Here is a 111,128-nt window from a genome sequence, read left to right as displayed (position 1 = left end):
CAGTGGGGCTATTCGCTGCTGGCGACGTCGTCCGCTGCGGGTACGGCGCGGACGACACTGATCGACTTCGGCTACACCCCGGCCGCGCTGCTCAACAATATGGCGCTGCTCGGCATCGCGCCCGAGACGATCGATGCGATGGTGCTGAGCCACGGTCACTACGACCATTTCGGCGGGCTCGACGGCTTGCTCGCGACCGGCAAGGTGCGGCGGGGGACGCCGTTATACGTCGGTGGCGAGGAGGCGTTCTGCGCGCGGATTCGCGGGACCGACGCCGATGGCTCGTCGTTCGGGGCGATAGACCGCCCGGCGATCCTCCGCGCTGGCGTCGATCTCGTCGTTTCGGGCGACCCGCGGATCGTCGCCGGGCAGGGCTTCACGACCGGCCGCATCCCCTTCGTCTCATCGGAGCATCCGCGCGTGCCGAGCGGGATGCTCCCCGGGCAGAACTGCGCGCGCGACCTGCTCGATCCGGCCAAGCGCGACAAGGCCTTCGTCGTCGACGATGCCGAGCACGAACTCGGCACGGCGTATAATGTCGCCGGACGCGGGCTGGTCGTGATCGGCTCGTGCAGCCACCGCGGCATCATCAACACCGTCCGCCGCGCGCAAGCGGTGTCGGGGATCGACAAGGTCCACGCGATCGTCGGCGGCTTCCACCTCGTCCCGCCGCAGACCCGCGAGCAGGCGTTCGAGACGCTGGCGTTGATGCAGGCGATCAACCCGGACTATATCATCCCCGGCCACTGCACCGGCGAGACGTTCATCGCGGCAGCCCTCGCCGCGATGCCGAATAAGGTGATCCAGTCGATCGTCGGGTCGAGCTATATCTTCAAGGCGGCCTGATCGAGATCCGGACGAGGTTCGTGGAAAGCCCCGAACCGTAGAAGACAGCTTCTCGATTAAGCTGAGCGATCGATCGGCCAAATCCGCCCAATTGCAGACGGTCCCGATCGTCTATCGGTCGATACTGCTTGGCATCACGTGCTTGCTTCGACAGCATGCGTCTAAGAAAGGGGACGAGGCGATGATCCGAAGGTGTCTGGCCGCTCTGATGGGGCTCGCGTTGCCCCTGTCGGCGCACGCAACATTGCCTCAAGCGTCGGCGACAGTAGTCGTGGTCAAAGCCGCGCGCATGCTCGACGTAGCGGCCGGCAACTACGTTCCAAATGCGGTGATCGTGATCACCGACGGGCTGATAACCGCCTCGGGCAGCGCGCTTGCGGTCCCGGTCGGTGCGCAGGTGATTGATCTCGGCGATGAGACCCTGCTGCCCGGATTGATCGATGCGCACACCCATCTGATGGCCCGAATGGGTGATGGTGCCGACTCGTATGTCCAAACGCTCGCCACTGAATCGTTGGCTCGCCGCGCGCTCGACGGCGCGGCCGATGCGAAGGCAACACTCCTTGCCGGCTTCACGGCCGTGCGTGATGTCGAGAGCGAGGGCAGCGGCTATGCCGATCTCGATCTGCGTGATGCGATCGAGGCCGGATTGGTTGAGGGCCCCCGCATGCAGGGCGCCTCGCGTGGCATCGCGATGATCGGCCAATATTTCCCCTTCGGTGTCGCCTGGGACCAGCCGGAATTTCCGGTGGGCGCGCAGCTGGTTAGCGGCGTCGACGAAGCGCGCCGGGCGGCACGCGAGCAGATCGGTCATGGCGCAGACCTGTTAAAGGTCTACGCCGATTGGAAGGAGCCGACGTTGTCGGTCGAGGAGCTGCGCGCGGTCGTCGATGAGGCGCATCGCTTTCATTGTAAGGTCGCAGCCCATGCCACGACCACGCAGGGCATCGCCAACGCGCTCGCCGCTGGCGTCGACTCGATTGAGCACGGCGATCACCTCACGCCTGTGCTCCTTGCTGAGATGAAGGCCAAGGGCGTCACGTGGGTCACGACTAAGGGCGTCGTGTGGGAGGAAATGCGCAAGGCGCATTCTCCCGCGGTGCAGGCAAAGATCGACGCCTTCGTCGCGATGGTCAGTGCCAATCTCGCCACCGCGACGCGGCTGGGCGTCCGAGTTGCGAGCGGCTTCGATCCGGGTTCCGCCGCCGATCACGGCCGCAACGCGGTCGAGATCGAGGCGCTTGCAAGCTTCGGGCTCGGCAATCTGGGGGCGCTGCGCGCAGCGACGATCAACGCCGCCGCGCTGATGGGCTGGGCGGACAAGGTCGGTGCGCTGACTCCCGGCCATTATGGCGACCTCATCGCCGTGCGCGGCGATCCACTCGCCGACATTGCCATCGTCCAGCATGTCAGCTTCGTCATGAAGGGTGGATTGGTTGTACGCGACGATCGGCGCTAGCTCTTTAGCTCGTCCTGACCCTCCTCATCCGAATAGTGGATTCGATCGGTCTTTACCCTGATGAGCATCAACTGAGTGTGTCGGTCCCAGGCTGGGAACCAAGCACTGCATACTCAAGGACATGGCAGATTAGTGTCCGCCCTCCACCCCTAATCAGCCACTGCGCCTTACCATACCCGGCTCACCCCGAAATGGTCGAAACCCACCTCGTTCGACACCAGCGGGATGCCTTCGATGATCGACTGGGCGATCAGCATCCGGTCGAACGGGTCCTTGTTGGCGATCAGCAGGTTGCCGGCGAATTGGGCGTGCCTTGCGGTCAATGATAGCGAGCTGAAGCCGTGGGCCAAAAGCTGGACCTCGAAATCGCCGGCCAGCAATCGGCCTTCGGGCAGCTTTCCAATCCTGAACTTGGTCGCGATTTCCATCGCAGAAACCGCGCTCGCGAATGTCTCGGTCGCCGCGTCGATCGCTTCGCGTGCGCTTATTGGCATCCGCTCATCGCCCGCCACCCACCACAGCAAGGCATGCGTATCGAGCAGGAGCCTCACTCGCCCTCACCATTCCACAAGGCGAGCTCATCGGCAGGAAGCGGGTCGTTGAAGCGATCATCCCACGCGACCAAACCCTTCATCGACCCGAAGCGGCGGTTCGATTTAGGCGCGGCCAACCGGCCAGGAACGCGCGGCATGGCAGGCTCCGGCTGCCACGTCGATGCCGCCTCGGCCGTGCCCCCGCTTCCCGCCGGCACCAGCCGCACGACCGGCTTGTTGTTGCGCGCGATGATGACCTCGCCGCCCGCCTCGACTTCGGCGATCAGGCGCGACAGGTTGGTCTTGGCTTCGAGGACGTTGACGATCGTCATGGCGGCGTCGCTCCAGCGGGTTAGTCAGGAAGTTAGCCAACCGCCTCAACGCCGTCAATCAGCGTCATAGCGACCGCCCGACTCGGCGTCCGCGGCAGCCGCGAACGCTTCCGAGTCGGAGCGGCGCGTCCCGGGGGCGGACCGCGATTTGCCCCCTGCGGTACAGCCGCGCAGCGGCGGTTTCGGGCACGTCTTCAACCAGCGCGGACAAGCCGTTGACCTTGCTCATTCAGCCTTTGATCACCATATTCATGCTTGTGTCGCGGCGGGTTTCGGGCACTATCTGTAGCCGGTGATCTGGGGGGCGGACACAAGCCGTGGTGGTAGCGGAATATTCCGCGACACTGCGACCGCTCCTCGCACCGGGAGAACGAAAAAAGAACATTGGCGAAGCCGCCGCGATCGTGGACAAGGGTTCGAGGCGAAACGCCGGGACCCGAATTACGTGAGCCGGGCGGCAGGTGGAGTGACGAGAATGACGTTGAGCGGCGAGACGATGACCCTTGAGCCCCCCGTGAGCGGCGCGTCCGCGCATGCGGCGCAAGCGTCCCAGCCCGCCGAGCAGGCTGTGCCCGCGACGGAGCAGCCCGCCGCACCCGCTGCCCCACGCAGTTCGAGCACGGTGATGCCGTGGAAATGGCCGGTCACCGTCGACCGCAGCCGCGACGCGCTGCTTACCGACTTCGGCCGCGAGACGCTCAAGGACCGCTATCTGCTGCCGGGCGAGTCGTATCAGGACCTGTTCGCCCGCGTCGCCGCCGCCTATGCCGACAATGCCGAGCATGCGCAGCGCCTGTACGACTACATGTCGAAGCTGTGGTTCATGCCATCGACCCCGGTCCTGTCGAACGGCGGGACGGGGCGCGGCCTGCCGATCTCGTGCTATCTCAACTCGGTCGGCGACAGCCTCGAGAAGATCGTCGACACGTGGAACGAGAACGTCTGGCTCGCGGCGCGTGGCGGCGGCATCGGCACCTATTGGGGCCACGTCCGCGGCATCGGCGAGCCGGTCGGCCTCAATGGCAAGACCAGCGGCATCATCCCCTTCGTCCGCGTCATGGACAGCCTCACGCTCGCGATCAGCCAGGGGTCGCTGCGGCGCGGGTCGGCGGCGGTATACCTCGACGTCAACCACCCCGAGATCGAGGAATTCCTCGAAATCCGCAAACCATCGGGAGACTTCAACCGCAAGGCATTGAATCTTCATCACGGTGTCCTCGTCACCGACAAGTTCATGCAAGCCGTCAAGGCGGGCGAGAGCTGGGACCTGATCAGCCCGAAGACCGGCGACGTCCGCGCCACCGTCGACGCGCGCGGCCTGTTCACCAAGCTCGTCGAGACGCGGCTGGCGACCGGCGAGCCGTACATCGTCTTCATCGATCACGTGAACGACGCGATGCCCAAGCACCAGCGCGACGTCGGCCTGCGCGTCTCGACGTCGAACCTGTGCTCCGAGATCACCTTGCCGACCGGGGTCGACCAGTACGGCCGCGACCGCACCGCGGTCTGCTGCCTGTCGTCATTGAACCTCGAGATGTGGGACGACTGGCAGGGCAACAAGGGCTTCATCGAGGACATCATGCGCTTCCTCGACAATGTCCTGTCGGACTATATCGAGCGCGCCGAGCCCGAGATGGAGCGCGCGCGCTACGCCGCCGAGCGTGAACGGTCGGTCGGCCTTGGCGTCATGGGGCTCCACAGCTTCTTCCAGGCACGCGGCATCGCCTTCGAGGGCGCAATGGCGAAGTCGTGGAATATGAAGATCTTCCGCCACATTCGTGCGCAGGTGGATGAAGCGTCGATGCACCTTGCCAACGAGCGCGGCGCGTGCCCCGACGCCGCCGACGCGGGCGTGATGGAGCGCTTCAGCTGCAAGATGGCGATCGCGCCGACCGCGTCGATCTCGATCATCACCGGCGGCACCAGCGCGTGCATCGAGCCGATCCCGGCGAATATCTACACCCACAAGACGCTGTCGGGATCGTTCTCGATCAGGAACCCGTTCCTCGAAAAGCTCCTCACCGCCAAGTCGAAGAACAGCGAGAACGTGTGGAACTCGATCCTCGAGCAGGGCGGGTCGGTCCAGCACCTCGACTTCCTCACCCCCGAGGAGAAGGCGGTGTACCGGACGGCGTTCGAGATCGACCAGCGCTGGCTGCTCGAACTCGCCGGCGACCGCACCCCGTACATCGACCAGGCGCAGAGCCTCAACCTGTTCATCCCCGCCGACGTCGAGAAGTGGGACCTGCTGATGCTTCACTTCCGCGCATGGGAGTTGGGTATCAAGTCATTGTATTACCTGCGGTCGAAGTCGATCCAGCGCGCCGGGTTCGCCGGCGGGGTCGAGGCCGACAACACGCCGGACCTGCGCCAGCTCGAGCTGGAGCCGAACGATTACGACGAGTGCCTTGCCTGTCAGTAAGGCGCCCCCGCTGCTCCAGCCTTCGGGCGAAAAGGAGCGGGACCGGCCGGGGCGCGTTGCCCCGGCGGGCGGGTGAGGGGGCCGGCTTCGCGCATTCCACGACGCGCGAACCTGGCCCCCTTGCTTACCGACAGGCGATAGAGTGACGACGACAGCAACCTACCCAATGCTGTCATCCCCGCGAAAGCGGGGACCCAATGTCGCAATGCGTGACTTTGGGTCCCCGCTTTCGCGGGGATGACCCGGCAGACAAGATTTAACGGAGCCACCCCATGTCCCTGCTCAAATCCTCCAACACCTACAAGCCGTTCGAATACCCTTGGGCGTTCGACTTCTGGAAGCGCCAGCAGCAGATCCACTGGATGCCCGAGGAGGTGCCGCTGGGGGAGGATTGCCGCGACTGGGCGCAGAAGCTGACCGAGCACGAGCGTAACCTGCTCACCCAGATCTTCCGCTTCTTCACCCAGGCCGACGTCGAGGTGCAGGACTGCTACCACGAGAAATACGGCCGCGTGTTCAAGCCGACCGAGGTCAAGATGATGCTGACCGCATTCAGCAACATGGAGACGGTCCACATCGCCGCGTACAGCCACCTGCTCGACACGATCGGCATGCCCGAAAGCGAATACAGCGCCTTCCTCAACTATAAGGAAATGCGCGACAAACACGATTACATGGGCACCTTCGGGGTCGACAACGACGGCGACATCGCGCGCACGCTGGCGATGTTCGGCGGCTTCACCGAAGGGCTCCAGCTGTTCGCCAGCTTCGCCATGCTGATGAACTTCCCGCGCTTCAACAAGATGAAGGGCATGGGCCAGATCGTGACGTGGAGCGTCCGCGACGAAAGCCTCCACTGCGAGGGCATCATCAAGCTGTTCCACGCCTTCTGCGCCGAGACCGGCGTGATGACGTCGAAGCTGCGCGACGACATCGCCGACGTCTGCATGCGGACCGTCCGCCTCGAGGACGCGTTCATCGACCTCGCCTTCGAAATGGGCCCGGTCACCGGCATGACGCCGAAGGAAATCAAGCAGTACGTCCGCTTCACCGCCGACTGGCGCCTGAAGCAGCTCGGCATGAAGCCGATCTACATGATCGACGAACACCCCCTGCCGTGGCTGTCCCCGCTGCTCAACGGCGTCGAACACGCGAACTTCTTCGAAGCCCGCGCCACCGAATATTCGAAGGCCGCAACCAAGGGCAACTGGAACGAAGTCTGGGACGCCTTCGACCGCCGAAAGGGCGCGCAGGCGGCGACCTTGGGTGCCGCGAACGAAGGGGATGGCGGGGCGCAGGGCGGGTTACTTGGCGTGGCGGCGGAGTGAGCGAATTGCTACGACCCATATTATGAGATAGAACAAAGGTGGATCGAATAGGAACGACAAGTGGCAACCGAGTTTAGCGGTACACTCTCTTGAGTAGCTCAACCCGACAATACGATGTTCGGGCTATTGCTAATTGGGTACTGGATCGAGCAAATGAGATAAACGCGCCGACTCCGTCTAATATGGCGATGAACAAAATCATATATTTTCTATTTGAGAAAATGCTGGTTGAGGAAGGGCGGAGGATATTTTCTGCTAAAATTGAGGCTTGGGAGCACGGACCTGTCGTCCGTGAAATCTATTCAGAATTTAAGAAATTTGGTGACGCTCCCATTAGGTCCCAAGCAAAAAAATTTTCTCTGGTTTCGCGTCAGTTGGAAATTGCGCTTGACGTCATTGATAACGATGACATCGATAAGTTTTCTGCGATAGTTGATCATTACTTACCAATGTCTGCTTCGACACTAAGGCGAATATCACATGAGCCAAATTCGCCTTGGTTTTCAGTCTGGTCCCATGACGGTTCTTCTAATCCCGGCATGGAAATTAGTGCGAGTATCATTGAAGAAGCCTTTTACGGATACAAGGTACACTCATGATCACATCAGCAGACGCCATTCGCAAGTTGCGGCGCCCGCCGTCGGCACCAAACTGGGTCCGATATATTCATAAGGGAACGCAAGATTCCGCTATAGCGATGGCTCGATTTGCTATCAGCAGTCCGAGAATATCTCTTACTCAGGTATATAAACTGCTTAGCGATATGGCGTGTCTGAAGACTTCATTGAGTGATGCGCTTCATGGTCTTGAAAAAGTTGGTAATCCGTTAGTTCGGCGATTGGGCCGCGAGATATTGACATCTTTTGCGGCTTACAATGAGGTCCGTTTGTTTGACGGAATTAGAACGCTCAATGAATTTTGCGTAAATTATCCTCTCGATCGGGGAGTGTTTGTCCCAGTAAGGCCCACCTTCATAATTGTAGAAGATGACGGACTCACGCCGGTGTTTATTATCGGTTGGACAAGCCTGCCCTTTACTGATTTTCAAAAGAGATTGCTGTCGACGATAATTTATAATGCAGTTTTGACGTTGACCGATTTTATTGGGCGCGATGCAGAGATCGTGTGCTTTCCAAGGGCGAAGTACTCGAAAAGCGAACGGATGCCGCGGGCGTGGAAGGTGTCTAACTATAAGCCTTTCTCAGCTGCGGAACTGTCAGCCCACCTTGACCGCTATGGAAATGCGTTAGACCTTGCGGCAGACATGATTAGATCCATTCTTGGGGACGATGCCTAAGCTGAAATACGCCGGACGAATATCTGCCCTTACATTAAGAATCGCGGACCTCAGTGCTTCCATTGCGTGACCACTCCGCACCGAACGCGACGGGCAGTTCGTCAGCATTAGCGGTTTCGCGAGGTTATTCGTCGAAATATCGGATCAAACGTCCGCGCCATTAAAGATTTCTTCGCATATCCATCCGCGCGTGAAGCACGCGTGTTACGAATATGCCGTCGGCGATTCCGCGATAATAGATTGCGTGGCTTTCACAGCCAAAGTCTCTCAGCGGCGGTTGTCGGTCTGGAACCGCCTCGCCAATGCCGGGAAACTCGGCGATACGGTTGATCACGCCGGTCATGTGCTCGACGTAGCGATCGGCCGTCTACTCGCCAAACCGCTCAAATCCGAAGTCGTAGATGTCGCCGAGATCGCGCTTCGCTAGCGCGCTGAGTTCAACCCGCATGCGCGTGGCGAGCACGCGCGTTGGCGAAGACCTGTTCGACGGTATATGGGCTGACGCCGCTGCGCTCGCCCTCGTTGAGTGCGGCGTGGAGCGCGGCCAGCTTCTCCGCCTCCTCGCGTTCACGCTCGACGAGGGCGGCGATATACGCATCGGCATTGGGATAGCCGTCGTCGCGGACGCGATCGTCGATCCATTGCGCGGCGGGTTCGGCGAGGGTGATGGTTCTTGTCGGCATCGTGGCCTCCTGCACGATCGAGCCTAGCACGCAGCGCGATCCCCGGCCAACCGCGCGCCCCCCGAGATATCGCTGTCCTACACCCTCGCCGATGCGGTAATTTCGCGGGTCGAGTCGGAGGCGGGAGGATGGAATTGGTGACGGTGAATTTCGCGGCGGGTGTTTCGGAACGGGGTTGTCGGCCGGCGGCCGTTGTCTGTCCGCGTGGGGGCTACGTTTCGATCCGGCGTGGCGTCAACTTCATCAACTTCGACAAGCTGGCTTGACACTTTTCATGCCCCAGGCGTGTGAAACATCCCTTCTTCTGGACTTCGTGAACTTCCGCGGGTCGTGGCGCTGCGCGGCACCGGTCGGGCGGATATCCGAGGGGGCGAGTTGCCCGGAAAGCGCCGACGCAAAACGCATGCTTTTGTGTGAACTTATTTTGAACTTAGGCTCGTCCGCACCGGCACGGGCCGCCTGATGGCGACCGGGTTGATCGCGTTGCTCGACGACGTCGCGGCGCTGGCGAAGGTGGCGGCGGCGACGCTCGACGATACCGCCGGGCTGACCGCGAAGGCGGCGGTCAAGGCGGCGGGGGTGGTGATCGACGATGCGGCGGTGACGCCGACCTATGTCGTCGGCTTTGCGGCGGCGCGCGAGTTGCCGATCGTCTGGCGCATCGCGATGGGAAGCCTGCGCAACAAGCTGTTGTATTTGCTGCCTGCCGCGCTGGCGTTGAGTGCGCTCGCGCCGTGGGCGATCACGCCGCTGCTGATGGCGGGGGGCGCGTATCTGTGCGTCGAGGGGGTCGAGAAGCTCGTCGCGGCGTTCGGCGTCGGCGGCGAGCACGGCGCGGCGGCGGAGGTGCGCGACGAGGCGACGCTGGTCGCCGGGGCGATCCGCACCGACCTCGTTTTGTCGGCCGAGATCATGGCGATCACGCTCGGCACCGTCGCCGCCGAAAGCTTCTTGAACCGCGCGATCGTCCTCGCCGTCGTCGGGGTCGGCATCACCGTGCTCGTCTATGGCGCGGTCGCGCTGATCGTGAAGGCCGACGACGCCGGGGTTGCGCTGGCACGGCTGCGCGGGGGGGCGGCGGCTCCGTTGCGCGTGTTCGGGCGCGCGCTGGTGTCGGGAATGCCGGGGCTGCTCAAGGGGTTGGCGGCGGTCGGGACGGCGGCGATGCTGTGGGTCGGCGGCGGGATCGTGCTCCACGGACTCGCGGAATATGGCGTCGCGGGGCCGGGCGATGTCGTCCACCATCTCGCGGTCTTAGCGGGAGGACTGGCCGGGCCGGTCGCCGAATGGGTTGCCGGAGCGCTCGGCGCGGGGGTTGCCGGGGTCGTCATCGGCGGGGTGATCGTCGGCGGGCTGCACGCGTGGCAGGCGCGGCGGGGGCATTGATCGACCCCGATCACGTCGCGGCGCTGCTTCACGCGCGCGCGCGGGCGGGGGAGAGCGTGACGTATTCGGAGGTGCTCGGCGCGCTCGGCTACGCCTTCAGCCGCCCCAAGATGCGGGCGTTGTGCGTGGTGCTGATGGATGTCGACGCCGCCGAGCGCGGGGCGGGGCGGCCCGACCTCGCCGTGCTGGTGGTCCGCCAGAGCGACCGGTTGCCGGGGCAGGGGTGGTGGATCGGGCGAAGCGATTACAAGGGGTTGTTCGTCGGGGCTGAGGCGGCGGCGTATGTCGCGCGGGAGCAGCGGGGGGTGTTTGCGTGGTGGCGCGAACACCCCCGGGCGGGTGCGGCCTAGCTAGACCGCCCCGTCCTTGAAGGTGTTGCAGCCGGCGATCGTCCCGTCGGTTAGGCCTTGCTGGAGCCAGTGGACGCGCTGCGCGCTGCTGCCGTGGGTGAAGCTGTCGGGGACGACGGTGCCCTGCGCCGCCTGCTGGAGGCGGTCGTCGCCGATTGCGGTCGCCGCCTTGAGCGCCTCCTCGACGTCGCCGGGGCTGAGCAGGTCGGGGTTGGCGTGCGCCCAGACCCCGGCGAAGCAGTCGGCCTGGAGCTCGAGGCGGACCGAGACGGCGTTGCGCTGGCGCGCCGAGCCCCGCGACATCGCCGCCTCGGCCTGGTCGGAGATGCCGAGCAGGTTCTGGACGTGGTGGCCGATTTCGTGGGCGATGACATAGGCTTGGGCGAAGTCTCCCGGGGCGCCGAAGCGGCTCGACAGCTCGTCGAAGAAGCTCGTGTCGAGGTAGACCTTGCTGTCGGCGGGGCAGTAGAACGGCCCCGATGCCGAGGATGCGCCGCCGCATTTCGACTGGGTCCGGCCGGTGTAGAGGACGAGCTTGGGGTCAACGTAGCGGACGTTGGCCTGTGCCGGGAGGAGCTTCGCCCAAGTATCCTCGGTCGAGGCGAGGACCTTGCGGACGAAACGCTTGCTCGAGTCTTCCTGACCGGTGGCCGCGGCCGGGCCGGGGGCGGCGACGTCGTCCTGCGGTTGGCCGATCTGCTGGGTCGGGGCGCTGCTCCCGCCGCCGCCAAGCCCGCCGACGAGACTGCCGAGATTGCCGAGGCCGCCGAAGATCAGCACGATGATGCCCAACACGACGACCCCGCCGCAGCCGAAGCGGCTGAGGACGAAGCCGAACAGCATCGGGACGAGCCCGCCGCCGATGCCGCCGCCACCGCCGCCGCCGAAGCCGAACCCGCCGCCGCCACCCTGGCCGCGGTCGTCCTCGACATTGCTGCTCTCGCGTTCGTCGTCCAGCCGCATGCCCGCGCTCCTTCGTTGCCGCGGCATAACGTGCCGCAGCCGTATCTGTTGCCGGACCCATATCTCGGATCGATATCGTCATGCTATGGCCCGCTGCGGAGAGTTAAAGCCATGCTCGCACGCCGCTTCCTGTGGATCATCGCCGCCGTCATCGTGCTCGTCGTCGGGGCGGCGCTGGCGTACCGGCTGTTCGGCGCGCGGTTGATCGCGGCGGCGCTGGTGCCGACGGTGCGCTTCGCCGACAGCCGTGTTGCGCCGCCGCCCGACTATGCGCTGCCAACGGCGTGGGCCGCGAACCCGATGCTGGCGACCGACCCGGCGCGCTGGGCTCCGCCGGGCTACGCCGCCGCGCCGCACCCGCGGGTCGCGGTGTTCTTCATCACCCCGACCGCCGATCTCGGTCGCGACCACTGGAACATGGCGGTCGGCGATGCGGCGGTCGAGCCTCGGATCGCGGGGTCGATGCGGTCCGACGCGAGCGTGTTCAACGGCATCGGCGCACTCTGGGCACCGAAGTACCGGCAGGCGGTATTCGGAGCTTCGCTGGTGGCGTCGCCCGATGCAACCAAGGCGCTCGACCTCGCCTATGGCGACGTGCTGCGGGCGTTCGATGCCTTCGTCGCCGCCGCGCCGAAGGAGGCGCCGATCGTGCTGGCCGGGCACGGGCAGGGGGCGCTTCACCTGCTGCGGATGCTACACGACCGCGTCGCCGGACAGCCGATCGCGCAGCGGATCGTCGCTGTCTATGCGGTCGGCACGCCGGTCTCGCTCGCGGCCGACCTACCCGCGCTGGGCATCGAGCCGTGTACGACTCCCGAGGCGACGCACTGCCTACTGACGTGGCAGAGCTTTGCCGAGCCCGCCGACATCGCTGCGAGCCGCGCGGTGTTTGACGCGACCCCGGGACTAACCGGGCGGAGCCGCAAGGGAACGCGAGTCGTCTGCGTCAATCCGCTGCTTGGCGTGGCGACGGCGAAGGTGGCGGCTCCGGCGGCGAACATCGGCTCGCTGGTCCCCGGCGCTACGCCCGAGGCCGCGACGATCGTCGCGGGTGGGATCGGCGCGCGATGCCTACCGTCGGGTATCGTCTCGATCGGCGATCCGCCGGGGGCGTTGGACAAGTACGTCCTGCCGGGCAACGACTATCAGGTGTATGATTACAACCTGTTCTGGGCGAACATTCGCGCCGATGTCGAGCGTCGGGTCGACGCGTTCATTCCCGGATGATCGTCGACCCGGGCGGGTTCAAGGCCGAGCTGCCGCAGGGGGGTCGCCTGGCGGGCCTTGACGTGGGCACGCGCACGATCGGCATCGCGACGTGTGACGCGGGGTGGAGCTTTGCCACTGCGCTGATCACGATCCAGCGGACCAAGTTCACCCCCGACCTCGCGATACTGAAGCAACTGCTCGAGAAGGAGCGGATCGTCGGGCTGATCGTCGGCCTGCCATTGAGCATGGACGGCAGCGATTCGCCGCGAACCCAGTCGGTCCGGCAGTTCGCCAAGTCGATCGAGAAGCCGCTCGAGCGTCCGATCCTGCTGTGGGACGAGCGCTGGTCGACGCAGGCGGTCGAGCGCGCGCTGATCGACGCCGACCTCAGCCGAGCAAAGCGGCATGCGATGATCGACAAGCTCGCCGCCGCGTACATCCTCCAGGGGGCGATCGATGGGCTGATGGCGGGGACGCTCCTAGGTTAGCCCGGGCTCGGTTGAGCCGTGCCGCTGCCGCGTCGGCTCGCCCTTCCCGAATGTTGTCATAGCGGCTAGACGAAGCGCGATGACGCCACCCCCCCTGCAGAGCGTGCTGCCCGAAGGCGTCCACCCTTTTCCTCATCGCCATCTGCTCGGCATTGCCGAGTTGAAGCCGTGGGAGATCACCTGGCTGCTCGATCAGGCCGAGGGCTGGATCGAGGTCAACCGGGGCCTGCGCAAGCGCGACGACCGGCTGGCGGGGCTGACGCTGATCAACGCCTTCTTCGAGAACTCGACCCGGACGCTGCTGAGCTTCGAGATCGCTGGCAAGCGGCTCGGGGCTGACGTCGTAAACATGACGGTCGCGGCGTCGTCGGTGAAGAAAGGCGAGACGCTGCTCGACACCGCGCTGACCCTGAATGCGATGCACCCCGACCTTATCGTCATCCGCCACGGCGAGTCGGGGGCGGTCCAGCTGATCGCCGAGAAGGTCGACTGCCCGGTTTTGAACGCCGGCGATGGGCGTCACGAGCATCCGACGCAGGCGCTGCTCGATGCGCTGACGATCCGGCGGCGCAAGGGGCGGATCGAGGGGCTGACCGTCGCGATCTGCGGCGATATCCTCCACAGCCGGGTGGCGCGGTCGAACTTCCAGCTCCTCGGCAGCCTTGGCGCCAAGGTCCGAGCGGTCGCCCCGCCGACGCTGGTCGGGGCCGACGTCGACCGGCTCGGGGTCGACGTCTACACCGACATGGATGCGGGGCTCGACGGCGCGGATGTCGTCATGATGCTCCGCCTCCAGCGCGAGCGGATGAGCGGGGCGTACGTCCCCTCGACCCGCGAGTATTTCCACTTCTACGGCCTGACCGCGGCGCGGCTGGCGGCGGCCAAGCCCGACGTGCTGGTCATGCACCCGGGGCCGATGAACCGGGGGGTCGAGATCGACACCGCGGTCGCCGACGACATCGCCCGCTCGGCGATAAGCGAGCAGGTCGAGATGGGCGTAGCGGTCCGGATGGCGTGCCTCGACGTGCTGACGCGGCGGTCGCGGGCGGTCGCGGGATGGTGATTGCTTTCACCAACGCCCGGGTGATCGATCCGGCGAGCGGTCGCGACGCGCGCGGCTCGGTGATCGTCCGCGACCGGGTGATTGAGGCTATCGACGGACCGGTAGCAGCCGACACTCGTGTCATCGACTGCGGCGGGCGGATCGTCGCCCCCGGGCTGATCGACGCGGGGGTCTTCGCCGCCGATGCGCCGGCGTGCCTCGCGGGGGGCATTACCCGTGTCGTCTTGATGCCCGATCGGTCGCCCCCGCTCGATGATCCGGCGCTGATCGAGTTCGCCCAGCGGATCGGCAAGCCGCATGTCTGGGTCCACCCGCTCGCAGCGGGGACGCAGGGGCTTGCGGGGGTCGAGCTCGCCGAGATCGGACTGTGTCAGGAAGCTGGAGCGGTTGGGGTCGCGACCGGGCGCGGGGCGATCGCCGACGCCGGGGTCATGCTCCGGCTGCTCCAATATGCCAGCGGCTTCGACCTCGTCGTCGTCACCCATGCCGAGAACGCCGCGCTAACCGTCGGCGCGGTGGCGACCGCGGGTGAGTTCGCCACCCGGCTCGGCCTCCCCGCTGCGCCGGCCTTTGCCGAGGCGATCGCCGTCGCCCGCGACCTGCGGCTGGCGGCGGCGACGGGCGCGCGGCTCCATATCCGGCAGGTCACGACCGCCGAGAGCATCGACCTCGTCCGCGCCGCCAAGGCCGCGGGGACTCGCGTGACGTGCGGGGTCACGCCCGGGCACTTCCTGTTGGGCGACCAGTCGGTTAGCGGCTACCGCAGCTTCGCCCGCCTGTCGCCGCCGCTGCGCCATGACGACGACCGGCGAGCGGTCCTTGCGGCGATCGCCGACGGGACGATCGACGTCGTCGCCAGCGGCCACGACCCGCGGACGCAGGAGGACAAGCGCCTGCCGTTCGCCGATGCTGCCCCCGGCATGGTCGGGGCCGAGACATTGCTGGCGCTCGCGGGGACGCTGGTCCGCGACCATGATATGAGCTGGCCGGCGCTGCTGGCGACGATGACGAGCACCCCGGCGGCGCTGTTCGGGCTTCCCGGCGGGCGGCTCGAGGCGGGTGCCCCGGCCGACCTGATCGTCTTCGATCCCGGCGCGCCGTGGCGGATCGATGCCCAGACGATGGCGGCGGCGGCAGGCAATACCCCGTTCGACGGCCTGCCGGTCCAGGGCCGGGTAACGATGACTGTCAAAGGAGGCGAGATCGCATGGACGCTGTGAAGGTCGCGCTCGCAAGTGTCGCGCTACTGCTGGTTGCGGCGAAGCGGGTCCCGGTTCCGGTGACTGCCGCGCCCGCCGCGGCCCCGGGGCCGAGCATCAAGCAGGGGGTCGAGCTGTGGCGCGCCGGTGACTATCCGGGGGCGGTGGCGATGTGGCAACCCTTTGCCAACGCTGGCGATCCCGACGCGATGTTCAATATCGGGCAGGCGTATAAGCTCGGGCGCGGGGTGCCGATCGATGCGGCGGTGGCGCGTGACTGGTACCGTAAGGCGGCGGTGAAAGGGCATCTCCCGGCGCAGGCCAACCTCGGCATCGCGCTGTTCCAGGCGGGCGAAAAGCCCGAGAGCATCAAGTGGCTACGGACCGCCGCAGACCGTGGCGAGGCGCGCGCGCAATACGTCCTCGGTATCGCGGCGTTTAACGGTGATGGTCTGCCGCGTTCACAATCATTGGGTTACGCCTATCTGTTGAGGGCGCAGGCAAGCGGCCTACCACAGGCTGTAACCGCGCTCGGCAGTATTACGCCCGGCCTGTCCCCGGCCGACCGGACCGCGGGGGAGGCGGTCGCTGCCAGTCTCGCCGCCGGGGCCGGGGTACCGCCGGCGCTTGCCGCGGCAACCGGGCCGCGGATGGTCGCGCCGATCCGGACCCCGCCGACCGCAGTCGAGATCGCGGCGATGCGCGCCACTTCGGCCCCCACTCAGCCGCCCGCACAAGTGTCCGCACAGGCCCGCACGCCGGTTGTCACGCCGCCGAACCCAGTGCCGACAGTGGGCACGCCCGGCATGGCGACAGCGTCCAATGTTCCGATGTCTTCCGCTCAGTCGAGAATCGCGTCGGTCGACACCTCGCGCACCACGACGGTGACGCGGACGACCACCCCGCCCGTCCGTGCGACCCCGCCGGAAGTCATTGCCGCCCGGCCGATCCCGCAGCCGACCCCGGCGCAAGCCGATGCGGCGGCAGCGGCACGCGTCGCGAACCCTGCGTTCCAGGCCGCGCCGGCACATGCGCTCCCGACCACTCCGGCAACTGCGCCGTCGGCGATCGCGACGACCGACGTGCCCGCATCGAAACCGGTGGCGCTCGCGCCTGCGCGGACGGCGTCGGCTGATCCGCTCGCGACCGCGCCCGCGAGGACGGTCACGACACTATCGACAAAGGCGGCGACTGCGGCGCCAGCAAAGCCGGTGCAGACTGCCACGCTCAAGCCGTTCGAGACGATCGACAAGCCGGTGACGCGCAAGCCCGACGGCTGGCGGGTCCAGCTCGGGGCGTTCTCTGCGCGCAAGCTCGCCGACAATGCATGGGCAAGCGTCAAGGAAAGCGCGGCTCCGGCCAAGCCCATCTTTGCGACCGACGGCCCGGTGGTGAAGCTTCAGATGGGGCCGTATGCGACGCGCGATGCAGCGAAGGCGGCGTGCGCCAAGCTGACCGAGGTGGGCAAGGCTTGCTTCGTTACGACGGGTTAGAAATCTGAGTTTGCGGCTAACTTGCCGGAGGTAACTCTAATCCCGTCTAGGATGGTGCGCGGAACGCTCGCGTCTTAAAACAATTCAGGTCCGCATTCGTATTAGAATTTCGCATGCGGCGTACTCGGTTGCACCCATCCCGATCCCCGGTTTTCGGCGGGACGGCGATCTTACAGTGAAGATTTCGGGATGGTCCAACCTGACTATTCCCTCGACTCAAGCCGCCGCCCGGATCGCCTCGCCCGGCCACTTCGCCCAAAGCGCCGCTTCCTCGCCCGCGACCTTGAGCGCCGCCGCCGCCTTGACCGGGCCGAAGCCGCGGACCGCGAGGGGGAGAGCCGCGATCTCGATCGCGAGGCTGCGGTTGTCGGGGGTCAACCCGGCGAGCAGGCGATCGACCTTCGCCGCATAGTCGCCGAACGCGGCGCGTTCGTGACGGCGTTCTTCGCTATAGCCGAACGGGTCGAATACGGTGCCGCGTAGCCCTTTAAGCTTCGCGAGCACGCCGAACGCCGAAAAGATCCAAGGGCCAAAGCTGTACTTCTTCGGGCGGCCGGTCGCGGGATCGGTCCGTGCAAAGATCGGCGGCGACAGCTGGACACGCGCGGGCTTGCCACCCTCGAACTGCGCGGCAAACGAGGCACGGAAACGCCCGTCGCTGTACAGCCGCCCGACCTCATACTCGTCCTTATACGCGAGCAGCTTGTACGCCGAGCGCGCCACTGCCTCGGTCAGCCGATCGTCGCCGTGCGTGGTAACGCGGGCGACCAAGTCACTGAACTTGCTTGCATAGGCAGCATCTTGATACGCGGTCAGGTCAGCGACGCGGCGTTCGATCAGCTCGGGCAGGGTGGTCGACGGCGGCGCGGCGACCGGACCGCGCGCGGCCTCGACCATCGCGATCACCGTCTGCGGCGAATGCGCAAGCAGGCGGCCGAGCGCGAAGGCGCGCTTGTTGAACGGGATCGCGACGCCGTTCAATTCGATTGCGCCGTCGATGCTCGCGAGGCTGAGCGGGATTAGCCCCGACTGCCATGCATAGCCCATCAGCAGGATGTTCGCGCCGATAGCATCGCCGAGCAACGCAGTAGCGATCGTGTCGGCGGCGATGAAGCTCGTCGCGTTCGGGTTCGCTGCCTTGCGGATCGCTTTTTCAACGAGATGCGAGCGAAAGTCGATGTCGCGGTTGCGGACGAAGTCGCTCGTCGGGGCGATATCGCCATTGGCGACGACGGCAGTCCGGGTCGGGACCATCAGCGTCTGCGTCGCCTTGTCGGCGGCGACGACGGCGTCGCATGCAAGGACGAGGTCGGCGCCGCCGGCGATGATGCGGGGCGAGGTCAGGTCGTCGTTCGACGCTGCGAGCCGGACCGCCGAGTAAACCGCGCCACCCTTCTGCGCCATTCCCGCCATGTCGGCGGTCGTCGCGGCGAGGCCTTCGAGGTGCCCGGCGGTACCGAGCAATGCCGACACTGTCAGCACGCCTGTCCCGCCGATGCCGGTGACCATGATGTTGTAGCCGTGTCCCGGCGCGGGAAGGATTGGCTCGGGGACGCCCGACAGGTCGAGGTCGCCGGTCGATTTCGCCTTCTTGATCGTCGCGCCCTCGACTGTGACGAACGACGGGCAGAAGCCCTTGAGGCAGCTATAGTCCTTGTTGCAGCTCGACTGGTTGATCCGGCGCTTGCGGCCGAATTCGGCCTCGACCGGCTCGATCGAGACGCAGTTCGACTGGACGGAGCAGTCGCCGCAGCCCTCGCAAACCGCAGCATTAATGAAGACGCGCTGCTCGGGATCGACGAGCTGCTTGCGCTTGCGGCGGCGGCGTTTCTCGGCGGCGCAGGTCTGGTCGAAGATGATGACGGTGCACCCGGGGGTCGCCGCCATCTCGTCCTGGATCGCGGGCAGCGCGCTGCGGTCCAACAGGCGGACTGAAGACGGCAGCGTAACCCCTTGATAGCGCGACAGGTCCTCGGTCAGGACGACGGTCTTCACCGCATGCTCGGCGACCATCTGCGCGGCGATCGAGGGGACGTCGAGCTCGCCGTCGTGGGTCTGGCCGCCGGTCATCGCGACCGCATCGTTGAACAGGATCTTGTAGGTGATGTTGACCTTCGCCGCGATCGACTGGCGGATCGCGAGCAGCCCTGAGTGGAAGTAGGTCCCGTCGCCGAGGTTGGCGAAGACGTGCTTTTCAGTAGTGAACGGGGCCTCGCCGACCCACGTCACGCCCTCGCCGCCCATCTGGGTGAACGTCTCGGCGCGGTCCATCCACAGCGCCATGATGTGGCAGCCGATGCCGGCGAGCGTCCGCGCGCCGTCGGGGGCCTTGGTCGAGGTGTTGTGCGGGCAGCCCGAACAGAAATACGGGGTGCGCTTGATCGGCGTCTCGTAGGCAGCGGCCTTGCGGTCCTGGTCGTTGAAGAACGCCAGCCGTCCGCGGATCGCGTCGGTGTCGTAGTAGCGCTGGATGCGCGCAGCGACGACGTGCGCAATCGTGCCCGGGGTCAGCTCGTTGTCGGGCGACAGCAGCCAGTCGCCGTTCTCGTCGTGCTTGCCGACGACGCGCGGGCGGACGGCTTCGCGCCAGTTATACAGCTGCCAGCGGAGCTGATGCTCGATGAACTCGCGCTTTTCCTCGATGACGAGGACTTCCTCGAGCCTCTCGGCGAAGGCGCGGATGCCGTCAGGCTCCAATGGCCACGGCATCCCGACCTTGTAGACGCGCAGGCCGATCTGGCTGGCGATGCGCGCGTCGATGCCGAGCTCGGAGAGCGCCTCCATCGTGTCGGCGAACGCCTTGCCGGTGGTGACGATGCCGAAGCGCGGGTTGGGAGTTTCCCAGACGATGCGGTCGATGCCATTCGCCTTGGCAAAGGCCATCGCGGCGAAGCCCTTGTAGCGCTGGAGGCGGGTGTCCTCCTCGCGCCAGATGTCGCCGCCGCGGATGTGGATGCCGTCCTCGGGGAAGTCGAACGGCGGCAGGATGATCTGGCGCTGCTCGATGGCAAGGTCGATCGTGGCAGACGTCTCGACGGTGTCGGCGGTCGCCTTGAAGCCGACCCACGTTCCGGCAAAACGCGACATGGCGATGCCGAGCAGGCCGTATTCGACGAATTCGTGGACGCTGGCTGGCGACAGGAAGGGGACGAACGCCGCCTGGAAGTTGTGGTCGGACTGGTGGGGCAGGGTGCTCGATTTGGCACCGTGGTCGTCGCCGACGATCGCTAGCACGCCGCCGTGCGGGGTCGTCCCGGCGGCGTTGGCGTGCTTGATAACGTCCATCGCGCGGTCGAGCCCGGGGCCCTTGCCGTACCAGATGCCGAAGACGCCATCGACCGTCGCGCCGGGACGCATCCCGACGTGCTGGGTGCCCCACACAGCGGTCGCGCCGAGTTCTTCGTTGATGCCGGGGACGAAAACGATGTTCTCGGCGGCGAGAAGCTTTTTCGCGCGCCACAACTCCTGGTCGTAGCCGCCGAGCGGCGAACCGCGGTAGCCTGAAATGAAGCCGCCGGTGTTGAGCCCTGCGGCTTTGTCGCGGGCGCGCTGGACCAACGGCAGGCGGACAAGCGCCTGCGTGCCGGACATGAAGACGCGCCCGTCGGTAAAACGGTACTTGTCGTCCAGCGAAACGGGCGGAAGGCCGGCTACCATGATCTACTTCCCCAAGCGATTAGGTCAATGATACTGACCTTTCACGAAATGTTCAAGGGTCAGAAGCGTTTCGAGACACCAATATACGCTTCGACATCAGGGGTATCGCGGTTGAGCCCGACGTAGGTAGCGACGTCGAACTGAACCGACGGCATCGACTTGGGGATCCATGCGGCGAAGAAGTCTGCAGTGGCCTTGGTTGTCCGCCCGGTCGGGTCGTCGTCCTGCGTCGCGGCGAGCTCGACACCGGGGGTGACTGCCCCAAAGGCGCGACTGATCCCGCCGATCATCGTATAGCTCGCATGGTGGCCGCGGTCGCCGCTGTTGGGCAGGCGGTCGACTTCGGGCGACAGGCCGAGCGAGAAATCGGCGGGCAACGGGATCGTAACTGCGACGACAAGGCCCTGCGTCGACGATCCTGCACCAATCGCCGACTTTGCCGTCGGGATTGTGACGAACGGCGCGAGCGCGATCGATACGCCCTTGCCGTCCGGATTGAGCAGCGATTGCTTCAGACCGAGCAGCACGTCGCCGACGCCGCGGTCGGTCGTCGCACCGCCGCCGCGCATGCGGTCGCGAACACTGACGTACGGGCTCCACTCGGCGACCGCCTCAAGGTGGCTGGTGACGCCGTAGCGGAGCGTCGTCGATGCGATCGTCAGCGTGTCGGTAATGTCGCTTTCGGTCGCGTCGTGGGTGAAGTCGAGCGCGCCGGTTTCGACTTGGAGGTGGCCGGCGTCGACGATGCACGCCGGGGTCAAGCGGCCGGGGCGATCGGGACACAGGTCGCGCAGGTCGGCGGCAGAGGCTGGAGCAGCCGCGGACGCCAACCCAAGCATGGCGGCAAACACAGCAGAGCGTACGATCATGGCTGTTCCTTTGTGCGGTAGTCGGTCATAACGCATCGGCGTGGGGCGGGCATCTTTCGATAGACTGTTTCCTAGGGGAGCGGCGTCGTGTCCAGCGGGTCTCGCGCCGGGATAGCCGTTCCTGCCGGCGAGGCTTCGGTACGGTTGCGTGCGACGATCCGCGCGCGGCATCACTGACGGCGCATTATTATATGCGCCGGGAAGGACCGGACCGATGTTTGACCATGCCTCCGCCGTCGATCTTGCCCGTGCGCAGTTCGGCTTCACCATCTCGTTCCACTTCATCTTCCCGGCGTTCTCGATCGGGCTGGCCAGCTTTCTCCTTGTCCTCGAAGCGCTATGGCTGAAGACGGGCAACGATACCTACCTTGTCCTGTTCAAATACTGGTTGAAGATCTTCGCGATCGCGTTCGGCATGGGTGTCGTCTCGGGGATCGTCATGGCGTACCAGTTCGGCACCAACTGGGCGGTGTTCTCCGACAAGGCCGGGCCCGTCGTCGGCCCGCTGATGGCGTACGAGGTTCTCACCGCGTTCTTCCTCGAAGCCGGCTTCCTCGGCGTAATGCTGTTCGGGCTCGAGCGTGTCGGCAAGAAACTCCACTTCACCGCGACCTTCGCGGTGGCGGCGGGGACGTTCATCTCGGCGTTCTGGATCATCGTCGTCAATTCGTGGATGCAGACGCCGCAGGGCTACGCGATCAACCCGCAGGGGCAGTTCGTTCCCGCCGACTGGTTGGCGATCATCTTCAACCCGAGCATGCCGTACCGGCTCGTCCACACCGTACTGGGCGCGTATCTGACAACTGCGTTCGTCGTCGGCGGGGTCGGCGGCTGGCACCTGCTTCGCGAGCGCAGCCACAAGGAAGGGCCGAGCGAGGGGACGCGCGTGATGTTCTCGATGGCGATGTGGATGGCGGCGATCGTCGCGCCGATCCAGATCCTCGCCGGGCACACGCAGGGGACGAACACGCTCGCTTACCAGCCCGCCAAGATCGCCGCGATGGAGGGCAATTTCACCTCGCACCCCAACGGTGCGCCGCTGACCGTCGTCGGTATTCCGGACCAGAAGGCCGGGGTGATGCGCCACGCGATCGAGATTCCGAAGCTCGGCTCGCTCGTTCTCAAGGGCAGCATGAATGCGCCGATCGACGGGCTCGACAAGTTTTCGCGCGCCGACTGGCCGCAGGTGTACATCCTGTTCTGGACCTTCCGCGTCATGGTCGGGATCGGCGTCGGCATGTTCGGCCTTGGCCTGTGGAGCCTCGTCGCGCGCGCCAGCGGTAAGCTTTACGGCTGGCCGTGGCTCCACCGTGCGGCGGTGCTGATGGGGCCGACCGGGTTCGTCGCGGTCATCGCTGGCTGGATGACAACCGAGGTCGGGCGCCAGCCGTTTACTGTCTATCATCTCCTCCGCACCGCCCAGTCGGTCTCGCCGCTCCAAGCCCCGGCGGTGGCGGCGTCGCTTATCGCCTTCATCGTCGTCTATTTCTTCGTCTTCGGCGCCGGGACATTGTTCATCCTCCGGCTGATGGGCCACTCGCCGCATCCGGGAGAAAAGGGGCCCGACGAGGATCAGGTGACGCGGACGGCGGGTCTCACCCCGGTCCACCAGACGCACGGCGATGCCATCATGAACCCGGCGGAATAGGGAGATGGGCATCAGCTTCGATCTCACCGTCGTCTGGGCAGGTATCATCGCCTTCGCGGTGTTCGCCTATGTCGCGATGGACGGCTTCGACCTCGGCATCGGCATCCTGTTTCCCGCGCTGACGAAGGGCAACGACCGCAATTCTGCGATGAATTCGATCGCGCCTGTGTGGGACGGCAACGAAACGTGGCTGATCCTCGGCGGCGGCGGACTGCTCGCGGCGTTCCCGCTCGCCTACGCGGTAATCATGCCCGCGGTCTATGTGCCCGTCATCCTCATGCTGCTCGGATTGGTCTTCCGCGGTGTGGCGTTCGAGTTTCGCGGACGGACGACCCACCCGTGGCGGTGGGACGTCGCGTTCTTCGGTGGATCGATCACCGCCGCTTTCGCGCAGGGCGTTATCCTCGGCTCGATCCTGCAAGGGATCGTCGTCACCGGGCGCGGCTACGGCGGCGGCTGGTGGGACTGGCTGAGCCCGTTCACCTGCCTGACCGGCGCGGCGGTCGTCACCGGCTATGCCCTCCTCGGCGCGTGCTGGCTGATCTGGCGTGCCGAGGGCAACCTCCAGGCGCGGGCATACCGGCTCGCATGGCTCGCGGGCATCGGCACGATCGTCGCGGTCGTCGCGGTCAGCGCGGCGACGCCGTTCCTCAAGACCGCATATTACCACCGGTGGCTGACCGCGCCGGGCATCTATTACGCCGCGCCGGTGCCGATTCTCGCCGGCATCACCGGGCTGCTGTTCTTCCGGGCGATCGGGCGCAAGGCCGAACTGATGCCGTTCCTGCTGACGCTCGCGCTGTTCGCGCTCAGCTATGTCGGACTGGCGATCAGCATGTTCCCGTATCTCGTCCCCGGGCAGATCACGATCTATCAGGCGGCGGCGCCGGCATCGAGCCAGATCTTCATGCTTGTTGGGGTCGCGATCATGGTGCCGATCATCCTCGCTTACACCGGCTATGCCTATTGGCTGTTCCGCGGCAAGGTCGGGCACGAGGGCTATCATTGAGCGCCCCCGAGTCTTCGACCGCAAAGCGGCTGGCGTGGTTCGTCGGCTTGTGGGTGGCAGGAGTCGCTACGGTCGCCGCCGTCGGGCTGGTGATCCGCCTGTGGCTCCACAGCTAACTTGCACCGACCCGCGTCACTGGTATAAGCCCGCGCTTCCCTCGCGGGCGTGGCGGAATTGGTAGACGCGCTTGGTTTAGGTCCAAGTATCGTGAGATGTGGGGGTTCGAGTCCCTTCGCCCGCACCACGGCCTTATTGAAAGACGGACACTTAAAATGCGTATTGCCGAGACGTTGAACGAAGGCCTCAAGCGCGAATACAGCGTCTCGATCCCGGCCGCCGACATCGAAGCCAAGGTCGATGCGCAGCTCGGCAAGGTCGCGTCGCAGGTCCGCATGCCCGGCTTCCGCCCCGGCAAGGTTCCGCTCAACCTCGTTCGCAAGATGCACGGCGCGCAGCTCCGCTCCGACGCGCTACAGGAAGCGGTCAACGAGGGGATGCAGCAGCTCATCGCCGAACACGCGCTGCGCCCCGCGATGCAGCCGCAGATCGACCTTGCCGCGCCGCCGGCCGAGGGCCAGGACGTTGACTTCACCGTCGCCGTCGAAGTCCTGCCGGTGATCGACGCGCCGAAGATCGACGGCATCGCCCTCGAGAAGCTCGTTGTCGAACCCGGTGACGCCGAACTCGACGCCGCCGTCCAGCGGCTCGCTGACCAGCAGAAGTCGTTTGAGCCCGCACCCGCCGACCATGCCGCCGCGACCGGCGACACCGTCGTCGTCGACTTCGCCGGCAGCGTCGACGGCGAGCCGTTCGACGGTGGCAAAGGCGAGGGAATGAAGATTCTGATCGGCTCGGGCCAGCTGATCCCCGGCTTCGAGGACCAGTTGATCGGTGCCAAGACCGGCGAAGCGCGCACCGTCAAGGTGACCTTCCCGACCGATTATAACGTCGCCTATCTGACCGGGCGCGACGCCGAGTTCGCGGTCACCGTCACCGGCGTCGAAGTCGCCGCCCCGGTCGCGCTCGACGATGCCTTCGCCAAGGGCTTCGGCATCGACAGCTACGAGGCCCTGCGCGAGATCCTCAAGGACCAGGTCACCGCCGAGCTCGGCGCGATGACCCGCACCCACATGAAGCGCAAGCTGCTCGACACGCTTGCGTCGGCGCACGATTTCGCCGTCCCGCAGTCGATGGTCGACGCCGAGTTCGACCAGATCTGGCGCCAGGTCGAGGCCGAGGGTGAAGATTCGGGCGACGATGCCAAGAAGGCCGACGACCGTGCTGAATACCGCCGCATCGCCGAACGCCGCGTCCGCCTTGGGCTGCTGCTGTCGGAGATCGGGCAGGGGAACGGCGTTAACGTCACCCAGGCCGAGATGAACCGGCTGATCGGGCAGGAGGCGACGAAGTACGACCGCGCCGAACAGCCGCAGGTGGTGAAGTATTTCCAGGAAAATGCGATGGCGGCGGCGCAGCTCCGCGCCCCGCTGTACGAGGACAAGGTCGTCGACTTCCTGATCGGCAAGGCCGACGTCACCGAGCGCGTCGTGTCGCGCGAGGCGTTGCAGGCCGAGATCGAGAGCGACGACGAGACCCCTGGCGCACACGTCCACGGGCCGGATTGCGGTCACGACCACGGGCATGACCATGCTGGCCATGACCATGGGCACGACCACGCCGGGCACGATCATGCTCCGGCTCCCAAGGCGAAGAAGGCGAAGGCCAAGCCCGCTGCGGCTGAGCCCGTAACTGCCGAGGCTGAAGCTGCGCCCGCCGTCGCCGAAGCTGACCCTGCCGCTGCCGAAGCGCCGGCCAAGGCGGCCAAGCCGAAGAAGGCCAAGCCGGTCGAAACCGACCCCGTCGCCGCGATCGAACCGCAGGCTGCGGTCGAGCCGGGCGCCGAGCCTGCTGCTGCCGCCAAGCCGAAGCGCGCGAAGAAGACTGCGGCGGAGTAACTCCCTCGTCGTCACCCCGGCCTGCGCCGGGGTGACGCGCGGTCCTCCTTCTCTCCGCTCTCGGTTGCCCCGGAGCGGCGGGGTGCAGAAAGTGCCGCGACCCAAGGGGGCTTGAAGCCCGCGCCGTTCGAGCCGATGTTGGCAACACGCAATCCTCGCCCGAACCCCACGGAGCCACCATGCCCGACCACGCCGACATCATCGGGGGCCTCGTCCCCATCGTCATCGAACAGTCGAACCGCGGCGAGCGGTCCTTCGACATCTTCTCGCGTCTGCTGCGCGAGCGGATCATCTTTGTCACCGCGCAGGTCGAGGACCACATGGCCTCGCTCATCGTCGCGCAGCTGCTCTTCCTCGAGTCAGAGAACCCGAAGAAGGACATCTACATGTACATCAACTCACCGGGCGGCGTGATCACCGCCGGCATGGCGATCTATGACACGATGCAGTATATCCGCCCCAAGGTTGGGACAGTATGCATCGGCCAGGCCGCGTCGATGGGCAGTTTCCTCCTCGCCGCTGGTGAGCCGGGGATGCGCGTCGCGCTCAAAAACTCGCGGATCATGATCCATCAGCCGTCGGGCGGCGCGCAGGGCCAGGCGACCGACATCGAGATCCAGGCCAAGGAAATTCTCCGCGTCCGGCATGCGATGAACGAGCTATACGTCAAGCACACCGGCCAGACCCTCGACGTCATCGAGCGGGCGATGGAGCGCGACAAGTTCCTGTCGGCCGAGGAAGCGAAGGTCTTTGGGTTGATCGACGAAGTCACCGACAAGCGCCCGACACCGCTCGAAGGCGAGGCACTGAAGGCTGCGTGAGGCGTCGAAATATCCGACGCTTTGTGACTTTATCGTGACGGCAAGCATAATCACGGGTTGCCGCGCCGCAGCGACACCCGCTAGACTGAACCGCGTTCGCGCGAAAGGATACCCATGACCAAATTGACTGGCGGGGACTCGAAGAACACGCTGTACTGCTCGTTCTGCGGCAAGTCCCAGCACGAAGTCCGCAAGCTCATTGCCGGACCGACGGTGTTCATCTGCGACGAATGCGTCGAGCTGTGTAACGACATCATCCGCGAGGAAACCAAGACCGCTTTGGTGAAGACCAAGGACGGCGTGCCGACCCCGCGCGAGATCTGCAAGGTGCTCGACGACTATGTGATCGGCCAGAACCACGCCAAGCGGGTACTGTCGGTCGCGGTCCACAACCACTACAAGCGGCTCAACCACGGTGCCAAGGGTGCCGAGGTCGAGCTCGCTAAGTCGAACATCCTGCTCGTCGGGCCGACCGGCTGCGGCAAGACCTTGCTTGCCCAGACGCTTGCCCGCATCCTCGACGTGCCGTTCACGATGGCCGATGCGACGACGCTGACCGAGGCCGGTTACGTCGGCGAGGATGTCGAGAATATCATTCTCAAGCTGCTCCAGGCGTCGGACTATAACGTCGAGCGGGCGCAGCGCGGGATCGTCTACATCGACGAGATCGACAAGATCAGCCGCAAGGCTGACAACCCCTCGATCACCCGCGACGTCAGCGGCGAGGGCGTCCAGCAGGCGCTGCTCAAGATCATGGAGGGCACCACCGCGAGCGTTCCCCCGCAGGGCGGGCGCAAGCATCCGCAGCAGGAGTTCCTCCAGGTCGACACGACCAACATCCTGTTCATCTGTGGCGGCGCCTTCAACGGCCTCGAGCGGATCATTGGCGACCGGCTCCAAGGCAAGTCGATCGGCTTTGGCGCGCATGTCGCCGGTCCAGATGAACGCCGGACCGGCGCGATGCTCCGCCAGTGCGAGCCTGAGGATCTGCTCAAGTTCGGCCTGATCCCCGAGTTCATCGGGCGTCTCCCGGTCATCGCCACGCTCGAGGATCTCGACGAGGGCGCGCTGATCAAAATCCTGACCGAGCCGAAGAACGCGCTGAGTAAGCAGTATGCCCGGCTGTTCGAGATGGAGGGGGTCAAGCTGTCGTTCACCACCGATGCGCTCGCGGCGATCTCGAAGCGTGCGATCGAGCGCCGCACCGGTGCGCGCGGGCTGCGGTCGATCATGGAGTCGATCCTGCTCGACACGATGTTCGAGCTTCCCGGGATGGACGGGGTCGACGAGGTCGTCGTCGACAAGGACGTCGTCGGCGGCACCAAGGAGCCGGTTCGGGTCTTCGCCAAGGAAGTCGCGAGCGCCTAGGCGACCGGCTTCTTCACCAACGATAAGGGCGCCGGTCAGATCTGACCGGCGCCCTTTTTCGTATTTTTACAACGTCTTGCCGGCTTGGGGGGAGGACGGGGTGGCCGTCCTCCCCCCTTAGCCATTAGAACGTCAGGCGGAAGCCGCCGGTCAGGCCGTTGATCGTGCGATCGCGGGCGAACGTGCCGTCATAGTCGAGCACGATCGAGAACGGGCTGTGCGCGCTGCTCAGCGTCAGGCCTGCACCGGCCTTGGCATAGTCGCGGGCCAGCGGCGTCGGCGAGAAGGCGACGGTGCTCAGGCCGCCGGTGCCGCCGCCGAAGCCGACGTCGAAGCCGCGCGAGCCGTAGTGCTCGAACTCGTGACGGTATTCGCCGCGAACTTCCGGACGCAGCGAGACGCCGTCACCGAGCGGGATCGCCGCGCCGATGCGGAGTCCGGCGGTGCCGAGAACCGATTCGTACTTCTCGCGGCCGACCGAAAGCGCGCCGATGTCGGTGCCGTCGGTGAAGCCGTTGATCCGCACGTTGGTGTAGCGGCCGCCGACGAAGGGCTCGAACTCGAAACCGAACTCGTTGAAGCTCAGCCCGGTGGTCGCGCCGCCGACGATGATCCGGCTACGCGTGTTCGCCGAATAGTTCAGGTCGGTCGGAGTGACGGTGTTGCCGCCGAAGTTGACCGAGCGACGCAGGTCGTACTTGCCTTCGCCGTAGGTGCCGAACAGGTCGACATACAGCGGGCCGACGCCGAGCGTGCCGTAACCACCGCCGAACCAGTTGCCAATACGGCTGTTCCGGCTGCCCGGATCGAGACGCGCGTCGACATTCGAGTAACCGCCGGTGATGCCGATCAGCGACTTCTCACCGAAGCGAAGGTCCATGCCGCCGATCACGTTCTGCGAGCCATAGTCGGTCCGGCTGCGATCGCCATTGGCGTCGAAGTGGCCGGTCTGGCCGTTGGCAACGAGGAACGAGCCGTACTTGCGCTCACCGGGAGCAGCCTGGCCGGCAACGCCCTGGACGCCGGTGCCGCCGGCGCGGAAGTCGCGCAGGTAACGGCGGATGACGCTTTCCTGGAAGTCGGCGGTCTGCATCGACAGGTCGCCGAGCAGGGAATAGCTGCCGGGGGTGAACTGCGAATACGCGGCGGGGAGGGCGCTGGTGGGCACGCCGGCGAGCGACGTCTGGACGGCGACGGTCGCGGCGGTCGGCGTGCCGACGGGCGTGGTGATCGCGGCGGCGACGTTCGCCTGGTTGGGCGAGAGCTGCGCGTTGGCAGTGGTGGCGAGACCCGCCAGTGCGGCGGCGGAAAGCAACTTGGATACGCGAGATGACATAACTGCTCCATCGGGTAGTGGTTAAACCCCGGCGGCAGAACGTCATCAGGGCAGGATGGTCGCACCGGTCGATCCGGTTTTGACAGAGTGTTGCTCCGCTGCATCCGCCATTTCGCCGACGTATTTAATGTCTGCAGCATGAACGCATAACATCATGGCGTACAGACTCACGCTGTAGCAGTTTTAGTACATCGCGGAGTCTCAGATCCGATCATTTGTTTCAGATTTATGATTTACAGGTCGAAATGTGCGGACAGCGGAACTTTGCCTGATTATCCATATCGTTGACTTTAATTACGACGAACGCCGCGGGAACGACATTGGCCACGATCAACGAATCCGCTCCGCCTAGTACGGCGGCCCGTACCCCTGCCTCGGCGGCGCCGCGCTGACGATGCGATAACCCGCGGCGATGATCGCCTCCGTATCCCACTTGCCGCCGGACGCGGGCGTGGGCCCCCCTGTAAGCGACGGCGTCGAAGATGGCAGCGGCGACGCATCGCCGGAAGTTGACGAACCTGACGCCACGTCGCGATGAAACGCAGCGTCCCCGCGGGATTCCGTAGCACCGCCCGGCGAGCCTGCAGCGCCCGCCGCGCCCGCCGCCTTGCCGGCCGCGGTGCCGCTCGTGTCCGGCGCGCGAGCGTTCTGCGCCTCCACTGCGTCGTCCCGCTGCCAGCGCTCGATCGCGCCCCCGTCATCGGGCGCACAGGGCAAGTCCATCGCGATCGCCGCAATACCGCCCGCAATGTCTGCCGCCTCGGCCGCACCCTCGGATGCTTCGGGCGCGAGCGCATCCTCAACGCCGCCCGCCGCAAGCGCCGCCGCACAGTGCTCATCCGCCGCCGGATCGGGTGCTGCTCGCGCCGTCCTGGCCGCGGCTGCCTCGGCGGTTGCCGTGGCCGCCGCCGCCATGGCCGCCGCCTCCGTCGCCGCCGCCTTCGCCGCGTCCTCGGCGCGAAGATACGCCTGATATGCGGCTTCGCGGCGTGCTTCGAGGATCTTGAGGTCGTCCGCCTTGTCTGCCGCTTCCTGTTCCGCGCGATGGTTCGCCTCGCAATATTTCCGGGATTCGTCGCCGAGGATACAATCGATGCCGACCGCGAGGTTTTCGGAGCGCACCTCCGGGTGGATGTCGTTGACGTCCTGGCGGTCGCGGCTCCTGGCGTAGTTCATCGGGTCGCGGTAGCGCAGGATGAACATCGTCAGGGTTTCGTTGTAGCGCCGGTGCTCGCCGACGACTTCGCCCTTGTAGTAATGCGGCACCGCGACGCCGTGGATCGCCCGGCTGAGCGCCGCGTCGGCGAGGCGATGCACCGCATAGTCGAGCGCGAGGTCCCACGACATGCGAAAGTCGATCGCGTCGTAGCGCCGCCGCAACGCATAGGCGCTCTCGGTCGACATGCCGACGGCGCGGCACGCATCGGTGACGCACCCGGTTTCGGCGAGCGCGTTGATGAAGCCGACCTGCTTTTGCTTCGTCCACCCGTCGTGCCGGTTGCGGGTGAACACCGGGGTGAAGGTCCGGGTCCAGGTAGAGCGCGAGGGGGCTGGGTTTGTCATCGACGAGTCTATGCGCGCGGGGGCGGGGTGTAGGACAGGGTTTGTTACGGGGGTGGGGTGGTTTGTCGGTGTAGGATGCCGAGGGGCAACAATGGACTTCGAGTTCGACCCCGCAAAGGATGCCGCCAATCTGGCGAAGCATGGCGTGCCGCTGCTGTTCGGGGCGTGTGATATACTAGCGGCGTTAAGGGAGGCGGAATGATCAGCTCTGACGACGATGCTGTCGCTGCAGCCGCCGCGCTGGCGCGTGTCAGTGGCGGCGAGAAGACGATGCCCGCCGAAGTTCTCGCGCTGATGCTCGACGACGGCCTGTCGCCGCTTGCCGCATGGCGCCGTTATCGCGGCTTAAGCCAAGCGGCGCTGGCGGAAATGGCGGCGATTAGTCAGGTCTGGGTCGGGCGAATCGAGGCGGGCGGCGGGTATGGCTCGCCCGCAACGCGGCGGAAGTTGGCCGCGGCGTTGGGGGTGGAGGTATGGGCGCTCGACGATCCCGATGCGGGTGGCGAAGGGGCGGCTAAGCGAGCAACTTAATCGCGTTGTCTTTTGTACAATGTAAGGTACAACTCGATCCATGTACGCCCTCAGCTTCTCCGAGACCCGCGCCAACCTCAAGGCAGTGATGGACCGCGTCGTTGCCGACCGCGCGCCGGTGGTGATCACCCGTCAGCGCGGGGAAAGCGTCGTCATGGTAGCGCAGAGCGACTGGGAGGCGATGGAGGAAACGCTCTACCTGCTATCGTCGCCGGCGAACGCGAAGCAGCTGATGGACGGCATCGCCCGGCTCGATGCCGGGCTCGGTGAGGAGCACGAGCTCATCGAGCCGTGAAGGTTACATTCGACGCCGACGCCTGGACCGAATACCTGACGTGGGTCGACGAGGATCGGAAAGTCCTCGCCCGGATCAACGCGCTGATCGCCGAATGCCGCCGCGATCCGTTTCGCGGTACCGGCAAGCCTGAACCGCTAAAGCGCAACCTGACCGGCTGGTGGTCGCGCCGGATCACGACGGAGCATCGGCTGGTGTACCGGGTGCGTGGGGCGGGGGAGGGGCAGGCGCTAGAGGTGTTGTCGTGTCGGTATCATTACTAATTACGGCTAAAGACAGAAGTCTTTACGGGTAAAGCTGTCTAAAAGACAAATCCACCAGCGTTACGATACTGTTCAGCATTCCAACTGAGAGCGCTCTCGTGCACAATATGACGCAGTCGTTTTATGCTATTGTGCACGATACCTAAGTCTGTAAGAGACCAAACTCCGTTTACAACAACGTCGAATGTCTCAGGGTCAAAGTAAAATAGCCCCCGGTCAAAAAGTCGGTGGTGCAGCGCACATAGCACCAACCCGTTTCGTGGGTCGTTGCTTCCCAAGGCGCTCTTCGGAGCGACGTGTGCTGCGTCAAGGCCTTCAGGCACGCAAAAATCGCAGACTGCGCATTTAGCGCCTTGCTTGCTTAGAACATCGCTTCGAAACTTGGACTGACCGGTTCGCTCCTTAACCGTCCTGAAGTGGCCCGTTGCTACTTCATCAAATAACCTAAAATCCGCTTCAACACCCTGGAACGACACAGAATATTTGGCCATAATATCGGCAATAAATCTCTCTTCGTCGCCAAATTTCGAATCCGTAATGCGTGCAAGCGATAAGGATGCAGTACGGCCACGGAGATTGTAGTTCGGACTAATTCCAAAGTTATCCTTGAATTCAGACCAATCGTAATTGATTAACTGCCCCTGAAGAAATACGATGATGGGAAAGCTTTGTTCATTCCAGATGTGATTTGATAAGGTCCACGATGGAACACTTAGCTTGTGCAGAACTTGCCCAACGTAAGCGAATTTTTCGCTTTCTAATAACATAAGAAAATCGCCGTTCGTCATCCTAGACACGACGGTCTGGGCGCCGCTCGGCAGTCCCCATATCTGGAATCCGGTCGGGGCAACTTCGTTCTCGAGCATTTTCAGATTTGAAATCTCAGCATTTGCTATCTCAGGCAAATACTTTTCCAAACCGATCATCATAAAGCGGCGCAATTCTCCGTCTGCACCAATGCTTCTTGGAGCGTCTCTAGCCCAAAGTTGACGACCGATGTGCTGGTAGAAAATTGCCACCGCAATCCTCTTAAGAAACCGCAGGCAAATAAATCTCGCTGCCCTTCTCCTTGAACAGCTCGCTCATCTCCGCCATCCCGGCCTCGGCGACATCGCCCGCTGCGACCATCTCTCCCGTGTTCATCCCCGCCGCATACTCCCGCACTTCGCGCGTGATCTTCATACTGCAGAACTTCGGGCCGCACATGCTGCAGAAGTGCGCGGTCTTGGCGCCTTCGGCGGGAAGGGTCTCGTCGTGGTATTTGAGCGCGGTTTCGGGGTCGAGGCTGAGGTTGAACTGGTCGCGCCAGCGGAAGTCGAAGCGGCTGCGGCTCAGCGCGTCGTCGCGGAGCCTTGCGGCCGGATGGCCCTTGGCCAGGTCGGCGGCGTGGGCGGCGATCTTGTAGGTGATGACGCCGACCTTGACGTCGTCGCGGTCGGGCAGGCCGAGGTGCTCCTTGGGGGTGACGTAGCAGAGCATCGCGCAGCCGAACCAGCCGATCATCGCCGCACCGATCCCGCTGGTGATATGGTCGTAGCCGGGCGCGATGTCGGTCGTCAGCGGCCCGAGGGTGTAGAACGGGGCCTCGCCGCAGACTTCGAGCTGCTTTTCCATGTTGACCTTGATCTTGTGCATCGGGACGTGCCCCGGGCCTTCGATCATCACCTGGCAGTCGCGCGCCCATGCGACCTTGGTGAGTTCGCCGAGCGTTTCGAGCTCGGCGAACTGGGCGCGGTCGTTGGCGTCGGCGATGCTGCCGGGGCGCAGGCCGTCACCGAGGCTGAACGAGATGTCATAGGCGCGGGCGATCTCGCAGATCTCGTCGAAGTGGGTGTAGGTGAAGTTCTCCTTGTGGTGCGCGAGGCACCATTTGGCGTGGATCGAGCCGCCGCGGCTGACGATCCCGGTGACGCGCGCCGCCGTCAGATGGATGTAGGCGAGGCGGACGCCGGCGTGGATCGTGAAGTAATCGACGCCCTGCTCGGCCTGCTCGATCAGCGTGTCGCGGTAGATTTCCCACGTCAGGTCTTCGGCGATGCCGCCGACCTTTTCGAGCGCCTGGTAGATCGGCACGGTGCCGATCGGGACCGGCGAATTGCGGATGATCCATTCGCGCGTGGTGTGGATGTTGCGCCCGGTCGACAGGTCCATGACGGTGTCGGCCCCCCAGCGGGTCGACCAGACGAGCTTCTCGACCTCTTCCGCGACGCTGCTGGCGACGGCGGAGTTGCCGATGTTGGCGTTGATCTTGACGAGGAAGTTGCGCCCGATCGCCATCGGCTCGGCTTCGGGGTGGTTGATGTTCGACGGGATGATCGCGCGGCCGCGGGCTATCTCGTCGCGGACGAATTCGGGGGTGACATAGTCGGGGATGCTCGCGCCGAAGTCCTCGCCGTCGCGGATGCCGGCAAGGTTGGCGCGGCCGATGTTCTCGCGGATCGCGACATATTCCATCTCGGGCGTGATGATGCCGCGGCGGGCGTAGGCGATCTGGGTGACGGCGTGGCCTGACTTCGCCCGCAGCGGCGAGCGCTGGACGTGGGGGAAGGCTTCGCTGTTGGCGCGGGCGTCGAGGGTGGCGCGCCCGGTCAGGCCGTTGTCCTCGGGCTTCACTTCGCGACCCAGGTAGCGCTCGACGTCGCCGCGTGCCTCGATCCACGGGCGGCGGAGTTCGGGCAGGCCTTGGTGGATGTCGATGATGGCGGCGGCGTCGGTGTACGGGCCGCTCGGGTCGTAGATGCGGACGGGGGGCTCGTTCGCGGTCGCCTCGAGGACGACTTCGCGCATCGCGACACGGAGGTCGGGGAACAGCTGTCCGGCGACGTGGATCTTGCGCGACCCCGGCAGCGGGCCGGTGGTGACGGGCATTTCGATCGGGGAGTTGATGTCGGCCATGCGTCGCGCTCCAATTCAGGAGAACGCGCGGGGTGTTGCCGCGACGCCCTCCCTCCGCCGGGGTCAACCGGATCAGGTTCAGCGGGTCGCAGTCGTCAACTGCCTCTCAGCCGGTACGCACCGGCCCCCCGGGGACGACGTGGTTGTACGCCGATGGCGGCGGGGGTCAATGCGTCAGGCGGCCTCGCGGCCTCAGTGCGTCAGGATGGCGTCGCGATCGGGCAGCAGCTCTGCCGCCCACCCCCGGTCGGTGCCGCACACCTTATCCCAGAAACGGAAATACAGGCCGTAGTTGCAGCGGTAGTGGCGGTGGTGGAGGTGGTGGTGCGACGCGGTGATCATCACCCGGCCCCACGCTCCGGCGACCCAGCTTGGCGGGTAGATCTCCCAGCCGATGTGGTTAGACACGCCGTTGAAGGTCATGATGGTGAGCACCGCCATCAGCGCGCCGATATGGATCGGCACGACGAAGACCAGCGCCGGGATCAGCAGCGCCCCCGAAAGCGCCTCCCACGGATGGAACGACATCGCCGCCCACGCGGTCGGCGGGCGGCTGGCGTGGTGGGTCGCGTGGACCGTGGCGAACACCTTCGGACGGTGCATCCAGCGATGGGTCCAGTAGAAATACGTGTCGTGGACGAACAGATAGATCAGCACCGATAGCGGCACGTAGAACCATCCCGCCAACGATGGCGCCCCGCTGTAGATCGCGGTCAGCCCATAATCGTGCCACGCGACCCCCGCGAGCCCCGCCGGCACGCCGTAGATCGCCGCCGACACCAGCGACCAGCCGATCTCCCGCCGCACCTGCGCCCCGCGCTTCGCCGCCACCGGCCCGGCATCGGGGTGGAGGCAAAGGGTCAGCGCCGCGAACGCGCCCGACACCGCGAAATAGCGGACGGCGACGATCGCGGTCATGCCGAGCGCGGCAAGGAGGAGGGTGGCGAACACCGGGCGAGGATAGCGCGCGCGCGCGACGGCGTCACCCGCGCAGAGGGCGGGGCAGTGTCGCAGCGGGTTTCCCTTGGCAGCGGCCTCCCCCCGGCAGCGGCCCGAAGATGAACGTTACGGAACGATCATGTTCAACCACGTTTCATCTCGCGGCGCGCAAAAGCGCGTCCTCGGTCGATCACGACCGATGACAACAGGAGGATGCCATGAAGCTCGTTCTTATCGCCCAAGCCGCGACGATCGCCTTTGCCGCGACGATCGCCGTGCCTGCGACGGCGCAGACGACGACCAGCTCGACGACCGTGACCAACCACGAATCGACCAGCGAAACGACGCCTGCGGTGGTCGTCCATCACCATCCCAAGCGCCACAAGGTCGTCCACCATCGCGCCCCGGCGACATCGGTGACCTCGTCGACGGTCAAAACCCCGACTAGCGCCACGACGACCACAACCGTCACGACGCCGCATTAGCGCCGCCGTCCGCCGTCTGCCGCGTGTCCCGGCAGACGGCAACGCGGGTCTAGGCCGGCCAGCGCTTCTGGATCATGCCGCCGAAGCCGCAATCGCCAACGATCAATGTCCCGGGGCGGCCGAGCCGGGTGCGACAGGCGGCTTCAAAGCCGCATAGAAGTCGTTGCCCTGGGCGGACCCGGCAAGGACATAATTTGCTCCGGGCGATGACGAGTCCCTGGTTTTCCAGGCGACCACGTTTGCCGGGATACGCGCTTCGGGCGGCGGCGACGCTTCGGTGGCCGCCAGAATCGCGTTGTCGACGAAGGTGATATAGTCTTTCGACCGGCGGTCATGCGGGGCGTTGGCGATGCCAACCGATTCGGCAATGTTCTTCGCGATGTGCGGCGGCAACTTGGGATAGTCGCCGAACCCTGCGAATTGCGATCCGACGGAGATAACGTCGATTTCCGACTTTGCCCCGCGCGGCGCGCCGTACTGGTGGCCGAAACGCAACCTGTTCTCGATGACCTGTCGCATGAAGCGCATCGCCTTCAGGCTCTATTCGGGATCGTAGCTCGCTGCAGATGGTGACGCAGTCTCGGCCAGCAGTACCCGTTCAAGTGCGCCGGCAACGCTGGTTTCGGGATCGAGCTTGATCATCTGCCCTGCCGTCGAATGCTGACGTGTTCACCGTGGGCGCGGCATTGTGCCTCGACATCGCGGACCCACGACAGCGTGACTTTATACGTGCTCAACTGATCCGACGGCGAACGGACGATGTCGCGGCGAAGGTTGAGCGGGGTGTGATACAGCAGGGTCGCGTCGCTGATGGCCGTGTCCCTGGCTGCCTGCCAGCGATAGAGGAGGTGCTGGCGTGGCCAAATCGCATAAGCGATTGGATCATGGTCACCGCTGTCGCGCAGCACGATGCAGAATTCGGCGATTCTGTCGTGGCCGCGATCGGCGACGATGTGCTGCAATTCGCGGCGTAGTCCGGGGAAACCGGGCGTATCGCCCACCCTTCGCCACTCCCCTGCTGCCGCATAAGCCGTCGCAGTGCCGAGCGACGACGCGATGACGATCAGGCAACAGGACTTAAACACACCGTATCGCATGGGCACTCCACCAAGCGGTCGCAGACGGTTAGCAGCTTTGCATCCGCCGGGCGAGGGCGCTCGTCCGCGACGACTGCACAGGCTCGCCCCCGCGTCGCGGTTGCGCTACTCCGTCTGGCAATGGACTTCGACCTCATCCTCGCCGGCGGCGGCCTCGCCAACGGGCTGATCGCATTGCGGCTGGCGAAGCTGCGGCCCGAGATGCGCGTCGCGATCGTCGAAGCCGGGGCGAGCATCGGCGGGAACCACACCTGGTCATCGTTCGAGGCCGACATCACCCCCGAACAGGTCGCGTGGACCGCGCCGCTGATGGCGCATCGCTGGGACCGCTACAGCATCCGGTTTCCGGCGCACTCGCGGACGTTGGTGTCGGGGTATCGCAGCGCGACGAGCGAGCGGGTGGCCGACGCGATCGCGGCCACGCCGGCGACGGTGTTGACGAGCAGCTCGATCGCGGCGCTGACGCCGACGTCGGTGACGCTCAGCGACGGGCGGGTGTTGACCGCAAGGGCGGTGATCGACGGGCGCGGGCAGGGGGCGCAGCGCGGGGCGACCCCGGCGCTCGACCTGCGCTCGCAGAAATTCCTCGGCATCGAGGTCGAGCTGACCGCGCCGCACGGGCTCGACGGACCGGTGATCATGGATGCGACGGTGCCGCAGCACGACGGCTACCGCTTCGTCTACACGCTGCCGTTCGGGCCGCGGACGGTGCTCGTCGAGGACACGTATTATAGCGACGGCGCCGACCTTGCCCCCGACATCCTGCGCAGCCGCGTGTTCGACTATATTGCCGCGCAGGGGTGGACCGTCGCGCGCGTGCTGCGCGAGGAGGTCGGCGTCCTGCCGATCGCGCTCGACGGCAACATCGGCGCGTTCTGGGACTCGGGCGACGCGGGAGTGCCGGTTGTCGGCCTGCGCGCGGCGCTGTTCAATCCGATTACCGGCTATAGTTTTCCCGATGCCGTCCGCGTCGCCGACCTCGTCGCCGGGCTGCCTGAGCTGACGCCGGCCGCGCTATATGCCGCGCTGCGACACCACAGCGAATCGACGTGGGGCGCCCGGAAATTCTACAGGTTCCTCAACCGGATGCTGTTCGACGCGGCCGAGCCCGCCGAGCGTTACCGCGTGCTCCAGCGTTTCTACCGGCTTGACGCCGCGCTGGTCCGCCGGTTCTACGCGGGGCGGTCGACGACGTGGGATATGCTGCGGACACTAATCGGGCGGCCGCCGGTGCCGCTCGGGCGCGCGCTCGGCGTGCTGCTCAAGTCTTGAAGGGCGATTGCGTGAAGGCGACGAATTCCATGACGACAGGGCCGAAGACGGCAGCGGTGATCGGCAGCGGCTTCGGCGGGCTCGCGCTCGCGATCCGGCTCCAGTCGGCGGGGGTCCAGACGACGCTGATCGAGCAGCGCGACAAGCCCGGCGGCCGCGCCTACGTCTTCGAGGACAAGGGCTTCGTCTTCGATGCCGGGCCGACCGTCATCACCGACCCGTCGTGCCTCGAGGAGCTGTGGGGCCTGTCGGGGCGCAAGCTGTCGGACTATGTCGAGCTGATGCCCGTCACGCCGTTCTACCGGCTGATGTGGGAGGACGGCTACGTCTTCGATTATTCGAACGACGACGAGACGCTGTTCGCGCAGATCAAGGCGAAGAACCCGAAGGACGTCGCCGGGTACAAGAAGTTTCTCGACTATTCCGAGAACGTCTTCCGCGAAGGCTATGAAAAGCTTGGCCACGAGGCGTTTCTCGACTTCGGCACGATGATGAAGGCCGCCCCGCAGCTGATGCGCTACGAGGCGTTCCGGTCGGTCTATGCGATGGTCAGCCGCTACATCGAGGATCCGCAGCTGCGCGAGGCGTTCAGCTTCCACTCGCTGCTGGTCGGCGGCAACCCGTTCAAGACGAGCGCGATCTATGCGCTGATCCACGCGCTCGAAAAGAAGTGGGGCGTGTGGTTCCCGCGCGGCGGCACCGGCGCGCTGGTCAAGGGCATGGTCAAGCTGTTCGAGGACCTCGGCGGCACGGTCATGATGGGCAACGGCGTCAAGGCGATCCGCGCCGAGGGGGCGAAGGTCACCGGCGTCACCACCGCCGACGGCTGGTCGGGCGACTTCGACGCGGTCGCGTCGAACGGCGACATCGTCCACACCTATCGCGACCTGCTGGGTGACCACCCGCGGGGCAAGCAGGCGGCGGGGATGATGAAGTGGAAAAGCTTCTCGCCGTCGCTGTTCGTCGTCTATTTCGGCCTCAAGCGGAAGCATCCTGAGATCCGTCACCACACGATCGTCTTCGGCAATCGGTATCGCGAGCTGCTTGACGACATCTACAAGAACGGCGTCGTCGCCGACGATTTCTCGCTCTATCTCCACCACCCGACCGCGACCGACCCGGCGATGGCGCCCGAGGGGTGCAGCGCGTTCTATGTCCTGTCGCCGGTCCCGCACATGGGCAAATACAAGGGCGACTGGGAAGTCGAGGGCAAATTGTACGCTGACCGCATCCTCGACACGCTCGAGGCGACGATGATCCCCGGGCTGCGCGACGACCTCGTGACGATGCGGACGTTCACGCCGAAGGACTTCGCGGTCGAACTGAACGCGCACCTCGGGTCGGCGTTCAGCCTCGAGCCGGTGTTGTGGCAGAGCGCGTTCTTCCGCACCCACAACCGCGACGACGTCCTGTCGAACCTGTATTTCGTCGGCGCGGGGACGCATCCCGGGGCGGGCATCCCGGGAGTCGTCGGCTCGGCCAAGGCGACCGCGAAGCTGATGATCGCCGACCTCGGCGCGCGCCAGCCGGGCGTCGGGCATAACAGCGTGTCGCTGAAGAGTCCGGCGCTGGCGGCGGAATGACCGACGCGCTCGTCGCGGCGAGCCGGGCGTCGATCGAAAAGGGGTCGAAGAGCTTCGCGCTCGCGTCGCGGCTGTTCGACCCTGTGCTGCGCGACCGGGCGACGCTGCTGTACGCGTGGTGCCGGTATGCGGATGATGTGATCGACGGGCAGGACGCGGGGTACGGGCGCGTCGAGTATGCGGGGACTCCGGCGGAGCGGTTGGCGGCGTTAGAGGCGGGGACGCGACTTGCTCTGAGCGCGGGCCGGGATTCAAGCACTCACTCCCTAATTCGTCATCCCGGCGAAGGCCGGGACCCACCGTCGAGCGCAACGCGAAATTCGGAGCTTGCCACCACCGTGGGTCCCGGCCTTCGCCGGGATGACGATCAAGGGGTCGAGCGAGAAACACGGGATGACGATCAAGGGGTAGGGGAAGCCACGAACCTTCCCTTCGCCGCACTCGCCCGCGTCGCTGCCGAGACCGCGATGCCCGAACGCTATCCGCTCGACCTGATCGAGGGTTTTCGCTCCGACGTCGAGGAGCGCGCGTTCATCACCTTCGACGACACGCTGACATACTGCTACCACGTCGCCGGGTGCGTCGGGGTGATGATGGCGATCGTCATGGGGGTCGCCCCCGGTGACCGCGCGACGCTCGACCGCGCGTGCGATCTCGGCATGGCGTTCCAGCTCAACAATATCGCGCGCGATGTCGTCGAGGATGCTGGTAACGGGCGATGCTATCTCCCCGCGATCTGGCTCGCCGAGGCGGGGCTGACGCAAGCGACCTACGCAAGCCCCGAAAATCGCGCCGCGCTCGCGACCGTCGTCGCGCGCCTCGTCGACGAGGCCGAGCGATACGAAGCGTCGTCGCGCTTCGGCACCCCCGCGCTGACCCGCCGTGCGGCCTGGGCGGTGCTCGCCGCCGCCGACATCTACGGCGGCATCGGGCGGAAGGTGCGGGCCGAAGGCGCTGTGGCGCTCGACCACCGGGTGACAACGTCGCGGGCAGAGAAATTATTGGCGGTGGTGCGGACGTTGCCGCTGTCGTTCAGCCGTGCCCGCCGCTGGCCGGCTCCGGGGCCATCTCGCGCCGGACTTTGGACCCGGCCTTACCCTGCGACGACCTGAGCCGCCCGCCGCCGTTGGCCTCGAGCTTGGCCAGCAAGTCACGGACCGGCGGCGCGTAGATAAAGCCGAACGACACCGTCCCCGCCCGCGTCTCGACGACATGGTGGAGCCGGTGCGCCTGGACGATGCGCTTCATGTAGCGGCTGCGCGGCACCCACGACACCGGCACGCGGCGATGGACGATGATGTCGTGAAAACCGAAATAGATCACGCCATAGCCGGTGATCCCGACCCCAAGCCACATCAGCGCGCTGCCGAAGCCGAGGACGGTGCCGGCAAAGATCAGGGCGATCGCCGGAGCCGCGCCCATCACCGCGAACCAGTCGTTCGCCTCGAGCAACCCCGACCGCGGCTCGTGATGCGATCGGTGGAGCCCCCACATGAAGCCGTGCATCACCCAGCGGTGCGCGACATATGCAACCGCCTCCATCGCCGCGAGCGCCGCGAGTGCGACGGCGACACCCTCGCCCGTTGTAACGTTGAGGTTCATGTCAGCGTCTATAAAAGGTCGCAGGGGGGTTTGCATCCCCCACGTTTCGACGCAGGGATATCGCGTCAGGAGTTTATCACGCAGTGTCAGCCGTCGCGACCGTCCTTCGATCCGATCACCGCGCGGGCACCGGCCACGCGATCGCTGCGGGCATTGCCGGGGCGTGGCTGGCGATTCACTTTGGCGGCATCTTCGCGTTTCCGCTGACGACGGCGAGCCTCGTCTGGGTCGTTCCGCTCGTGCTCGTCCAGACATGGCTGTCGACCGGGCTGTTCATCGTCGCCCACGACTGCATGCACGGCTCGTTCGCGCCAGGGCGGGCTGCGGTCAACCGCACCGTCGGGCGGCTGGCGCTGATGTTCTACGCGGGGCTCGACTACGATAAGATGCTGCCGAACCATTTCGCGCACCACCGCCATGTCGGCACCGAGGCCGACCCCGATTTCGACGCGGCAAACCCGACGCGGCCGGTCAAGTGGCTCGCGCGGTTCTTCGGGACCTATTATTCGCACTGGCAGATCGTGCGGATCGTCGTCGTTCTCGGATTTTACCAGCTGATTGGCGCGTCGCTCATCAACATCATCGTCTTCTGGGCGATCCCGGCGCTGCTCGCGCTGCTCCAGTTGTTCTGGTTCGGGACGTTCCTGCCGCATCGCCACGCGCACGATGTCTTTCCCGACCGCCATAATGCGCGGAGCTCGCGCTTCGGGCCCTGGCTGTCGGTGCTGACGTGCTTCAACTTCGGCGGCTATCACCACGAGCATCATCTCCACCCGCACGTCGCGTGGTGGCGCCTGCCGGCGACGCGGACCGAGGGGAAGGCGTGAAGCGATTCGCCGTCATCGCGCTGGCGCTGCTCGCAAGCTGCGCGACCCCCGCCGAGCGGATCGCCGGCAAGCTCGAGTCGGTCGGCGTGCCGCCACCGCAGGCGCGCTGCATGGGGAGCAAGCTCGCGTCGCGATTGAGCTATGGCCAGCTCGAGGAGCTGAACCGCGTCGTCAAGGACAGCGGCGGCGACCATCTGACGTTGAACAAGTTGGCTCGCCGACTGGGCAACGCCGATCCGGTCATCGCAGCGCGGCTGGTCGAGACGGGGTTGACCTGCGCCTTGGGGTAGACTTGGCTGTCGCGGCGACAAGCTGATTGAACGTCGCGCGCCGTCAATTTTGCTGCGGCTATCTCCCGCGCGAATTGCCTCGGCGGCTAATAGCGTCCGGGTCGGAGTCCAACGACGACACCCAGTAAGCCGAGAACGATTGCCCCGATTGCCGGAATAAGCGGCAGGATCACCTGCGACCACGTCGACCAGAACGTCGCAACGATCGCGGTCCCGCGCGGGTCGGAAGCGAGATAGCGCAGGGGCATATGGCTGCCGATCCGTTGCGATCCCATGCCGTTTTGGTTGTATCGCATCGTCTGACCATCCGCCGTCGCGAATTCGATGAGCGGGTGCGGTTCCGACATGACGTCATGCTCCTCACCGCGGTCGGCCACGACCGTCGCTGTCGTCGAGATCGCCTGCCGGTTGAATTCGATCACCTGCCACGCCTGCCAGGCGGCGAATGCGAGCAACGTAATGCCGATCACCAGCAACACGATTCGGCTCGTGCGACCGCTCAATTCCCCGCTCACGGCCTGTCTACGCCGCATCCTCGAACTGCAACCGCGCCAGCTTCGCGTACAACCCGCCCTGCGCGATCAGCCGGTCGTGCGTGCCCTGCGCGACGATGTGCCCGCCGTCCATGACGATGATCCGGTCGGCGTTGCGGACGGTTGCCAGACGGTGTGCGATGACGAGGGTCGTGCGGCCCTCCATCAATTTCTCGAGCGCGCGCTGGACGAGGCGTTCGGATTCGGCGTCGAGCGCGCTCGTTGCCTCGTCGAGCAGCAATAGCGGCGCGTCGCGGAGGATCGCGCGGGCGATCGCCATGCGCTGGCGTTGGCCGCCCGACAGCCGCGACCCCGCCTCACCGAGGAAGGTGTGGATGCCCTGCGGCAATGCGCGGAGGAAGTCGTCGGCGTGTGCGGCCTCGGCGGCGGCCCACACCTCGGCCTCGGTCGCGTCGGGGCGGCCGTAGAGGATGTTCTCGTAGGCGCTGGTGGCGAAGACGACGGTTTCCTGCGGCACCACGGCGATGCGTGAGCGGACGTCGATCGGGTCGGCTTCGGGCAGCGCAACGCCGTCGAGGCGGATAACCCCCGACTGCGGGTCGTAGAAGCGCTGGACAAGCGCGAACAACGTCGACTTGCCCGCGCCCGACGGCCCGACGACCGCGACCGTCTCGCCCGGCGCGATGTCGAGAGTGAAGTCGATCACCGCCGGGGCGTCGGGCTTGGTCGCATAGTTGAAATTGACGTGGTCGAGCGTCAGGCGGCCCATCGCCGGCAGCGGCAGCGCGACGGGATGCGCGGGAGCGCGGATGTCGGGGGTCGCGGCGAGCAGTTCCTCGATCCGCCCCGATGCCCCGGCGGCGCGCATGAAGTCGCCATAGGTCTCGGTCAGCGCGCCGAACGCGCCCGCGACGATTGCGGCGGTGAACAGGAAGGCGGTGATCGTGCCCCCGGTCATCCGCCCGGCGACGACGTCGGCGGCGCCCTCCCACAGCACGAGGGTGATCGCGCCGAAGATCAGGAAGATGACGATGCCGGTCATCATCGCGCGGACTCGGATGCGGCGCTTGGCGGCGTCGAAGGTCGCCTCGACCGCCTCGCCGAAGCGTGCCGCCTCGCGGACCTCCTGGGTAAATGCCTGGACCACTTTGATCGCGCCGAGGACCTCGGCGATGATCGTGCCAATGCTGGCGATGCGGTCCTGGCTCGACCGCGACAGATCGCGGACGCGACGGCCGAGGACGATGATCGGGATGATCACCATCGGGATGACGAGGAGCATCAGCCCGGCGAGCTTGGGGCTGAGCGCGATCATGTAGACCAGCCCGCCGATACCCATGAACGCGTTGCGCAGCGCGACCGACGCCGAGGTCGACACGACCTGCTCGATCACCGCGGTGTCCGAGGTCAGCCGCGACGCGATCTCAGACGGGCGGTTCTCCTCGAAAAAGCCGGGGTCGAGCGACAGCAGATGCCGTTGGACGGTGCGGCGAAGGTCGGCGACGACGCGCTCGCCGATCCAGCTGACGTAATAAAAGCGGACTGCGGTGGCGATGCCCTGGACCGCGACGACCCCGAGCAGCGCCCAGAAATACGGCGCGATAACCGCCGGGTCGGCGCCGGCATGGAAACCCTTGTCGACGACGAGCTGCAAGCCCTTCGGCACCGCGAGCGTCGATCCGGCCGCGACCGCGAGCGCGACAAGCGCCATCGCGAGGTGGCCGGGGTAGACCTTGACGAAGCGCCATAGGATGATGAGCTTCGACAGCTTGCGCGACGGCGGCGCAGCATCTTTAGTGGTGGCGATGGCCATTTAATATCCTGTCGGAGCGACGGTGCGCCCCATAAAGCGGAGCCGCGTCAGCCAGACGTGGACGTCGAGCCCGGCGGCGGCGTGGGTCGCGCCGGGGTAGACCATCAGGTCGAACGGCTTGTTCGCCTTTTGCAACTTGGCCATCAGCGCGGTCGAATTCTCGAACACGACATTGTCGTCCGCCATGCCGTGGATGAGCAGGAGCGGGCGCTCGATATCGGTCGCGGTCGTCAGCGCATCGCTCGATGAATACGCCTTGGGGTCGGCCTGCGGGGTGCCGAGATAACGTTCGGTGTACGCGGTGTCGTACAACTCCCAGCGCGTTACCGGCGCTCCAGCGATCCCGGCGGCGAACGCGGTCGGCGCGGCGGCGAGCAGCTTCAACGTCATGTAGCCGCCGTAGCTCCAGCCGTTGACGACGACCTTGTCGGGGGCCGCCCACGCCTGCTGCTTGACCCACGCCAGCGCGGCGAGCTGGTCGTCGACCTCGGTTTTGCCCATGCTGTGGTAGAGGACGTCCTCGAATTTCTTGCCGCGGTGGGTCGATCCGCGATTGTCGACCTGGAACACCGCCCAGCCGTGCTGGACGAGATATTCGTTGATCGGCGCGGGCCACGCGTGGTTGATCGACTGGACCCCGGGACCGCCATAGACGGTGAAATAGACCGGGTGCGGCCCGGGCGTCGTCGGTTTGAACAACCGGTAATGCAGCGGGGTGCCGTCGGCAGCGGAGATCGTGCCGAACTCCGGCGTGACATGCGCAGCGAGGAACGGCGCGTACGGGTGCGCCGCGTTCAGCGTATTCTCCTCGATCCATGCGCGGCGATTGCCGGCGGCGTCGGCGAGCCACGTTTGCGCTGGCTGGGTCGGGGTCGAGCGGGTGATCAGCGCGGCGGTCCCGCCCTTGTCCATCGCGACTTCATGCCAGCCGCCGGGCGCGGTGATCCGCACCGGCGCTCCGGGCGCGAGGTAGTCGACGACGTACAGGTGCTTTTCGAGGACGGTGTCGGCGTAGCCGGTGAAGAAGACCTTGTGCGCCTTCTGGTCGATCCCGATGACATCGTCGACGACCCAGTCGCCGTGCGTCAGCACGGTCAGCTTGTTGCCCGCGCGGCGGTACAGATGCGCGAAGCCGGTGCGCTCCGACCCGATGATCTGCGAGCCGTCGTCGAGCGCGGTGAAGTCGTCGTTGAGGTTGACCCACGTCTTCGACGTGTCGGTCAGGATGACGTGCGCCGCCCCCGTCGCGGGGTCGACCTGGAGGATATCGAGCCGCTTCTGGTCGCGCGACAGGCGTTGCACGAACAGCGACTTGCCGTCCGCCGCCCAGTCGACACGGGCGAGGTAGATGTCGAGGTCTGGGCCGAGGTCGGCCTTGACCCGCGCACTCCCATCGGGGGCCATCAGCCACAGCTCGACGTGGGCATTCGGCGTCCCCGCGGCGGGATAGCGCTGCGCGTAGACCCGCGTGCCGTCGGCGCCGATCGCGGCGCGCTGGACGACCTGCACCCCCGATTCGTCGACGCGCTCGACTGCGACCCGGTCGTCGGCGGGCGACCACCATGTCCCGGTGAAGCGGTGGAGCTCCTCTTGCGCGATGAACTCGGCGGCGCCCCAGCCGATCGTGTCCGAGCCGTCCTTGGTCAGCGCGGTCTCGGTCTCGGCGTTCAGGTCGAGGACAAAGAAATTGCGGTCGCGGACGAACGAAGCAAAACGGCCCTTCGGCGAAAGCTGCGCGTCGGTCTCGGTCGCCGCCGTCTTGGTCAGTTGCTTGACCGACCCGTCGAGTCCAGCGAGCCACAGGTCGCCGTCGATCGGCACGAGCAAATGCTGCGAATCGGGGGCCCAGCTGTAACTGGCGATTCCCTTGATGCTGGCGATCCGCTGGCGCTCGCGGTTCATCCGCTCGATTTCCGACAATGCCGCGCCGGTCCCGAGCTTCGTTGAATCGACGAGCATACGCGACGTCCCGGTGGCGACGTCGACCGCCCACAGGTCGTAGCGATCCTTGTCGTCGGGGCGTGGCTTGAGCAGCGTCGCGTATTTGCCGTCGGGCGATAGCTTGAGGACGCGCGGGGCGGGGCCGCTAAGCGATGGCGACGCGAAGACGCGTTCGAGCGTGAGGTCGGCTGCGGATGATGCTGTCGCGATGGTCATCGCCGCCAGCCCGATAAGTCCCGCCAAAAACGCCCGCATCCGGTTGTACCTGCCCGTCTCACCGCGGTGTCCTACGCGGCTACGGGGGTAAGGGCAAACGGGTGGTTAAAGGTCATAGCCGAACCGCTCGATCCACGGCGCGAGGATCGGCATCACCGGCGCGAGCTGGTCGGCATAGCGCCGCCACTGGCCGCTGCCGTCGTAAAGCGGACGATTGACCTGCCCAGCACTCGCGGTCGACACCCCGCGCCGGGCGGCGGTGCGATCAAAGCGCCGCAGGTCGGGTGACCAGTCGATGCCGGTGAAGGTGCATAGGCTCCGCGTCGTCGTGTCGAAGTCGGCAACCAGATCCTCGTAGCGCAGGTCGTGGACCGCGAGCGGCAGCCGTTCGCGGCAGAGCGCGGTCAGTCGCATCAGTGCGGCATAGTGTTCCGCCACGCCCTCGATCGTGGTGAACGCGTAGGCGGCAGCGGTAATCGCGAAGTTCTGGCGGAAGCAGCTCAGGACGATGTCGCGCGGGTCGCGGCGCATGACGACGACGCGGGCATCGGGGAACAGCCGGGCGATGAGCGGCAATTTGATCCCCTTGAGCGGGTCCATATCGACGAAAGTCGTCGCGGGATCGACGCCGGCGTCGGCGACGCGCTGCCAGTAGCGATCGCCGAAGCCTGTCGCCGTCGCAGCATCGATTGCCGCGAGGCGGGCAATGCCGCCGGGGTCGGTCAGGAATTCGCGGTCGGCGTCGATCAAGGTCGGCCGTTCCTCGAGCGCCTCGACCCCGGGCGCGCTGGCGAGGATGTTCTCGACCAGTGTCGTGCCCGACCGCGGGTAGCCGAGCAGGAAGACGTGGCCGCGACGGCCCGGGGGAGCGACTCGCTTGTGCCACGCCATCGGGTCGACGTCGTCGACCGCCGCGGCAATGTTGTCGATGAACTCGCGCTGCGGCGGCTCGCTCAGCGCGGCGAAGCGCGGTGCGTGCAACTGCGCAAACATCGACTTCGCCGCCGCGTACGCCGCGAAGGCGTCGGCGGTCGCATCGATCCGGTCGAGCGCATCGCCGAGCAGCGTCAGCGCCGCGATCCGGTCGGCGACACCAATCTGCATTGCGAGCATTTCGCGGATGCGCGCGGCGGCGCGGCGAGGGTCGCTGCCGAGCTCGCTCCGCGCCAGCGCCATCGTCGCGGTCGCGTCGTGCGGGTCGATTGCGAGCGCGCGCGCGGCGAGCTCGGCGACGGGCTGCCCGAGCCGTGCCGCCGCCGCCGCTGCGCCCGCCCACGCCGGCGCCATCGCCGGATCGAGCGCGGCGGCGCGCTGGTAACTGGTCAGCGCGGCGGCGGCGTCGTTCGCGACATCGAGTGCATAGCCGCGTTCGAGCCACGGCACCGCAAAGCCCGGCTCGATCGCCGAAGCACGATCGAACATCGCCAGCGCCGCGCCGATCCGGCCTTCCTTGCGAAGGGCGCGGCCGGCCGCAGTGATGATCGTCGCATCGTGCGGCGCGAGCGCCATTGCCTCGCCGAGCGCATGGTGCGCCGCGGCGAAGTCGCCCGCTTCCTCCGCACGCCATGCGACGAGATTGAACAGCATCGGGTCGCGCGCCCCGGCGGCGAGCGCGGCGGCGGCGAGCGTCACTGCGAGACCGATCTGGCGGTCGCCGAGTGCGGTCTCGATTGCCGTCCGCGTCGCTAAATCGAGCATTCGCCTCCCCGCGGCACCGTTGTTACACTTTATGCTGCGGATGCGTTATGTCACAAGTCATGCGCGCCATCCGGGTCGCGGATCGAGGACGATAGATGCTTTACGACGCGTATGAGATGCAGAAGTCGATGCTCGCTGGCATGGGGGCCGCGTCGAAGCTGACCTCGGACTGGCTGCTCAGCCCGGCAAACCCGTTCGCTTACGTCGGCACGTCACCGGTGATCGCGCGGGCGCTCGAAGTCTTCGCCCATGCCGCAGCGCCGCGCGGCAAGCCCGACTTCGGTCTTGCCGCGACAATCGTCGACGGCGTCTCAGTCGCGGTCAGCGAGGAGATCGTCCTGCGCAAGCCGTTCGGCCAGCTCAAGCATTTCGTTCGTGCGGTATCGGGGCGCAACGACCCCAAGCTGCTGATCGTCGCGCCGATGTCGGGGCATTTCGCGACGCTTCTCCGCGGCACCGTCGAGCGGATGCTGCCGGGGCACGACGTCTATGTCACCGACTGGCGCGATGCGAAATACGTTCCGCTCAGCGACGGCACCTTCGATTTCAACGACTATATCGACTATCTGATCGAATTCATGGGCGTCGTCGGCCCGGGTGCACACATGCTCGCGGTGTGCCAGCCCGCAGTCCCGGCGTATGCCGCGGTGTCGATCATGTCGGTCAAGAACGATCCCAATCTGCCGCTGACGCTGACGATGATGGGTGGCCCGATCGACACGCGCGAGGCCCCGACCTCGGTCGACGACCTCGCCACCGAGCGGCCGTACGCATGGTTCGTCAATAACGTCGTCGCCACCGTGCCCGCGAGCTATCCCGGATCGGGGCGCAAGGTCTATCCCGGGTTTCTCCAGCTATCGGGCTTCCTGTCGATGAACCTCGCGAGCCACATGAAGTCGCACTGGGAGATGTTCAAACACCTCGTTGCCGGCGACGACACCTCGGCTGATGCAACCAAGGCATTCTACGACGAATACCGCTCGGTGTCGGACATGACCGCAGAATTCTATCTCCAGACGATCGACGTCGTCTTCCAGAAGCAGTCGATCGCCAAGGGCGAGTTCGATCACCGCGGCGTCCGCGTCGATGCTGCGAACATCACCAAGACCGCGCTGCTGGCGATCGAGGGTGAGCGCGACGATATCTCGGGGCTCGGCCAGACCAAGGTCGCGCTGACGCTGGCGACGAACCTGCCCGACGACAAGAAGAAGTACTACATGGCCGAGCAGGTCGGCCATTACGGCATCTTCAACGGCCGCCGCTGGCGCGAGATCATCGCCCCCGTCGTCGAGGACTTCATCCGCGCGAACGATCCGGCGCAAAGCGGGCGGGCTCCGCAGGCGGCTGCCCCGGCGGCGATCGAGATGAAGGCAGGCGAGGTCTCGGCTGTAGCGCACGCCTGACGGGTTGCCCGTCAGTTCGATCGAACGGGTCCATGCTGCCGACGGCGTGACCGTAAGCCAGATGACCCCACTCAAATTGTCATCCCCGCGAAAGCGGGGACTCAAAGTCACAACCGTTCGTGACTTTGGGTCCCCGCCTTCGCGGGGATGACAATTTTGGTTCGACGTGACGCCATGCCCTAAACTCCGCGCCAGCCGCCCGGGCCGAGGCGTTCGACAGGCGCAAACCGTGTCTTGTAATCCATCCGCTCGCACCCCTCGATCCAATAGCCGAGGTACACGTACGGCAGCCCCGCGCGACCGGCGCGGACGATATGGTCGAGGATGATGAAGGTGCCGAGCCCCTGCCGCGCGGGGTCCTCGGTGGCGAAGAAGCTGTAGACCATCGACAGGCCGTCGGTCTGCTTGTCGGTCAGGCACGCGCCGACCAGCCGCCCGGGACGTCCGTCGACCGATGGCTCGCGATATTCGACGACGACGGTGTCGACCGGGGTCTGCTCGACCATGTCGGCAAAGTCGTATGCGTCCATCGCCGCCATGCCGCCGTCAGGGTGGCGTGAGCCGAGGTAGCGCTGAAGCAGGTCGAACTGCTCCTCGGTGCTCCATGGCTCGCACGCGCTGACGTCGAGGTCGGCGTGGCGCTTGAGCAGGCGTTTCTGCGACGCGCTCGGCGTGAATTTGCCCGCAACGACGCGGACCGAGACGCACGCCGAACAACCGTCGCAGCTCGGCCGGTAGACGACGTTCTGGCTTCGGCGGAAGCCGATCCGGCTCAGCGCCTCGTTCATGCCGGCGGCGTCGGAGCCCTTGAGCTCGGTGAATACCTTCCGCTCGACGCGCCCCGGGATGTATGGGCACGGCGACGGCGCCGTCACGAAGAAGCGCGGAAAGCGGAAGCTCTGGTCGGTCACGCCTTAATATGCGGCACGCAGCGCCAAATCGGTAGGGGAAAGTGCGGGTCAATAGCGGCCTCGGATCATCTACCGATCAGCCAGTCAGCGCAAAAAGCTCGCCCCGATGGATTTAAGTTCAGTCAGTCGTTGTGCGGAGAGACGTTGGCGACAGATTGGCTCGATCGTAATCGCAGCGCTTCCCATCGTGACTTCGCCCTCAAGCCGACATTCGTCGGCTGCCCATAAGCTCCATCGAGCCTGGTTTCGCTGAATCTGCTTTGTAAACGATATCGTCGACGTAGTTTTGGAGAATTCGGCTGCAGCTCGAAAAACCTGACGATAATAGCGTTGAAGCTTACGCGACGCTCCATCAGCCTTCATAGATTCACATGCTGCTTCAGCAACATGACTATCGGTCTTATGATAACAGTCTTCCGCCCTCTGCGCAGGCTTATTCGGCGCGGTAACCAGTGCCAAAGCGACAACAATGCCGATCATTGCGATATCGTAATGTCATCATAAGCAGAAGACAAGCTAACCGTCCGCCGCGAAAGTTGTCGTGAGTGATCAGCGCTAATCCAGTTCGACTTGTCGCACATCATAGCCCGCTGCGCGCAGTGCTTCGACCAGCCGGTCGAGATGGTCGCGGTCGCGCGTCTCGCACTCGATCTCGGTGATCAGGCCCTTGGCGGGGAGGGTGGTGAACACGCGCTGGTGGTAGACTTCGAGGATGTTGACCTGGAGCCGGTCGAACACCCGCGCGACTTCGAACAACTGCCCCGGGCGGTCCTTGAGCCGGATCCGCAGCCGCGCCAGCCGCCCCGACCGCGCAAGGTCGCGCAGCAGGACGTTCGCCAGCAGCCGGGTGTCGATGTTGCCGCCGCACAGCACCAGCCCGACCTTGCGCCCGCGGAACGCCTGGCCGTGCGCGAGCAGCGCCGCGAGTCCCGCCGCGCCGGCACCCTCGACGACGGTCTTCTCGATCGTCAGCAGCAGCGACACCGCGCGTTCGAGATCGCGCTCGCCGACCAGCAGGATATCATCGACGAGCGCCTGCACGACGCGGAAGGTCAGCTCGCCCGGCACCTTGACCGCGATGCCCTCGGCGAGCGTGTCGCCATCGCACGGCATCGTCTGGCCGTTGAGCTTGGCGTACATCGACGGGTACAGTTCAGCCTCGACGCCGACGACCATCATGTCAGGCTTCAATGCCTTGGCGACCGTCGCCATCCCCGAAATCAGCCCGCCGCCGCCGATCGGCACGATCAGCGTGTCGAGCTGCGGCACGTCCTCGAGCATCTCGAGCGCGACGGTGCCCTGTCCCGCCATGATCAGCGCGTCGTCGAACGGCGGGACATAGGTCAGGTGACGCTCGATCGTCAGCTTGTGGGCGTGCGCGGCGGCGTCGTCGAAGCTCTCGCCGTGGAGGATGACGCTCGCGCCGTGCCCCTCGGTCTGGCGGACTTTCACGGCGGGTGCGTGGCGCGGCATGACGATCGTCGTCGGAATGCCGAGGCGCTTGGCGTGATACGCGAGGCCCTGCGCGTGGTTGCCCGCCGACGCCGCGATGACGCCACGCAGGCGCTGCTCCTCGGTCAGCGACAGAAGTTTGTTGAGCGCGCCGCGCTCCTTGTAGGCGGCGGTGAACTGGAGGTTCTCGAACTTGAGCCACACCTCGGCCCCGGTCATCTCCGACAGCGTCCGGCTGTGGAGGCAGGGCGTGCGGATCACCGCGTCGCCGATCGCCACGCGCGCAGCGAGGACGTCGGCATAATCGATCGGCAGGGGCAGGGCGGCGTCGAGTGCGGTCATGCGCCGCGCTTAGCGGGGACGGCGGAGTTTTGCCAGCGGCCCGGTGCGACCGGCGGAAGCCGCCCGGCGTAGCCGCCGCAAGTGGCCGCCGCAAGCCAGCGTCATCACACCGTCACATGCCATCCTTAAAGCCCGCCAGATCGCTGCATCGGGTTGACGCTCGATTTATTGTCTAGGGGGGCTTCCTGACCGTGAAACTGATCCAAGCCATCGTTGCTCTGGTTGCCGCGGGCAGCCTGGTCGCGGGTTGTAACGACAACTCGTCGCCGACCACCGTAGCACCGACCGGCCCGACGCCGCTCGCCGCGACGCGGACGATCATCATGGTCTGGGACGGCCTCCGCCCCGACGACGTCAACACCACCGACACGCCGAACCTCGCCGCGTTGAAGGCGGCTGGCGCAGCGTTCAACGACAACCACTCGACGTATCCGACCTTCACGATGATGAACTCGTCGTCGTTCGCGACCGGATCGTTCCCGAAAACCTCGGGCTTCTACGGCAACACCTTCTGGACGCCCCCGCAGGGGACCGGCAACACGATCCCGGTCGGGCTCGCCGCCGGTGGCACCGCGCAGGACTATGTCGACCCGGTGTTCACCGAAGATTATCAGGTCCTGACGACGCTCAACACGTATTACAGCGGCCAGCTGCTGCTGGTGAAGAACCTGTTCGCCGCCGCGCAGGGCGCCGGTCTGGTCACCGCGACGATCGGCAAGAGCGGCGCGGCGTATCTTCAGGATCTCGGCAAGGGCGGCTATTTCCTCGACGAGAATACCGTCAAGCCGCGGCTCCTCGTGACCGAACTGCAGAACGCGAACATCGCGCTGCCGCTCAACGTGACCAAGGATTACACCGGCACCGACCTCGTCACGCTGTCGGCGACGAACGGCAACCCGACCGCGCGCGCCGGCTACATCACCTTCAACACGACGGCGTACGACCCCGCCGGCGCGCTGACGGTTCCCGCCCGCGATTCGACCGACACGACGCAGGGCGCCCCCGAGGACGCGGCGAACAAGTACATGATGTCGGTGTTCGCCAATTATATCCTGCCGAACAAGAAGCCGATGCTGTCGCTGATCTGGTTCCGGACCCCCGACAACGTCGAGCACGGCTATGGTCCGGGCACGGCCAACGTCAAGGCGGGCCTGCGCTCGCAGGATGCGCGCCTCGGCGAACTGATGGCGGCGCTCAAGGCGCAGGGCATCGACAAGACGACCAACATCATCGTCGTCTCCGACCACGGCCACTCGACCGTCTCGGGTCCGCTGGCGCTCTATCCGCTGCGGGCGATCACGCCGTCGGCGACCGCGCCGAACGGTGCGCCGGTCAACGGTGCGACGAGCGGCACCAGCGCTGCGGCGCTCGGTGCGGCGTCGAGCACCGGCTTCTCGTTCTCGGGCGACGTCCGCTCGGCCGACCTGCTGACGTATCGCGGTTTCGCCGCGTATGACGGCAGCGGCTGCGTGACGAGCGCGATGTACGGCCTGAGCGCGACGGGCGCGGCAACGGTGCCGGTCAAGAACGACGCGAGCGGTGCCCTGTGTGGCGCGGCGAACACCAAGTACCAGTCGATCAGCGCGACGCTGCCGACGCCGATCGCCAGCTTCAAGGTACCCGCACCAGGTAGCCTGCCGGCCGGCGGCATCGTCGTCGCGGCAAATGGCGGGTCGGACTACTTCTACGTCCCCGGCCATGATCCGGCGGTCATCCAGCGCCTCGTCAAGACGCTCCAGCAGCGTGAGGAATACGGCGCGATCTTCGTCGACAGCCGCTACGGAGCGATACCGGGCACGCTGACGATGGCGCAGGTCAACCTCGAGAACGGCACCCGCCAGAACAACGGCCAGCCCGACGTCGTCGTCTCCTTCGCGTGGGACGACACCGTCAGCGTCCAGGGCAAGCCCGGGATCGAGTTCGAGAGCACCGGCGGCCAGCGCGGCATGCACGGCAGCTTCGGCACCACCGACGTCCACAATACGCTAATCGCCAACGGTCCGTCGTTCACGGCCGGGGCGGTGACCAACCCGTCGGGTAACGTCGACGTCGCCCCGACCGTCGCCTACCTGCTCGGCGTCTCGCTGCCGAACGCCGATGGGCGCATCCTCAACGAGGCGCTGGTCACGCCGCTGAGCGGGACGAAGCCGACGGTGACGCCGACGACGGTTGCCGCGTCGACCGCGACGGGGCTGGCGTTCGAGCTGCCAACCGATCCGACCGGCGCAACGCGCGACACGACACGGACTGCCGGGACGTACTCGATCAACCTCGCGGTCAAGGACCTCGCGGTCGACGGCAAGACCTACCGCTACTTCGACTCGGCGGCGGCGGTTCGCAAGTAAAACAGGTCAGTAAAGAGTATGCGTTTGTACCTATTGCTCGCCGCCGTCGCCCTGACGGCGGCGGCACCGCACCCCGCGCCGAGCCAGAAGTTCGAGACGGTCTTCGCCACTGGCGGGGAGCCCGCGATGCTCCACTTCCACACCGACTATGGCACCGGCCTCGCGGTCCATCACCTCGAAGTCTGGCGCGACCGCGACAAGCAGCTCAAGCGCGTCACCGACGGCCTGGTCGAAACTTATGTCGCGCACGCCGCCGACGGCATCGATTTTCGCATGATCATCGTCGACAACCGCAAGCGGATCGTCACGACGATCGACCGCGCCAACCTCTACCGGCTCGGCAATTTCACCGACTGGTTCGACCTCGGGCACGGCCTGCGGCATCCCAAGGGCGCGTATATGCTCGGCCCCGGCAAGGCCCCGGCGGGCGCGCCGAAGCCGTTCGCTGCGTGCCGCTGGTACGACCTCGTCGAGGGGCAACGGACGACGCGCATCTGCTGGAGCACCGAATACCACTTGCCGCTGGTCATCGCTCCCGGCGGTGGCGCGATCTGGCGCGTGACGTCGATCGACACCGTCGTGCCCAAGACCGCCTTCCGCATCGTCGACAAGGGCTATGTCCGGATGAACGCCAACCGCGACATCGAGCCCGACTGACCTGAAAGCAGGTGCAGGACGCCGCGCGCTCGGTTAACAGCCGTCGCATGAGCAAAATCGCATTCATCGGCCTTGGCGTCATGGGTTATCCGATGGCGGGGCATCTCGCCGCCGCCGGGCACGAGGTCACTGTCTATAACCGCACCGCCGCCAAGGCCGACGCGTGGGTCGCCGAGTACAGGGGCAAGTCGGCTGCGACGCCGGAGCTCGCGGCGGCGGGGGCCGATGCCGTGTTCACCTGCGTTGGCAACGACGACGATCTCCGCGAAGTCACGCTCGGCACCGACGGCGCGATCGCGGCAATGACTCCCGGCGCGCTCTACGTCGACCATACCACCGTGTCGGCGTCGATTGCCCGCGAACTGGCGGCAGCGCGTGGCGATATTCTTGTTCTCGATGCGCCGGTGTCGGGCGGGCAGGCGGGGGCGGTCAACGGCGCGCTGACGATCATGTGCGGCGGCAGCGCGGAAGCATTTGCCGCAGCCGAGCCCGTCATGGCCGCCTACGCCAAGCGGTCCGGGCTGATGGGATCGGCGGGGAGCGGGCAGCTGACCAAGATGGTCAACCAGATCGCCATCGCCGGGGTCCTCGAGGGGCTCGCCGAGGCGATGCACTTCGCGCTGTCGGCGGGACTCGATGCACCCGCGGTGATCGACGTCATCGGCAAAGGCGCGGCACAAAGCTGGCAGATGGACAATCGCGCCGGCACGATGGCCAAAGGCGAGTTTGATTTCGGCTTCGCGGTCGACTGGATGCGCAAGGACCTCGGGCTGGTGCTCGACGAGGCGAAGCGGCTCGGCATCTCGCTCCCGGCGACCGCGCTGGTCGATCAATTCTACGGCGACGTCCAGGCGATGGGCGGGCGGCGGCAGGATACGAGTTCGCTGATCCGGCGTTTTCGCGGCTGAGCCGATCGGGTCGGCGGCGCGATAATTAGGATCCACCAAATTCTGGTGGAACTTACCGAATAATGGTCTTCATTCATCGTGCGTTTTGCCAAATCCAACGATGAAGATGTCTAAGTCATTGAGAAGCTTGTTCACGAGTCACTTGGCACGGCCTGTGCAAAGCCCTTGGCATGGGACGCCGGATCATCGGTCGCCCCGGCAAAAGGGAGAAAGACCATGTTCACCGCCTCCAACTCGATCATCGCTCGCACCGTCCTCGGCACCGTCGGCACCGCTCTTTGCGCCGGGCTCTGCCTCGTCGGAGCGACCGCCCCGGCCCATGCCGGCAGCATCTACGATACCGCGCGCAGCCAGAATGTCAGCTACGCCGACCTCGATCTCGCCAGCACGCAGGGCCGCCAGATTCTGAACAACCGCATCAAGCACGCCGCACGCGCGGTCTGCGCGACCGGCAACATCGATGTCCAGTCGATGAAGGACGAGAGCCGCTGTGTCCGCGTTGCGCTCGACTCGGCCAAGCCCAAGGTCGTCGCCGCCGCTTCGGATCGCCGCACCGTCGGCTGAGCCAAACCGTCACAGACGCGCAGTAATGCCGGTCGCTCGCGCGGCCGGCATTTCGCGTTTGGCGACGGTCGATTATGACTGCGACGATAATCGTAGGGGATGAGCATGCGGGCGGCTGGATCGATTGCGGTGTTGATGATTGCCGCGGCCGCCGCCGCGCCCGGGGCCGCCCGCGATGCCGATGACGATGCGTCGCCGACGCCGAGCGGCTTCGCGATCACTCCGCTCGCTGCCAAGGGCGCGGTGCTGACGACGCTCGGGACGCTCGACGGGAAGCCGGGGTCGGTCGCGATTACCAACCCGGCGGCGTTGGCGGCATTACCCGACGGATCGCTCGTCGCGTTGCTGACGTCGGGGTTCAACGGGATGGCGCTGCCCGACGGCAAGCCCGACAAGGCTCATTCGACAGAGCGGCTGATGATCTTTCGCCCCGGCCCCAAGGGCGCCGAGAAGATTGCCGAAGTCCCGCTGCCCGCGACCTTCGCCGGGCTGGCATGGTCGCCCGACGGCAAGCGCATCGCCGCGACGCTGGGGGTCGCCGACGCAGTCGTGACCTTCGCGTGGGACGGCAAGGCGCTCGCTCCCGACGGCGCCCCGATTGCGCTCGGTCACGCCGAAGGACTGGGACTACGGGTCAAGCCCGCCGCCGCCGGGGTTGTCTGGGCGACCGCCGACCGGCTGCTGGTGACAAATTTCTTCAACGACTCGCTCAGCCTCGTCGACGCGACAAGCCGTAAGGTGATCGCCGAAATCGATCTCCGCCCCGGCAAGATCGACCCGGCCCAGCGCGGCGTTCCCGGCGGCACCTATCCGTTCCGCGTCGTGATGGCAGGGTCGAACCGCGCGGTGGTGTCGTCGCCGCGTGACCGTGAACTCGTGAGCATATCGGTCGATGGCGACCGGCTCGCCGTCGTTGCGCGCGCGAAAACGATCGCCGAGCCGACCGCGCTCCTCGCGCTTGTCGATGGCCGGGTCCTCGCGACCGGCGACAATGCCGACACACTGATCGCGCTCGCCGCCGACGGCCGGTCAGTCGCCGAATATCCGTTGTCGGGGTTGCCTCACGCTGCGACCCGGCCGAAGGGACTCAACCCCAACGCGCTCGCGCTCGGCGGCGACGGGCGGCTGTGGGTGACGCTCGGCGGCTTCAACGCGGTCGCGGCGATCGATCTCAAGACCCTGCTCGCAAAGCCATCGGGCACTCCGGCAGCGTTCGCCGGAATGGTCCCGACCGGCTGGTATCCCGATGCGGTCGCAGTCGCGGGAGGGCGGCTGGCGGTGGCGAACTTCAAGGGGCTGCCGGGGCCGAACCCAGGGGCGTGCCGCGCGAGCTTCGCGACGACCCCGGCAGGCGAGGCGACGTGCCGTGCGTCGGGCCAATATGTCCTCCAGCTCCAGACCGGGTCGCTGCTGACGCTCCCGCCACCCGCAAAGCCCGAACTCGCGCGGCTGACCGCGCGCGTCACCGCCAACCTCGCCGCGCCGACCCCCGCCAAGGCCGCGCGCGCCGAGGCTGTGATGGCAGCGATGCGCGGGCGAATCCGTAACATCATCTACATCGTCAAGGAGAACCGGACCTACGACCAGGTGCTCGGCGACCTCCGCCCAGGCGACGGCGATGCGAAGCTTGCGCTGTTCCCGCAGGCGATCACACCGAACCACCACGGGCTCGCGCACCAGTTCGTCACCTTCGACCGTTTCTTCGATTCGGGCGAGGTGTCGGGAACGGGGTGGAGTTGGTCGAGCCAGGCGCGATCGCTCGACATGCTCGAACGTGTCACGCCCGTCGGCTATGCGGGCAAGGGGCTGGCATACGAGTCCGAGGGGACCAACCGCTTCGTAAATGTCGCGCTGCCGACCGAAGCGCGCCACGCGGCCAATCCCGATGTTCCTGCCGATCCCGATCTGCTCGCCGGAACCGCTGACCTGTCTGCCGCCGATGCGCCCGACGGCGAAGCCGGAGCGGGGACCCTGTGGGCGGCAGCGCTCAGGAAGGGGCTGAGCGTCCGTAATTACGGCTTTTACGGCGACCTGTCGCGCTACGACGAGAAGGCAGGGGCGAACCGCATCCCGCGCGAACGCGATCCGGCGGCAAAGAAGCTGCAGGTGATGTGGGCAGCGGATGCGCGGCTCGCGCCGGTCACCGACCCGTATTTCCGCAGCTTCGACCAGGGCTTCCCCGATTATTGGCTGGTCGACGAATGGAAGCGCGATTGGCTGCCGCGCGTCGCCGCCGGGCAGACCCCGCGGCTGACGCTGCTGCGTCTTGCGCACGACCATTTCGGCGACTTTGCCGAGGCGATCGACGGGGTCAACACGCCCGACCGCCAGATCGCCGACAACGACTATGCAATCGGGCGGGTCGTCGCGGCGGTCGCGACGTCGCCCGCTGCCCGCGACACGCTGATCGTCATTGTCGAGGACGACGCGCAGAACGGGGCCGACCATGTCGACGCGCACCGGTCGCTGGCGCTGCTGATCGGCCCCGGCATCCGGCGCGGCGCGGTGGTGTCGACGCGCTACACGACGGTCAATCTGCTCAAGACGATCGAACGGCTGCTCGACCTGCCCGCGCTTGGGTTGAACGACAGTCTTGCGCTGCCGATGGCCGATGCGTTCGATCCGGCGCTGACGTCGCCGTGGACTTATACCGCGCGCTGGCCGGCGACGCTCGATGCGACTGCCCTGCCAAAGCCGGCGACGCGCGTCGCGGCGGCGCGACCGGCAAGCCTCGCCCCCGAACGCAGCGCGGACTATTGGGCGAAGGCGATGGCCGGGCAGGACTTTTCGGGCGAAGACAAGCTCGACACTGCCGCTTTCAACGCCGCGCTGTGGACCGGCATGAAAGGCACGCTGCCACCGTCGCGCTGACCACTATCCAAAGATCAATAAACCCTGCCAAATTGGTGGGGCTGATGCTATACGCGCGGTTCGTGTCCGGTAATTTTGCGTGTCCCTGATTTACCGTCACCGCCGGGATCCCGATGACCGTACCGTCGCCGCATGCATAGACTGGGACTGCACCTGCTCGCGGCACTCGCCGCGATGCTGCTGTTCCCCATCGCGGCGTCGGCGGAAACACGCGTCGCGCTGATCATCGCCAACAGTCACTATAATGCCTTCGGCAAGCTGACGAACCCAGCTGCCGACGCAGGGCTGGTTGCGGCGGCGCTTAAAAAGGCCGGGTTCGACAAGGTCACCGTGCTCGAGGATCTCGGCCTCGTCGCGATGAACAAAGCGTTGCAGGACTTCGGCAACGAGGCCGACCACGCCGACGTCGCACTCGTCTATTACGCGGGCCACGGCGTCGAGGTCGACCACGTCAACTACATCGTGCCCGTCGACGTCGTCTTCGCCCACGACCGCGACGTCGATATCGAGGCGGTCAAGCTCGACCGGATGCTGTCGGTCACCGAGAACGCCAAGCGGCTGCGGATCGTCATCCTCGACGCCTGCCGCGACAACCCGTTTTTCGACAAGCTCAAGAAGACGATGGCGCAGGCAGGAGCGGTCAGCAAGGGCATGACTGCGGTCGAGCCGAGCAAGAACAGCCTCGTCATCTATAGCGCCAAGGCCGGCACCCTCGCGTCGGATGGGCGGGTCAACAGCCCTTTCGCCGCGGCGCTGGCACGGCGCATCGTCGAGCCGGGGCGCGAGATCAGCCTGCTCCTCCGCCAAGTTCGCGACGATGTGCTCACCCAGACCGGGGGGTCGCAGGAGCCGTTCACTTATGGCTCGCTGTCGAGCCAGGAGTTTTACTTCATCCCGCCAGTCGCGGTCGCAGTAGCCCCGCCGCCGCCAACGATCGACATCGAGGCGGAAAGCTGGACCTTGTGCAAAACCTCGCAGAGCCGCGGGCCGTGCGATGCGTATCTCGCGACCTACGCCAGCGGGCGCTACATCGCGCTCGCCCAGACCCGCGTTGCCGACCTGACGCACACCGCGGCCGCCGCAGCGGAGAACCTCGCCGCCGCTGTCGCTGCCGCGAAGGCCGCCACCGTTGCCGCGAACAATGCCGCGAATGTCGCCGCCGCCAAGGCCGCGATGCTTGCCGCGAACAATGCCGCCAGCCTCGCCGCCGCTTATGCCTCGACGCTTGCAGCGGGCGGAGCGGTCGGCGGGGATGCGATCGCGGCGCGAAGCACGTCGCTCGGGACCACGGGCTCGGTAACGACGGCCGCGCCGCTCAGCGTGCCAATGTTCGCTGCAACCGCTCCCCCGCCGACTGCCACTGTAATCGTTGCGACGACCCCGGCGCCAAGTCCGGTCACCGTTCCGCCGCCGAGCGCCGCTGTGGTCGCCGCCAGCCCTCCCGCGATCGTTGTCAGCGTCCCGAGTGCCCCGGTCGTCGTGACGGCCAGCCATGCTGCCCCCGCTGCGGTCGCCGCGGTATCTCCTCCCCCCAGCGCGCCCGTCGTCGCGGCCAGTCAGCCGGTCGTCGTTCCCGCCAGTGCTCCGCCAGTCGTCGCGCCTCGCGCCGCCGCCGCGCCGACCGTGCTCGCGTCGCTCGGCCCGATGACCGGTGCCAACGGCGTTCCGCCCTCGGCTTCCGCCAGCGCTAAATCGCCGGCCGGCTTCGCCGCGGTTCGGATCAATGACCTCGGCATTACCGTCAGCTACGACCTCGCGACCAAGGCGATCCTCGTCGGGTCGATCGAGCGCAACGCGGTGGTGTCGGGCAAATTGTTCGCGGGCGACCTGATCACGCGGATCGACACCGCCGCGCCCGACCTGACGCAGTCGCCCGACACCCAGCTCGCGGTGAGCTGGAAGACCGACGGGCGGTTGAAGCTGCTCGTCAAACGCGGCGACGCGACGTCGGTCGTCATCATTCGCAGCAACTGAAACGGGGTCGGTCGATGCGTTGGCGTCTAGTGTTGCTTGCCTTGTTCGTCATGGTCCCGTCGGTCGCGGCGGCCGATGTGCCGATCGAGTATCAGGCCCGGATCGAGCCGCGTTTTCCGGGGGTCGCCGCGCTCGGCCCGCTCGCCATCGCTCCGTTCACCGGGGCCGACGGCAAGGAGTTCACCGCCGCCGTCCGCGGTGAACTGCAGGCCGCCGAAGTCGACGGGCGCGCTTTCTACACGATCCGCAACCTCGACGACGCGGCGAAGGTCGATACCCCCGCGGCGGCGGTCAAGGCGGGGCAGGCGGCGGGGGTCGCGGCGGTGCTCTACGGCAGCGTCGGCAAGGCGGTGATCGACAAGACCGACTACACTCAGGACCAGTCGCACTGCACCGAATCGGGCATACTCCACTGCTCGAAGAGCGAGACGAAGCAGGTGCCGTGTACGAAATACGCCGGCAGCTACATCGTCACCCCAGCGGTCTATGTCGTTGCAAATGCGAAGGTCTTTTATACCGAAACGGTAACGGTCCAGGCCGGTTTCTCGACGTGTGCCGAGACCCCGGTGCTGTCGGGCTTCGACAAGGTCATCGCCAAGATGACCGAGATCAAGCACGCCGCGGACGTCATCATCACGACCCCCGAGCAACTCCTCATCAAGCTGCGGAGCGACGCGGCGATCGCGGTCCGCCAGCACCTGACTCCGACGATGAAGACGATCAAGGTGGTCTTCAAGGACTATGCCCCCGACCTCGACAAGGTCGATCAGGCGCAGTTCCGCAGCGCCGCGCAGTTCGCCCGGGCCAAGCGGCTCGACCGCGCGTGCGGCATCTTCGAGACGATCGCGACCCCGGCGACGCTGACGAACTTCGCCCTGCTGTACAATCTCGGCGTCTGCCAGGAGGCGCTCGAACCCGACCGCCCTGCCGCCGCGCTCGAATATTACACCAAGGCCGACCAGCGGACGAAGGCCCCCGACAAGCTCATCTCCGACGCGCTGCTGCGGATGAAGGCGCAGGTCGACGCGTTGCCCGCGGGGGCGCGACGCTAACTATTCGACCGTCACCGACTTCGCGAGGTTGCGCGGCTGGTCGACGTCGGTCCCCTTCGCCAGCGCGACGTGATACGCGAGCAATTGGACCGGGACGACATAGACCAACGGCGCGATGAACGGATCGACCGCCGGCATCGCGATCGTCGCCCAAGTTCCCGCGCTTTGTTCGGCAATCCCGGCGGCGTCGGAGATCAGCACCGCGCGGCCGCCGCGGGCGATGACTTCCTGCATGTTCGATACAGTCTTCTCGAAGCGCGCGCCCGATGGGGCGAGGACGATCACCGGCACCTTCTCATCGATCAGCGCGATCGGCCCGTGCTTGAGTTCGCCCGCGGCGTAGCCTTCGGCGTGGATGTAGCTGATTTCCTTGAGCTTTAGTGCGCCTTCGAGCGCGAGGGGGTAATCCTGCCCGCGCCCCATGTACAAGATGTCCTGCGCTTTCGACAGCTTGAGGCTCAACTCGGCGATACTCGCCTCCTGCGCCAGCGCGGCGTTGATTGCGGCGGGGGCCTCGGTCAGCAACTGGACCAGCCGAGCTTCCTCGCCCGGCGCGACACGCCCCTTCGCCTTGCCAAGGCCGATCGCGAAGGCGGCGAGGACGCCGAGCTGGCAGGTGAACGCCTTGGTCGAGGCGACGCCGATTTCGGGTCCGGCATAGGTCGGCAGGACGCCGTCGGCATCGCGCGCCATCGACGACGTCGGGACGTTGACGATCGCCAGCGTCGGCAGGCCGCCGTTCTTGGCGAAGCGCAGCGCCGCGAGCGTGTCGGCGGTCTCGCCCGACTGCGACACGAACAGCGCCAGCCCGTCGGCTTCGAGGACCGGGTCGCGGTAGCGATACTCGCTGGCGAAATCGAGCTCCACCGGAACGCGGGCGAGCGCCTCGATCCAGTATTTGGCGACGAGCCCGGCAAGGTACGACGTGCCGCACGCGACGATCGTGATCCGCCCGACCTTGGCGAGATCGAAAGGCAGCGCGGGGAGCTCGACCGTCGCCTCGAGCGGACGCAGATAATGGCCGAGGGTCTGCGCGAGCACGGTCGGCTGCTCGTAGATCTCCTTCTCCATATAATGCCGGTGATTGCCCTTGCCGGTCATCGCCCCGCTCGCGGTCGAGGTGATGACCGGGCGCTGGACCGGGCGATCGTTGGCGTCGAACACCTGGACGCGGTCGCGGTGGATCACGCACCAGTCGCCCTCGTCGAAATAGGCGATGCGGTTGGTCAGCGGCGCAAGGCCGATCTCGTCCGAGCCGAGGAACATCTCGCCGTTGCCGTAGCCGAGCACCAGCGGCGACCCGCGCCGTGCGCCGATCATCAGGTCGGGGTCGCTACGGAAGATGATCGCGAAGGCGAACGCGCCGTGGAGGCGCTTCAGGACGCGCGCGACCGCGAACTGCGGCGCGACGCCGTTCTCGACCTCGATCGAGATGAGGTGCGCGACGACCTCGGTATCGGTCTCGGACTCGAGCTTGCGCCCGGCTGCGATCAGTTCGGCGCGGAGCGGGCGGAAGTTCTCGATGATGCCGTTGTGGACGACTGCGACCTCCGCAGTCGCGTGCGGGTGAGCGTTGTCGACCGTCGGGCCGCCGTGCGTCGCCCATCGGGTATGCGCGATGCCGAGCGCGCCGGGGAGGGGGTCGTTGCCGAGGACACGAACGAGATTGTCGAGCTTGCCGGGCGCGCGACGCCGATCGAGCACCCCGTTGTGGAGCGTGCAGACGCCCGCCGAATCATAGCCGCGATATTCGAGCCGCCGCAGCCCGTCGATCAGCCGATCGCTGACGTCGCTCCGTCCGATAATGCCGATGATGCCGCACATGGTCTAACTGTCTCCGCCGGTCCGAGCGGGTCGATACGGCATCGCCGCGCTACCCACGATGAACCACGCCGTTGGTTACAAAAAATCGGAAGTTGACGAAGTTGACGCCACGTCGAGTTCGAACGTTCACCCGGTTGGTGAGAATGGCCTGAATCGACGAACAGCAGGGAGGGCGCGACACCATCATCGGCGAAACGATACGCGCTCGGCGGTGGTGTAGGACAGCAACAATTTGGCAACGGGCCGGGCGGTCTTACCGAAAGCACTCGATCGAAGCGGTCGAGCTTATTTTCGTTCCGCTTTCCGCGCCGTCATCACCCCGCGGAACCGTGCCGCCCATCCAGCCTTCGCGACCTGCGCCGGGCGGACCAGTGCGAGGGCGTCGGCGGGGACGTCGGCGGTGATCGTGCTGCCCGCGGCGACGATTGCGCCCGAGCCGATCGTCACCGGAGCGACGAGCGCGCTGTTCGAGCCGATGAACGCGCCGGCACCAACGCTCGTGCGATACTTGAAGAAGCCGTCATAATTGCAGGTGATCGTGCCCGCGCCGATGTTTGCGCCTGCGCCGATGTCGGCGTCGCCGATGTAGCTAAGGTGGTTGACCTTGGCGCCGTCGGCGAGCGTTGCCTTCTTGACCTCGACGAAGTTGCCGACCTTCGACTTTGCGCCGAGTTCGGCCCCGGGGCGCAGCCGCGCGAACGGACCGACCTCGGCGTTCCGGCCGATCGCCGCTCCCTCGATATGGCTGAAGCCGCGGATCGTCGCGCCCGAGGCGATCGTCACGCCGGGGCCGAAAAAGACGTTCGGCTCGATCGTCACGTCGCGGTCGATCGTCGTGTCGTGGGCGAACCAGACGGTGTCGGGGGCGATGAGCGTGACGCCTGCGGCCATCATTGCAACGCGACGCTTCGCCTGCCACGCCGCCTCGACACCCGCGAGTTCGCCGCGCGAATTGACCCCGGCGACCTCGTCGGCGGCGGTCTCGATAATCCGGCTGGGCTTGTCGGCGAGGCCGACGATGTCGGGCAAATAATACTCGCCCGCCGCATTGGCGTTGCCGACGCGGGCGAGGAGCGGCCACAGGTCGGCCGAACGCGCCGCCATGAGTCCCGAATTGCACAGGTCGATTGCGCGCTCGGCGTCGCTCGCGTCTTTATACTCGACCATCTTGTCGATGATCCCGGCGGTCGCGACGATCCGGCCATAGGCACCGGGATCGGCCGGACGAAAGCCGAGCACGACCGCGGCGACGTCGGGGGTCAGCGCGTCGAGCATCGCCGCCATCGTCGCGGTTTCGACGAGGGGAACGTCGCCGTACAGGATCAGCACGTCGCCTTCGAAATCGCCGAGCGCGTCGTGCGCCGCACGGACGGCGTCGGCGGTGCCGCGCTGCTCGGCCTGAACCGCGACCGCGACGCCGCTCCCCGCGACCGCCGCCTCGACCTGCTCGCGCCGCGCGCCGACGACGACGACCTTACGCGCCGCGCCGAGGGCCTCGACCGCCGCGAGGAGGTGGAGCAGCATCGGGCGTCCGGCGAGCGGATGAAGCACCTTGTGGAGATCGGACTTCATCCGTGTCCCCTGACCGGCGGCGAGGATAATTGCGGCGATTGGGCGGGTGGACATTTCACGCGAGTGCCACATCGGTCTTGCCTTTTCCAGCGGGCCGAATGACAGCCGGGCATGGTCCGATCGCTTCCCGAAACAGTCGTCTTCGATCTCGACGGGACGCTCGTCGATTCGTCGCCCGATCTCACCGCTGCATTGAATGTCGCGCTCGATGCCGTCGGCCGCCCCGCGGTCGATCCGGTGACGGTGCGGCATCTCGTCGGACACGGTGCGCGCGTGCTGATCGAACGCGGGCTGGCGCTGTCGGGGGGCGGCGATGAAGATGTTATCGCCCGCGCGCTGCCGGCCTTTCTCGATTACTACCGCGCGCATGTTGCCGATAGTTCGCAACCGTACCCCGGAGCGGAGGCGGCGCTCGACGCGCTGGCGGCGGCGGGCACCACCCTTGCGATCTGCACCAACAAGCCCGTTGCGCTGAGCCGGGCGCTGATCGCCGCACTTGGCTGGAACGGGCGCTTCGCCGCCAATCTCGGAGGTGATTCGCTCGCCGTTCGCAAGCCCGATCCGGCGCACCTGCTCGCGACGATCGCGGCGGCAGGCGGGACCGTGGCGCGTACGATCTACGTCGGCGATACCGCGGTCGACGTCGCCGCGGCACGCGCGGCCAGAGTGCCGGTGATCGTCGCCGGCTTCGGTTTTGCCGACAAACCGCCCGCACAACTCGGCGGCGACGCGGTCATCGACCATTTCGACGCGCTAATTCCGACGCTCACGCGGCTAAAGGGTACGGTTTCGCACGATGCTTATTAGCATCGTCTTACTCTTTCTCGCGGTCATAGCAGCGATTTTCGATTACCCGGTCGATGCCATTGGCCTTGGCTTCATCGCAACTGTCACATTTCTCGCCTACGCGGATTTCACATCATTCGAGAAAAATGTGAGCCGACCCATTCCATCAAATTCCGCCGACCGCTCCGACGCCGCCACGCGTGCGCTCGTCGGGGTCGATGCGATCGGCGATCCGGCGTTGCTCGTCGGCGGCGACCTGCGGGTGATTTCGGCGAACGCCGCCGCGCGCGGCCTGTTCGGCGAGCGAATCGTCGCCGATGATCTCCGCCTTGTCCTTCGTCACCCCGCCGTACTCGATGCGGTCCGCGCTGCCCCCTCGGCCGCCGCGCCGATCGAGCGCGAGGTCACCGGGCTCGGCAACAACAACGGCGCCTTTCGCGTCCGCGTCGCGCAAGCGGGGGTCGATGGTCCCGGCGTGCGGCTGTTCCTGACCTTCGTCGACATCACGCAGGCGCGGCTGACCGAGCGGATGCGGGTCGATTTCATCGCCAACGCCAGCCACGAACTGCGGACGCCGGTCACGACCTTGCTCGGCTTCATCGAGACGCTCCAGGGACCGGCGGCGGAGGACGAGCCCGCGCGGCGGCGTTTCCTCGACATCATGGGGCGCGAGGCGGCACGGATGTCGCGGCTGATCGACGACCTGTTGTCGCTCAGCCGGATCGAACTCGACAAGCATCTTCGGCCGCAGACCGCGCTCGATGTCGCACCCCTTATCGCCGATGTCGGGCGAACGCTGGCGATGCGGCTTGAAGCCGACCAGCGGCGGCTGGTGATCCACGTCGCCGATGGCCTTCCCGCCGTCATCGCCGACCGCGATCAGGTGCTGCAGGTGCTCCACAACCTCGTGTCGAACGCGCTGAAATACGGGCGGACAGGCACGGCGATCACCGTCGACGCCCAACGAGTCGATGCTGGCGGCGGGCGCGAGGCGATGGTCCGCGTTACGGTGGGCGACCGCGGCGAAGGCATCGCGCCTGAACATCTGCCGCGGCTGACCGAGCGGTTCTATCGGATCGACACCAGCCGCTCGCGCTCGATGGGGGGCACCGGGCTGGGCCTTGCGATCGTCAAGCACATCATCGAACGCCACCGCGGCGGCTTCGAAATCGTCAGCCGGCCCGGCGAGGGCAGCGAGGTGTCGTTCACCCTGCCGCTCGCCTCGACCGAGCTCACTATAACCAAGGTCGGCGTCACCAAAGTGTAACCAGGCCGTCACAGAAGCCACATGTTCGGTGGTTAGACGCTGCGGGTGGGGGCAAGGACGATCGGTCGCAGGGGCCGGATCGTGACATGCGCTGCGGGCGCACGCCCGGCCAATAGGAGACTCGTCTTGTCGATGAAAATCATGCTGGGTGCCGGCGTCGCCGCTCTCGCCCTGACCGCTGGTGCTGACGCGCGCACCCAGATCCGCATGGTCGGATCGACGACGGTTTATCCGTTCGCCAAAGCGGTGGCCGAGCAGTTCGTTCGGACCAACCCCAAGTTCCAGCCCCCGGTCATCGAAGGCACCGGCACCGGCGCGGGCATGAAGCTGTTCTGCGCCGGCGTCGGCGCGCAGTTCCCCGACATCGAGAACGCATCGCGCCGCGTCAAGGCGAGCGAGCTCAAGGGCTGCGCCGCGAATGGCGTTACTGCGATCACCGAAATCCAGGTCGGTCTCGACGGCATCGCCTTCGGCACTTCGAAGAAGTCGCAGGATTTCCCGCTGACCACGACCGACATCTACAAGGCGATCGCTGCGACCCCGTTCGGCAAGCCGAACACCGCCAAGACGTGGCACGACGTCAACGCCAAGCTCCCGAACGTCGCCATCCTCGTCTACGGCCCGTCGTCGATCTCGGGAACGCGTGACGCGCTCGGCGAACTCATCATGACCGCCGGCTGCAAGTCGAACGCGTCGACCGCCGCGATGGAAAAGACCGACGGCGACAAGTTCAAGCTGATCTGCACCAAGGTCCGTGAAGACGGCCCGTACGTCGAGACCGGCGACAACCCCAACCTCATCGTCCAGAAGCTCGAAGCCAACCCGAACACGATCGGTATCTTCGGCTTCAGCTACGTCGAAGAGAACGGCGACCGCCTCAAGTCGTTCACCGTCAACGGCGTCGCGCCGACCTTCGAGACGATCTCGACCTTCAAGTACGCCGGTTCGCGCCCGCTTTACATGTACATCAAGAACCAGCACGTCCGCGCCGTCCCCGGCATGAAGGAATTCCTCGCCGAGTTCTCGAAGGAAAGCACGTGGGGCAAGGGCGGTTATCTTTCGCGCATCGGCCTGATCCCGGCCCCCGACGCGATCCGCGCCAAGTCGGCTGCAGCCGCCGCCAACTTGACCGTCATCGACGCCTCGACCGTCAAGTAATGTGTGACGCGACGGCGGGCAGGGGGCCCGCCGCCGCGTCTTTTCTGAGTTAGGGAGGGGTTGGACGCAATGTCGTTGTCGATGATCGCACTGCTCGTCATCGCACTCGGCGTGGTCGCGTTCTTCTTTGCTCGCGCGCGGGCCAACGTGTTCGACACCGGCGAGCTGGCGACCCGCAGCGCTGGCGACCGGCCGCACTCGCGCCCGATTTATCATGGGTGGTTCGTCGCGCTGTCGGCGGTCATCCCGGCCTTGCTCCTGCTCACAGCATGGAGCTTCATCCAGCCGAAATTGCTCGATGCGACGATCATCGCGTCGCTTCCCGCCGCCGACCAGCCGAAGTCGCAGATCGACAAGGATGCGATCATCGGCGAGGTCAAAGGCCTTGCCTCAGGCGAGCTGGCCGATGCCTTCAATCCGGCGAGCAAGCAGGCGGTCCCGGCGTATCAAGAAAACCAATCGCGCCTTCAGACCGAGGCGCTCATCGCGTCGGTGCTGCTTGCGGTCGGCGGTGCGGCATGGGCGTACACGCGCCTCGCGCCACAATTCCGCGCGCGCAACCGTGTCGAGCGGATCGTCATGGGCATCTTGATCATCGCGTCGTTGATCGCGGTGCTCACGACCTTCGGGATCGTCTTCTCGTTGCTCTTCGAATCGCTGCGCTTCTTCAACATGGTCTCGCCGTTCGAATTCCTCTTCGGCATGCAATGGTCGCCGCAGACCGCGATCCGTGCCGACCAGGCGGGAAGCTCGGGTGCATTCGGCGCAGTGCCTTTGTTCTGGGGAACGATCTTCATCGGCGCGATCATCGCCATGGCGGTCGCGATTCCGCTCGGCCTGATGTCGGCGATCTGGCTGACGCAGTACGCGCCGCCCAAACTCCGCAGCATCCTGAAGCCGGTCCTCGAAATTCTCGCCGGTGTCCCGACCGTCGTCTACGGCTTCTTCGCCGCACTGACCGTCGCCCCGGCACTCCGAGACTTCGCCTTCGCGGTCGGCATTCCGGGGGCGAGTTCGGAGAGCGCGCTCGCGGCGGGGCTCGTCATGGGGGTGATGATCATTCCGTTCGTGTCGTCGATGGCCGACGATTCGATGGCGGCGGTCCCGCAGGCGATGCGCGACGGCAGCCTCGCGATGGGGGCCACCTCGTCCGAGACGATCAAGCGCGTTCTCGTTCCCGCGGCGCTCCCCGGCATCGTCGGCGGCGTTCTCCTCGCGGTTAGCCGCGCGATCGGCGAAACAATGATCGTTGTTATGGCGGCTGGCCTCGCGGCGAACATGACCGCGAACCCTTTTGCGAGCGTGACGACGGTGACGACGCAGATCGTCACGCTGCTGACCGGCGACCAGGAGTTCGACTCGTCGAAAACGCTCTCGGCCTTTGCGCTCGGGCTGGTGCTGTTCGTGGTGACGCTGATCCTCAACATCGTCGCGCTCCGCGTGGTGAAGAAGTACCGGGAGGCGTACGAATAATATGGCGTCGATAGCCTCTCCGATGGCGACGGTGCCGCGCGGCCTCGCCGCCAAGGCCCCGACCGATTGGTCGAACCCGGCGATGAAGCGGCGCATCCGCGGGCGCTACGCCGCCGAGACCCGCTTCCGCGCCCTCGGCTTTATCGCCGTTGCCGCGTCGGTGCTGTTCCTCGCCTTCTTGCTCGTCAACATGGCGATCAACGGCATTCCCGGCTTCTTCCGCACCGAAATCAAGCTGGCCATCCCAATCACCGCGGCAAAGCTCAACCTGACGCAGGCGCAACTCGCCGGTCCGGACAAGGAAGCCGCGCTATCCGCTGCCGACTTCGCCGGGGTCGTCACAGCTGCCGCCGTCACACGCTTCGGCGACAAGGGCGCCGAATTCGTCTCCGACACCGGCTGGACTGCGCTGCGCGAGGCGGTCACCGCCGACCCGTCGCTCATCGGCAAGACGGTGACCCTATGGGTTCCGGCAGCCGGCAATCTCGACCTCGTCGCCAAGGGCAAGTCGCCATCGGCCGACATCGGGCCGTTCAAGGAAGCTTATGCCCGGCTCGAGACCGACGACGCGACGCGGACCCATTTTAACACCAACTTCCTGAGCGCCGCCGACTCGTCCGACCCGGTCTCGGTCGGCATCTGGGGCGCGTTCAAGGGATCGATGCTGACGATGTTCGTCACGCTCGTCCTCAGCTTCCCGGTCGGCGTGCTGTCGGCGCTGTACCTTGAGGAGTATGCGCCGCGGAACTGGTGGACCGACATGATCGAGGTCTCGATCAACAACCTTGCGGCGGTGCCGTCGATCATCTTCGGGCTGCTTGGCCTCGCGGTCTTCCTTGGGACCTTCGGCATGCCGCGCTCGGCCCCGATCGTCGGCGGGTTGACCCTCGCGCTGATGACGATGCCGGTCATCGTCATCGCCGGGCGCAACGCGATCAAGGCGGTCGCGCCGTCGATCCGCGACGCCGCGCTCGGCATCGGTGCGTCGCCGATCCAGGTGGTGTTCCAGCACGTCCTGCCGCTCGCGCTTCCCGGTATTCTGACGGGAACGATCATCGGCATGGCGCGCGCGCTCGGCGAGACCGCGCCGCTGCTGCTCATCGGTATGCGCGCCTTCGTCGGCGCGCCGCCGTCGGGACTGACCCAGCCGGCGACGGTGCTGCCGATGCAGGTCTATCTCTGGTCGAACGAGGTCAACCGCAGCTTCGTCGAGAAGACCAGCGCGGCGATCATCGTTCTCCTGCTCTTCCTTCTACTGATGAATGGCGTCGCCATCTATCTCCGCAACAAATTCGAGAGGCGCTGGTAGGATGGACATGGATTCACAGACGGTGACCCCGTCGGCGTCGACTGCCGGACCGGTCACGACCAAGATGACCGCGCGCGACGTCAGCGTCTATTACGGCCCGAAGCAGGCGCTCAAGAACGTCTCGATCGACGTCAGCCAGGAGAATGTCACCGCATTCATCGGGCCTTCGGGGTGCGGCAAGTCGACCTTCCTGCGCTGCCTCAACCGGATGAACGACACCGTCGCCTCGGCGCGGGTCGAAGGCGAGATCAAGCTCGACGGGACCGACATCTACAAGGGCGACATGGACGTCGTGCAGCTCCGCGCGCGCGTCGGCATGGTCTTCCAGAAGCCCAACCCGTTCCCCAAGTCGATCTACGACAATGTCGCCTATGGCCCGTCGATCCACGGCCTCGCGCGCAACAAGGCCGAGATGGACGAAATCGTCGAAGGCTCGCTGCGGCGCGCGGGGCTGTGGGACGAAGCGAAGGACCGGCTCGGCGAGAGCGGCACGGCGATGTCGGGCGGTCAGCAGCAGCGGCTGTGCATCGCCCGCGCGATCGCGGTCGATCCCGAGGTCATCCTGATGGACGAGCCGTGCTCCGCGCTCGATCCGATCGCGACCGCAAAGATCGAAGAATTGATCGATGAACTTCGCGGCCGCTATGCTATCGTCATCGTCACCCATAATATGCAGCAGGCGGCGCGGGTTAGTCAGAAGACTGCCTTCTTCCACCTCGGCACGATGGTCGAGTACGGCGATACGAAGATGATCTTCACCAATCCTTCCGAACCGCGCACCAAGGACTATATCACCGGCCGCTACGGCTGACCGGATAGGGGACGAACATGGCTGACCAGAGCGCACATACCGTCAAGTCGTTCGACGACGAGATCAACCAGTTACGGTCGATCGTCGGCCAGATGGGCGGACTGTGCGAAGCGCAGATCACCGCCGCGGTCGAGGCATTGATGGCGCGTGATCCCGATGCGGCGATTGCGGTCGTCGAGACCGACAAGCGCATCGACGCGCTCGAAGCCGAAGCCGAGCGGCTGGCGGTGACGATGATTGCCTTGCGCGCGCCGATGGCGAGTGACCTGCGCGAAATTATCGCCGCGCTCAAGATCAGCTCGGTCCTCGAGCGCATCGGCGATTATGCCAAGAACATCGCCAAGCGGGCGTCGACGCTGACTGCGACGTCGCAAATCGAACCCGTCATCATCATCCCGCAGATGGCGCGGGTCGTCGTCGAGATGATCAAGGATGCGCTCGACGCGTTCGTCGATCGCGACGCCGACAAGGCGCTCGCCGTCGTCCAGCGCGACGCCACGGTCGACGATTTCTACAACAGCCTGTTCCGCTCGCTGCTGACGTTCATGATGGAAAACCCGCACCACATCACGCCGTCGGCGCATCTGCTGTTCATCGCCAAGAACCTCGAGCGGATCGGCGATCACGCGACCAATGTCGCTGAAATGGTGTATTTCAGCGCCACCGGCGACTATATCGCCGATCGTAAAAAGACCGACGACACCGCCTACGCAGTCTAAGTAGAGTATCGCGCATGAAGCCGAAGATTCTCCTTGTCGAAGACGACGCCAACCTCGTCGAGCTTGTCACGTACAATCTCGAAAAGGAGGGCTTCGACGTCATCCGCACCGGCGACGGCGAGGAAGCGCTCGTTCTCGCCGAGGAGGAGAAGCCCGACCTCGTCATCCTCGACTGGATGATCGCCAACCTGTCGGGGATCGAGGTGTGCCGCCGCCTGCGCCGCGCCCCGGTCACCGCCGGGCTGCCGATCGTCATGCTGACCGCACGCGCCGAAGAAGCCGATCGGATCCGCGGCCTCGAAACCGGTGCCGACGATTATATCACCAAGCCGTTTTCCCCCCGCGAATTGATTGCCCGCGTCCGCGCGGTGCTGCGGCGGCTGCGGCCGGCGCTGTCGGGGGGCAACCTCGACTATGCCGGGATCAAGATGGACACGTCGGCTCACCGCGTGACGCGCGACGGCATGGCGATCGCGCTCGGGCCGACCGAATTCCGCTTGCTCCGTCATTTTCTCGAGCATCCGGCGCGGGTCTTCAGCCGTGAACAGCTGCTCGATGCGGTCTGGGGTCGCGACGTCTACGTCGAGCAGCGGACCGTCGACGTTCACATCCGGCGGCTTCGCAAGGCGGTTAACGGTGACAATCTGCCCGACGTCATCCGCACCGTCCGCTCGGCGGGATATGCGCTCGACCTCGAGCCGATTCCGGCCTGACGCGTTCGATCGATGCCGCGATTGCCGCAGCGCTTCGTCGCTGACCGGATTGTCGTGGCTGCGCCCTTTCCCCGCGCCCCGCGCTAGCCTAGATCGTTGCGGCATTCACAGGGATACCCGCGTCACATGACCATCCGTTTCGACAACCGCGTCGCCATCGTTACCGGCGCCGGGGGCGGCCTTGGCCGTGCCTACGCGCTCGAACTCGCCAAGCGCGGCGCGAAGGTCGTGGTTAACGACCTCGGCGGCGCGCGCGACGGTTCGGGCAGCTCGATCGGTGCGGCGCAGCTTGTCGTCGATGAGATTATTGCCGCCGGCGGCGAGGCGATCGCCAATGGCGCGAGCGTCACCGATGCCGCTGCCGTCGACAAGATGGTCGGCTTCGTCAAGGAGCGCTGGGGCCGGATCGATATCCTGATCAACAACGCCGGAATCCTGCGCGATCGGACCTTCGTCAAGATGAGTCTCGATGACTTCCGTCAAGTCATCGACGTCCACCTGATGGGATCGGTCGTCTGCACCAAGGCGGTGTGGGAGACGATGCGCGAGCAGACCTTCGGCCGCATCCTGATGACGACGTCGTCGACCGGGCTGTACGGAAATTTCGGCCAGGCGAATTACGGCGCGGCCAAACTCGCACTCGTCGGCCTGATGAAGACGCTCAGCCTCGAAGGCGCGAAATACGGGATCAAGGTCAACACGATCGCGCCGGTCGCGGCAACCCGGATGACCGAGGATTTGATGCCGCCCGAACTGCTGGCGAAGATGGGGCCCGAGACGGTCGCCCCTGCCGCGCTCTACCTCGTGTCGGACGACGCTCCCGCGAACGCGGTGATCAACGCCGGGGCAGGGGGCTTCGAGCGGGCGTACGTCACGCTGACGCGCGGCATCCATGTCGCGCCCGAGGACATGACTCCCGAGACGATCGCAGCGCGCTTTGCGGAAATCAGCGACCGCACGGGGGAGATTGTCCCGGACACCGGTGCCGCACAGGGGGCGATGGCGCTGGGCGCAGTCTAAGCTGGCGTCAGGCGGGGATCGCGGGGTGGGCAGTGTTACCATTCGCGACGCTTAACGCGCGCGGGACCCGCTCGCAGTCCCCGGACCGCCGCGAGGGCAGTCCGGGGGAACGATAGTCTTTAGTTCGGCGTGGTGATCGTCGTCACGGTCGTCTTGTCGGTGACCGTGGCGGGGTGGTGGACGACCCTGCGCTTCGTCGTGTGTGCCGGGGTGACGACCCGCTTGTCGACCGTCGTGACCGTCGTGGTCGCCGGGGCGGGCGGCGGAGGCGGAGCATTGCGCAGCGCGTCGGCCTGCGCATTCGCGGCGGCGGCGGCCTGCGCATTGGCGTCAGCCTGCTGCTGTGCTGTCATGGCCTGCTGCTGTGCGGCATCGGCGCGGTTGTTTGCGGCGGCGGCATTCTGTTGCGCGGCGGCGGCTGCGGCGACGGCGTCGCGGGTTTCGGCGCGCTGTTCGCCGACCTTGCGGTTCTGCGAGACGACGATCGCGCGATCGGCGAGCTCGCTCGCGTGGTGCGCGTCGGTGATTGCCTCTTCCTTGCGGCCGCGATTCAGCCGGTCCTTCGCCGACTGCAATGCGTCGCGCGCCTGCGTCTGGAGCAGCGCGGCGTCGCCGTTAGCCCCGGCCTTGTCGCCGGCATCGATCTTGCCCTGGGCTTCGGCAATCGCCTGACGGGCGCGCTCGGCTTCACCGGCATGCGCCGGGAGCGACGACAGCGCGATTACGGCTGAAAAAGTAAGAAGCGCGATACGACGCATTGATTGTCTCCGATTGTTGAGGATGCGGCAGGAACGACAGCCTAACGGCGAGGTTCCGTTCCGCTCCCGGTTCGGGCGGCTTCATCGTCCGGAGTATTTGCCGAGGGTCGGCCTGGCGCGTATCAAGCGAAGGTGACGGCGGGGCGCCGACAGCCAATGCTAGGACGGGCGCATGATGAGTGAGATCGATCTCGACGCGGCGGTCAGGGCGGGCATCCTCGACGCCACGACACGGGAGCGCCTAATCGCTTTTACGAGCGAGAATTCCGCTGCGGCGAGCGTCGATCGCGCCGGACCCGACGAGGAATCGTTCCGGCTGCTGACCGGGTTCAACGATATTTTCGTCACGATTGCGATCGGCCTGGTCCTGTTCGCGATCTCGAGCCTTGGCGGGCGGATCACCCCGATCCTCGGCTCGGGCCTCGTCGCGGCGGCGGGCTGGGGGCTCGCCGAATATTTTACGCGCATCCGGCGGATGGCGCTGCCGAGCATCGTGTTGCTCCTCGCGTTCGTTGGCGGAGTGTTCGGCACCGTGCTTGCGGTCACGACCGGGGGATCGAGCCTCGGCGCCGAAACGCAGGGGTCGCTTGGGGTCGTCGCGGCGGCCGCAGCGGCGGCGATCGCGGCGTATTTGCATTGGCGGCGGTTCATGGTCCCGATCACCGTCGCTGCCGGGGCAGCGGCCGTCGGCGGGACGGTGCTCGCGACGGTTGCCGCGTTGATGCCGGTGTCGCCCGACCTGCTGCTTGTTCTCGTTCTCTTCGCCGGGCTGGCGACCTTCGCGCTGGCGATGTCGTTCGACATGCGCGACCGGGCGCGGGTGACGCGCTGGACCGACGTCGCGTTCTGGCTCCACCTGCTCGCGGCCCCGGCGATCATCCATCCAGTGTTCGCGCTCGCCGGGCTGCTGCGTGGCAACCCGGCACCGGGAGCGGCGGTCGCGGTGATTGGGGTCTATGCCGGGCTGACGCTCGTCGCGCTGGCGATCGACCGGCGTGCGTTGCTCGTCTCGGCGCTGGCGTATGTCGTCTATGCGATCCAGTCGCTCGTCGTCAGCGGCGGCGCGCTCGACATGTCGCTCGCGCTGACTGCGCTCGTCCTTGGCAGCTTCCTCGTACTGCTGTCTGCGGCGTGGCGGCCGATCCGCGCGCGGGTGCTGGCGATGCTTCCGGTTGGCCTGACCGCGCGGCTTCCGGTGGTGACGGTCTAGTCGACCAGCTTGACGAGCTTGCGTTCGAGCGGCGCGAGGATCGAGCTGAGTTCGTGGCCGCGCTTGAGCACCGCCCCGGCCTCGCCGATCAACGCATACATCCCTTGTTTCGTCCGCAGCGCCGGAGCCTTGACGACCTGGATTTCAGGACGCTCGGCAGCGCGGCGGAAGGCGGAGAAGACCGCAGTGTCGCGGCCCAACTCGACCGCATAGTCGCGCCAGAACCCCGCCGCGACCATCCGCCCGTAGACACCGAGGATCGCGTTCAACTCGTGCCGGTCGAACACCGTCTGCCGTGCCGCCGGAACGGGCAGGGGGACGACGTTCGACAAGCCGGTCAGCCCTGGTTCTGCCGCGTTTTCGCGTCGGCGGCGTCGGCACCGGCGTCATGCGGTGCCAGCGCGTCGAGGCGGACACGAAGGGTTTCGACCTCGCACCGCAGGATTTCGAGCTTCTGCGTCTCGGGGTCGAACCGCTGGCTGCAGGGCGTGCCGTACGGAACAAACTTCCGCGCATAGTCGCCGGCGTCGACGAGCGTCGATTTCGCCGGGATGCCGACCATCGTCGCGCCTTCGGGGACGTCGCGGGTGACGACGGCGTTCGCGCCGATCCGTGCACGTGTGCCGACGAGGATCGGGCCGAGGACCTGCGCGCCCGAGCCGATGATCACGCCGTCGGCGATCGTCGGATGGCGCTTGCCGGGAATGCCGTTCGCGGGGTCGGTGCCGCCAAGGGTGACGCACTGGTAGATCGTCACGCCGTCACCGATCTCGGCGGTCTCGCCGATGACGACGAAGCCGTGGTCGATGAAGAATTCGCGTCCAATCTTCGCGCCCGGGTGGATGTCGATCGCGGTGAGGAAGCGCCCGGTATGATTGACGACCCGCGCGAGCAGGAACAGCCGCGCATTGTACAGCGCATGCGCGATACGGTGGAAGCCGAGCGCCCAGACACCGGGGTACAGCATCACCTCCCAGCGCGAGCGGGCGGCGGGGTCGCGCGCCTTGACGGCATCGAGATAGGCGAACAGCGCGGTCATTCGGGTCTCCCGGGGTTTTCCCCGTTTTCGAGCAACGCTCATAACCCGCCGCGGGGTGCAACGCCAGCCCGCCACCAAACGCGTTTTCTGTGCGACGAATTGCCGGAACGCCGAAGGCTCGCACCCGTTGATGGGCAGGCCCAGCAGGGCTTCCCGCAGAGGAGGATCCGATGACCACCGACAATCCGTACGCCGCGACGACCGGGACCCGCAGCCCCGAATACAACGACGGGCTCACCGTCCAGGACACGACCCATTCGGCTGCTCCTGCCGGTATCCCGACGAGCGCCGCTGCCGACAGCGACACGCTCCGTACCGACGAGACGCACGACCTGATCTCGGCCGACAAGGTCGTCGGCACCGCGGTGTACGACGCCAGCGGCGAACGCCTCGGCACGGTCGATTCGATCATGCTCGGCAAGACGTCGGGCAAAGTTGCCTATGCCGTAATGTCGTTCGGCGGTTTCCTCGGCATCGGCGAGCGCTATCACCCGCTGCCGTGGAACGTGCTGACGTATGACGAGGCCAAGGGCGGATACAACATCCAGCATACCGCTGACGACCTGCGCGATGCGCCGAACTATAGCCGCGACGAGGTCGATACGCTCGATTACGGTCAGCGCAGCGGCGAGATCGACGACTATTACGGCGTCAACATTCCGCACGGCCGCGCGGCGGGCGTTGACACTGCCGATGCAATCGGGTCGACCACCGGTGCCGGATCGAGCGGCATGGCGTCGACCGGAATGGGCGCGAACCGCAACTTCTGATCGCTGCGACCGATCGCAGCGTGAATGACAATGGAGGCGGCCCTGACCCGGGCCGCCTCTTTTCGTTCAGGCTTGCGGGAGCGCCTGGAGGGACCGTGCGATCGCATGGATCACCGCCGCGATGCGCACCGCAGTCTGGATCGTGTCGATCGACATGCCCGCCGCAAGCAGCACCTTTTCATGCGCGTCGATGCACATGCCGCAGCCGTTGACCGCCGAGACCGCGAGGCTGAACAGCTCGAAGTCGGCCTTGTCGATTCCGGGGGCGCCGATGACGTTCATCCGCAGCTTTGCCGGACGCGTCGAATATTCTTTGTTCGCCGCAAGATGGATGAAGCGGTAGTAGATGTTGTTCATCGCCATGATCGACGCGGCGGCCTTGGCGGCGGTCATGCCGGCTTCGGTCAGTTTCGCTGCGGCGTCGGCCTCGGCCTCGACGATCAGCGGGCGGTACGACGCGGCGTGGGCACACGCGACGATGCAGCCATATTTCTGCTGATCGGTCAGGCCCTGCTCGGTAAGCAGCGACGACAGGTTGAGCCGAAGATCCTTGGCATAGTCGGGGAGTGTGCGGGCGAGGTCGTTGAGGGACATGGGAAATCCTACGTCATCTTGTTTCCCTCCCCCCTCGAGGGGGAGGGACGGTTGCCGCTTGGCGACCAGGGTGAGGGTGGATGGGGGAGAGGAGCATAAGGCGGGACGTGCCGCACTTAGCCCTCACCCTGGCGCAAGAGCGCCGTCCCTCTCCCTCAAGGGGAGAGGGAACAGACGTATCCCTCTCCCAGTCGGAAGAAGGACGTGGGGCTTACGCCGCTTCGGCCATCGGCTGGAGGACGTCGTCGCCTTCCTTCCAGTTGCACGGGCACAGCTCGTCGGTCTGGAGCGCGTCGAGGATGCGCAACGTCTCCGCCGGGTTGCGGCCGACGTTGAGGCCATTGACCGTGATGTGCTGGATCACGCCTTCGGGGTCGACGATGAAGGTCGCTCGCAGCGCGACGCCAGCGTCCTTGTCGAGGATGCCAAGGGCACGGGTCAGCTCGTGCTTGTTGTCGGCGATCCACGGGAAGTCGCACTTGGCGAGGCGCTCGTCGGCCTTGCGCCATGCGAAGTGGACAAAGTCGCTGTCGGTCGAGCCGCCGATCAGAACGGTGTCACGGTCGGCGAAATCTTCGGCGAGATCGCCGTACCCGATGATCTCGGTCGGGCAGATGAAGGTAAAGTCCTTGGGCCAGAAGAACAGGATCTTCCACTTGCCGGGGGCATGGGTCGCGAGATCGAGCGTTTCGCCACCGGGGAGGGCGGATATGCCCTGCTGGACCGAGAGGGTAAAATTGGGCAGCTTGTCGCCGACGCTGAGCATGGGATTCTCCTTGGGAATATATCGCCAACCCTAAATGGTGCACTGCACCAAATTTGCCTAACGAATATAATCTCGGCTATTGATCGGCTTTCCCGATGACTTTCCTGCCAACCCTTAAGCAGTTGCAATATCTTGTTGCATTGCACCAAAGCGGTCATTTCGGCCGCGCGGCGGCTGCAACCTTCGTCAGCCAGTCGACGCTATCGGCGGGTTTGCGTGAACTCGAGACGTTGCTCGGGGTGACGCTGGTCGAGCGGACTCGCCGCGTCGTCCGTTTCACCCCGCTTGGCGAGCGCGTCGTGGCAAAAGCGTATACTGTGCTGCGCGAGGCCGACGAGCTCGCTGAACTCGCACACTCTGCCTCGAAGCCGCTCGGCGGTGAACTCCGCCTTGGCGTCATCCCGACGATTGCGCCGTTCCTGCTCCCGCGCCTTCTCCCCCGGCTCCGCGAATCCTATCCCGACCTCAAGCTGTTCCTGCGCGAAGAACCGAGCGGCGCGGCGTGCGAGGCGCTTGCGCGCGGACAACTCGATTGCGTCCTGCTCGCGCTGCCGTGGGGGTGCGGCGACGTCGCCACCAAGCGGCTGTTCGACGACCCGTTCTACCTTGCCTTCCATCCTGCCGACTATACCGACCCGCCACTCCGCGTCCCGCCCGAGGCGATCGACACCGCGCGGCTGCTGTTGCTCGAGGACGGGCACTGCCTCAAGGATCACGCGCTCGCGGCATGCGGGCGCCCCGATCTGCGCGCCGATGCCGCAATCCTCGGCACCTCGCTGCATACGCTCGTCCAGATGGTCGCCAATCGCCTCGGGCTCACGCTCGTGCCTAAAATGGCGATAGACGCCGGGATATTACTCAACACCCCGGTCATCGCCCGCCCGGTAAAAGGCGAGCACGCGAGCCGCGAGATCGCGCTCGCGTGGCGGTCGAGTTCACCGCGCGCCGACGAGTTTGCCTTGCTCGCCGATGCCCTCGTTGCTGCCGCGACTGACATCCGCAGCGCGGTTCAAGTCGCAAGCGACTGAAATGCCATGCTGTTTCCGTCTGATTGCGGATACGGGTTGTTCCAACCGGCGATGCTGATATCCCTTGCCGCACGGCACACGAAGCCGATCAATCACTTGGGGAAGCGTCGATGAAAGCCGTGATGTGCGTGGAGCATGGTCCGCCCGAACTGCTCGTGGTCCAGGACGTGCCGATGCCCGAGCCAGGACGTGGGCAAGTCCGGCTCAAGGTCGAGGCCGCCGGGGTCAATTTTCCCGACACGCTGATCATTCAGAACCTCTACCAGTTCAAGCCGCCGATGCCGTTCACCCCGGGTGGCGAGGCGGCGGGGGTGATCGACGCGGTCGGCGAGGGGATCGACGATCTCAAGGTCGGTGATCGCGCTGTGGCGATGACCGGGAACGGCTGCTTCGCCGAATATGTCATCGCCAATCGCGCGCAGATCGTTCCGATTCCGGGCGACATGCCCGCCGACATCGCCGCCGGCTTCACCATGACCTACGGCACGTCGCATCATGCGCTCAAGCAGCGCGCCCGGCTGCAGCCCGGGGAGACGCTGCTCGTCCTCGGCGCGGCGGGGGGCGTCGGGCTGACCGCGGTCGAGCTCGGCAAGCTGATGGGCGCGACGGTCATCGCCGCCGCCTCGACCGATGAAAAATTGGAGCTGTGTCGCGAATATGGCGCCGACGCGACGATCAATTACGCGACAGCCAACCTCAAGGACGAGGTCAAGCGGCTGACCGGCGGCAAGGGCCCCGACGTCATCTACGACCCCGTCGGCGACCGCTACGCTGAGCCGGCGTTCCGCTCGATCGGCTGGAACGGGCGTTACCTCGTTGTCGGGTTCGCCGCGGGTAACATCCCGTCGCTGCCGCTCAACCTGCCGCTGATCAAGGGCGCGTCGATCGTCGGCGTGTTCTGGGGCGCGTTCACCCAGGCCGAACCGCAGGTTCACCGCGCCAACATGGCCGAGCTGCTCGACTGGTACGCCGCGGGCAAGCTCAAGCCGCACGTCAGCAAGCATTTCCCGCTCGAAGAAGGCCCGGCAGCGATCCGCTGGATGATGGACCGCAAGGCAACGGGGAAAGTCGTGCTGACGACGTGAGGGCTTGACATTCTGAACCGGATAGGCTAAGAACAAAATGCGAGGCGGCTTGCGTTTGGGGCGTAAGGCTGCCGAACAAGACATGCGCGTTTGCGTGACCTTATTTTGAACTTAGCGTATCTGGTTAGTTCCAGCGAGCGGCGGCGGTGTCGTCGCTCGCTTTGGCCTCGACCCAAGTTGCTCCCCCGGCGCGCTCCTCCGACTTCCAGAACGGGGCCTTGGTCTTGAGCCAGTCCATCAGGAAGGCGCACGCCTCGAATGCGGCGGCGCGGTGGGCGCTGGCGACGGCGACGAGGACGATCGCCTCGCCGGGCAGCATCCGTCCGACGCGGTGGACGACGCTGCCGCCGGTGACGGGCCAGCGCACCTCGGCCTCGGCGGCGATCGCGGCGAGGGCGCGTTCGGTCATGGCTGGGTAGTGCTCAAGGGTCAGCGCGATCAGGTCATCGTCGGCGCGGACGAAGCCGGTGAAGGTGACGACCGCGCCGACGTCGTCACGGTCTTTGGTCAGCGCGGCGATCGCGGCGGCGGAGTCGATCGGCTCGGCTTGGACGCGGACGGCGATCACCCTCCGGTGACCGGGGGGAAGATCGCGACTTCGACACCGTCGGTGATGGCCGCATCGAGCCCGACGAACGCCTGGTCGACCGCGACGCGGATCGCCGTGTGGTCGCCCAGCGCGGCGGCGTGGCCGGGGGAGCGGGTGGCGAGCCAGTCGAGCAGATCGCCGACCGTCGCGGCTCCGGGCGGCAGCGGCAGCACCTCGCCGTCGACCCCGATCCGCTCGCGGACCCACGCGAAATAGACGAGGTCGATCATGTGTCCATGTGCTTGAGGCCGACACGGAGATAGTCGTAGCCGGTGACTACGGTCAGCCCCGCGGCGAGCCACAGGCACCACAGCCCGACGAGCGGCGCGGGCAGCCATGGCGCGATCTTCGGGGTGGCGACGCCGAGGATCAGCGCACCGAGCGCGATCATCTGGAACGCGGTCTTCCACTTCGCCAGCGCGCTGACCGGGAGCGACACCTGCAGCCCGGCGAGGAATTCGCGCAGGCCGGAGACGGTGATCTCGCGGAGCAGGATGACGAGCGCGGCGATCACCGCCAGCCCGTGGATCGCGCCGACATGGACGAGCATGACGATCGTCGCCGCGACCATGATCTTGTCGGCGACCGGATCGAGGAACACCCCGAGCTTCGACACCGTGCCGCGCGCCCGGGCGAGATAGCCGTCGAGATAGTCGGTCGCTCCGGCGACCGAGAAGACGACGAACGCCGCAAGGATCGCCGCGACCCCGGGATCCCACAGCAGGGCGACGAGCAAGGGGACCGCGAAGATCCGGCTGAGCGTCAGGAGATTGGGGAGGCTGGACAACACGCGCCGGGGATAGGCTAAGGGCCTCAGCAACTCAACGGCTGGAGCGAGATCGATGCAGGTCAGTGATGCGGTGGCGAGCCGCCGGTCGGTCCGTGGGTTCCTGCCCGACCCGGTCGACGCCGCGGTGATCCGACGCGTCCTCGCGACAGCGGCACGGTCACCGTCGGGGGGCAATCTCCAGCCTTGGCACATCGACGTCGTTGCGGGCGAACCGCTGGCCGAGCTGAAGGCGATCATGCTCGACCGCGTCCGGGCGGCGCCGGGCGGCGAGGGGAGCGAGTACGACATCTATCCCAAGACCTTGCCCGAGCGGCAGCGGACTTATCGCTTCGAGGTCGGCGAGGATTTGTACGGCGCGCTCGGCATTCCGCGCGAGGACAAGATGGCGCGGATGATGTGGTTCGCGCGCAACTTCCAGTTCTTCGGCGCGCCGATGGCGTTGTTCTGCTCGGTCGACCGGGGGATGGGGCCGCCGCAATGGTCGGATCTCGGCATGTTCCTCCAGACGGTGATGCTGCTGCTGCGGGAGGAGGGGCTCGATAGTTGCGCGCAGGAGTGTTGGGCGGTGTATCCGCAGACAGTGGGGAAATTCATCGACCTGCCGCCCGAGCGAATGCTGTTCTGCGGCATGGCGATCGGCCACGCCGACCCCGCCGATCCGGTCAACGCGATGCGTGCGCGCCGCGCCGCGGTTGAGGATTTCGCAACCTTTCGAGGGCTTTAGCCGATCCCGAACTGGTGAAGGCCGAAGCTGACGATGACGGCGATCAGGACGATCAACGACAGCACGCCCGACAGCAGGAAGCCGAGCGAGCGCTTGCCGGCGGCGCGGATGTACGTCTCGATGTAGATCAGCCGCCCGACGCTCCAGATCGCCCCGTAAAGCCCTGCCCACAGGTCGCCCCAGAACAACGCCGCAAGGCCGAGGAGCGGCACGAACAACACCATCTGCTCGACGGTGTTCTGCTGCGCACGAAACGCCCGCTCGAACTCCGGGGCCCCGGTCACGGTCGGGGCCATGACGCCGAACTTGGTGCGCGCCTGGCTGACACGGATCCCCGACCAGACGTAGATTGCGAGCGCGGCGATGAGCGCGCCTTCGGTTAGTGGCAGGTAGTGCGTCACAGTCGTTTCCCCCCCGGAAATTCGGTTGCTTAGGTTGCGGGCTTGCCCATCTCGACGATCGACCGCGCCCGGTCGGCGAACTTCTTGGCGTCGTCGCCCCCTTTCATCTTGGCGCTCGCGTCTTCGGGCACGACGATCCCGCGCTGCGCCGCCGGGCGAGCCGCGATCGTCTCGTGCCAGCGCGCCAGGTTGGGCAGACCCTCGGTGTCGATGCCCGACCATGCGGCGGTCCGCGTCCAGCACCAGTTGGCGATGTCGGCGATGCTATAGTCGTCGCCCGCGAGATACTCGGTCTTTGCGAGCTGGCCGTCGAGGACGGTGAACAGGCGGCGGCCTTCGCCCTGATAGCGCGCGATCGCGGCGGGAATCTTCTCGGGGAAATAGCGGAAGAAGACGTTCGCCTGTCCCATCATCGGGCCGACGCCGCCCATCTGGAACATCAACCACTGGAGCACGCGGCTGCGCCCGAGCGCGTCGGACGGCATCAGCCGCCCGGTCTTCTCGGCGAGGTAGATCAGGCACGCGCCCGATTCGAAGACCGGGAAGCCGCCGGGCACGTCATGGTCGACGATCGCCGGAACGCGTCCGTTCGGGCAGATATCGAGATACCATTGCTGCTTCTGCTCGCCTGCCATCAGGTCGAGCTTGCGGACGTCATAGGCGAGCTCGAGCTCCTCGAGCGCGACGGATACCTTATACCCGTTGGGCGTTGCCGCAGTGTAAAGCGTCAGGGTCATCGCCGTCTCCATCGTTCATGCCGCGTCCAGCCCGGTGCCCTTAGTCCGCCAGTCGTCGTTGGGAGTCCGCCATGCACCGTCTGCCGCTCGTCGTTCTTGCCGCCCTTGCCAGTGTCGCCGCCGTGACGCCGCTCCACGCCGCGGGGATCACCGGAACATGGCACAACCCGGCGGGCAGCGTCGAGGTGGCGATGGCGCCGTGCGGCCCGCGCCTGTGCGGCACCGTCGTCCGGGCGAACGACAAGGCCCGCGACGACGCCGCGCGGGGCGGCACCGACCAGCTCGTCGGCACGCAATTGTTTCGCGGTCTGGCCGCCGATGGTCCCGACCACTGGACCGGCGAAGTCTTCGTGCCCGACATCGGCCAGACCGTCGCCGGCACGCTGGCGCAAGTCGGCCCGAACGCGCTCGAAGTCAGCGGCTGCGTCATTCCCGGGCTCGTCTGCCAGACGCAGACGTGGACGCGAGTCGCCGCGCGCCGCTAGTCGCAACTGCTGTCGCGAACCAGAATGGCTTAAAACGGTCGCGCAACAATATTCCAAAGTTGATGAACCTGACGCCACGTCTCGGGGGCATGTCATCCTGCCGCGAACCAAACGGGTCAGCCCGATCGAGCGCCCACCATGCTCTCGCAGACCCTGTATGGCGTCGTCGTAGCGGTTCATCGCGTTCCTTCCGTCTCAGCCGCCGAGGCTAGGCCGCGAAGTGGCGTGTAGGACAGGCTTTTCGTGCGGCGCTTCTAGCCCTTCGGATGGAAGTGCCCGTGCAACGCGGCCGCCATGCCCTTGCTGATGCCGGGGGCCTTCTCGAGGTCGGCAAGCGTCGCCCCGCGCACCGCTCGCGACGTGCCGAAATGCATCAGCAGCGCGCGCTTACGCGCCGGGCCGATGCCTGGGACGTCGTCGAGCGGGTTGGCGACGATCGCCTTCGACCGCTTCGCCCGATGCGCGCCGATGGCGAAGCGATGCGCTTCGTCACGCAGCCGCTGGAGGAAGAACAGCACCGGTGTGTTCGGCGGCAGCGTCATTTCGCGGCCGTTGGGCAGGTAGAAGGTCTCGCGCCCGGCGTTGCGGTCGGGGCCCTTCGCCACGCCGACGACGCAGACGTTGAACACGCCGAGTTCGCCCATGACCTCGAGCACCGCATTCAACTGCCCGCGTCCGCCGTCGATCAGCAGCAGGTCGGGCCAGTCACCGCTGGTGCGGTCGGGATCTTCCTTTTCGAGCCGGACGAAGCGCCGCCCGAGCATCGCCTTCATCATCGCGAAGTCGTCACCCGGCGTGATGCTGGGGTCCTTCATGTTGAACTTGCGATACGCGTTCTTGCGGAAGCCCTCGGGTCCGGCGACGATCATCGCGCCGAGCGCGGCGGTCCCCTGGATGTGGCTGTTGTCGTAGACCTCGATCCGCTGCGGCGGCGCGGCGAGATCGAAAAGCTCGGCCAACTCGGCGAGCAGCTTCCCCTGCGTCGTCGATTCGGCAAGGTGGCGGTCGAGTGCCTCCTTCGCGTTGCGCGTCGCCTGTTCCACGAGGCGCTTCGACGATCCACGTTGCGGCGCGCGGAGGCCGACGCGCTTGCCCGCACGCTCCGACAGCGCATCGGCGAGGAGCGTCATCTCGTCGAGGGTGCGGTCGAGCAACACTTCGCGCGGCACCGGCACGTCGTCGTAGAATTGCGCGAGGAAGGCCGCCAACACCTCGTCCTCGGCGACCTCGGTGGTGTGCGCGGGGAAGAAGGCGCGGTGCCCCCAGTTCTGCCCGCCGCGGATGAAGAACACCTGGATGCACATTACCCCGGCGCTGCACGCGAGCGCGACGATATCGGCATCGGTCGCGGCGTCGGCAGCGTTGATCGCCTGGCTGCCCTGGATGTAGGTCAGCGCGCGTAGCCGGTCGCGGAATACCGCTGCAAGTTCGAAGTCGTACGCCGCCGCCGCGGTCTCCATCAGCCCGCCGAGCTTGCGCTGGACCTCCTGGCTCTTGCCCGACAGGAACGCCTTGGCGTCGTCGACAAGCTCGGCATAGGCGTCGGGCTCGATCCGATCGACGCACGGCGCAGAGCAGCGCTTGATCTGGTGGAGCAGGCACGGCCGCGAGCGGTTGGCGAAGAACGAATCCGAGCACGACCGCAGCAGGAAAACCTTTTGCAGCGCGTTGAGCGTCGTATTGACCGCGCCGGCGCTGGCGAACGGCCCGTAATAAATGCCCTTGCCGCCCCGCGCACCGCGGTGCTTCGAGATCCGCGGAAAGGCGTGGTCCTCGCGCAGGAAGATGAACGGGAAGCTTTTGTCGTCGCGCAGCAGGACGTTGTACGCCGGGCGGAAGCGCTTGATCAGCTGCGCCTCGAGCAGCAGCGCCTCGCTCTCCGAATTCGTTGTCACGATCGTCATCGACCGCGTCTGCGCGACCATCCGCTGGAGGCGGCGGGGTAGGCGGGTGACCTGGGTGTAGTTGGTCACCCGCGCCTTCAATGCGCGCGCCTTGCCGACATACAGAACGTCGCCGCCGCTATCGAGCATCCGGTAGACCCCCGGGCGCGCGGGGAGCGTCCGCAGCACGTTGCGGATCGCCGCGACGCCCGCATCGATGTCGGGCGTCTCGCGCCCCCGGACGGTGGACGCCGAGATGTCCTCGGAAAAGCGGTCGGGGGGCGGGGGCAGGGCCATCGGTCAACGGCATCTAGGCGCGCACGGCCCGCGTCTCAAGGATTGGCTTATCCACGGCGGCTGTGGACAAAGCGGTGTGCGACGGTCGGACGGGGTGCGCAGATTATCGTCTGCACCAACGGCGAACGGTGTGGGTCGAAGACATTGCCCATTTTTCAGGCGGCACACTGCCGCGCTTGCCGCCGCCGGGCGCGGTCGCTACCTCGCCCAGATGACCGCCCAGCCTCTCAACCGCAGCGCCATCGTCACCGGAGGTGCCAAGCGCATTGGGGCGGAGCTGGTCCGTGCGCTCGCCGCCGATGGCTGGCACGTCGTCATCCACTGCCACGCGTCGACCAGCGAGGCCGATGCGTTGCGCGACGAGCTGATCGCCGCGGGAGGCGCGGCGTCGGTCATCGCGTGTGATCTCATCGACCCCGACGCAACGGCGAAGATCGTTGCCGCCGCCGTCGCCGCCGCCCCGCCGGGGTTGCTCGTCAACAGCGCATCGCGCTTCGACCCCGACCACTTCGACGACTTCACCATCGAGCAATGGGACCGCCACATGGCGGTCAACCTCCGCGCCCCCGCGCTGCTGATCCGCGCCTTCGCCGCCGCGATCGACGATGCGGGGATCGACGACGCCGGGATCGTCGTCAACATGCTCGACGCCAAGCTCGCCAGTCTCAACCCCGATTTCCTGTCGTACACCGTCAGCAAGATCGGCCTCGCCGGGCTGACCGAGCTCGCCGCGCGCGCCTATGCCCCCAAGCTGCGCGTCAACGCGATCGCGCCGGCGGTGACGATGGTCAGCGGGCCGCAGTCGCGCGAGAATTTTGCCAAGGCGCACACGCTCAACCCGCTCGGCCGCGGGGTCGAGGTCGCCGAGATCGTCGCGACGCTGCGCTACATCATTGCCACGCCGACGTTGAACGCCCAGACGATCACCCTCGATGCCGGGCAGCGCCTGCTCGGCCTGCCGCGCGACGTGGCGTATATGGTGGAGTCCGAATGACCGACCTCGCGGGCCTGATCCCGGCCTCCCTCACGCCGCGTACGCGCAAAATCGTCCTCGAAGACTTCGACCTACCGGTCGACATCGGTTTCCACGCCTTCGAGATCGGCACGCCGCAGCGGCTGCGGATCAATGTCGAGGTCTGGCTCGACGCCGAGAATTTCCCCGAATCCGATACCGTCGCAGAAGCGTGGGATTACGACGCGCTGCGCACCGGGATCGTCGCGATCGTCGCCGGACGCCGGTTCAATCTCCAGGAGACCGTCTGCCGCGCGGTGTACGACCATGTTGCGGCGCGGCGCGGCGTCACCGGGATCCGCGTATCGACGCGCAAACCCGACATCTACGCCGATTGCGCCGCGGTCGGGGTCGAGATCGCGTCCTTCTAGAAAGTCCGCCCGCACGGGCCGAGCGACGTCAGCACGAAGCGATAATCGTCGGCGACATCCGCGCCGGCGTCGAGCTTGGCCGGTAGCGCCTGCGGCAGGAAGCACGCGAGCCGATACCATAATAATGTCCCCGGCTTCACGCCGGCGGCGGCATCGTCGATGACATCGCCGAGCGCGATCGTCAGCTTCCGCGCCTCGCCGGGCCGCGTCAGGACGACGAGCGAAACCGGCTTGCCGTCGCGGGTCGACAGGAAGAACTGGCTCTCCGCCTCGCCGGGGACTGCGCCGGGGACGCGGAACGCCGAGGTGACACCGGTGACGACGGGGACGGTTCCGCTGCGGGCACCGGTCAGGATCGCCCGGACGGCGGCGTCGGCGTCGGCGGACCAGTCGAGCTGGCCGTGCGCGGAGACCAGAGTATATTCGCCGGGGGTTGCCGGGTTGCCGCGAAGGAACAGCAGGACGTCGCTCCGCAACAGCTGCGGCGGCTTGCCCCGCGCGTCGAGGGGCACGTCGACGAGGTAGGTAATCCGCGGCGGCACCTCGCCCGGCGCGACGATCGCCGATGTCGTCGCCGCCGACACGAGCATCCGGGCGCTCCCCGGCGCGACATCGGGCGCGTCGCGCGGCTTGAGCCGCTCGGCCTTGAAGATCGTCGCGCGGATCACGACCGGCGCGGCGCTGCTCAACGTCGCCAGATCCGCGAAACCGACGGTGGTAGCGCTCACAGGGGCGTTGGCCAAAAGCGCGAGGACGAGCGGGAGGACAAGCAGGCGGGCGATCGACATTATTCGCTCCGGTTTGGGGATGGTCGCGGCTTAGGCTGTGGTGGCGGTCGCGGCAAGACGCGCTCGAGACTGACTAATCTGTTAACGCGCGACAAAGCGGGTTGCGGCTCGACGGCTCGGCGGCTAATGTTCGGACGTCAAGCCACGTTGCAGCGCAACATAATGCGCTAAACTGGATTGTTCGCTTGTCAAACCGAGCGTTGATCGGCGAGACTGAGTCCACGCATTCATGGCGCGCCACGGGGCGCTCCGGTCATTTGAGGGAGTCTCGCTCGAGTTATGGCTTACGCTGATCAGGGAATTAGCAGAGGCAAGATGATCGGTCTCGGCATCGCCGTGATCATTCACATCTTCCTCGGCTATGCGCTCATAACCGGACTCGCGCTGAAGATGGTCAAGCACATCGTCGGACCGCTCGAGACGGTCAACATCAAGGAAGAGGCGCCGCCGCCCGACGAACCGCCGCCGCCGCCGCCGAAGGACATCGAGATTCCGCCGTTCGTTCCGCCCCCGGAAGTGACCGTCCAGAACGACAGTCCGCCGCCGCCGACGATCACGACGCAGAACGTCGCGCCGCCGCCGCCGGTGACGTATGTCGCTCCGCCGGCTCCGGTTGCTGCGCCTGCGCCGCCCGCTCCGACGGGTCCGACCCAGGCCGCGACCGCCAATCCGCGCAGTCTCGAAGTTTCGGAGGATGACTATCCGCCGGCTTCGCTCCGCGCCGAGGAGGAGGGCCGGACGGTCATCACGATCGGGATCAGTGCACAGGGCAAGGTCGATACCTGCGCGGTGACGACGTCGAGCGGCTTTCCGAAGCTCGACGAGAAGACCTGCCAGATCGCGCAGCGTCGCTTCCGCTTCAAGCCTGCACTCCAGAACGGAACGCCGGTCGCATCGACGAAAGTCCTGCCGATCCGCTGGCAGATCCGTAAATAACCGCACCCGTCCGCCCGGCTCACCGGGCGGACAAGACCGTAACCCGATCACGATAAATCGCGACATCGCAAGGAAAACCAGATGGAAACCGTTGCTACGACCAACCCCTACGGCCTGATGCAGGCCCTGCAACAGGGCGGTATCATCACCCAGGCGATTTTCGGCGTTCTCGTCGTCATGTCGCTCGGTTCGTGGTACATCATCCTGACCAAGTGGTGGGACCAGCGGAAGGTGCTTGCCGACGCCGGTGAGCTCGAGAAGAAGTTCTGGGCCGCGCCCAGCCTCAAGGACGGCGCATCGAAGCTCGGCAAGAACAGCGCGTTCCGCCAGATCGTCGACGACGGCCTGCGCGCTTCGGAGCATCACGAAGGCCGCCTGACCGACAAGATCGATCAGCACGAGTGGGTGACGATGGCGCTCAACCGTTCGAACGCGAGCGTCGTGTCGAAGCTCCAGGGCGGTCTCGCCTTCCTCGCCTCGGTCGGTTCAACCGCTCCGTTCGTCGGTCTTATGGGCACCGTCATCGGTATTTACCGCGCGCTGATCAACATCGGCATCGCCGGTCAGGCATCGATCGACAAGGTTGCCGGCCCGGTCGGTGAAGCGCTGATCATGACCGCGCTCGGCCTGTTCGTCGCCGTTCCCGCCGTGCTCGGGTACAACTACCTGATCCGCCGCAACAAGTCGGTCACCGAAAAGCTCGGCGACTTCGCCTCGGACGTCCACGGCTACCTGATGTCGGGTGCTCGCGTCCCCTCGGAGACGATGGTCGTTTCGGGCAAGCCCGTAGTCGCGCGTTGATCGATAAGACGAGGGCTTTACCATGTCGATGAATGTCGGATCACCGGACGAAAGCGGTGAAGAAGGGCCGATGACCGACATCAACACGACGCCGCTCGTCGACGTCATGCTGGTGCTGCTGATCATCTTCCTGATCACCGTTCCGGTCGTCATCCAGACGATCCCGTTGTCGCTGCCGAAGGTCGCCAATCTGCCGACGACGACCAAGCCCGAGAACGTGTTGCTGTCGGTCGATGCCGCCTGCAACACGTACTGGGGTCAGCAGAAGATCGCGACGAAGCAGGAACTCCTCGATCGCTCGGTCGCGGCGCTCCGTGCTGAAATCAAGCGGCAGAAGGATGCGGGCTCGAAGCAGGAACTGCCCGAGGTCCATATCCGCGGTGACGCCAACATGGAATATCGCTGCGTCGGGGGTGTGATCTACACGCTCCAGCGCGCGGGCTTCCAGAAGATCGGCTTCATCTCGGAGCCGCCTGCCGGCACGATCACCGAACGTTAAGATACAAAGCGGCGGGCCGCGCCCGCCGCAAGGAGTATAGAAATGGCGATTAGTTCCGGTGGTGGCGGCGAAGGCAGCCCGATGATGGACATCAACACGACTCCGTTGATCGACGTCATGCTCGTCCTGCTGATCATGTTCATCATCACGATTCCGATCCAGACGCATGCGGTCAAGCTCGACCTGCCGCCGCCCAACCCCAATCCGTCGGACGTCAAGCCCGACTTCAACCAGGTCAACATCGACTTCCTCGGTGCGATCTACTGGAACAACAAGGAAGTCACGCTTCCCCAGTTGATCGGCTACATGAAGCAGGCGGTGGCGATGCCGGTCGAACCCGAGCTCCGGCTGAAGCCCGATGCTTTGGCAAAGTACGTCGTGGTCGACGAGGTCATGGCAGCGGCGCAGCGTTCGGGCGTCAAGAAGATGGGCTTCGTCGGGAATGAGGCTTACGCGAACCAATAGCTTTCAAGGACGCAGGCGGCGAGGATTGAGCGGCGGTTAATTTGCCGCTCATATTCACGCTTCGCAAGCGCCTCCGATTTCGCTAACGACGCGTTCGCGTACGTCACGCATCATTTCCTACGGAGAACGACAATGAAGACTGCCATTACGCTGGTCGCTGTTGCCAGCCTCGGCCTGCTCGGTGCCTGCGGCAAGAAGGCTGCTGAAACCACCGACACGACGACGACCACCCCGGTTGCGACCGACGCGTCGGCCCCGGCGAGCGATGCGATGACGTCGACGACGACGACCGCGACGACGACGACCGATGCCGCCGCCGATGCGATGAAGACCAAGGCCGATGGCGTTGTCGACGCCGCCAAGTCGGATGCCAGCGCGATGAAGGACTCGACCGACAAGAAGGCCGACGCCATGGTCGACGCTGCCAAGGACAAGGCGAGCGCGATGAAGGACGATGCGTCGAAGACTGCCGACGCGATGAAGGAACATGCCAAGGCGACCAAGGATTCGATGGATGCCAAGGCCGACGCGATGAAGAAGAACTAAGCTTCTCTGATATCGTCGAATACGGGGGCCGGGCGGAAACGTCCGGCCCCTTTGTTTTGCGCGCCACCTTGAGTGCGGGCTTATCGTGCAGTCACGGGATAGCCGGAGCCGTATCTTTGCCTTTGCTCGACGGTCTGGCGCTGCGGAGCAGCCATCTTGCACATAGCCGGGATCGCCAAGAATCGACGACACATCACTCACGCTGTCGGGGATGACTGCTCTTCGCCTGTGTAGATTAACGAAGCTCGCGAACCCGTCGACCTCCTAAAGCGGGCTCAGGACTTTGCCCGGATGAATGTCCAACGTTCGTCATCCGACCGCCGCGCATCGAATTTGTAGCCCTCGGCGGTGAAGTGCTTGAGACCGTCGGGGTGATCGAGCCGCTCGTCGCACATGAATCGCGCCATGGCGCCGCGCGCCTTTTTCGCGATGAAGGTATTGAAGCGCAGCGCGCCGCCGTCGTTGTCGCGAAAATCGATCGCGATGACTTTGCCCGGTAATTTATCGACCGCGACCGCATCGAAATATTCGACGCTGGCGAGGTTGATCAGCGTTTTGTCGTCATGGTCGGCAAGGTCCTCGGCCAATGCCTTCGCGATCCGTTCGCCCCAGAAATCGACGAGCGTCTTCGTCCGGCCGACCGGAAGCTTGATTCCCATTTCGAGCCGGTACGCCTGCATCAGGTCGAGCGGGCGCAACACGCCGTACAGACCCGACAGGATGCGGACGTGATCCTGCGCGAAATCGACGGTTTCCGCAGTCATCGCCGGTCCGTCGAGCCCCGAATAGACGTCGCCGTCGAACGTATATAGCGCAGGTCGGGCGTTTTCGGGCGTGAACGGCGTCTCGAACGCCTTGAACCGCGCCGCGTTGAGCTCGGCGAGCGCTTCCGAAATGTGCATCAGCTTGCGCAACGCCGATGGCCGCAGCTTGGCCGCGACCTTGGCCAGCCGTTCCGCCTCGGCGATGAAGCGCGGCTCGGTCGCGTCGACCGCGGGCACCGGGGTCTCGAGATCGAGGGTCTTGGCGGGGGAAAGGACAGCAAGCATGCCCCTGCCTAGGGAGCGAAACCTTGTCTGAACAGTTCAAAAGTCGTTCATGCGGCGCTTGCTACGCGATTGACCGCAACGTTTCAGCGGCTTAGCGCTGGGGCAAATTAGTCCGATGGGAGACACTGATGACGCCGACTTCACGCCTGTTGCTTGCCGCGATGCTCGCGACGACCGCGATCGCCGCCCCCGCCACCGCGAAGAAGGCCGAGGCTGCCGCCGCTGCCGCGCCCGGCGCGGTCGATGCCAAGAACATTTCGAAGCCCGTTCGCCCGGTTCTCGTCGAGGCGCAGAAGCTCGAAGCCGCGGGTGACAACGCCGGCGCGCTGGCGCAGCTCCGCACCGCCGAGGCCGCGGGCAACCTCAATTCGACCGACATTTTCTTCATCAGCCAGATGAAGCTCGGGCTCGGTAACAAGCTCAAGGACAATGCGCTTCTTGAGGAAGCGATCAAGGCGTCGGCGAACAGCGAGTTCCTGCCCGCAGCTGACAAGCCGAAGTATGTCAAGAACCTCGCCGCGCTATCGCTCCAGCGGAACGACTATAATGCCGCGACGCAATATTATGAGCAGCTCGCGACGATGACGCCGAACGATCCCGACATCTTCAGCAATCTTGCGGTGCTGTATTCGCGTCAGAAGCAGAACCCGCAGGCGATCGCATCGCTGCAGAGGGCGATCGCGGCGACGAAGGCGTCGGGCAAGACCCCCGATGAATCGCTGTACCGGACCGAGCTTAAGATCGCGGTTGATGCCAAGCTGCCGGCGCTCGTCCAGTCGGCGTCGATGGATCTCGTCACGGCATATCCGAACCCGGTCAACTGGCGCGACGCGTTGCTCGTCTACCGCGACAGCGTCAAGACCGACGATCAGTCGAACCTCGACATCTTCCGCCTGATGGACGCCGCCGGGGCGCTTAACGGCGAGCGCGATTATGCCGAATATGTCGAGACCGCGATCGGCAAGGGCCTGCCGGGCGAGGCGAAGACCGTGCTCGCCGAGGGCGTCCAGAAGGGCATGCTCTCGAGCAGCAAGCCGTATATCGCCGACTATAACAAGTCGATCACGACCCGACTCGCCGCCGACAAGGCCGGCCTTGCGGCGGGTGACAAGGAAGCGCGGGCTGCCGCCACCGGCAAGACCGCGATGGGCCAGGGCGACGCCTATTTCGGCTATGGCGATTACGCCAAGGCGGCCGACATGTACCGGCTCGCGCTGACCAAGGGCGGGGTCGACACCGCGACGGCGAACCTGCGTCTCGGCGCGACGCTGGCCAAGGCGGGCGACAAGGCCGGGGCGACTGCCGCGCTCCAGCTGGTCAAGGGTGCGCCGCGCGAGGCGCTCGCGTCATACTGGATGACCTGGCTGAACTCGAAGGCCTGATCACACCAAGTTGATTTCGGTGCCGCCGCGCGAAGGGTAGCTTTCGCGCGGCGGTTTCGATATAGGGCATGACCGTAGCCCAATATCGGCGCTGCGGGCAGCCGAGGCTCGCAGACGCATGGAAATCCGGACTGGGCTGACCTTCGACGACGTACTGCTGGTCCCCGCCGAGTCCGCAGTGCTGCCCAGCGCCGCCGATACCTCGACCCGGATCACCCGCGAGATCGCCCTGACGATCCCGATCCTGTCGTCGGCGATGGACACCGTGACCGAGGCCGACATGGCGATCGTCATGGCGCAGGCGGGCGGTCTCGGTGTCCTCCACCGCAACATGGACGTCGACGTCCAGGCGCAGGCGGTGCGGCAGGTCAAGCGGTTCGAGAGCGGCATGGTCGTCAACCCGGTGACGATGCGTAGCGACGAGACGCTCGGCCAGGCGCTCGCGCTGATGAAGCATCACAAGATCAGCGGCATCCCGGTCGTCGACGCCGCAACCAACGGCGGCCCTGGGCGGCTCGTCGGCATCGTCACCAACCGCGACGTCCGCTTTGCCGAAAATCCCGAGCAGCCGGTCCGCGAGCTGATGACCCACGCCAACCTCGTCACCGTCCGACCCGGCGTGACGCAGGACGAGGCGCGGCGCTTGCTTCATGCGCGCCGTATCGAGAAACTGATCGTCGTCGACGAGGATTACCGCTGCATCGGGCTGATCACCGTCAAGGACATCGAGCGCGCGGTCACTTACCCCAATGCGACCAAGGATTCGACCGGGCGGCTTCGCGTTGCCGCCGCGACGACCACGGGTGACCTCGGTTTTGCGCGGACCGAGGCATTGATCGACGCCGAATGCGACCTGATCGTCGTCGACACCGCGCACGGCCATTCGGTCCACGTCGCCGCCGCCGTCAGCCGGATCAAACGGCTGTCGAACCGCGTCCAGGTCATCGCCGGCAACGTCGCCACCGCCGAGGCGGCGCGCGCGCTTGTCGGGGCGGGGGCCGATTGCATCAAGACCGGTATCGGCCCGGGGTCGATCTGCACCACCCGGATTGTCGCCGGGGTCGGGGTGCCGCAGCTCACCGCGATCCTCGACACCGCCGAGGCCGCCGCGAAGCTGGGCATTCCGGTGATCGCCGACGGTGGTTTGCGTACCAGCGGCGACATTGCCAAGGCGCTCGCGGCGGGGGCGGCGGCGGTGATGGTCGGGTCGATGCTTGCCGGGACGACCGAGGCTCCGGGCGAAAGCTTCCTGTTCCAGGGGCGGACGTACAAGTCGTATCGCGGGATGGGGTCGGTCGCGGCGATGGCGCGCGGGTCCGCCGACCGCTATTTCCAGCAGGACATCAAAGACCAGCTCAAGCTCGTTCCCGAAGGCATCGAGGGGCAAGTCGCCTACAAGGGCCCGGTGCGCGACGTCCTCCATCAACTCGTCGGCGGGTTGAAGGCGGCGATGGGCTATACCGGCGCGGCAACGATCGCCGAGTTCCAGCAACGCGCGGAGTTTATCCGCATCACCAACGCCGGCTTGCGCGAAAGCCACGTCCACGACGTCGCGATCACTCGCGAAGCGCCGAACTACCCAACGTGACCGGGACCCTCGATTTAGTGAACACGACAATATGACCCCCGGGGCCCGCGTTCAGGCGGCGATCGAATGCATCGACCTGATTGCCGATGCCGCGCGTGACAGCGGAGCCGCTGCCGACACGATCATCGCGCGCTATTTCGCGGCACGCCGCTACGCCGGGTCGAAAGACCGCCGCGCGGTTCGCGACCTGATCTACGACGTCGTCCGCAGCATCGGCGATCGCCCCGCGAGCGGGCGCGGCGCGTTGATCGGACACGCTCGCGCCAACGCACCGCAGTTGCTCGCGCTGTTCGGCGGGATCGGGCACACGCCGGCGGCGCTGGTCCACAACGAGATTTCATCCGCGACCAATCCCGCGCCGGGCTGGCTCGTCGAGAAGCTCGAGCGCCGCTTCGGGGCCGATACGCCACGTCAGGTCGCGGCGCTGCTTGGGCGGGCACCGCTCGATCTGCGGGTCAACACGCTGCAGACGACGCGCGATGCCGTCCATATCGAAGGGGCCGAGCCGACGCGCTTCGCCGCCAACGGCCTGCGGACGACGTTGCCGCTCGCTGTCGAAACGACGCCGCAGTTCCTTGCCGGCGAGATCGAGATTCAGGACGAGGGCAGCCAGATCGCCGCCGCGGTCTGCGGGGCCGAGCCCGGCATGACCGTCGTCGACCTGTGCGCCGGGGCGGGGGGCAAGACCCTCGCGCTTGCCGCCGCGATGCAAAACGACGGGCGCTTGATCGCCACCGACACCGATCGCGGGCGGCTCGACCGCATGGGGCCGCGCCTCGACCGTGCCGGGGTATCGATCGTTGAGCGGCGGCTGCTCAACCCGGGGGCCGAGCGCGACAAGCTGACCGATCTTCGTGAAGCCGCCGATCTCGTTGTCATCGACGCGCCGTGTTCGGGGACGGGAACGTGGCGGCGTAACCCCGAGGCGCGCTGGCGGCTGACCCCGGCGCGGCTCGACCGGCTCAACGAGGCGCAGGCGCGGCTGCTCGATCTCGGCTCGACGCTCGTCAAATCCGGTGGCGTGCTCGTCTATATCGTCTGCTCGCTGCTCCCCGAGGAAGGTGAGGCGCAGATTGCCGCATGGCTTCGCCGCAACGCAACATTTAAATCCGTGATGTTCAGCAACCCGACAGGGGGCGAGGCCGTAAACAGCCTCGTGCTGACACCGGGGGCCCACGGGTGCGACGGATTCTACATCGCGCGACTGACCCGGGTCTGATACGATCGCTGCGGATTAAGTCGGTCAAGACACCATCGGAGCGAGCCGAAATGCGTAAAGCCTGGTCGATTCCCCTCGCGCTGCTGGTTACCGGGGCGGCGGCGACCGTCGCGATCGGCGCGGCAAGCGACGACACCGTGTCGCCGGCGTCGCTGCGCTGGGTCGCGATCGGTCAGGCCGCGCTCGACAAGGGCCAGGCTCCGGCAGCGATCGACGCGTTCGAGGCCGCGCTAGCTGTCGATCCGAAGGATGCGCGCGCCTTCCTCGGCATCGCCCACGCGTATGACATGCAGAGCCTGCCGGGCCGCGCGATCAAATATTATCGCGAGGCACTGTCGCTCGAGCCGAACGACCTCGGCGCGCTCGAAGGGCAGGGCAAGGCGCTGATCGCGCGCGGCGCAACAACGCGCGCGCGGGTCAACCTCGACCGTATCAAGACGCTGTGCAAGACCGACTGCTCGGCCGCCAAGCGCCTCGAAACCGCGCTCGCCGCGCCGCCGCCGGTGATCGCTGCGACCGCAAGCGCCGAGCCGGTCAAGCCGACGGTATCGAAGAACTAGGTCGCATTTTCTAGCGAAGCGCGGGGTTCGGCAGCCGCATCCCGCAACTAGGCATCTTAGTCGATCAGGGCTGTCGTGCGATTCGCCGAGAGGGCCACTCGCCGAAGCTCAGCACGTCCCACGCAGTCGATGCTGGTATTCGACCGTGCTTCCATAATTCAACGACGTGAGGTGCCAGCCGGTCGAGCTGTTGGCGAACTCAAACCGGCCGACCGTGGCGCTGTGGGCGTCCTGGACGTCATATTTTCCGTTCGGCTGCACCCGCGACCGGATCATGTTGAAGGTCGTGCCACCATCGCCTGACTCGCACTTGAGTTCGGTCGCCATGTAGCGAGCGAACTGGGTGCGGCCGATTTTGGCCGGATGGTCCTGGTCGCTATCGAAGCCGGCCGACAGCGGAAACTTCGTCAATGCGGCGACCTTCGCCAGATCGTGGGCGACCACCGCATTGCGAAACTTGCTCCAGAATGCGCCGAAATCGGTGGTCGCGGCGGACGCAGCCGTGCTCGACACCACGATGCTGAAAGCCAAGGCCGCAGTTTTAACGGTAGAGTTCATGTCACGCCTTCCAACGGTAATGGACGGAGGCAAACGCACCAGCACCGGCGCGGGCGTGGCTGATCTGATGCCTTTTACCCTGGTTGCCGCCAAAATAATTCGTCGTGTTTCCCGCCTGGCTGTCGAAAAACGTAACGTGATTGCCGCTCCCGGACGTCCGCCCGGCCCAATGGATGACCATGACACAGCCGTGTCGCGGCTTGGCCAGCGCGACACCCCAGTCACGCCAGCTCGCAGCGCTCGCAAGATTAGTGCCGGCAATTCCCGCCTGCTTCATGCACCAGTTCACGAACGCCGAGCACCATGCCTCGTGCGTGCCGATCCCGGGATGGTATGACGTCGCCTGGAAATATTCGTGAATACGCTGGTTACCGTCGGCGGTCCCGAACACGGTCTTGTGCGCCTCGAACTCGGCAAGCGCGACCTGATACCAGGCCGGATCACTGGCATCGCTGCCTTGGACGGGGGCCGGGGGTGCCGCCGCCGGCGCGGGCGCGGGCGGAGGCGCAGCAGCCCGCGGCGGGGGCAGGTGCGGGGCCGTCGGGGCGGCGTTGGGGTGTGGCAGAGGTGCAGGGCTCGGGCGCGCCGCGCTTGCGGCTCCACCGGCTGAGGCCGAAGCCGCCGGATGCGCTGCGGGGGTCGCGTTGGGTTTGGCCGCCGCCGCCGCCAGATCGGGGAGGTGCAGACTGCTGCCCAGCGCCGCCCACGTTTTCACGCCGACGATGCCGTCGGCGGCGAGGCCATGCGCCTGTTGAAAGCGAGTCGTGCCCGACTTGGTCATCGCGCCGAAGATGCCGTCACGGGTGAGCCCGGGTTTGGCGTGAAGCGCTTGGTTGAGCAGATGCTGGAGCACACGAACGCTGCCGCCACGCGCCCCGACGGCAAGTTCCGGATGATTAGGCATGCATATCTCCCCTGTCGGATGAGAAACGGTTCACGCCGTTAAAAGTGCCAAAATAGATATGTGAACTCTCTGCGAAGCGGACGAAACACAGGTTCTTATTGTTGTGCCTAAACCATCGCGTCGGGGCGGCATCGTCGCACAGTTTGCGATCAGTCGCAGGCAAGATACGATTCGAGGTTTCCAATTAGTGTTCAGGTGACGACCGTTATTTCTCCAGCAACGCCGCCAGCATGACGAATTCCGCCACCGACAATGTTTCCGCGCGCCGCGCCGGGTCGATGCCCGATCGTTCGAGCGCCGCGACGCCTCCCGAAAGCCCGCGCAGGCTGGCGCGCAGCATCTTGCGGCGCTGCCCGAAGGCGGCGGCGGTGAGACGTTCGAGGGTGGCGACGGCGATGTCGCCCATCGGCTCGGCGGGGACGATGTGGACGACCGCGGATGTTATCGTCGGCGGCGGGGTGAACGCCTGACGCGGCACGTCGAAAGCGATTCGTGGGGTGCTGCGCCACTGGCTGAGGACCGCGAGGCGGCCGTAGGCGTCGCTCCCCGGCGCGGCGACGATCCGCTGCGCGACCTCCTTCTGGAACATGCATGTCAGGCTCAGCCACCACGGCGGCCATGGCGTCGTCAGCCAGCGGACGAGGAGCGCGGTGCCGATGTTGTACGGCAGATTGGCGACGACGTGGACATTGCCGCCGGTCAGCGCCGCCTCATCCTGTGCCATCGCGTCGCCGCCGATAACCGTCAGCCGACCGGGAGCGGCGTCGGCGAGTTCGGCGAGCGCGGGAAGGGCGCGGTCGTCGCGCTCGACCGCGGTGACGGTCGCCCCGGCGCGGAGGAGCGCGCGGGTCAGTCCGCCGGGACCGGGGCCGACCTCGTAGATCCGCGCGTCCGCAAGCGGCCCTGGTACCCGCGCGATCCGGTCGAGGAGGTTGCCGTCGAGGAGAAAATTCTGGCCGAGCGTCTTCTTCGCCGCCAGCCCGTGGCGGGCGATGACTTCGCGTAAGGGAGGCAGGTCGTCGAGGCTCATCGCAGCGATCAGCCCCGCGCGCGGCGCGCCGCCGCCTCGCCCGCCATGCGGATCGCCGCGATCATCGCGGCCGGACTGGCGATCCCCTGGCCGGCGATGTCGAACGCGGTGCCGTGGTCGGGGGAGGTGCGGACGATCGGCAGGCCCAGCGTGATGTTGACGCCGTCGTCGAAGTGGATCGTCTTCAGCGGGATCAGTGCCTGGTCGTGGTACATGCAGATCGCCGCGTCGTACTTCGCCCGGGCGGTCGCGTGAAACATTGCATCGGCGGACGTCGGCCCGGTGACGTCGATTCCCTCGGCGCGGAGGATATCGATCGCGGGGATGATGACGTCGATCTCCTGCCGTCCGAGCGTGCCATTCTCGCCGGCGTGCGGATTGAGCCCGGCGACCGCGAGGCGCGGCGCGGCGATACCGAAATCGCGCTGGAGGCCGCGGGCGGTGACGCGCGCGCGCGAGACGATGAGGTCGGTGGTGAGGATGTGCGGAACCTGCGCGAACGGGGTGTGGATGGTCACCGGGACCGTCCGCAGCGTCGGTCCGGCGAGCATCATCACGACATTGCCCCCCGATATGCCGCAGCGTTCGGCGATAAACTCGGTCTGGCCGGGATAGGTAAAGCCGATCTGATACAGCTGCGCCTTCGACACCGGCCCGGTGACGATGCCCGAAGCCGTTCCGGTGCGGGTCAGGCCAACCGCGATCTCGAGGCTGTCGAGCGCGCAGCGGGCTCCCGGCAGGTTCGGCGCGCCGGGGATGATCTCACCGGGATCATCGACCTGGACCAGCGGCAGCGCGTGGGGAAACATCGCAGCGGCGTCGCCGGGAGCCCCGAGCGCGACGACCGGGCCGTCCCAGACCCCGCGGATCGAGCGCATGTCGCCGATCGCGAAGAACGGCGGCAGGTTGTGCGTGATCCGGGCCGCCCACGCTGCAGCGACGATTTCGGGCCCGATTCCAGCGGGATCGCCGAGCGCGATCGCCAGCGGGGCGAGCGGCACGGGCATCCTAGCGGCCCCTTCCAACGGGCCATGTCAGGTCCATCTCAGCGATAGTCGACGATGGCGTCGCGGCGAAGGTCGCGGAGGTAGCGGCGGGCACGCATGTTGACGCGCTCTTCGTTCATCTGGGCGTAGACCGCGTCGAAGCTTGGTTCGGCGGCGAGCGTCGGCTTGTCGTCGCGGCCGCACAGGACGAGGACGCGCAGGCCGTCGGCGGCCGAGCCGAACGGCGGCGTCGCCTGGCCGATCGAGAGCTGCTTCATCAAATTCTGCAGCGCAGGCGGCAGATCTTTGATTGCAATCGAATCGTTCGTCGCGATATCGGCGCCGATGTCCTTGGCGACGGCATCGGCGCGGCCGCAGCCGCCCATGTCCTGCGTCGCCTTGCGAAACTTCGCAACGATCGCCTCGCCTTCGGGCTGGGTGATGCCGGGCTTGAGCGCCATCGAGAGCTGCTTCAGGCTGAGGATCGCATCATCGGGGTTTGCGGCGAGGACCTGCCGCTTTTCGATGAGTGCCATGATCGCGACGCCGCCGGGAACGCGGATCGGGTCGCTGACGCCGGTCGCCGGATCGCCGGCGGTCAGCTTGGTGACGACCGGCGCCACGGCGTCGTTCAACTGCTCGGCGCGGACCCAGCCGAGGTCGCCGCCAACACCCGCGGTCGATGCTTCGGAGAACTGGCGGGCATAGGCGACGAACGATGCGCCGCCGCGGATCTGCCCGACGATGCGTCCGGCGTCGGTCATCACCTGGGTTTCGTTCTCGGGCGTCGCCGACAGGAAGATCTCGCCGACGTGATATTCGTCCTTGCCCTTCGACGCGGTCAGCTTTTCGATGACCGCCTTGACCTCGTCGTCGCCGACGTTGACCAGCGGCTCGACCTTGCGGCGGAGCAGGCGGCTCCAGGCGAGTTCGCCACGGATCTGCCCACGGATCGACGCCGGCGACGAGCCCGATCGCTTGAGGAACTCACCGAAGGCGGTCGGCGACTGCTTGAAGTTCGTCGCGACGCGGTTGTACGCCTGGTCGACATCGGCATCGGCAATCTTGATGTCGGCGGACTCGGCCTCGCCGATCTCGAGCTTCTCGTCGATCAGGTTGCGGAGCACCTGGAGGCGGAGACGCTGCTTTTCGTCGGCATCGATCTTGCCGCCGTTCGCTGCGATGACAAGGTTCAGCCGCTGTTCGACATCGGTGTCGGTGATGACCGCGCCGTTGACGATCGCCGTTGCCTTACGCAGATTCGGGTTGAAGTCGGCGAGCGCCTGCGCGTCGGGCAGGGCGAAGGCCGCGTCGGGGGAGTTGTCGGCCGCCTGCTGCGCCCCGAGCGGAGCCGCCAGTATCGCGCCGGCAAATAACACCGCCGGCAGTCCACGCAATCTCATCAACGTCTCCTCGGGCCCCCGCCGCCCGTGCCACACATCGCCGCGCTCTACACGGTGCCGCAGCGTTGCGCAAAGTCGATACGCCCGATGCGCTGAACCCGCGATTAGCGATCCGGAAACCGAGCCGCTAGCGCCCCAGATTCTTGAACGCGATCGAGAAGATATAGCTGTTGCCGGCCCTGAAATCGCGGTCGGTGATATAGTCGCGGCGCCACGTCAGCCCAAAGCGGAAGCAGCTGTCCTCGTACTGGACGCCGACGCGATGCCGGACCGGGGTGAAGCCGTCGGTCGTCGATGTCGGCTCCTGCGACTTGGTCGTCAGGTCGATGATGACCGAGCCGAACGCCGACCAGTAGCGCGAGAACGCGACGCGCGCGCCGGCACGCACTTCCTGCAGATCGGTCAGGTCTTCGAGCGTGATGTTGCGATTGTAGTTCGCATAGCCGACGGTGATGTAAGTTTGCGAGGTCCCCGCCGACACGTCGATTTCGTTGCGCCTGAACACTCCGTCCGTACTGTCGACGCGGAACCGGTGGGTCAGCGAAAAATAGCTGCCGTACTGCAGCGTGGTCCTTCCAACGATGTCGGAGAATTGACCCGACAGGCCGGTGCCCTGGAGGAATGCCGTTGCCCCGGTTCCGGAGATGCGGACGCTCTCGCCGATCTCGCTGGTGATCGCGAGCCGCGGCCGGGTGAAGCCGTATTGCAGGCCATAGGTCACCCGGCTGCCGCTTTCGAAACGGTCGTAGCCGCTGGCGCGGTTGAGGTCGAACAGGTTGGTGTCTTCAAGGTCGATCGACCGCGCGTCTTCGTTGGGGATATTGCGGTTGAGATGGAGTGGGGCGACGCTGACCTGAACGCGCGGCGTGATGGTTTGCGTGCCACCGAGGAGCGGCCCAGCGAACGGCCATTCGGCGTCGACCGCGCCGACTGCGATCCCACGAGTCTCGAAGCCGGGTTCGCCGGCATAGGTCGGCAGCGTCGCTTCCGCTGCATTCTCGGTATTGTAGAGGTCGCCGCGGACGAAGCCGGTGCCGGTCAGGCGGACGCCGAAGCTGGTCAGGACACTGCGTGTCCACTTCGCCGAGGCGAGCGCGCGCTGCACGCCCTGGCCGTCGATCCGGACGAGGCTCATGCTGTTCGCGGCGATGTCGAGCTGGCCGCCAAGGATCTTCTCCTCGGGGCGCCAGTCATAGTCGATCAGCGGCAGGACGATCGGGGTGGTGTCGGGGCCCTTGTTCGCGCGCAGGTTCTGGAAGCCCCAGCCGGCGACCGACAGATACGAGTCCGATCGGAAGCGTTCGAAGTCGACCGTGCTGCGCAGCGAGTCGTCGTAGTCGATGTTATAGCGGCGGTCGAAGGTGTCGTCGCTCGACAGCCGGGTCGAGAAGGTCGCGCGCCACTCGTCGCTCAGCTGGAGACGCCCGTTCGCTTCGAAGTAACCGCGCCAGCGCTGCCCCTTGTCGACCTCGGTCACGCCGTCGGGGGCGAAGTCGATGACGTCGCCGCGGGTGAGATAGGCGCGAAACTGCACGGGTCCTGCAGCTAACAACTGGCGCCCGCGGACGTCGATCGCGGGCTTGGCCCCGCTGAACAGCCACGGCTTGATCGTCACGTCGCGGTCGGGGCCGAGGTCGAGATGATAGGGAATGCCGATTCCGAAACCGAGCGTGTTGCGAATCTCGAATTCGGGCAGCAACACCCCCGAGGCCCGGCCGGTGCTGCCGTCGGGGTGCGAGAAGGCGGGCAGATAGATGATCGGCACGCCGAGGATCTCGACCCGCGCCTTCTGGTACGAAATGCGGTGCTTGACCGGATCGTGGACGATCTTGACCGCCTTAATCGCCCAGACCGGCGTCTTCGGGCAGCCATCGCTCTTTTCGACCGCGCACGGCGAGTAGATCGCGCGGTTGAGGATGCTGCGGCCGTTGACGCGGACCCCCGACACCGCCGCCAGCCGACCGCCATCCGCAAGAACGAGCAGGATGTTGTCGATCGCGCCGTCTTTGAGCGAATCGGTCAGGATGACGCGGTCGCCGTACGCCTTGTTCCCCTCGGGATCGATCGTCGCGACGTTGCCGCGCGCCTCGACCTGTCCCGAGGTGCGGTTGTAGGTCACGCTGTCGGCGCTCAGCCGGTACTGGTCGCGGTTGATCTGGACGTGGCCGGTCGCGGTGACGAGCTGCTCGTCGTCCGAATACTCCATCGTGTCCGCCGCGAAATCGATGACGTCGCCGGGCTTGGCGATGTCGCCCGAGCCATCGAGCAAGGTCGATTTCTCACCGGTTACGGGTGCGGCCGATGGCGGTGCGGCCAAAAACGGCGTGGCAGCCTCCGGGGGCGCAAGCGTCGCTGTCGCCGGGGCCCCCGCCACAGTCCCCTGGGCGAAGGCGATCGTCGGAAAGGCCAGACCGGCGAGCAGGGCAGAGCGGAGGGGCAAGCTTTACTTTCGCGATCACGGGCGGCGACCTCGGGTCCATACGGTGGGGGTGCAAAGGTCGCAAGGCGGCCCCACAAGGTTTGCGTTGTGACCGGGGTCGGGCTTAATGCTCACGGGCCCGACCCGCCGCCTGACTTGAGGACAACCATGCTCATCAATTACGCCGCGACTGTTTCTGCCGACATGATGGGCGCGCTCGCCGTCGTCGCTGCCAAGGACGCTCCGCTGTCGGGTGCGGCGCTCGCGCTCGACGGTGTCACCGGCGGCCAGATCGCGCGTGCCATGTCTGCAGCTCGCTTCGACGGCGATGCCGCCAGCGTCGTCGAGATTTTCGCTCCCGCCAATTCGACCGCGACGCGCGTCATCGTCGTCGGGCTCGGCAAGGCCGAGGCTGCCGACGCCGCCGCATTCGAGAAAATCGGCGGGGCGATCGCCGCCAAGCTCATCACCAGCGGCGAGAAGAGCGTCACCGTCGACCTGACCGGGCTCGAGGGAGTCGGCCTGCCGCTCGCCGAAGCCGCTGCGCGGCTCGCCCACGGCGCGACGCTTCGTGCCTACCGCTTCGACAAGTACCACACGACGATGAAAGCCTCGCAGAAGGCGACGCTCGAGGCGATCACGATCGTCGGCGCCGACGACAGCGCACACGCCAACCTCGCCGCGATTGCCGCCGGAGTCGCGTTGACCCGCGACCTCGTGTCCGAGCCGGCGAACATCATCTACCCCGAAAGTTTCGTCGAGCGCGCCGCTGCGGTCGCTCCCCCGGGATTGGCGATCGAGGTCCTCGGCGAGGCCGAGATGACCCGGCTCGGCATGGGCGCGCTGCTCGGCGTCAGCCTCGGTTCGGACCGCGAGGCAAAGATTCTCGTCATGCGCTGGAACGGCGGCGGCGATGCGGTGCCGGTGGTCCTCGTCGGCAAGGGCGTGACCTTCGACACCGGCGGCATATCGATCAAGCCCGCCGCGGGCATGGAAGACATGAAGTGGGACATGGGCGGAGCGGGCGCGGTCACCGGCGCGCTGCACGCGCTCGCGGCGCGTAACGCCAAGGTCAACGTCATCGGCGTCTGCGGGCTCGTGGAGAACATGCCCGACGGCAAGGCACAGCGTCCGGGCGACGTCGTTACCAGCATGTCGGGGCAGACGATCGAGGTGATCAACACCGACGCCGAGGGACGGCTGGTGCTGTGCGACGTGATCTGGTGGGCGCAGGAGCAGTTCAAGCCCGAGGTCGTCGTCGATCTCGCAACGCTGACCGGCGCGATGGTCGTCAGCCTCGGCCACGAGCAGGCCGGGATTTTTGCCAACGACGACGCGCTCGCGGCCCAGCTGATCGCGGCGGGCGCGGCGACCGGCGACCGGCTGTGGCGGATGCCGCTCGGCGCCGAGTACGACAAGCTTATCGATTCGCCGATCGCCGACATGAAGAACGTCGGCCCGCGCGAAGGCGGCTCGATCACCGCCGCGCAGTTCATCGCACGCTTCATCAAGCCGGGGGTCAAATGGGCACACCTCGACATCGCCGGCATGGCGTGGACGGCAAAGGACGGTCCGCTGGCACCGAAGGGCGCGACCGGATACGGCGTGCGCCTGCTCGAGAAGTTCGTCGCGGATAATTTCGAGGGGTGAACCGCCGCTCGAAATGACCGACGTCAATTTCTACCAGCTCGCGGCGAAACCGCTCGATGCCGTCCTGCCGCGCCTGCTCGAAAAAGCGGTCGCGGCGGGGTATCGAGCGGTGATCCGCGCAGCCGACCCGGCCTTACTCGCGCGGCTCGACGCCGCGCTATGGACCTACGATCCAGCATCGTTTCTGCCGCACGCGGTCGATGGTCCGTACGCCGCCGCGCAGCCGATTCTCCTGACGGGCGGCGACGCTGGAGAGGGCGCGGCGAACGATGCCGACCTGCTCGTCGTGATCGACGGGGTCATGCCCGGCGAACTGACTGCCTTCCGCCGCGCGCTCTATCTGTTCGACGGTGCCGACGACGCCGCGCTCGGGCTTGCCCGGCACCACTGGAAGGCGATCCGCGAGCTCGATGGCGTCACCCCGGTGTACTGGCGCGAAACCGAGCGCGGCGGCTGGGAAAAAGCCGCCTAACTTGCCATTTCGGCTTCGCGCCGATATGGCGGCGGCGCTTTCCCCGAAATAATTAACTCTCCCGGAGACCCAATGGCCACCGAACGCACGTTTTCGATCGTCAAGCCCGACGCCACGCGCCGCAACCTGACCGGCGCAGTCAACGCGATGATCGAGGCCGCCGGCCTGCGGATCGTCGCGCAGAAGCGCCTCCAGCTGACCCAGGCGCAGGCCGAGGGCTTTTACGCCGTCCACCGCGAGCGCGGCTTTTTCGGCGAACTCGTCGCCTTCATGATTTCCGGCCCGGTCGTCGTCCAGGTCCTCGAAGGCGACAACGCCGTCCTCGCTTATCGCGACATCATGGGTGCGACCAACCCGGCAAATGCCGCCGAGGGCACGATCCGCAAGGTTCACGCCGAGAGCATCGAGGCGAACACCGTCCACGGTTCGGACAGCGCCGAAAATGCCGCGATCGAAATCGCCTATTTCTTCGCGCAGACCGAAATCACCGGCTGATCCCGCTTCGCCGGGCCGCAGCGGTCTGGCGAGCCAGTTCGACATCGAAAGCCATGGATGCGTCGGCGACGATGTGCCCAAGGCTTTCCGGCGCGATAAAGGCATCGACATCGCCGGCGTCGCGACGGGCGCGGCGTTCCAGTACATCGGCGATATCCGGATGCGCAGGCAGGACGACGTCTGCCTTGAG

The 111,128-nt window shown here is 66.1% G+C and carries 110 protein-coding genes, 1 tRNA gene and 1 riboswitch (2 of these 112 cut by a window edge); of the genes, 67 read left to right on the top strand and 44 right to left on the bottom strand.

All coding sequences use genetic code 11. The annotated features are described in order from the left end of the window. Together KTC28_RS14915 and KTC28_RS14910 are read left to right on the top strand one after the other, a co-directional pair. Positions 1–846, top strand: partial view of an MBL fold metallo-hydrolase gene (locus tag KTC28_RS14915; protein ID WP_216707927.1) — the 3' portion only. The gene continues 228 nt to the left of window position 1, outside the view; only the last 846 of its 1,074 coding nucleotides appear in the window; its start codon lies off the left edge, out of view; the stop codon is at positions 844–846. Positions 847–1,135: 289 nt separating this feature from the next. Continuing rightward, positions 1,136–2,305 carry a metal-dependent hydrolase family protein gene (locus KTC28_RS14910; protein WP_216707926.1) on the top strand — a complete coding sequence of 390 codons (1,170 nt, stop codon included), beginning with the start codon at positions 1,136–1,138 and terminating at the stop codon, positions 2,303–2,305. A 167-nt stretch (positions 2,306–2,472) separates the two neighbouring features. On the opposite strand, the gene KTC28_RS14905 is transcribed toward KTC28_RS14910, so the two are convergent. Further along, the gene (locus tag KTC28_RS14905) at positions 2,473–2,856 is read right to left on the bottom strand and encodes a type II toxin-antitoxin system VapC family toxin (protein WP_216707925.1); all 384 of its coding nucleotides are present in this window, start codon (positions 2,854–2,856) and stop codon (positions 2,473–2,475) included. Continuing rightward, positions 2,853–3,170: a type II toxin-antitoxin system Phd/YefM family antitoxin gene (locus KTC28_RS14900; protein WP_216707924.1), complete on the bottom strand. Its 318-nt coding sequence runs from the start codon at positions 3,168–3,170 to the stop codon at positions 2,853–2,855. The genes KTC28_RS14905 and KTC28_RS14900 overlap by 4 nt, the downstream gene beginning before the upstream one ends. Positions 3,171–3,645: 475 nt before the next feature. Here KTC28_RS14900 and KTC28_RS14895 point away from each other — a divergent pair, with 475 nt between their 5' ends. From KTC28_RS14895 to KTC28_RS14880, 4 genes are all read left to right on the top strand, one after another. Then, positions 3,646–5,592, top strand: coding sequence for a ribonucleoside-diphosphate reductase subunit alpha (locus KTC28_RS14895; RefSeq protein WP_439650103.1), 1,947 nt, complete (start codon positions 3,646–3,648; stop codon positions 5,590–5,592). Positions 5,593–5,864: 272 nt separating this feature from the next. Continuing rightward, positions 5,865–6,920: a ribonucleotide-diphosphate reductase subunit beta gene (locus KTC28_RS14890; RefSeq protein WP_216707923.1), complete on the top strand. Its 1,056-nt coding sequence runs from the start codon at positions 5,865–5,867 to the stop codon at positions 6,918–6,920. Positions 6,921–7,108: 188 nt separating this feature from the next. Continuing rightward, the gene (locus tag KTC28_RS14885; RefSeq protein ID WP_216707922.1) at positions 7,109–7,519 is read left to right on the top strand and encodes a Panacea domain-containing protein; all 411 of its coding nucleotides are present in this window, start codon (positions 7,109–7,111) and stop codon (positions 7,517–7,519) included. Further along, entirely contained in the window at positions 7,516–8,217 is a 702-nt protein-coding gene (locus KTC28_RS14880) for a hypothetical protein (protein ID WP_216707921.1), read from the top strand. Before KTC28_RS14885 ends, KTC28_RS14880 begins: the two co-directional genes overlap by 4 nt. Positions 8,218–8,377: 160 nt before the next feature. Here KTC28_RS14880 and KTC28_RS23300 read toward each other — a convergent pair whose 3' ends face one another. After that, a complete protein-coding gene (locus KTC28_RS23300; protein ID WP_369426591.1) occupies positions 8,378–8,521 on the bottom strand; it encodes a type II toxin-antitoxin system RelE/ParE family toxin in 144 nt (47 codons plus the stop codon). Between KTC28_RS23300 and KTC28_RS22885 the strand changes: the two genes are divergently transcribed. Continuing rightward, positions 8,462–8,644: a hypothetical protein gene (locus KTC28_RS22885; RefSeq protein WP_255602058.1), complete on the top strand. Its 183-nt coding sequence runs from the start codon at positions 8,462–8,464 to the stop codon at positions 8,642–8,644. The two genes, KTC28_RS23300 and KTC28_RS22885, sit on opposite strands and share 60 nt — an antisense overlap. 10 nt (positions 8,645–8,654) lie before the next feature. Here KTC28_RS22885 and KTC28_RS14870 read toward each other — a convergent pair whose 3' ends face one another. Beyond that, positions 8,655–8,900: a ribbon-helix-helix domain-containing protein gene (locus KTC28_RS14870; RefSeq protein ID WP_216707919.1), complete on the bottom strand. Its 246-nt coding sequence runs from the start codon at positions 8,898–8,900 to the stop codon at positions 8,655–8,657. 462 nt (positions 8,901–9,362) lie between these two features. Here KTC28_RS14870 and KTC28_RS14865 point away from each other — a divergent pair, with 462 nt between their 5' ends. Beyond that, complete coding sequence (locus KTC28_RS14865) at positions 9,363–10,286, top strand: DUF808 family protein (RefSeq protein ID WP_216707918.1); 924 nt, start codon at positions 9,363–9,365, stop codon at positions 10,284–10,286. Next, positions 10,262–10,636 carry a ribose-phosphate pyrophosphokinase gene (locus KTC28_RS14860; protein WP_255602057.1) on the top strand — a complete coding sequence of 125 codons (375 nt, stop codon included), beginning with the start codon at positions 10,262–10,264 and terminating at the stop codon, positions 10,634–10,636. Before KTC28_RS14865 ends, KTC28_RS14860 begins: the two co-directional genes overlap by 25 nt. Here the strand turns inward: KTC28_RS14860 and ypfJ are convergent, their stop codons facing one another. Beyond that, complete coding sequence (ypfJ, locus tag KTC28_RS14855) at positions 10,637–11,599, bottom strand: KPN_02809 family neutral zinc metallopeptidase (protein WP_216707916.1); 963 nt, start codon at positions 11,597–11,599, stop codon at positions 10,637–10,639. Between the two features lie 111 nt (positions 11,600–11,710). Here ypfJ and KTC28_RS14850 point away from each other — a divergent pair, with 111 nt between their 5' ends. The 5 genes from KTC28_RS14850 (at position 11,711) to KTC28_RS14830 (ending at position 17,051) form a co-directional block, all read left to right on the top strand. Next, positions 11,711–12,826 (top strand): DUF3089 domain-containing protein, encoded by a 1,116-nt coding sequence (locus tag KTC28_RS14850; protein ID WP_216707915.1) that lies wholly within the window; start codon positions 11,711–11,713, stop codon positions 12,824–12,826. Continuing rightward, the gene (gene ruvX, locus KTC28_RS14845; RefSeq protein WP_216707914.1) at positions 12,823–13,296 is read left to right on the top strand and encodes a Holliday junction resolvase RuvX; all 474 of its coding nucleotides are present in this window, start codon (positions 12,823–12,825) and stop codon (positions 13,294–13,296) included. The genes KTC28_RS14850 and ruvX overlap by 4 nt, the downstream gene beginning before the upstream one ends. A gap of 79 nt (positions 13,297–13,375) precedes the next feature. Beyond that, positions 13,376–14,359, top strand: a complete 984-nt coding sequence (locus KTC28_RS14840; RefSeq protein WP_216707913.1) for an aspartate carbamoyltransferase catalytic subunit — start codon at positions 13,376–13,378, stop codon at positions 14,357–14,359. Further along, a complete protein-coding gene (locus tag KTC28_RS14835; RefSeq protein ID WP_216707912.1) occupies positions 14,353–15,579 on the top strand; it encodes a dihydroorotase in 1,227 nt (408 codons plus the stop codon). Before KTC28_RS14840 ends, KTC28_RS14835 begins: the two co-directional genes overlap by 7 nt. After that, a complete protein-coding gene (locus KTC28_RS14830; RefSeq protein ID WP_216707911.1) occupies positions 15,567–17,051 on the top strand; it encodes an SPOR domain-containing protein in 1,485 nt (494 codons plus the stop codon). The genes KTC28_RS14835 and KTC28_RS14830 overlap by 13 nt, the downstream gene beginning before the upstream one ends. 216 nt (positions 17,052–17,267) lie before the next feature. On the opposite strand, the gene KTC28_RS14825 is transcribed toward KTC28_RS14830, so the two are convergent. Next, a complete protein-coding gene (locus tag KTC28_RS14825; protein ID WP_216707910.1) occupies positions 17,268–20,708 on the bottom strand; it encodes an indolepyruvate ferredoxin oxidoreductase family protein in 3,441 nt (1,146 codons plus the stop codon). Between the two features lie 59 nt (positions 20,709–20,767). Then, complete coding sequence (locus tag KTC28_RS14820) at positions 20,768–21,577, bottom strand: transporter (RefSeq protein WP_216707909.1); 810 nt, start codon at positions 21,575–21,577, stop codon at positions 20,768–20,770. Positions 21,578–21,791: 214 nt separating this feature from the next. Here KTC28_RS14820 and KTC28_RS14815 point away from each other — a divergent pair, with 214 nt between their 5' ends. The 7 genes from KTC28_RS14815 (at position 21,792) to clpX (ending at position 28,378) form a co-directional block, all read left to right on the top strand. Then, a complete protein-coding gene (locus tag KTC28_RS14815) occupies positions 21,792–23,225 on the top strand; it encodes a cytochrome ubiquinol oxidase subunit I (protein WP_216707908.1) in 1,434 nt (477 codons plus the stop codon). Positions 23,226–23,229: 4 nt separating this feature from the next. Beyond that, on the top strand, positions 23,230–24,234 hold the full coding sequence (gene cydB / locus KTC28_RS14810) for a cytochrome d ubiquinol oxidase subunit II (RefSeq protein WP_216707907.1): 1,005 nt from the start codon (positions 23,230–23,232) through the stop codon (positions 24,232–24,234). Then, positions 24,231–24,350, top strand: a complete 120-nt coding sequence (locus KTC28_RS14805) for a DUF2474 domain-containing protein (RefSeq protein ID WP_216707906.1) — start codon at positions 24,231–24,233, stop codon at positions 24,348–24,350. The genes cydB and KTC28_RS14805 overlap by 4 nt, the downstream gene beginning before the upstream one ends. 43 nt (positions 24,351–24,393) lie before the next feature. Then, positions 24,394–24,478 (top strand) — tRNA-Leu (locus KTC28_RS14800). A gap of 28 nt (positions 24,479–24,506) precedes the next feature. Then, positions 24,507–26,189, top strand: coding sequence for a trigger factor (gene tig / locus KTC28_RS14795; RefSeq protein WP_216707905.1), 1,683 nt, complete (start codon positions 24,507–24,509; stop codon positions 26,187–26,189). 179 nt (positions 26,190–26,368) lie between these two features. Continuing rightward, positions 26,369–27,010 carry an ATP-dependent Clp endopeptidase proteolytic subunit ClpP gene (gene clpP, locus KTC28_RS14790; RefSeq protein WP_216707904.1) on the top strand — a complete coding sequence of 214 codons (642 nt, stop codon included), beginning with the start codon at positions 26,369–26,371 and terminating at the stop codon, positions 27,008–27,010. 114 nt (positions 27,011–27,124) lie between these two features. Then, a complete protein-coding gene (gene clpX, locus KTC28_RS14785) occupies positions 27,125–28,378 on the top strand; it encodes an ATP-dependent Clp protease ATP-binding subunit ClpX (RefSeq protein WP_216707903.1) in 1,254 nt (417 codons plus the stop codon). A 124-nt stretch (positions 28,379–28,502) separates the two neighbouring features. On the opposite strand, the gene KTC28_RS14780 is transcribed toward clpX, so the two are convergent. Together KTC28_RS14780 and KTC28_RS14775 are read right to left on the bottom strand one after the other, a co-directional pair. After that, positions 28,503–29,714 carry an autotransporter outer membrane beta-barrel domain-containing protein gene (locus KTC28_RS14780; protein ID WP_216707902.1) on the bottom strand — a complete coding sequence of 404 codons (1,212 nt, stop codon included), beginning with the start codon at positions 29,712–29,714 and terminating at the stop codon, positions 28,503–28,505. A gap of 348 nt (positions 29,715–30,062) precedes the next feature. Next, on the bottom strand, positions 30,063–31,226 hold the full coding sequence (locus KTC28_RS14775) for a hypothetical protein (protein WP_216707901.1): 1,164 nt from the start codon (positions 31,224–31,226) through the stop codon (positions 30,063–30,065). A gap of 249 nt (positions 31,227–31,475) precedes the next feature. On the opposite strand from KTC28_RS14775, the gene KTC28_RS14770 reads away from it, so the two are divergent. Genes KTC28_RS14770 through KTC28_RS14760 form a run of 3 tightly spaced genes read left to right on the top strand, consistent with a single transcriptional unit; the run spans position 31,476 to position 32,366 of the window. Beyond that, entirely contained in the window at positions 31,476–31,808 is a 333-nt protein-coding gene (locus tag KTC28_RS14770) for a helix-turn-helix domain-containing protein (protein ID WP_216707900.1), read from the top strand. Positions 31,809–31,848: 40 nt separating this feature from the next. Further along, the gene (locus KTC28_RS14765) at positions 31,849–32,103 is read left to right on the top strand and encodes a type II toxin-antitoxin system Phd/YefM family antitoxin (RefSeq protein WP_216707899.1); all 255 of its coding nucleotides are present in this window, start codon (positions 31,849–31,851) and stop codon (positions 32,101–32,103) included. Next, on the top strand, positions 32,100–32,366 hold the full coding sequence (locus KTC28_RS14760; protein WP_216707898.1) for a Txe/YoeB family addiction module toxin: 267 nt from the start codon (positions 32,100–32,102) through the stop codon (positions 32,364–32,366). Before KTC28_RS14765 ends, KTC28_RS14760 begins: the two co-directional genes overlap by 4 nt. Positions 32,367–32,404: 38 nt before the next feature. Here the strand turns inward: KTC28_RS14760 and KTC28_RS14755 are convergent, their stop codons facing one another. The 3 genes from KTC28_RS14755 to KTC28_RS14745 all read right to left on the bottom strand — a co-directional run bounded on the left by KTC28_RS14755 (position 32,405) and on the right by KTC28_RS14745 (position 36,212). Next, positions 32,405–33,385: an HNH endonuclease gene (locus KTC28_RS14755; protein WP_216707897.1), complete on the bottom strand. Its 981-nt coding sequence runs from the start codon at positions 33,383–33,385 to the stop codon at positions 32,405–32,407. 10 nt (positions 33,386–33,395) lie between these two features. Beyond that, the gene (gene thiC / locus KTC28_RS14750; RefSeq protein ID WP_216707896.1) at positions 33,396–35,261 is read right to left on the bottom strand and encodes a phosphomethylpyrimidine synthase ThiC; all 1,866 of its coding nucleotides are present in this window, start codon (positions 35,259–35,261) and stop codon (positions 33,396–33,398) included. Positions 35,262–35,293: 32 nt separating this feature from the next. Next, positions 35,294–35,402: riboswitch (TPP riboswitch) on the bottom strand. A gap of 51 nt (positions 35,403–35,453) precedes the next feature. Next, positions 35,454–36,212: a sterol desaturase family protein gene (locus KTC28_RS14745; RefSeq protein ID WP_216707895.1), complete on the bottom strand. Its 759-nt coding sequence runs from the start codon at positions 36,210–36,212 to the stop codon at positions 35,454–35,456. A 206-nt stretch (positions 36,213–36,418) separates the two neighbouring features. Between KTC28_RS14745 and KTC28_RS14740 the strand changes: the two genes are divergently transcribed. Next, on the top strand, positions 36,419–36,685 hold the full coding sequence (locus KTC28_RS14740; RefSeq protein ID WP_216707894.1) for a hypothetical protein: 267 nt from the start codon (positions 36,419–36,421) through the stop codon (positions 36,683–36,685). 102 nt (positions 36,686–36,787) lie between these two features. Here KTC28_RS14740 and KTC28_RS14735 read toward each other — a convergent pair whose 3' ends face one another. Together KTC28_RS14735 and KTC28_RS14730 are read right to left on the bottom strand one after the other, a co-directional pair. After that, positions 36,788–37,204 (bottom strand): hypothetical protein, encoded by a 417-nt coding sequence (locus KTC28_RS14735; RefSeq protein WP_216707893.1) that lies wholly within the window; start codon positions 37,202–37,204, stop codon positions 36,788–36,790. 119 nt (positions 37,205–37,323) lie between these two features. Beyond that, entirely contained in the window at positions 37,324–37,686 is a 363-nt protein-coding gene (locus tag KTC28_RS14730) for a hypothetical protein (protein WP_216707892.1), read from the bottom strand. 216 nt (positions 37,687–37,902) lie between these two features. Here KTC28_RS14730 and crtY point away from each other — a divergent pair, with 216 nt between their 5' ends. Genes crtY through KTC28_RS14715 form a run of 3 tightly spaced genes read left to right on the top strand, consistent with a single transcriptional unit; the run spans position 37,903 to position 41,749 of the window. Then, a complete protein-coding gene (crtY, locus tag KTC28_RS14725; protein ID WP_216707891.1) occupies positions 37,903–39,054 on the top strand; it encodes a lycopene beta-cyclase CrtY in 1,152 nt (383 codons plus the stop codon). Positions 39,055–39,083: 29 nt separating this feature from the next. Further along, a complete protein-coding gene (locus tag KTC28_RS14720; RefSeq protein WP_216707890.1) occupies positions 39,084–40,637 on the top strand; it encodes a phytoene desaturase in 1,554 nt (517 codons plus the stop codon). Further along, on the top strand, positions 40,634–41,749 hold the full coding sequence (locus tag KTC28_RS14715; RefSeq protein WP_216707889.1) for a phytoene/squalene synthase family protein: 1,116 nt from the start codon (positions 40,634–40,636) through the stop codon (positions 41,747–41,749). The genes KTC28_RS14720 and KTC28_RS14715 overlap by 4 nt, the downstream gene beginning before the upstream one ends. On the opposite strand, the gene KTC28_RS14710 is transcribed toward KTC28_RS14715, so the two are convergent. Beyond that, positions 41,670–42,239, bottom strand: a complete 570-nt coding sequence (locus KTC28_RS14710; RefSeq protein WP_216707888.1) for a sterol desaturase family protein — start codon at positions 42,237–42,239, stop codon at positions 41,670–41,672. The two genes, KTC28_RS14715 and KTC28_RS14710, sit on opposite strands and share 80 nt — an antisense overlap. 83 nt (positions 42,240–42,322) lie before the next feature. Here KTC28_RS14710 and KTC28_RS14705 point away from each other — a divergent pair, with 83 nt between their 5' ends. Next, a complete protein-coding gene (locus KTC28_RS14705) occupies positions 42,323–43,066 on the top strand; it encodes a fatty acid desaturase (RefSeq protein ID WP_255602054.1) in 744 nt (247 codons plus the stop codon). Further along, positions 43,063–43,356: a hypothetical protein gene (locus KTC28_RS14700; protein WP_216707887.1), complete on the top strand. Its 294-nt coding sequence runs from the start codon at positions 43,063–43,065 to the stop codon at positions 43,354–43,356. Before KTC28_RS14705 ends, KTC28_RS14700 begins: the two co-directional genes overlap by 4 nt. 86 nt (positions 43,357–43,442) lie before the next feature. Here KTC28_RS14700 and KTC28_RS14695 read toward each other — a convergent pair whose 3' ends face one another. The 4 genes from KTC28_RS14695 to KTC28_RS14680 form a co-directional block, all read right to left on the bottom strand. Then, complete coding sequence (locus KTC28_RS14695) at positions 43,443–43,835, bottom strand: DUF3592 domain-containing protein (protein ID WP_216707886.1); 393 nt, start codon at positions 43,833–43,835, stop codon at positions 43,443–43,445. 43 nt (positions 43,836–43,878) lie between these two features. Then, a complete protein-coding gene (locus KTC28_RS14690) occupies positions 43,879–45,663 on the bottom strand; it encodes an ABC transporter transmembrane domain-containing protein (protein WP_216707885.1) in 1,785 nt (594 codons plus the stop codon). Further along, positions 45,664–47,859 (bottom strand): S9 family peptidase, encoded by a 2,196-nt coding sequence (locus tag KTC28_RS14685; RefSeq protein WP_216707884.1) that lies wholly within the window; start codon positions 47,857–47,859, stop codon positions 45,664–45,666. A gap of 66 nt (positions 47,860–47,925) precedes the next feature. Beyond that, positions 47,926–49,518 carry a tetratricopeptide repeat-containing sulfotransferase family protein gene (locus KTC28_RS14680; RefSeq protein WP_216707883.1) on the bottom strand — a complete coding sequence of 531 codons (1,593 nt, stop codon included), beginning with the start codon at positions 49,516–49,518 and terminating at the stop codon, positions 47,926–47,928. A 95-nt stretch (positions 49,519–49,613) separates the two neighbouring features. On the opposite strand from KTC28_RS14680, the gene KTC28_RS14675 reads away from it, so the two are divergent. Beyond that, the gene (locus tag KTC28_RS14675; protein WP_216707882.1) at positions 49,614–50,921 is read left to right on the top strand and encodes a polyhydroxyalkanoate depolymerase; all 1,308 of its coding nucleotides are present in this window, start codon (positions 49,614–49,616) and stop codon (positions 50,919–50,921) included. A gap of 179 nt (positions 50,922–51,100) precedes the next feature. Here the strand turns inward: KTC28_RS14675 and KTC28_RS14670 are convergent, their stop codons facing one another. From KTC28_RS14670 to KTC28_RS14660, 3 genes are all read right to left on the bottom strand, one after another. Next, on the bottom strand, positions 51,101–51,832 hold the full coding sequence (locus KTC28_RS14670) for an arginyltransferase (RefSeq protein ID WP_216707881.1): 732 nt from the start codon (positions 51,830–51,832) through the stop codon (positions 51,101–51,103). Between the two features lie 84 nt (positions 51,833–51,916). Next, positions 51,917–52,312, bottom strand: coding sequence for a lysozyme inhibitor LprI family protein (locus KTC28_RS14665; RefSeq protein WP_216707880.1), 396 nt, complete (start codon positions 52,310–52,312; stop codon positions 51,917–51,919). Between the two features lie 75 nt (positions 52,313–52,387). Continuing rightward, on the bottom strand, positions 52,388–53,626 hold the full coding sequence (locus tag KTC28_RS14660) for a threonine ammonia-lyase (RefSeq protein WP_216707879.1): 1,239 nt from the start codon (positions 53,624–53,626) through the stop codon (positions 52,388–52,390). A gap of 191 nt (positions 53,627–53,817) precedes the next feature. Between KTC28_RS14660 and KTC28_RS14655 the strand changes: the two genes are divergently transcribed. The 7 genes from KTC28_RS14655 to KTC28_RS14625 all read left to right on the top strand — a co-directional run bounded on the left by KTC28_RS14655 (position 53,818) and on the right by KTC28_RS14625 (position 63,997). Further along, the gene (locus KTC28_RS14655) at positions 53,818–55,971 is read left to right on the top strand and encodes an alkaline phosphatase family protein (protein ID WP_255602053.1); all 2,154 of its coding nucleotides are present in this window, start codon (positions 53,818–53,820) and stop codon (positions 55,969–55,971) included. Between the two features lie 18 nt (positions 55,972–55,989). Then, entirely contained in the window at positions 55,990–56,628 is a 639-nt protein-coding gene (locus KTC28_RS14650; protein ID WP_216707878.1) for a hypothetical protein, read from the top strand. A 47-nt stretch (positions 56,629–56,675) separates the two neighbouring features. Beyond that, positions 56,676–57,536: an NAD(P)-dependent oxidoreductase gene (locus KTC28_RS14645; RefSeq protein ID WP_216707877.1), complete on the top strand. Its 861-nt coding sequence runs from the start codon at positions 56,676–56,678 to the stop codon at positions 57,534–57,536. Between the two features lie 216 nt (positions 57,537–57,752). Continuing rightward, on the top strand, positions 57,753–58,100 hold the full coding sequence (locus KTC28_RS14640) for a UrcA family protein (RefSeq protein ID WP_216707876.1): 348 nt from the start codon (positions 57,753–57,755) through the stop codon (positions 58,098–58,100). 105 nt (positions 58,101–58,205) lie between these two features. After that, positions 58,206–60,971 carry a hypothetical protein gene (locus KTC28_RS14635; RefSeq protein WP_216707875.1) on the top strand — a complete coding sequence of 922 codons (2,766 nt, stop codon included), beginning with the start codon at positions 58,206–58,208 and terminating at the stop codon, positions 60,969–60,971. A gap of 132 nt (positions 60,972–61,103) precedes the next feature. Continuing rightward, complete coding sequence (locus KTC28_RS14630) at positions 61,104–62,945, top strand: caspase family protein (RefSeq protein ID WP_216707874.1); 1,842 nt, start codon at positions 61,104–61,106, stop codon at positions 62,943–62,945. 14 nt (positions 62,946–62,959) lie between these two features. Then, complete coding sequence (locus tag KTC28_RS14625; protein ID WP_216707873.1) at positions 62,960–63,997, top strand: hypothetical protein; 1,038 nt, start codon at positions 62,960–62,962, stop codon at positions 63,995–63,997. Here KTC28_RS14625 and glmS read toward each other — a convergent pair whose 3' ends face one another. Together glmS and glmU are read right to left on the bottom strand one after the other, a co-directional pair. Beyond that, entirely contained in the window at positions 63,998–65,821 is a 1,824-nt protein-coding gene (glmS, locus tag KTC28_RS14620; RefSeq protein WP_216707871.1) for a glutamine--fructose-6-phosphate transaminase (isomerizing), read from the bottom strand. A gap of 285 nt (positions 65,822–66,106) precedes the next feature. After that, positions 66,107–67,447 (bottom strand): bifunctional UDP-N-acetylglucosamine diphosphorylase/glucosamine-1-phosphate N-acetyltransferase GlmU, encoded by a 1,341-nt coding sequence (glmU, locus tag KTC28_RS14615; RefSeq protein ID WP_216707870.1) that lies wholly within the window; start codon positions 67,445–67,447, stop codon positions 66,107–66,109. Positions 67,448–67,504: 57 nt separating this feature from the next. Between glmU and gph the strand changes: the two genes are divergently transcribed. The 9 genes from gph (at position 67,505) to KTC28_RS14570 (ending at position 76,649) form a co-directional block, all read left to right on the top strand. After that, positions 67,505–68,200, top strand: a complete 696-nt coding sequence (gene gph / locus KTC28_RS14610; RefSeq protein ID WP_216707869.1) for a phosphoglycolate phosphatase — start codon at positions 67,505–67,507, stop codon at positions 68,198–68,200. A 127-nt stretch (positions 68,201–68,327) separates the two neighbouring features. Continuing rightward, on the top strand, positions 68,328–69,446 hold the full coding sequence (locus tag KTC28_RS14605) for an ATP-binding protein (protein WP_216707868.1): 1,119 nt from the start codon (positions 68,328–68,330) through the stop codon (positions 69,444–69,446). A gap of 132 nt (positions 69,447–69,578) precedes the next feature. Then, complete coding sequence (locus KTC28_RS14600) at positions 69,579–70,604, top strand: substrate-binding domain-containing protein (protein ID WP_216708164.1); 1,026 nt, start codon at positions 69,579–69,581, stop codon at positions 70,602–70,604. Positions 70,605–70,673: 69 nt separating this feature from the next. After that, the gene (gene pstC, locus KTC28_RS14595) at positions 70,674–72,077 is read left to right on the top strand and encodes a phosphate ABC transporter permease subunit PstC (protein ID WP_216707867.1); all 1,404 of its coding nucleotides are present in this window, start codon (positions 70,674–70,676) and stop codon (positions 72,075–72,077) included. Between the two features lies 1 nt (position 72,078). Continuing rightward, the gene (pstA, locus tag KTC28_RS14590) at positions 72,079–73,386 is read left to right on the top strand and encodes a phosphate ABC transporter permease PstA (protein ID WP_255602050.1); all 1,308 of its coding nucleotides are present in this window, start codon (positions 72,079–72,081) and stop codon (positions 73,384–73,386) included. Between the two features lie 7 nt (positions 73,387–73,393). Then, positions 73,394–74,197 carry a phosphate ABC transporter ATP-binding protein PstB gene (gene pstB, locus KTC28_RS14585; RefSeq protein WP_216707866.1) on the top strand — a complete coding sequence of 268 codons (804 nt, stop codon included), beginning with the start codon at positions 73,394–73,396 and terminating at the stop codon, positions 74,195–74,197. A 17-nt stretch (positions 74,198–74,214) separates the two neighbouring features. Next, positions 74,215–74,916, top strand: a complete 702-nt coding sequence (gene phoU, locus KTC28_RS14580; protein ID WP_216707865.1) for a phosphate signaling complex protein PhoU — start codon at positions 74,215–74,217, stop codon at positions 74,914–74,916. A gap of 14 nt (positions 74,917–74,930) precedes the next feature. After that, entirely contained in the window at positions 74,931–75,629 is a 699-nt protein-coding gene (gene phoB / locus KTC28_RS14575; RefSeq protein ID WP_216707864.1) for a phosphate regulon transcriptional regulator PhoB, read from the top strand. A 126-nt stretch (positions 75,630–75,755) separates the two neighbouring features. Then, positions 75,756–76,649: an SDR family oxidoreductase gene (locus KTC28_RS14570; RefSeq protein ID WP_216707863.1), complete on the top strand. Its 894-nt coding sequence runs from the start codon at positions 75,756–75,758 to the stop codon at positions 76,647–76,649. A 119-nt stretch (positions 76,650–76,768) separates the two neighbouring features. Here the strand turns inward: KTC28_RS14570 and KTC28_RS14565 are convergent, their stop codons facing one another. Further along, positions 76,769–77,407 carry a hypothetical protein gene (locus KTC28_RS14565; protein WP_216707862.1) on the bottom strand — a complete coding sequence of 213 codons (639 nt, stop codon included), beginning with the start codon at positions 77,405–77,407 and terminating at the stop codon, positions 76,769–76,771. A gap of 175 nt (positions 77,408–77,582) precedes the next feature. On the opposite strand from KTC28_RS14565, the gene KTC28_RS14560 reads away from it, so the two are divergent. After that, positions 77,583–78,617 carry a hypothetical protein gene (locus tag KTC28_RS14560; RefSeq protein ID WP_369426555.1) on the top strand — a complete coding sequence of 345 codons (1,035 nt, stop codon included), beginning with the start codon at positions 77,583–77,585 and terminating at the stop codon, positions 78,615–78,617. On the opposite strand, the gene KTC28_RS14555 is transcribed toward KTC28_RS14560, so the two are convergent. After that, the gene (locus KTC28_RS14555) at positions 78,614–78,949 is read right to left on the bottom strand and encodes a DUF2794 domain-containing protein (RefSeq protein WP_216707860.1); all 336 of its coding nucleotides are present in this window, start codon (positions 78,947–78,949) and stop codon (positions 78,614–78,616) included. The genes KTC28_RS14560 and KTC28_RS14555 overlap by 4 nt on opposite strands. Before the next feature lie 5 nt (positions 78,950–78,954). Next, on the bottom strand, positions 78,955–79,656 hold the full coding sequence (gene epsC / locus KTC28_RS14550) for a serine O-acetyltransferase EpsC (protein ID WP_216707859.1): 702 nt from the start codon (positions 79,654–79,656) through the stop codon (positions 78,955–78,957). A 170-nt stretch (positions 79,657–79,826) separates the two neighbouring features. Between epsC and KTC28_RS14545 the strand changes: the two genes are divergently transcribed. After that, on the top strand, positions 79,827–80,426 hold the full coding sequence (locus tag KTC28_RS14545; RefSeq protein ID WP_216707858.1) for a PRC-barrel domain-containing protein: 600 nt from the start codon (positions 79,827–79,829) through the stop codon (positions 80,424–80,426). Positions 80,427–80,492: 66 nt separating this feature from the next. Here KTC28_RS14545 and ahpD read toward each other — a convergent pair whose 3' ends face one another. After that, complete coding sequence (gene ahpD, locus KTC28_RS14540; protein WP_216707857.1) at positions 80,493–81,020, bottom strand: alkylhydroperoxidase, AhpD family; 528 nt, start codon at positions 81,018–81,020, stop codon at positions 80,493–80,495. Between the two features lie 211 nt (positions 81,021–81,231). Next, a complete protein-coding gene (locus KTC28_RS14535) occupies positions 81,232–81,786 on the bottom strand; it encodes a peroxiredoxin (RefSeq protein WP_216707856.1) in 555 nt (184 codons plus the stop codon). A gap of 95 nt (positions 81,787–81,881) precedes the next feature. Here KTC28_RS14535 and KTC28_RS14530 point away from each other — a divergent pair, with 95 nt between their 5' ends. Continuing rightward, positions 81,882–82,814, top strand: a complete 933-nt coding sequence (locus KTC28_RS14530; protein ID WP_216707855.1) for a hydrogen peroxide-inducible genes activator — start codon at positions 81,882–81,884, stop codon at positions 82,812–82,814. Positions 82,815–82,924: 110 nt separating this feature from the next. After that, positions 82,925–83,899, top strand: coding sequence for an NADPH:quinone oxidoreductase family protein (locus KTC28_RS14525; protein WP_216707854.1), 975 nt, complete (start codon positions 82,925–82,927; stop codon positions 83,897–83,899). 124 nt (positions 83,900–84,023) lie between these two features. Here KTC28_RS14525 and KTC28_RS14520 read toward each other — a convergent pair whose 3' ends face one another. Genes KTC28_RS14520 through pgsA form a run of 3 tightly spaced genes read right to left on the bottom strand, consistent with a single transcriptional unit; the run spans position 84,024 to position 85,275 of the window. Then, positions 84,024–84,467, bottom strand: coding sequence for a molybdenum cofactor biosynthesis protein MoaE (locus KTC28_RS14520; RefSeq protein WP_216707853.1), 444 nt, complete (start codon positions 84,465–84,467; stop codon positions 84,024–84,026). Beyond that, positions 84,464–84,718 carry a molybdopterin converting factor subunit 1 gene (gene moaD, locus KTC28_RS14515; RefSeq protein ID WP_216707852.1) on the bottom strand — a complete coding sequence of 85 codons (255 nt, stop codon included), beginning with the start codon at positions 84,716–84,718 and terminating at the stop codon, positions 84,464–84,466. The genes KTC28_RS14520 and moaD overlap by 4 nt, the downstream gene beginning before the upstream one ends. Then, positions 84,715–85,275 carry a CDP-diacylglycerol--glycerol-3-phosphate 3-phosphatidyltransferase gene (gene pgsA / locus KTC28_RS14510; protein ID WP_216708162.1) on the bottom strand — a complete coding sequence of 187 codons (561 nt, stop codon included), beginning with the start codon at positions 85,273–85,275 and terminating at the stop codon, positions 84,715–84,717. Before pgsA ends, moaD begins: the two co-directional genes overlap by 4 nt. Before the next feature lie 55 nt (positions 85,276–85,330). On the opposite strand from pgsA, the gene KTC28_RS14505 reads away from it, so the two are divergent. Beyond that, the gene (locus KTC28_RS14505) at positions 85,331–86,002 is read left to right on the top strand and encodes a nitroreductase (RefSeq protein ID WP_216707851.1); all 672 of its coding nucleotides are present in this window, start codon (positions 85,331–85,333) and stop codon (positions 86,000–86,002) included. Here the strand turns inward: KTC28_RS14505 and KTC28_RS14500 are convergent. Further along, positions 85,999–86,403 carry an MAPEG family protein gene (locus KTC28_RS14500; protein WP_216707850.1) on the bottom strand — a complete coding sequence of 135 codons (405 nt, stop codon included), beginning with the start codon at positions 86,401–86,403 and terminating at the stop codon, positions 85,999–86,001. The two genes, KTC28_RS14505 and KTC28_RS14500, sit on opposite strands and share 4 nt — an antisense overlap. 29 nt (positions 86,404–86,432) lie before the next feature. Beyond that, positions 86,433–87,140, bottom strand: coding sequence for a glutathione S-transferase family protein (locus KTC28_RS14495; protein WP_216707849.1), 708 nt, complete (start codon positions 87,138–87,140; stop codon positions 86,433–86,435). A gap of 71 nt (positions 87,141–87,211) precedes the next feature. Between KTC28_RS14495 and KTC28_RS14490 the strand changes: the two genes are divergently transcribed. Then, positions 87,212–87,625, top strand: coding sequence for a DUF2147 domain-containing protein (locus KTC28_RS14490; protein WP_216707848.1), 414 nt, complete (start codon positions 87,212–87,214; stop codon positions 87,623–87,625). Positions 87,626–87,879: 254 nt separating this feature from the next. On the opposite strand, the gene uvrC is transcribed toward KTC28_RS14490, so the two are convergent. Beyond that, positions 87,880–89,805 carry an excinuclease ABC subunit UvrC gene (uvrC, locus tag KTC28_RS14485; protein WP_216707847.1) on the bottom strand — a complete coding sequence of 642 codons (1,926 nt, stop codon included), beginning with the start codon at positions 89,803–89,805 and terminating at the stop codon, positions 87,880–87,882. A gap of 211 nt (positions 89,806–90,016) precedes the next feature. Here uvrC and KTC28_RS14480 point away from each other — a divergent pair, with 211 nt between their 5' ends. Next, the gene (locus KTC28_RS14480) at positions 90,017–90,799 is read left to right on the top strand and encodes an SDR family NAD(P)-dependent oxidoreductase (protein ID WP_216708161.1); all 783 of its coding nucleotides are present in this window, start codon (positions 90,017–90,019) and stop codon (positions 90,797–90,799) included. Then, positions 90,796–91,188, top strand: coding sequence for a dihydroneopterin aldolase (locus KTC28_RS14475; protein ID WP_216707846.1), 393 nt, complete (start codon positions 90,796–90,798; stop codon positions 91,186–91,188). Before KTC28_RS14480 ends, KTC28_RS14475 begins: the two co-directional genes overlap by 4 nt. Here the strand turns inward: KTC28_RS14475 and KTC28_RS14470 are convergent. After that, positions 91,185–91,976 carry a hypothetical protein gene (locus KTC28_RS14470; RefSeq protein WP_216707845.1) on the bottom strand — a complete coding sequence of 264 codons (792 nt, stop codon included), beginning with the start codon at positions 91,974–91,976 and terminating at the stop codon, positions 91,185–91,187. The genes KTC28_RS14475 and KTC28_RS14470 overlap by 4 nt on opposite strands. Before the next feature lie 315 nt (positions 91,977–92,291). On the opposite strand from KTC28_RS14470, the gene KTC28_RS23170 reads away from it, so the two are divergent. From KTC28_RS23170 to KTC28_RS14445, 5 genes are all read left to right on the top strand, one after another. Further along, positions 92,292–92,912, top strand: a complete 621-nt coding sequence (locus tag KTC28_RS23170) for an energy transducer TonB (RefSeq protein ID WP_216707844.1) — start codon at positions 92,292–92,294, stop codon at positions 92,910–92,912. Positions 92,913–92,993: 81 nt separating this feature from the next. Further along, positions 92,994–93,713 (top strand): MotA/TolQ/ExbB proton channel family protein, encoded by a 720-nt coding sequence (locus tag KTC28_RS14460; RefSeq protein WP_216707843.1) that lies wholly within the window; start codon positions 92,994–92,996, stop codon positions 93,711–93,713. Between the two features lie 22 nt (positions 93,714–93,735). Next, a complete protein-coding gene (locus KTC28_RS14455) occupies positions 93,736–94,212 on the top strand; it encodes an ExbD/TolR family protein (RefSeq protein ID WP_216707842.1) in 477 nt (158 codons plus the stop codon). Between the two features lie 42 nt (positions 94,213–94,254). Next, positions 94,255–94,677 carry an ExbD/TolR family protein gene (locus tag KTC28_RS14450; protein ID WP_216707841.1) on the top strand — a complete coding sequence of 141 codons (423 nt, stop codon included), beginning with the start codon at positions 94,255–94,257 and terminating at the stop codon, positions 94,675–94,677. Positions 94,678–94,809: 132 nt separating this feature from the next. Continuing rightward, positions 94,810–95,223 (top strand): hypothetical protein, encoded by a 414-nt coding sequence (locus KTC28_RS14445; protein ID WP_216707840.1) that lies wholly within the window; start codon positions 94,810–94,812, stop codon positions 95,221–95,223. 275 nt (positions 95,224–95,498) lie between these two features. On the opposite strand, the gene yaaA is transcribed toward KTC28_RS14445, so the two are convergent. Continuing rightward, entirely contained in the window at positions 95,499–96,272 is a 774-nt protein-coding gene (gene yaaA / locus KTC28_RS14440; protein ID WP_216707839.1) for a peroxide stress protein YaaA, read from the bottom strand. Positions 96,273–96,400: 128 nt separating this feature from the next. Between yaaA and KTC28_RS14435 the strand changes: the two genes are divergently transcribed. The 4 genes from KTC28_RS14435 (at position 96,401) to KTC28_RS14420 (ending at position 101,021) form a co-directional block, all read left to right on the top strand. Further along, positions 96,401–97,654 carry a tetratricopeptide repeat protein gene (locus KTC28_RS14435; protein WP_216707838.1) on the top strand — a complete coding sequence of 418 codons (1,254 nt, stop codon included), beginning with the start codon at positions 96,401–96,403 and terminating at the stop codon, positions 97,652–97,654. A gap of 118 nt (positions 97,655–97,772) precedes the next feature. Further along, the gene (gene guaB, locus KTC28_RS14430) at positions 97,773–99,242 is read left to right on the top strand and encodes an IMP dehydrogenase (protein WP_216707837.1); all 1,470 of its coding nucleotides are present in this window, start codon (positions 97,773–97,775) and stop codon (positions 99,240–99,242) included. Between the two features lie 31 nt (positions 99,243–99,273). Beyond that, a complete protein-coding gene (locus KTC28_RS14425; RefSeq protein ID WP_216707836.1) occupies positions 99,274–100,461 on the top strand; it encodes an RsmB/NOP family class I SAM-dependent RNA methyltransferase in 1,188 nt (395 codons plus the stop codon). Positions 100,462–100,511: 50 nt separating this feature from the next. Beyond that, the gene (locus KTC28_RS14420; RefSeq protein ID WP_216707835.1) at positions 100,512–101,021 is read left to right on the top strand and encodes a tetratricopeptide repeat protein; all 510 of its coding nucleotides are present in this window, start codon (positions 100,512–100,514) and stop codon (positions 101,019–101,021) included. A 108-nt stretch (positions 101,022–101,129) separates the two neighbouring features. Here KTC28_RS14420 and KTC28_RS14415 read toward each other — a convergent pair whose 3' ends face one another. The 6 genes from KTC28_RS14415 to KTC28_RS14390 all read right to left on the bottom strand — a co-directional run bounded on the left by KTC28_RS14415 (position 101,130) and on the right by KTC28_RS14390 (position 108,342). Beyond that, positions 101,130–101,624: a hypothetical protein gene (locus KTC28_RS14415; RefSeq protein ID WP_216707834.1), complete on the bottom strand. Its 495-nt coding sequence runs from the start codon at positions 101,622–101,624 to the stop codon at positions 101,130–101,132. Next, positions 101,581–102,483, bottom strand: coding sequence for an NlpC/P60 family protein (locus KTC28_RS14410; protein ID WP_216707833.1), 903 nt, complete (start codon positions 102,481–102,483; stop codon positions 101,581–101,583). The genes KTC28_RS14415 and KTC28_RS14410 overlap by 44 nt, the downstream gene beginning before the upstream one ends. 205 nt (positions 102,484–102,688) lie before the next feature. Beyond that, positions 102,689–103,513, bottom strand: coding sequence for a 16S rRNA (adenine(1518)-N(6)/adenine(1519)-N(6))-dimethyltransferase RsmA (rsmA, locus tag KTC28_RS14405; protein WP_216707832.1), 825 nt, complete (start codon positions 103,511–103,513; stop codon positions 102,689–102,691). A gap of 8 nt (positions 103,514–103,521) precedes the next feature. Continuing rightward, positions 103,522–104,520, bottom strand: coding sequence for a 4-hydroxythreonine-4-phosphate dehydrogenase PdxA (pdxA, locus tag KTC28_RS14400; protein WP_216707831.1), 999 nt, complete (start codon positions 104,518–104,520; stop codon positions 103,522–103,524). Positions 104,521–104,558: 38 nt separating this feature from the next. Further along, the gene (locus tag KTC28_RS14395; protein WP_216707830.1) at positions 104,559–105,902 is read right to left on the bottom strand and encodes a peptidylprolyl isomerase; all 1,344 of its coding nucleotides are present in this window, start codon (positions 105,900–105,902) and stop codon (positions 104,559–104,561) included. 127 nt (positions 105,903–106,029) lie between these two features. Continuing rightward, the gene (locus tag KTC28_RS14390) at positions 106,030–108,342 is read right to left on the bottom strand and encodes an LPS-assembly protein LptD (RefSeq protein WP_216707829.1); all 2,313 of its coding nucleotides are present in this window, start codon (positions 108,340–108,342) and stop codon (positions 106,030–106,032) included. A 147-nt stretch (positions 108,343–108,489) separates the two neighbouring features. On the opposite strand from KTC28_RS14390, the gene KTC28_RS14385 reads away from it, so the two are divergent. From KTC28_RS14385 to ndk, 3 genes are all read left to right on the top strand, one after another. Further along, on the top strand, positions 108,490–109,971 hold the full coding sequence (locus tag KTC28_RS14385) for a leucyl aminopeptidase (RefSeq protein ID WP_216707828.1): 1,482 nt from the start codon (positions 108,490–108,492) through the stop codon (positions 109,969–109,971). 13 nt (positions 109,972–109,984) lie between these two features. After that, the gene (locus tag KTC28_RS14380; RefSeq protein ID WP_216707827.1) at positions 109,985–110,443 is read left to right on the top strand and encodes a DNA polymerase III subunit chi; all 459 of its coding nucleotides are present in this window, start codon (positions 109,985–109,987) and stop codon (positions 110,441–110,443) included. 72 nt (positions 110,444–110,515) lie between these two features. Then, positions 110,516–110,938, top strand: a complete 423-nt coding sequence (gene ndk, locus KTC28_RS14375) for a nucleoside-diphosphate kinase (RefSeq protein WP_216707826.1) — start codon at positions 110,516–110,518, stop codon at positions 110,936–110,938. On the opposite strand, the gene bla is transcribed toward ndk, so the two are convergent. Further along, on the bottom strand, positions 110,928–111,128 hold the final stretch of the coding sequence (gene bla / locus KTC28_RS14370) for a subclass B3 metallo-beta-lactamase (RefSeq protein ID WP_216707825.1). It continues 666 nt past the right edge of the window; the window shows 201 of its 867 coding nt (coding positions 667–867); its start codon lies off the right edge, out of view; the stop codon is at positions 110,928–110,930. The two genes, ndk and bla, sit on opposite strands and share 11 nt — an antisense overlap.

Origin of the sequence: Polymorphobacter megasporae (assembly GCF_018982885.2) — a bacterium.
In the GTDB taxonomy this organism is placed as follows: Bacteria; Pseudomonadota; Alphaproteobacteria; order Sphingomonadales; family Sphingomonadaceae; genus Polymorphobacter_B; species Polymorphobacter_B megasporae.
This window is presented reverse-complemented; position numbering and strand designations above follow the sequence as displayed.

What these genes read in the sequence shown, in the direction of transcription:
- KTC28_RS14910 (WP_216707926.1), top strand. Translation starts at nt 1,136, where the DNA reads ATGCTCGACGTAGCGGCCGGCAACTACGTTCCAAATGCGGTGATCGTG.
- KTC28_RS14900 (WP_216707924.1), bottom strand. Translation starts at nt 3,170, where the DNA reads ATGACGATCGTCAACGTCCTCGAAGCCAAGACCAACCTGTCGCGCCTG.
- KTC28_RS14895 (WP_439650103.1), top strand. Translation starts at nt 3,646, where the DNA reads ATGACGTTGAGCGGCGAGACGATGACCCTTGAGCCCCCCGTGAGCGGC.
- KTC28_RS14890 (WP_216707923.1), top strand. Translation starts at nt 5,865, where the DNA reads ATGTCCCTGCTCAAATCCTCCAACACCTACAAGCCGTTCGAATACCCT.
- KTC28_RS14885 (WP_216707922.1), top strand. Translation starts at nt 7,109, where the DNA reads ATGAACAAAATCATATATTTTCTATTTGAGAAAATGCTGGTTGAGGAA.
- KTC28_RS14880 (WP_216707921.1), top strand. Translation starts at nt 7,516, where the DNA reads ATGATCACATCAGCAGACGCCATTCGCAAGTTGCGGCGCCCGCCGTCG.
- KTC28_RS14870 (WP_216707919.1), bottom strand. Translation starts at nt 8,900, where the DNA reads ATGCCGACAAGAACCATCACCCTCGCCGAACCCGCCGCGCAATGGATC.
- KTC28_RS14865 (WP_216707918.1), top strand. Translation starts at nt 9,363, where the DNA reads ATGGCGACCGGGTTGATCGCGTTGCTCGACGACGTCGCGGCGCTGGCG.
- ypfJ (WP_216707916.1), bottom strand. Translation starts at nt 11,599, where the DNA reads ATGCGGCTGGACGACGAACGCGAGAGCAGCAATGTCGAGGACGACCGC.
- KTC28_RS14850 (WP_216707915.1), top strand. Translation starts at nt 11,711, where the DNA reads ATGCTCGCACGCCGCTTCCTGTGGATCATCGCCGCCGTCATCGTGCTC.
- ruvX (WP_216707914.1), top strand. Translation starts at nt 12,823, where the DNA reads ATGATCGTCGACCCGGGCGGGTTCAAGGCCGAGCTGCCGCAGGGGGGT.
- KTC28_RS14840 (WP_216707913.1), top strand. Translation starts at nt 13,376, where the DNA reads ATGACGCCACCCCCCCTGCAGAGCGTGCTGCCCGAAGGCGTCCACCCT.
- KTC28_RS14835 (WP_216707912.1), top strand. Translation starts at nt 14,353, where the DNA reads ATGGTGATTGCTTTCACCAACGCCCGGGTGATCGATCCGGCGAGCGGT.
- KTC28_RS14830 (WP_216707911.1), top strand. Translation starts at nt 15,567, where the DNA reads ATGGACGCTGTGAAGGTCGCGCTCGCAAGTGTCGCGCTACTGCTGGTT.
- KTC28_RS14825 (WP_216707910.1), bottom strand. Translation starts at nt 20,708, where the DNA reads ATGGTAGCCGGCCTTCCGCCCGTTTCGCTGGACGACAAGTACCGTTTT.
- KTC28_RS14820 (WP_216707909.1), bottom strand. Translation starts at nt 21,577, where the DNA reads ATGATCGTACGCTCTGCTGTGTTTGCCGCCATGCTTGGGTTGGCGTCC.
- KTC28_RS14815 (WP_216707908.1), top strand. Translation starts at nt 21,792, where the DNA reads ATGTTTGACCATGCCTCCGCCGTCGATCTTGCCCGTGCGCAGTTCGGC.
- cydB (WP_216707907.1), top strand. Translation starts at nt 23,230, where the DNA reads ATGGGCATCAGCTTCGATCTCACCGTCGTCTGGGCAGGTATCATCGCC.
- tig (WP_216707905.1), top strand. Translation starts at nt 24,507, where the DNA reads ATGCGTATTGCCGAGACGTTGAACGAAGGCCTCAAGCGCGAATACAGC.
- clpP (WP_216707904.1), top strand. Translation starts at nt 26,369, where the DNA reads ATGCCCGACCACGCCGACATCATCGGGGGCCTCGTCCCCATCGTCATC.
- clpX (WP_216707903.1), top strand. Translation starts at nt 27,125, where the DNA reads ATGACCAAATTGACTGGCGGGGACTCGAAGAACACGCTGTACTGCTCG.
- KTC28_RS14780 (WP_216707902.1), bottom strand. Translation starts at nt 29,714, where the DNA reads ATGTCATCTCGCGTATCCAAGTTGCTTTCCGCCGCCGCACTGGCGGGT.
- KTC28_RS14770 (WP_216707900.1), top strand. Translation starts at nt 31,476, where the DNA reads ATGATCAGCTCTGACGACGATGCTGTCGCTGCAGCCGCCGCGCTGGCG.
- KTC28_RS14765 (WP_216707899.1), top strand. Translation starts at nt 31,849, where the DNA reads ATGTACGCCCTCAGCTTCTCCGAGACCCGCGCCAACCTCAAGGCAGTG.
- thiC (WP_216707896.1), bottom strand. Translation starts at nt 35,261, where the DNA reads ATGGCCGACATCAACTCCCCGATCGAAATGCCCGTCACCACCGGCCCG.
- KTC28_RS14740 (WP_216707894.1), top strand. Translation starts at nt 36,419, where the DNA reads ATGAAGCTCGTTCTTATCGCCCAAGCCGCGACGATCGCCTTTGCCGCG.
- KTC28_RS14735 (WP_216707893.1), bottom strand. Translation starts at nt 37,204, where the DNA reads ATGCGACAGGTCATCGAGAACAGGTTGCGTTTCGGCCACCAGTACGGC.
- crtY (WP_216707891.1), top strand. Translation starts at nt 37,903, where the DNA reads ATGGACTTCGACCTCATCCTCGCCGGCGGCGGCCTCGCCAACGGGCTG.
- KTC28_RS14720 (WP_216707890.1), top strand. Translation starts at nt 39,084, where the DNA reads ATGACGACAGGGCCGAAGACGGCAGCGGTGATCGGCAGCGGCTTCGGC.
- KTC28_RS14715 (WP_216707889.1), top strand. Translation starts at nt 40,634, where the DNA reads ATGACCGACGCGCTCGTCGCGGCGAGCCGGGCGTCGATCGAAAAGGGG.
- KTC28_RS14710 (WP_216707888.1), bottom strand. Translation starts at nt 42,239, where the DNA reads ATGAACCTCAACGTTACAACGGGCGAGGGTGTCGCCGTCGCACTCGCG.
- KTC28_RS14690 (WP_216707885.1), bottom strand. Translation starts at nt 45,663, where the DNA reads ATGGCCATCGCCACCACTAAAGATGCTGCGCCGCCGTCGCGCAAGCTG.
- KTC28_RS14685 (WP_216707884.1), bottom strand. Translation starts at nt 47,859, where the DNA reads ATGCGGGCGTTTTTGGCGGGACTTATCGGGCTGGCGGCGATGACCATC.
- KTC28_RS14680 (WP_216707883.1), bottom strand. Translation starts at nt 49,518, where the DNA reads ATGCTCGATTTAGCGACGCGGACGGCAATCGAGACCGCACTCGGCGAC.
- KTC28_RS14675 (WP_216707882.1), top strand. Translation starts at nt 49,614, where the DNA reads ATGCTTTACGACGCGTATGAGATGCAGAAGTCGATGCTCGCTGGCATG.
- KTC28_RS14665 (WP_216707880.1), bottom strand. Translation starts at nt 52,312, where the DNA reads ATGATCGGCATTGTTGTCGCTTTGGCACTGGTTACCGCGCCGAATAAG.
- KTC28_RS14660 (WP_216707879.1), bottom strand. Translation starts at nt 53,626, where the DNA reads ATGACCGCACTCGACGCCGCCCTGCCCCTGCCGATCGATTATGCCGAC.
- KTC28_RS14650 (WP_216707878.1), top strand. Translation starts at nt 55,990, where the DNA reads ATGCGTTTGTACCTATTGCTCGCCGCCGTCGCCCTGACGGCGGCGGCA.
- KTC28_RS14645 (WP_216707877.1), top strand. Translation starts at nt 56,676, where the DNA reads ATGAGCAAAATCGCATTCATCGGCCTTGGCGTCATGGGTTATCCGATG.
- KTC28_RS14640 (WP_216707876.1), top strand. Translation starts at nt 57,753, where the DNA reads ATGTTCACCGCCTCCAACTCGATCATCGCTCGCACCGTCCTCGGCACC.
- KTC28_RS14635 (WP_216707875.1), top strand. Translation starts at nt 58,206, where the DNA reads ATGCGGGCGGCTGGATCGATTGCGGTGTTGATGATTGCCGCGGCCGCC.
- KTC28_RS14630 (WP_216707874.1), top strand. Translation starts at nt 61,104, where the DNA reads ATGCATAGACTGGGACTGCACCTGCTCGCGGCACTCGCCGCGATGCTG.
- KTC28_RS14625 (WP_216707873.1), top strand. Translation starts at nt 62,960, where the DNA reads ATGCGTTGGCGTCTAGTGTTGCTTGCCTTGTTCGTCATGGTCCCGTCG.
- glmS (WP_216707871.1), bottom strand. Translation starts at nt 65,821, where the DNA reads ATGTGCGGCATCATCGGCATTATCGGACGGAGCGACGTCAGCGATCGG.
- glmU (WP_216707870.1), bottom strand. Translation starts at nt 67,447, where the DNA reads ATGTCCACCCGCCCAATCGCCGCAATTATCCTCGCCGCCGGTCAGGGG.
- gph (WP_216707869.1), top strand. Translation starts at nt 67,505, where the DNA reads ATGGTCCGATCGCTTCCCGAAACAGTCGTCTTCGATCTCGACGGGACG.
- KTC28_RS14600 (WP_216708164.1), top strand. Translation starts at nt 69,579, where the DNA reads ATGAAAATCATGCTGGGTGCCGGCGTCGCCGCTCTCGCCCTGACCGCT.
- pstC (WP_216707867.1), top strand. Translation starts at nt 70,674, where the DNA reads ATGTCGTTGTCGATGATCGCACTGCTCGTCATCGCACTCGGCGTGGTC.
- pstA (WP_255602050.1), top strand. Translation starts at nt 72,079, where the DNA reads ATGGCGTCGATAGCCTCTCCGATGGCGACGGTGCCGCGCGGCCTCGCC.
- pstB (WP_216707866.1), top strand. Translation starts at nt 73,394, where the DNA reads ATGGATTCACAGACGGTGACCCCGTCGGCGTCGACTGCCGGACCGGTC.
- phoU (WP_216707865.1), top strand. Translation starts at nt 74,215, where the DNA reads ATGGCTGACCAGAGCGCACATACCGTCAAGTCGTTCGACGACGAGATC.
- phoB (WP_216707864.1), top strand. Translation starts at nt 74,931, where the DNA reads ATGAAGCCGAAGATTCTCCTTGTCGAAGACGACGCCAACCTCGTCGAG.
- KTC28_RS14570 (WP_216707863.1), top strand. Translation starts at nt 75,756, where the DNA reads ATGACCATCCGTTTCGACAACCGCGTCGCCATCGTTACCGGCGCCGGG.
- KTC28_RS14565 (WP_216707862.1), bottom strand. Translation starts at nt 77,407, where the DNA reads ATGCGTCGTATCGCGCTTCTTACTTTTTCAGCCGTAATCGCGCTGTCG.
- KTC28_RS14560 (WP_369426555.1), top strand. Translation starts at nt 77,583, where the DNA reads ATGAGTGAGATCGATCTCGACGCGGCGGTCAGGGCGGGCATCCTCGAC.
- epsC (WP_216707859.1), bottom strand. Translation starts at nt 79,656, where the DNA reads ATGACCGCGCTGTTCGCCTATCTCGATGCCGTCAAGGCGCGCGACCCC.
- KTC28_RS14545 (WP_216707858.1), top strand. Translation starts at nt 79,827, where the DNA reads ATGACCACCGACAATCCGTACGCCGCGACGACCGGGACCCGCAGCCCC.
- ahpD (WP_216707857.1), bottom strand. Translation starts at nt 81,020, where the DNA reads ATGTCCCTCAACGACCTCGCCCGCACACTCCCCGACTATGCCAAGGAT.
- KTC28_RS14535 (WP_216707856.1), bottom strand. Translation starts at nt 81,786, where the DNA reads ATGCTCAGCGTCGGCGACAAGCTGCCCAATTTTACCCTCTCGGTCCAG.
- KTC28_RS14530 (WP_216707855.1), top strand. Translation starts at nt 81,882, where the DNA reads ATGACTTTCCTGCCAACCCTTAAGCAGTTGCAATATCTTGTTGCATTG.
- KTC28_RS14525 (WP_216707854.1), top strand. Translation starts at nt 82,925, where the DNA reads ATGAAAGCCGTGATGTGCGTGGAGCATGGTCCGCCCGAACTGCTCGTG.
- moaD (WP_216707852.1), bottom strand. Translation starts at nt 84,718, where the DNA reads ATGATCGACCTCGTCTATTTCGCGTGGGTCCGCGAGCGGATCGGGGTC.
- KTC28_RS14505 (WP_216707851.1), top strand. Translation starts at nt 85,331, where the DNA reads ATGCAGGTCAGTGATGCGGTGGCGAGCCGCCGGTCGGTCCGTGGGTTC.
- KTC28_RS14495 (WP_216707849.1), bottom strand. Translation starts at nt 87,140, where the DNA reads ATGACCCTGACGCTTTACACTGCGGCAACGCCCAACGGGTATAAGGTA.
- KTC28_RS14490 (WP_216707848.1), top strand. Translation starts at nt 87,212, where the DNA reads ATGCACCGTCTGCCGCTCGTCGTTCTTGCCGCCCTTGCCAGTGTCGCC.
- uvrC (WP_216707847.1), bottom strand. Translation starts at nt 89,805, where the DNA reads ATGGCCCTGCCCCCGCCCCCCGACCGCTTTTCCGAGGACATCTCGGCG.
- KTC28_RS14480 (WP_216708161.1), top strand. Translation starts at nt 90,017, where the DNA reads ATGACCGCCCAGCCTCTCAACCGCAGCGCCATCGTCACCGGAGGTGCC.
- KTC28_RS14475 (WP_216707846.1), top strand. Translation starts at nt 90,796, where the DNA reads ATGACCGACCTCGCGGGCCTGATCCCGGCCTCCCTCACGCCGCGTACG.
- KTC28_RS14470 (WP_216707845.1), bottom strand. Translation starts at nt 91,976, where the DNA reads ATGTCGATCGCCCGCCTGCTTGTCCTCCCGCTCGTCCTCGCGCTTTTG.
- KTC28_RS23170 (WP_216707844.1), top strand. Translation starts at nt 92,292, where the DNA reads ATGATCGGTCTCGGCATCGCCGTGATCATTCACATCTTCCTCGGCTAT.
- KTC28_RS14460 (WP_216707843.1), top strand. Translation starts at nt 92,994, where the DNA reads ATGGAAACCGTTGCTACGACCAACCCCTACGGCCTGATGCAGGCCCTG.
- KTC28_RS14455 (WP_216707842.1), top strand. Translation starts at nt 93,736, where the DNA reads ATGTCGATGAATGTCGGATCACCGGACGAAAGCGGTGAAGAAGGGCCG.
- KTC28_RS14450 (WP_216707841.1), top strand. Translation starts at nt 94,255, where the DNA reads ATGGCGATTAGTTCCGGTGGTGGCGGCGAAGGCAGCCCGATGATGGAC.
- KTC28_RS14445 (WP_216707840.1), top strand. Translation starts at nt 94,810, where the DNA reads ATGAAGACTGCCATTACGCTGGTCGCTGTTGCCAGCCTCGGCCTGCTC.
- yaaA (WP_216707839.1), bottom strand. Translation starts at nt 96,272, where the DNA reads ATGCTTGCTGTCCTTTCCCCCGCCAAGACCCTCGATCTCGAGACCCCG.
- KTC28_RS14435 (WP_216707838.1), top strand. Translation starts at nt 96,401, where the DNA reads ATGACGCCGACTTCACGCCTGTTGCTTGCCGCGATGCTCGCGACGACC.
- guaB (WP_216707837.1), top strand. Translation starts at nt 97,773, where the DNA reads ATGGAAATCCGGACTGGGCTGACCTTCGACGACGTACTGCTGGTCCCC.
- KTC28_RS14425 (WP_216707836.1), top strand. Translation starts at nt 99,274, where the DNA reads ATGACCCCCGGGGCCCGCGTTCAGGCGGCGATCGAATGCATCGACCTG.
- KTC28_RS14420 (WP_216707835.1), top strand. Translation starts at nt 100,512, where the DNA reads ATGCGTAAAGCCTGGTCGATTCCCCTCGCGCTGCTGGTTACCGGGGCG.
- KTC28_RS14410 (WP_216707833.1), bottom strand. Translation starts at nt 102,483, where the DNA reads ATGCCTAATCATCCGGAACTTGCCGTCGGGGCGCGTGGCGGCAGCGTT.
- rsmA (WP_216707832.1), bottom strand. Translation starts at nt 103,513, where the DNA reads ATGAGCCTCGACGACCTGCCTCCCTTACGCGAAGTCATCGCCCGCCAC.
- pdxA (WP_216707831.1), bottom strand. Translation starts at nt 104,520, where the DNA reads ATGCCCGTGCCGCTCGCCCCGCTGGCGATCGCGCTCGGCGATCCCGCT.
- KTC28_RS14395 (WP_216707830.1), bottom strand. Translation starts at nt 105,902, where the DNA reads ATGAGATTGCGTGGACTGCCGGCGGTGTTATTTGCCGGCGCGATACTG.
- KTC28_RS14385 (WP_216707828.1), top strand. Translation starts at nt 108,490, where the DNA reads ATGCTCATCAATTACGCCGCGACTGTTTCTGCCGACATGATGGGCGCG.
- KTC28_RS14380 (WP_216707827.1), top strand. Translation starts at nt 109,985, where the DNA reads ATGACCGACGTCAATTTCTACCAGCTCGCGGCGAAACCGCTCGATGCC.
- ndk (WP_216707826.1), top strand. Translation starts at nt 110,516, where the DNA reads ATGGCCACCGAACGCACGTTTTCGATCGTCAAGCCCGACGCCACGCGC.